At 54.0% G+C, this 115,343-nt stretch carries 109 protein-coding genes and 1 tRNA gene (2 of these 110 only partly in view); 55 read left to right on the top strand and 55 right to left on the bottom strand.

Annotated elements, in window-relative coordinates; translation table 11 throughout:
• The 8 genes from D9A02_RS03285 to D9A02_RS03250 all read right to left on the bottom strand — a co-directional run.
• Positions 1-24 carry the start of a succinate dehydrogenase, hydrophobic membrane anchor protein gene (locus D9A02_RS03285; RefSeq protein WP_120499542.1) on the bottom strand. It extends 348 nt beyond the left edge of the window, so 24 of the gene's 372 nt are visible here — the first part of the coding sequence; its start codon is at positions 22-24; its stop codon lies beyond the left edge, outside the window.
• Positions 25-35: 11 nt separating this feature from the next.
• Complete coding sequence (gene sdhC / locus D9A02_RS03280) at positions 36-419, bottom strand: succinate dehydrogenase, cytochrome b556 subunit (protein WP_120499541.1); 384 nt, start codon at positions 417-419, stop codon at positions 36-38.
• A 264-nt stretch (positions 420-683) separates the two neighbouring features.
• The gene (locus tag D9A02_RS03275; RefSeq protein ID WP_120499540.1) at positions 684-914 is read right to left on the bottom strand and encodes a TM2 domain-containing protein; all 231 of its coding nucleotides are present in this window, start codon (positions 912-914) and stop codon (positions 684-686) included.
• Positions 915-933: 19 nt separating this feature from the next.
• Positions 934-1,215, bottom strand: coding sequence for an NINE protein (locus D9A02_RS03270; protein WP_120499539.1), 282 nt, complete (start codon positions 1,213-1,215; stop codon positions 934-936).
• A gap of 103 nt (positions 1,216-1,318) precedes the next feature.
• Positions 1,319-2,350, bottom strand: a complete 1,032-nt coding sequence (locus D9A02_RS03265) for a MaoC family dehydratase (protein WP_120499538.1) — start codon at positions 2,348-2,350, stop codon at positions 1,319-1,321.
• 1 nt (position 2,351) lies between these two features.
• Complete coding sequence (locus D9A02_RS03260; protein WP_120499537.1) at positions 2,352-2,555, bottom strand: DUF1737 domain-containing protein; 204 nt, start codon at positions 2,553-2,555, stop codon at positions 2,352-2,354.
• Positions 2,556-2,561: 6 nt separating this feature from the next.
• A complete protein-coding gene (locus tag D9A02_RS03255; RefSeq protein ID WP_120499536.1) occupies positions 2,562-3,107 on the bottom strand; it encodes an NnrU family protein in 546 nt (181 codons plus the stop codon).
• A 5-nt stretch (positions 3,108-3,112) separates the two neighbouring features.
• Positions 3,113-3,973, bottom strand: coding sequence for a CoA ester lyase (locus D9A02_RS03250; RefSeq protein ID WP_120499535.1), 861 nt, complete (start codon positions 3,971-3,973; stop codon positions 3,113-3,115).
• Between the two features lie 200 nt (positions 3,974-4,173).
• On the opposite strand from D9A02_RS03250, the gene D9A02_RS03245 reads away from it, so the two are divergent.
• From D9A02_RS03245 to lpdA, 12 genes are all read left to right on the top strand, one after another.
• Positions 4,174-4,479 (top strand): hypothetical protein, encoded by a 306-nt coding sequence (locus D9A02_RS03245; protein ID WP_162932947.1) that lies wholly within the window; start codon positions 4,174-4,176, stop codon positions 4,477-4,479.
• A gap of 281 nt (positions 4,480-4,760) precedes the next feature.
• Entirely contained in the window at positions 4,761-5,729 is a 969-nt protein-coding gene (gene mdh / locus D9A02_RS03240; RefSeq protein ID WP_120499534.1) for a malate dehydrogenase, read from the top strand.
• Positions 5,730-5,909: 180 nt separating this feature from the next.
• On the top strand, positions 5,910-6,809 hold the full coding sequence (locus D9A02_RS03235; RefSeq protein ID WP_120499533.1) for a D-alanine--D-alanine ligase: 900 nt from the start codon (positions 5,910-5,912) through the stop codon (positions 6,807-6,809).
• Positions 6,810-7,061: 252 nt separating this feature from the next.
• A complete protein-coding gene (sucC, locus tag D9A02_RS03225; protein ID WP_120499531.1) occupies positions 7,062-8,255 on the top strand; it encodes an ADP-forming succinate--CoA ligase subunit beta in 1,194 nt (397 codons plus the stop codon).
• A 4-nt stretch (positions 8,256-8,259) separates the two neighbouring features.
• Complete coding sequence (locus tag D9A02_RS03220; RefSeq protein ID WP_120499530.1) at positions 8,260-8,676, top strand: hypothetical protein; 417 nt, start codon at positions 8,260-8,262, stop codon at positions 8,674-8,676.
• A 55-nt stretch (positions 8,677-8,731) separates the two neighbouring features.
• Positions 8,732-9,613: a succinate--CoA ligase subunit alpha gene (gene sucD, locus D9A02_RS03215; protein WP_120499529.1), complete on the top strand. Its 882-nt coding sequence runs from the start codon at positions 8,732-8,734 to the stop codon at positions 9,611-9,613.
• Positions 9,614-9,767: 154 nt separating this feature from the next.
• Positions 9,768-10,739, top strand: a complete 972-nt coding sequence (locus D9A02_RS03210) for a class I SAM-dependent methyltransferase (protein ID WP_120499528.1) — start codon at positions 9,768-9,770, stop codon at positions 10,737-10,739.
• A 12-nt stretch (positions 10,740-10,751) separates the two neighbouring features.
• Positions 10,752-13,712, top strand: a complete 2,961-nt coding sequence (locus tag D9A02_RS03205; RefSeq protein ID WP_120499527.1) for a 2-oxoglutarate dehydrogenase E1 component — start codon at positions 10,752-10,754, stop codon at positions 13,710-13,712.
• 3 nt (positions 13,713-13,715) lie between these two features.
• A complete protein-coding gene (odhB, locus tag D9A02_RS03200; RefSeq protein ID WP_120499526.1) occupies positions 13,716-15,236 on the top strand; it encodes a 2-oxoglutarate dehydrogenase complex dihydrolipoyllysine-residue succinyltransferase in 1,521 nt (506 codons plus the stop codon).
• Between the two features lie 222 nt (positions 15,237-15,458).
• Positions 15,459-16,196, top strand: coding sequence for a hypothetical protein (locus D9A02_RS03195; RefSeq protein ID WP_120499525.1), 738 nt, complete (start codon positions 15,459-15,461; stop codon positions 16,194-16,196).
• Positions 16,193-16,603: an MAPEG family protein gene (locus tag D9A02_RS03190; protein ID WP_120499524.1), complete on the top strand. Its 411-nt coding sequence runs from the start codon at positions 16,193-16,195 to the stop codon at positions 16,601-16,603. The genes D9A02_RS03195 and D9A02_RS03190 overlap by 4 nt, the downstream gene beginning before the upstream one ends.
• A gap of 120 nt (positions 16,604-16,723) precedes the next feature.
• Positions 16,724-18,112: a dihydrolipoyl dehydrogenase gene (gene lpdA, locus D9A02_RS03185; RefSeq protein WP_120499523.1), complete on the top strand. Its 1,389-nt coding sequence runs from the start codon at positions 16,724-16,726 to the stop codon at positions 18,110-18,112.
• A gap of 60 nt (positions 18,113-18,172) precedes the next feature.
• Here the strand turns inward: lpdA and D9A02_RS03180 are convergent, their stop codons facing one another.
• The 4 genes from D9A02_RS03180 to D9A02_RS03165 are packed head-to-tail and all read right to left on the bottom strand — an operon-like array spanning position 18,173 to position 21,078.
• Positions 18,173-18,775 carry a pyridoxamine 5'-phosphate oxidase family protein gene (locus tag D9A02_RS03180; protein ID WP_120499522.1) on the bottom strand — a complete coding sequence of 201 codons (603 nt, stop codon included), beginning with the start codon at positions 18,773-18,775 and terminating at the stop codon, positions 18,173-18,175.
• Positions 18,762-19,499 carry a 1-acyl-sn-glycerol-3-phosphate acyltransferase gene (locus tag D9A02_RS03175; protein WP_120499521.1) on the bottom strand — a complete coding sequence of 246 codons (738 nt, stop codon included), beginning with the start codon at positions 19,497-19,499 and terminating at the stop codon, positions 18,762-18,764. Before D9A02_RS03175 ends, D9A02_RS03180 begins: the two co-directional genes overlap by 14 nt.
• Positions 19,499-20,404, bottom strand: coding sequence for an ABC transporter permease (locus D9A02_RS03170; protein ID WP_120499520.1), 906 nt, complete (start codon positions 20,402-20,404; stop codon positions 19,499-19,501). Before D9A02_RS03170 ends, D9A02_RS03175 begins: the two co-directional genes overlap by 1 nt.
• The gene (locus tag D9A02_RS03165; RefSeq protein WP_120499519.1) at positions 20,401-21,078 is read right to left on the bottom strand and encodes a cell division ATP-binding protein FtsE; all 678 of its coding nucleotides are present in this window, start codon (positions 21,076-21,078) and stop codon (positions 20,401-20,403) included. The genes D9A02_RS03170 and D9A02_RS03165 overlap by 4 nt, the downstream gene beginning before the upstream one ends.
• A gap of 170 nt (positions 21,079-21,248) precedes the next feature.
• On the opposite strand from D9A02_RS03165, the gene D9A02_RS03160 reads away from it, so the two are divergent.
• From D9A02_RS03160 to D9A02_RS03150, 3 genes are all read left to right on the top strand, one after another.
• Entirely contained in the window at positions 21,249-22,307 is a 1,059-nt protein-coding gene (locus tag D9A02_RS03160) for a zinc-ribbon domain-containing protein (RefSeq protein ID WP_120499518.1), read from the top strand.
• 198 nt (positions 22,308-22,505) lie between these two features.
• The gene (locus tag D9A02_RS03155) at positions 22,506-23,753 is read left to right on the top strand and encodes an aminotransferase class V-fold PLP-dependent enzyme (RefSeq protein WP_120499517.1); all 1,248 of its coding nucleotides are present in this window, start codon (positions 22,506-22,508) and stop codon (positions 23,751-23,753) included.
• Between the two features lie 88 nt (positions 23,754-23,841).
• Positions 23,842-26,253, top strand: coding sequence for an FAD-dependent oxidoreductase (locus D9A02_RS03150; protein WP_120499516.1), 2,412 nt, complete (start codon positions 23,842-23,844; stop codon positions 26,251-26,253).
• Positions 26,254-26,293: 40 nt separating this feature from the next.
• On the opposite strand, the gene D9A02_RS03145 is transcribed toward D9A02_RS03150, so the two are convergent.
• Positions 26,294-27,196 (bottom strand): LysR substrate-binding domain-containing protein, encoded by a 903-nt coding sequence (locus tag D9A02_RS03145; RefSeq protein WP_120499515.1) that lies wholly within the window; start codon positions 27,194-27,196, stop codon positions 26,294-26,296.
• A 196-nt stretch (positions 27,197-27,392) separates the two neighbouring features.
• On the opposite strand from D9A02_RS03145, the gene D9A02_RS03140 reads away from it, so the two are divergent.
• Both D9A02_RS03140 and D9A02_RS03135 read left to right on the top strand, forming a co-directional pair.
• On the top strand, positions 27,393-28,745 hold the full coding sequence (locus D9A02_RS03140) for an MmgE/PrpD family protein (protein WP_120499514.1): 1,353 nt from the start codon (positions 27,393-27,395) through the stop codon (positions 28,743-28,745).
• Positions 28,746-28,796: 51 nt separating this feature from the next.
• On the top strand, positions 28,797-29,762 hold the full coding sequence (locus D9A02_RS03135; protein ID WP_120499513.1) for a D-2-hydroxyacid dehydrogenase: 966 nt from the start codon (positions 28,797-28,799) through the stop codon (positions 29,760-29,762).
• Positions 29,763-29,768: 6 nt separating this feature from the next.
• Here the strand turns inward: D9A02_RS03135 and D9A02_RS03130 are convergent, their stop codons facing one another.
• Genes D9A02_RS03130 through D9A02_RS03115 form a run of 4 tightly spaced genes read right to left on the bottom strand, consistent with a single transcriptional unit; the run spans position 29,769 to position 35,318 of the window.
• Positions 29,769-30,509: an Asp/Glu racemase gene (locus tag D9A02_RS03130; protein WP_120499512.1), complete on the bottom strand. Its 741-nt coding sequence runs from the start codon at positions 30,507-30,509 to the stop codon at positions 29,769-29,771.
• Positions 30,506-31,573: a histidinol-phosphate transaminase gene (locus tag D9A02_RS03125; RefSeq protein ID WP_120499511.1), complete on the bottom strand. Its 1,068-nt coding sequence runs from the start codon at positions 31,571-31,573 to the stop codon at positions 30,506-30,508. Before D9A02_RS03125 ends, D9A02_RS03130 begins: the two co-directional genes overlap by 4 nt.
• Entirely contained in the window at positions 31,570-33,219 is a 1,650-nt protein-coding gene (locus D9A02_RS03120) for a hydantoinase B/oxoprolinase family protein (RefSeq protein ID WP_120499510.1), read from the bottom strand. Before D9A02_RS03120 ends, D9A02_RS03125 begins: the two co-directional genes overlap by 4 nt.
• Complete coding sequence (locus tag D9A02_RS03115) at positions 33,216-35,318, bottom strand: hydantoinase/oxoprolinase family protein (RefSeq protein ID WP_120499509.1); 2,103 nt, start codon at positions 35,316-35,318, stop codon at positions 33,216-33,218. The genes D9A02_RS03120 and D9A02_RS03115 overlap by 4 nt, the downstream gene beginning before the upstream one ends.
• A gap of 358 nt (positions 35,319-35,676) precedes the next feature.
• Between D9A02_RS03115 and rpsO the strand changes: the two genes are divergently transcribed.
• On the top strand, positions 35,677-35,946 hold the full coding sequence (rpsO, locus tag D9A02_RS03110; RefSeq protein WP_120499508.1) for a 30S ribosomal protein S15: 270 nt from the start codon (positions 35,677-35,679) through the stop codon (positions 35,944-35,946).
• A 578-nt stretch (positions 35,947-36,524) separates the two neighbouring features.
• On the opposite strand, the gene D9A02_RS03100 is transcribed toward rpsO, so the two are convergent.
• Complete coding sequence (locus tag D9A02_RS03100) at positions 36,525-37,478, bottom strand: hypothetical protein (protein ID WP_120499506.1); 954 nt, start codon at positions 37,476-37,478, stop codon at positions 36,525-36,527.
• 447 nt (positions 37,479-37,925) lie between these two features.
• Positions 37,926-38,885: an L-malyl-CoA/beta-methylmalyl-CoA lyase gene (locus tag D9A02_RS03095; RefSeq protein ID WP_120499505.1), complete on the bottom strand. Its 960-nt coding sequence runs from the start codon at positions 38,883-38,885 to the stop codon at positions 37,926-37,928.
• A gap of 216 nt (positions 38,886-39,101) precedes the next feature.
• Between D9A02_RS03095 and D9A02_RS03090 the strand changes: the two genes are divergently transcribed.
• The 5 genes from D9A02_RS03090 (at position 39,102) to D9A02_RS03070 (ending at position 44,654) form a co-directional block, all read left to right on the top strand.
• Positions 39,102-40,385, top strand: a complete 1,284-nt coding sequence (locus D9A02_RS03090) for an alkene reductase (RefSeq protein WP_120499504.1) — start codon at positions 39,102-39,104, stop codon at positions 40,383-40,385.
• Entirely contained in the window at positions 40,382-41,617 is a 1,236-nt protein-coding gene (locus tag D9A02_RS03085) for an MFS transporter (protein WP_120499503.1), read from the top strand. Before D9A02_RS03090 ends, D9A02_RS03085 begins: the two co-directional genes overlap by 4 nt.
• 137 nt (positions 41,618-41,754) lie before the next feature.
• A complete protein-coding gene (gene dgcN / locus D9A02_RS03080) occupies positions 41,755-42,756 on the top strand; it encodes an N-acetyltransferase DgcN (RefSeq protein ID WP_120499502.1) in 1,002 nt (333 codons plus the stop codon).
• A gap of 67 nt (positions 42,757-42,823) precedes the next feature.
• On the top strand, positions 42,824-43,789 hold the full coding sequence (dgcA, locus tag D9A02_RS03075; RefSeq protein ID WP_120499501.1) for an N-acetyl-D-Glu racemase DgcA: 966 nt from the start codon (positions 42,824-42,826) through the stop codon (positions 43,787-43,789).
• Between the two features lie 4 nt (positions 43,790-43,793).
• Positions 43,794-44,654: a D-amino-acid transaminase gene (locus D9A02_RS03070; RefSeq protein ID WP_120499500.1), complete on the top strand. Its 861-nt coding sequence runs from the start codon at positions 43,794-43,796 to the stop codon at positions 44,652-44,654.
• An 81-nt stretch (positions 44,655-44,735) separates the two neighbouring features.
• On the opposite strand, the gene D9A02_RS03065 is transcribed toward D9A02_RS03070, so the two are convergent.
• Both D9A02_RS03065 and D9A02_RS03060 read right to left on the bottom strand, forming a co-directional pair.
• Positions 44,736-45,542, bottom strand: coding sequence for a mechanosensitive ion channel family protein (locus tag D9A02_RS03065; RefSeq protein ID WP_120499499.1), 807 nt, complete (start codon positions 45,540-45,542; stop codon positions 44,736-44,738).
• Positions 45,543-45,725: 183 nt separating this feature from the next.
• Positions 45,726-48,953, bottom strand: coding sequence for a calcium-binding protein (locus D9A02_RS03060; RefSeq protein WP_162932946.1), 3,228 nt, complete (start codon positions 48,951-48,953; stop codon positions 45,726-45,728).
• 199 nt (positions 48,954-49,152) lie between these two features.
• Between D9A02_RS03060 and D9A02_RS03055 the strand changes: the two genes are divergently transcribed.
• Entirely contained in the window at positions 49,153-50,139 is a 987-nt protein-coding gene (locus D9A02_RS03055; RefSeq protein ID WP_162932945.1) for a DUF2793 domain-containing protein, read from the top strand.
• A gap of 25 nt (positions 50,140-50,164) precedes the next feature.
• Here the strand turns inward: D9A02_RS03055 and D9A02_RS03050 are convergent, their stop codons facing one another.
• Complete coding sequence (locus D9A02_RS03050; RefSeq protein ID WP_120499496.1) at positions 50,165-51,604, bottom strand: mannose-1-phosphate guanylyltransferase/mannose-6-phosphate isomerase; 1,440 nt, start codon at positions 51,602-51,604, stop codon at positions 50,165-50,167.
• A gap of 161 nt (positions 51,605-51,765) precedes the next feature.
• Positions 51,766-53,106, bottom strand: a complete 1,341-nt coding sequence (gene glmM, locus D9A02_RS03045) for a phosphoglucosamine mutase (protein ID WP_120499495.1) — start codon at positions 53,104-53,106, stop codon at positions 51,766-51,768.
• A gap of 213 nt (positions 53,107-53,319) precedes the next feature.
• Here glmM and D9A02_RS03040 point away from each other — a divergent pair, with 213 nt between their 5' ends.
• A complete protein-coding gene (locus D9A02_RS03040; protein ID WP_120499494.1) occupies positions 53,320-54,660 on the top strand; it encodes a UDP-glucose/GDP-mannose dehydrogenase family protein in 1,341 nt (446 codons plus the stop codon).
• Between the two features lie 143 nt (positions 54,661-54,803).
• Here D9A02_RS03040 and D9A02_RS03035 read toward each other — a convergent pair whose 3' ends face one another.
• Positions 54,804-55,700: a nuclear transport factor 2 family protein gene (locus D9A02_RS03035; protein ID WP_120499493.1), complete on the bottom strand. Its 897-nt coding sequence runs from the start codon at positions 55,698-55,700 to the stop codon at positions 54,804-54,806.
• An 82-nt stretch (positions 55,701-55,782) separates the two neighbouring features.
• Between D9A02_RS03035 and D9A02_RS03030 the strand changes: the two genes are divergently transcribed.
• Positions 55,783-56,670, top strand: coding sequence for a LysR family transcriptional regulator (locus D9A02_RS03030; protein WP_162932944.1), 888 nt, complete (start codon positions 55,783-55,785; stop codon positions 56,668-56,670).
• Between the two features lie 67 nt (positions 56,671-56,737).
• Here the strand turns inward: D9A02_RS03030 and D9A02_RS03025 are convergent, their stop codons facing one another.
• The 3 genes from D9A02_RS03025 to D9A02_RS19130 all read right to left on the bottom strand — a co-directional run bounded on the left by D9A02_RS03025 (position 56,738) and on the right by D9A02_RS19130 (position 58,962).
• A complete protein-coding gene (locus D9A02_RS03025; RefSeq protein ID WP_120499491.1) occupies positions 56,738-58,000 on the bottom strand; it encodes a glycerate kinase in 1,263 nt (420 codons plus the stop codon).
• An 82-nt stretch (positions 58,001-58,082) separates the two neighbouring features.
• Entirely contained in the window at positions 58,083-58,700 is a 618-nt protein-coding gene (locus D9A02_RS03020) for a TetR/AcrR family transcriptional regulator (RefSeq protein WP_120499490.1), read from the bottom strand.
• Between the two features lie 103 nt (positions 58,701-58,803).
• Complete coding sequence (locus D9A02_RS19130; RefSeq protein WP_162932943.1) at positions 58,804-58,962, bottom strand: hypothetical protein; 159 nt, start codon at positions 58,960-58,962, stop codon at positions 58,804-58,806.
• Between the two features lie 156 nt (positions 58,963-59,118).
• Between D9A02_RS19130 and mbfA the strand changes: the two genes are divergently transcribed.
• The 3 genes from mbfA (at position 59,119) to D9A02_RS03005 (ending at position 61,488) form a co-directional block, all read left to right on the top strand.
• Positions 59,119-60,096, top strand: coding sequence for an iron exporter MbfA (mbfA, locus tag D9A02_RS03015; protein WP_120499489.1), 978 nt, complete (start codon positions 59,119-59,121; stop codon positions 60,094-60,096).
• Between the two features lie 9 nt (positions 60,097-60,105).
• Complete coding sequence (locus D9A02_RS03010; protein WP_120499488.1) at positions 60,106-60,717, top strand: DNA-3-methyladenine glycosylase I; 612 nt, start codon at positions 60,106-60,108, stop codon at positions 60,715-60,717.
• A gap of 141 nt (positions 60,718-60,858) precedes the next feature.
• Positions 60,859-61,488 carry a LysE family translocator gene (locus tag D9A02_RS03005; RefSeq protein ID WP_120499487.1) on the top strand — a complete coding sequence of 210 codons (630 nt, stop codon included), beginning with the start codon at positions 60,859-60,861 and terminating at the stop codon, positions 61,486-61,488.
• On the opposite strand, the gene D9A02_RS03000 is transcribed toward D9A02_RS03005, so the two are convergent.
• Complete coding sequence (locus D9A02_RS03000; protein WP_216824939.1) at positions 61,476-61,691, bottom strand: hypothetical protein; 216 nt, start codon at positions 61,689-61,691, stop codon at positions 61,476-61,478. The genes D9A02_RS03005 and D9A02_RS03000 overlap by 13 nt on opposite strands.
• Positions 61,692-61,988: 297 nt before the next feature.
• Between D9A02_RS03000 and D9A02_RS02995 the strand changes: the two genes are divergently transcribed.
• The 4 genes from D9A02_RS02995 (at position 61,989) to D9A02_RS02980 (ending at position 64,632) form a co-directional block, all read left to right on the top strand.
• Positions 61,989-62,630 carry a DUF1326 domain-containing protein gene (locus tag D9A02_RS02995; RefSeq protein WP_120499486.1) on the top strand — a complete coding sequence of 214 codons (642 nt, stop codon included), beginning with the start codon at positions 61,989-61,991 and terminating at the stop codon, positions 62,628-62,630.
• Position 62,631: 1 nt separating this feature from the next.
• A complete protein-coding gene (locus D9A02_RS02990) occupies positions 62,632-63,465 on the top strand; it encodes a DUF2182 domain-containing protein (RefSeq protein ID WP_120499485.1) in 834 nt (277 codons plus the stop codon).
• 70 nt (positions 63,466-63,535) lie between these two features.
• Entirely contained in the window at positions 63,536-64,069 is a 534-nt protein-coding gene (locus tag D9A02_RS02985; protein ID WP_120499484.1) for a dihydrofolate reductase family protein, read from the top strand.
• On the top strand, positions 64,066-64,632 hold the full coding sequence (locus tag D9A02_RS02980) for a TetR/AcrR family transcriptional regulator (RefSeq protein ID WP_162932942.1): 567 nt from the start codon (positions 64,066-64,068) through the stop codon (positions 64,630-64,632). Before D9A02_RS02985 ends, D9A02_RS02980 begins: the two co-directional genes overlap by 4 nt.
• Before the next feature lie 50 nt (positions 64,633-64,682).
• On the opposite strand, the gene gltB is transcribed toward D9A02_RS02980, so the two are convergent.
• Positions 64,683-69,215 carry a glutamate synthase large subunit gene (gene gltB / locus D9A02_RS02975; RefSeq protein ID WP_120499482.1) on the bottom strand — a complete coding sequence of 1,511 codons (4,533 nt, stop codon included), beginning with the start codon at positions 69,213-69,215 and terminating at the stop codon, positions 64,683-64,685.
• 158 nt (positions 69,216-69,373) lie between these two features.
• Positions 69,374-70,807, bottom strand: a complete 1,434-nt coding sequence (locus tag D9A02_RS02970) for an NAD(P)-dependent oxidoreductase (protein ID WP_174232023.1) — start codon at positions 70,805-70,807, stop codon at positions 69,374-69,376.
• A gap of 219 nt (positions 70,808-71,026) precedes the next feature.
• Between D9A02_RS02970 and D9A02_RS02965 the strand changes: the two genes are divergently transcribed.
• On the top strand, positions 71,027-71,830 hold the full coding sequence (locus tag D9A02_RS02965; protein WP_120499480.1) for an undecaprenyl-diphosphate phosphatase: 804 nt from the start codon (positions 71,027-71,029) through the stop codon (positions 71,828-71,830).
• A gap of 1 nt (position 71,831) precedes the next feature.
• On the opposite strand, the gene D9A02_RS02960 is transcribed toward D9A02_RS02965, so the two are convergent.
• Entirely contained in the window at positions 71,832-72,812 is a 981-nt protein-coding gene (locus D9A02_RS02960; RefSeq protein WP_120499479.1) for a complex I NDUFA9 subunit family protein, read from the bottom strand.
• 149 nt (positions 72,813-72,961) lie between these two features.
• On the opposite strand from D9A02_RS02960, the gene D9A02_RS02955 reads away from it, so the two are divergent.
• The 7 genes from D9A02_RS02955 to D9A02_RS02925 all read left to right on the top strand — a co-directional run bounded on the left by D9A02_RS02955 (position 72,962) and on the right by D9A02_RS02925 (position 76,889).
• A tRNA-Leu gene (locus tag D9A02_RS02955) sits at positions 72,962-73,047 on the top strand.
• Between the two features lie 27 nt (positions 73,048-73,074).
• Entirely contained in the window at positions 73,075-73,686 is a 612-nt protein-coding gene (locus D9A02_RS02950) for a ribonuclease D (RefSeq protein WP_162932941.1), read from the top strand.
• Between the two features lie 2 nt (positions 73,687-73,688).
• Positions 73,689-74,303 (top strand): LPS export ABC transporter periplasmic protein LptC, encoded by a 615-nt coding sequence (gene lptC, locus D9A02_RS02945; RefSeq protein WP_120499477.1) that lies wholly within the window; start codon positions 73,689-73,691, stop codon positions 74,301-74,303.
• Between the two features lie 5 nt (positions 74,304-74,308).
• Complete coding sequence (gene lptA, locus D9A02_RS02940) at positions 74,309-74,812, top strand: lipopolysaccharide transport periplasmic protein LptA (RefSeq protein WP_254054530.1); 504 nt, start codon at positions 74,309-74,311, stop codon at positions 74,810-74,812.
• Between the two features lies 1 nt (position 74,813).
• Positions 74,814-75,572, top strand: a complete 759-nt coding sequence (gene lptB, locus D9A02_RS02935; RefSeq protein WP_120499476.1) for an LPS export ABC transporter ATP-binding protein — start codon at positions 74,814-74,816, stop codon at positions 75,570-75,572.
• Between the two features lie 243 nt (positions 75,573-75,815).
• Entirely contained in the window at positions 75,816-76,379 is a 564-nt protein-coding gene (raiA, locus tag D9A02_RS02930; protein ID WP_120499475.1) for a ribosome-associated translation inhibitor RaiA, read from the top strand.
• 45 nt (positions 76,380-76,424) lie between these two features.
• Positions 76,425-76,889, top strand: a complete 465-nt coding sequence (locus D9A02_RS02925) for a PTS sugar transporter subunit IIA (RefSeq protein WP_120499474.1) — start codon at positions 76,425-76,427, stop codon at positions 76,887-76,889.
• Between the two features lie 2 nt (positions 76,890-76,891).
• Here the strand turns inward: D9A02_RS02925 and D9A02_RS02920 are convergent, their stop codons facing one another.
• From D9A02_RS02920 to cysQ, 8 genes are all read right to left on the bottom strand, one after another.
• Positions 76,892-78,319 carry a sulfotransferase family 2 domain-containing protein gene (locus D9A02_RS02920; RefSeq protein ID WP_120499473.1) on the bottom strand — a complete coding sequence of 476 codons (1,428 nt, stop codon included), beginning with the start codon at positions 78,317-78,319 and terminating at the stop codon, positions 76,892-76,894.
• Positions 78,320-78,324: 5 nt separating this feature from the next.
• Positions 78,325-80,025, bottom strand: coding sequence for a beta-1,6-N-acetylglucosaminyltransferase (locus D9A02_RS02915; RefSeq protein ID WP_120499472.1), 1,701 nt, complete (start codon positions 80,023-80,025; stop codon positions 78,325-78,327).
• A 19-nt stretch (positions 80,026-80,044) separates the two neighbouring features.
• On the bottom strand, positions 80,045-81,031 hold the full coding sequence (locus tag D9A02_RS02910) for a glycosyltransferase family 2 protein (RefSeq protein WP_120499471.1): 987 nt from the start codon (positions 81,029-81,031) through the stop codon (positions 80,045-80,047).
• Between the two features lie 106 nt (positions 81,032-81,137).
• Complete coding sequence (locus D9A02_RS02905; RefSeq protein WP_120499882.1) at positions 81,138-82,160, bottom strand: glycosyltransferase family 2 protein; 1,023 nt, start codon at positions 82,158-82,160, stop codon at positions 81,138-81,140.
• Between the two features lie 40 nt (positions 82,161-82,200).
• On the bottom strand, positions 82,201-83,184 hold the full coding sequence (galE, locus tag D9A02_RS02900; RefSeq protein WP_120499470.1) for a UDP-glucose 4-epimerase GalE: 984 nt from the start codon (positions 83,182-83,184) through the stop codon (positions 82,201-82,203).
• Between the two features lie 18 nt (positions 83,185-83,202).
• Positions 83,203-84,099 (bottom strand): UTP--glucose-1-phosphate uridylyltransferase GalU, encoded by an 897-nt coding sequence (gene galU / locus D9A02_RS02895; protein WP_120499469.1) that lies wholly within the window; start codon positions 84,097-84,099, stop codon positions 83,203-83,205.
• Positions 84,100-84,267: 168 nt separating this feature from the next.
• The gene (locus D9A02_RS02890) at positions 84,268-85,068 is read right to left on the bottom strand and encodes a manno-octulosonate cytidylyltransferase (protein WP_120499468.1); all 801 of its coding nucleotides are present in this window, start codon (positions 85,066-85,068) and stop codon (positions 84,268-84,270) included.
• Entirely contained in the window at positions 85,068-85,865 is a 798-nt protein-coding gene (gene cysQ, locus D9A02_RS02885; protein ID WP_120499467.1) for a 3'(2'),5'-bisphosphate nucleotidase CysQ, read from the bottom strand. Before cysQ ends, D9A02_RS02890 begins: the two co-directional genes overlap by 1 nt.
• Positions 85,866-85,994: 129 nt before the next feature.
• Between cysQ and D9A02_RS02880 the strand changes: the two genes are divergently transcribed.
• Positions 85,995-86,816 (top strand): ABC transporter permease, encoded by an 822-nt coding sequence (locus tag D9A02_RS02880; protein WP_120499466.1) that lies wholly within the window; start codon positions 85,995-85,997, stop codon positions 86,814-86,816.
• A gap of 59 nt (positions 86,817-86,875) precedes the next feature.
• Here the strand turns inward: D9A02_RS02880 and D9A02_RS02875 are convergent, their stop codons facing one another.
• A complete protein-coding gene (locus D9A02_RS02875) occupies positions 86,876-87,472 on the bottom strand; it encodes an alpha-ketoglutarate-dependent dioxygenase AlkB (protein WP_254054529.1) in 597 nt (198 codons plus the stop codon).
• A gap of 218 nt (positions 87,473-87,690) precedes the next feature.
• On the opposite strand from D9A02_RS02875, the gene dnaK reads away from it, so the two are divergent.
• Entirely contained in the window at positions 87,691-89,604 is a 1,914-nt protein-coding gene (dnaK, locus tag D9A02_RS02870) for a molecular chaperone DnaK (RefSeq protein WP_120499464.1), read from the top strand.
• Positions 89,605-89,677: 73 nt separating this feature from the next.
• A complete protein-coding gene (gene dnaJ / locus D9A02_RS02865; RefSeq protein WP_120499463.1) occupies positions 89,678-90,823 on the top strand; it encodes a molecular chaperone DnaJ in 1,146 nt (381 codons plus the stop codon).
• A 71-nt stretch (positions 90,824-90,894) separates the two neighbouring features.
• On the opposite strand, the gene D9A02_RS02860 is transcribed toward dnaJ, so the two are convergent.
• The gene (locus D9A02_RS02860) at positions 90,895-91,845 is read right to left on the bottom strand and encodes a homocysteine S-methyltransferase family protein (RefSeq protein WP_120499462.1); all 951 of its coding nucleotides are present in this window, start codon (positions 91,843-91,845) and stop codon (positions 90,895-90,897) included.
• A 129-nt stretch (positions 91,846-91,974) separates the two neighbouring features.
• Between D9A02_RS02860 and radC the strand changes: the two genes are divergently transcribed.
• On the top strand, positions 91,975-92,742 hold the full coding sequence (gene radC, locus D9A02_RS02855) for a DNA repair protein RadC (RefSeq protein ID WP_120499461.1): 768 nt from the start codon (positions 91,975-91,977) through the stop codon (positions 92,740-92,742).
• 8 nt (positions 92,743-92,750) lie between these two features.
• On the opposite strand, the gene D9A02_RS02850 is transcribed toward radC, so the two are convergent.
• The 3 genes from D9A02_RS02850 to secA form a co-directional block, all read right to left on the bottom strand.
• Positions 92,751-94,310, bottom strand: coding sequence for a substrate-binding domain-containing protein (locus D9A02_RS02850; RefSeq protein WP_174232022.1), 1,560 nt, complete (start codon positions 94,308-94,310; stop codon positions 92,751-92,753).
• Positions 94,311-94,454: 144 nt separating this feature from the next.
• Entirely contained in the window at positions 94,455-94,823 is a 369-nt protein-coding gene (locus D9A02_RS02845; RefSeq protein WP_120499460.1) for a hypothetical protein, read from the bottom strand.
• 110 nt (positions 94,824-94,933) lie between these two features.
• Positions 94,934-97,627, bottom strand: a complete 2,694-nt coding sequence (gene secA / locus D9A02_RS02840; protein ID WP_120499459.1) for a preprotein translocase subunit SecA — start codon at positions 97,625-97,627, stop codon at positions 94,934-94,936.
• A gap of 192 nt (positions 97,628-97,819) precedes the next feature.
• Here secA and D9A02_RS02835 point away from each other — a divergent pair, with 192 nt between their 5' ends.
• From D9A02_RS02835 to D9A02_RS19495, 4 genes are all read left to right on the top strand, one after another.
• Positions 97,820-98,680 carry a peptidylprolyl isomerase gene (locus tag D9A02_RS02835; RefSeq protein ID WP_120499458.1) on the top strand — a complete coding sequence of 287 codons (861 nt, stop codon included), beginning with the start codon at positions 97,820-97,822 and terminating at the stop codon, positions 98,678-98,680.
• 2 nt (positions 98,681-98,682) lie between these two features.
• Positions 98,683-99,912, top strand: a complete 1,230-nt coding sequence (argJ, locus tag D9A02_RS02830; RefSeq protein WP_120499457.1) for a bifunctional glutamate N-acetyltransferase/amino-acid acetyltransferase ArgJ — start codon at positions 98,683-98,685, stop codon at positions 99,910-99,912.
• The gene (gene mutT / locus D9A02_RS02825) at positions 99,909-100,307 is read left to right on the top strand and encodes an 8-oxo-dGTP diphosphatase MutT (protein WP_120499456.1); all 399 of its coding nucleotides are present in this window, start codon (positions 99,909-99,911) and stop codon (positions 100,305-100,307) included. The genes argJ and mutT overlap by 4 nt, the downstream gene beginning before the upstream one ends.
• Positions 100,308-100,484: 177 nt before the next feature.
• Positions 100,485-100,619 carry a hypothetical protein gene (locus D9A02_RS19495; protein ID WP_301951080.1) on the top strand — a complete coding sequence of 45 codons (135 nt, stop codon included), beginning with the start codon at positions 100,485-100,487 and terminating at the stop codon, positions 100,617-100,619.
• 83 nt (positions 100,620-100,702) lie between these two features.
• Here the strand turns inward: D9A02_RS19495 and infB are convergent, their stop codons facing one another.
• Genes infB through rimP form a run of 4 tightly spaced genes read right to left on the bottom strand, consistent with a single transcriptional unit; the run spans position 100,703 to position 106,064 of the window.
• Positions 100,703-103,204, bottom strand: a complete 2,502-nt coding sequence (gene infB / locus D9A02_RS02820) for a translation initiation factor IF-2 (RefSeq protein WP_120499455.1) — start codon at positions 103,202-103,204, stop codon at positions 100,703-100,705.
• 5 nt (positions 103,205-103,209) lie between these two features.
• Entirely contained in the window at positions 103,210-103,833 is a 624-nt protein-coding gene (locus D9A02_RS02815) for an RNA-binding protein (protein ID WP_120499454.1), read from the bottom strand.
• Positions 103,834-103,855: 22 nt separating this feature from the next.
• On the bottom strand, positions 103,856-105,487 hold the full coding sequence (gene nusA / locus D9A02_RS02810) for a transcription termination factor NusA (RefSeq protein WP_120499453.1): 1,632 nt from the start codon (positions 105,485-105,487) through the stop codon (positions 103,856-103,858).
• A 4-nt stretch (positions 105,488-105,491) separates the two neighbouring features.
• The gene (rimP, locus tag D9A02_RS02805) at positions 105,492-106,064 is read right to left on the bottom strand and encodes a ribosome maturation factor RimP (RefSeq protein WP_120499452.1); all 573 of its coding nucleotides are present in this window, start codon (positions 106,062-106,064) and stop codon (positions 105,492-105,494) included.
• A gap of 201 nt (positions 106,065-106,265) precedes the next feature.
• Here rimP and D9A02_RS02800 point away from each other — a divergent pair, with 201 nt between their 5' ends.
• Complete coding sequence (locus D9A02_RS02800) at positions 106,266-107,129, top strand: NAD(P)-binding domain-containing protein (RefSeq protein ID WP_162932940.1); 864 nt, start codon at positions 106,266-106,268, stop codon at positions 107,127-107,129.
• A gap of 30 nt (positions 107,130-107,159) precedes the next feature.
• A complete protein-coding gene (locus D9A02_RS02795; protein ID WP_120499450.1) occupies positions 107,160-107,552 on the top strand; it encodes a nuclear transport factor 2 family protein in 393 nt (130 codons plus the stop codon).
• A gap of 74 nt (positions 107,553-107,626) precedes the next feature.
• Here the strand turns inward: D9A02_RS02795 and D9A02_RS02790 are convergent, their stop codons facing one another.
• Together D9A02_RS02790 and pip are read right to left on the bottom strand one after the other, a co-directional pair.
• Positions 107,627-107,947: an antibiotic biosynthesis monooxygenase gene (locus tag D9A02_RS02790; RefSeq protein ID WP_120499449.1), complete on the bottom strand. Its 321-nt coding sequence runs from the start codon at positions 107,945-107,947 to the stop codon at positions 107,627-107,629.
• A 100-nt stretch (positions 107,948-108,047) separates the two neighbouring features.
• Positions 108,048-109,022 carry a prolyl aminopeptidase gene (gene pip, locus D9A02_RS02785; RefSeq protein WP_120499448.1) on the bottom strand — a complete coding sequence of 325 codons (975 nt, stop codon included), beginning with the start codon at positions 109,020-109,022 and terminating at the stop codon, positions 108,048-108,050.
• Positions 109,023-109,072: 50 nt separating this feature from the next.
• On the opposite strand from pip, the gene ubiG reads away from it, so the two are divergent.
• From ubiG to D9A02_RS02770, 3 genes are all read left to right on the top strand, one after another.
• Positions 109,073-109,819 carry a bifunctional 2-polyprenyl-6-hydroxyphenol methylase/3-demethylubiquinol 3-O-methyltransferase UbiG gene (ubiG, locus tag D9A02_RS02780; RefSeq protein WP_120499447.1) on the top strand — a complete coding sequence of 249 codons (747 nt, stop codon included), beginning with the start codon at positions 109,073-109,075 and terminating at the stop codon, positions 109,817-109,819.
• 184 nt (positions 109,820-110,003) lie between these two features.
• Complete coding sequence (locus tag D9A02_RS02775) at positions 110,004-110,627, top strand: HAD family hydrolase (protein WP_216824937.1); 624 nt, start codon at positions 110,004-110,006, stop codon at positions 110,625-110,627.
• 125 nt (positions 110,628-110,752) lie between these two features.
• Positions 110,753-111,202, top strand: coding sequence for a GFA family protein (locus tag D9A02_RS02770; RefSeq protein ID WP_120499446.1), 450 nt, complete (start codon positions 110,753-110,755; stop codon positions 111,200-111,202).
• A gap of 68 nt (positions 111,203-111,270) precedes the next feature.
• On the opposite strand, the gene hmpA is transcribed toward D9A02_RS02770, so the two are convergent.
• A complete protein-coding gene (hmpA, locus tag D9A02_RS02765; RefSeq protein ID WP_120499445.1) occupies positions 111,271-112,461 on the bottom strand; it encodes an NO-inducible flavohemoprotein in 1,191 nt (396 codons plus the stop codon).
• A gap of 148 nt (positions 112,462-112,609) precedes the next feature.
• Between hmpA and D9A02_RS02760 the strand changes: the two genes are divergently transcribed.
• Positions 112,610-113,038, top strand: coding sequence for an Rrf2 family transcriptional regulator (locus D9A02_RS02760; protein ID WP_120499444.1), 429 nt, complete (start codon positions 112,610-112,612; stop codon positions 113,036-113,038).
• Positions 113,039-113,179: 141 nt separating this feature from the next.
• Here the strand turns inward: D9A02_RS02760 and D9A02_RS02755 are convergent, their stop codons facing one another.
• From D9A02_RS02755 to grxC, 4 genes are all read right to left on the bottom strand, one after another.
• The gene (locus tag D9A02_RS02755) at positions 113,180-113,788 is read right to left on the bottom strand and encodes a hypothetical protein (RefSeq protein WP_120499443.1); all 609 of its coding nucleotides are present in this window, start codon (positions 113,786-113,788) and stop codon (positions 113,180-113,182) included.
• Positions 113,789-114,037: 249 nt separating this feature from the next.
• Positions 114,038-114,481 (bottom strand): MarR family winged helix-turn-helix transcriptional regulator, encoded by a 444-nt coding sequence (locus D9A02_RS02750; RefSeq protein ID WP_120499442.1) that lies wholly within the window; start codon positions 114,479-114,481, stop codon positions 114,038-114,040.
• Positions 114,481-115,311, bottom strand: coding sequence for a carbon-nitrogen hydrolase family protein (locus tag D9A02_RS02745; protein WP_120499879.1), 831 nt, complete (start codon positions 115,309-115,311; stop codon positions 114,481-114,483). Before D9A02_RS02745 ends, D9A02_RS02750 begins: the two co-directional genes overlap by 1 nt.
• A gap of 5 nt (positions 115,312-115,316) precedes the next feature.
• Positions 115,317-115,343, bottom strand: the final stretch of a protein-coding gene (grxC, locus tag D9A02_RS02740) for a glutaredoxin 3 (protein WP_120499441.1). It continues 231 nt past the right edge of the window; 27 of the gene's 258 nt are visible here — the last part of the coding sequence; its start codon lies beyond the right edge, outside the window; the stop codon is at positions 115,317-115,319.

The raw sequence follows: 115,343 nt of genomic DNA, 5'->3' as shown, positions 1-115,343 counted from the left end.
TTTGCGATCCGTCAGATATTGCATGAGCTTTCTCCTTAAACCACTAACACAGTCAGAACAGTCAGGACCGTGGCGCCGATAAACATGCCAAGACCCATTTTCTCCGAAGTCTCAACATCCAGACAATAACCAAAGTCCCAGATCACGTGACGCAGGCGTCCCAGCGTGTGATACCATAGCGCCCAGATGCCACCGAACATGATCAGCTTGCCAAACCAGCTGCGTAGAAATCCGTCAATCGCAGCAAAGCAATCCTCGGATGTTGCCGCCGCCAACAACCAGCCGACCACCAATGGCGCCAGCGCCAATAGCGCCAGACCGGACATCCTAACCATGATCGAAGACATAGAGGTCAATTGTGGACGATAAATCATTAAATGCGGTGAAAGCGGGCGATTGCCCCGGTTCACATCAGCCATTAAAACGTTCCCTCTGGTTGGCACACGGGCAAACATCCCATGCAGAGCTGCCCTTTTGTGGAATCTTTTAACGCAAGTGTCACCCTTTCAAACCCAATTTAACGCTTTTGAGGTGCAAATGGCCGTATTTTCTACATTTTGTGATCACACGAAATTTCACGTGATCACAAAATATAAAGGGATGGGCAATATCTGCACAGTACCAGTTACATAAAAAGCCATGCCCACTCTCGGGACATGGCTTTGAAGGTAATTTGGGGTCGCTTAGCGCTGCAAAGGAAGATGATTCTTATCGCCCATTGAGCCAATGACAAGACGAACAAAATCAATAAGTGTCCAAATGCCTAACCCACCAAGTGTGATCAGCATCAACAAACCAGTGCCAATCTTCCCGAGGTAAAATCGGTGCACACCAAAACTCCCCAAGAAAAAGCATAGTAGTACTGCGGGCACGAATTTCTTTTCACTGACCGGACCGGCTTCAATTGATGTCATCTCATATCCTTTCACATCATTATTTTATCAACACAGGAAGGCCATCACCGTCCCGCCATTTTTCAACGATCAACAGATAGAAAACGATGATCGTATGAAGTGCATCCAAGCCCAATGCCAAAAAGAACAAGCCCACATTGTTATTCATTGCAAACACTACGCACAAAACAAGCAGGCCAAGATCAGCCAAGCCATGTACATAGTCTTTCAGATAAAAATGATGAATTCCGATAACGCCGAATATACCGCACAACGCTACCGCAACGCCGTATGACTTCGGCGATTTCGCGATCTCACTCATCACGCTTGACCCCTCTAAACACAACCCTAAATAGGAGGACTTCTGCACCCCTCAACTCACCAATGACCGCAGGTAAAAGGCGAATTTAAGGCAACAAATTGGCTTACATCGGCATCAACGCCCAATAGTCGAGATCCAACATCACTTGGGGCAAATATTTCCCATCTTCGCCCTTCAATGTGAATGGCTCTCCACCTTTGGTCGCAACCAACCTCAGCCGCAGCGCACCAACACCCGGTGCAGATGTTTCGGCCTTATCCAGAACTTCGGACCAGACCTTGATGGTATCGCCACTATAACATGGGTTGGCATGTGTGCCGCCATTCAGGCCCGCCACGATCTGCGCGTTGGCCAAGCCGTTAAAGCTCAAGGTCCGCGCCATCGAAATCACATGCCCACCGTAAATCAAACGCTGACCATCTTCGCGCAATGTCGCATCAAAATGCACCTTGGCAGTGTTTTGCCACAAGCGCGTAGCCATCATATGTTCGGCCTCTTCGACGGTGACACCATCAACGTGGTCGATGACTTCGCCAACCGCGTAATCGCCCCAGCGGTGCGGCTCACCAGCAAGCGTGAAATCATAGTTGGTGAAATCCAACCCTTCAGGCACTACCAGATCTTCGGCAGCCACGATTTTGGACAGCTCAGGGATTACCGTTTCCGGCGCGGGGGCATCAACATCACGTTTGCGCACCATGGCCCAGCGCACATATTCCAACACCACCTCGTCGTGCTGGTTCATGCCCCGCGTGCGAACCCAAACCACACCCGATTTCCCGTTTGAATTCTGCTTTACCCCAATCACCTCTGAGGTGGACCGGATCGTATCGCCAGGCCACACTGGTTTAAGCCAGCGCCCCTCGGCATATCCCAAGTTTGCCAGAGCATTGAGCGAAATATCAGGCACAGTTTTACCAAACACTACGTGAAAGGCCGCGATATCATCCAGAGGACTCGCAGATAGGCCAGATTGGCGCGCAAATTCGTCCGAGGAATAAAGCGCATGACGCGCGGGATAGAGCGCATGATAGAGCGCGCGTTCGCCACCGGAAACCGTGCGCGGCACAGCATGATGAATTGTTTCACCAACGGTGTAATCCTCAAAAAATCGGCCCGGATTTGTCTTTGCCATCTTACTGCTCTCCCAATTTCGTCTCAGGGGTGTACTCCCCTTCGGCCTCTTTCACCACGGATTGCCCGCAGCGCATCACCCCATTCGCGTGATCAAATGCGTAGGTCGGAGAGCCATAAAGCTCCCAACCCTTATTCAGGGCATCCGTCACCTTGTGACAAAAAGTCGATGTATCATCAGCACTTAGAAAACGATAAATTTTCATGATGGCTCACCCAAATGTTGGATATCCAAGGAAAGTGTGCACTCCGGCGATTGCCCCGTAAACCAGCAACGTTCCCACCAGCGCCATGATCTCCTTGCGCGCAGGTCCCGCTGGCGGTGGTGTCCAATCCGGCTCGGCCCGGTTGATGACAATCACCTCGGCCAATCCCCAGATCAACATGCCGCCAAACAAAACAAATGACGGTGTGTCCCCATTCACAATAAGATGTGCCAACGCCCAGATCCGCACTCCTGCCAACATCGGATGGCGCAGTTTACGCGCAATTGCGGTTTTCATGCCTGAGGCGGCAAACATATAGATCGACAGCAGCATCAACAGGTTGTTGATCCCGACCAGCGCCGGGCCCCGGCCCCAGAAAACAGCCCCATCTGCCATACGATAGCCCACCGTCATCAGGACAATCCCAATGACGATGATTGCAGTAAAAATCCCACGCGCGCCATCGCCCGCGGCCTCACGCCGATCAGGTGCAAATCGTTTGAACAAATGCGCGCCGCTCCACAAGAGCAAGCCTAGAATAATTAAAAGCATTCGCTTTACTCCGCTGCCATGTCAGCCACGGCTTGTGCCTTGGCCAAAATACGTTTTGCTGCCACCACGTGCAGATTTTCCACAATTTGCCCATCAACCACGGCAATCCCCTGCCCCGAGGCTTGGCTTTCTTCATAGGCGGCGATCTGACGTTCGGCCAGTTCGATCTCGGAATTGGTTGGCGCAAAGGCAGTGTTTGTAATCTCGATCTGTGCCGGATGGATCAGCGTCTTGCCATCAAAACCCAGATCGCGCCCCTGCTCACATTCCGCCTTAAGCCCATCGCCATCCCGAAATCGGTTATAGACCCCATCGACCGCAACAATCCGCGCCGCGCGCGCCGCCATCACAATGGATTGCAACGCCAACATCAACGGCAGCCGGTCCGCACGCGACCGCGCGGCCAGATCTTTAGTCAGATCATTGGTGCCTGTGACCAGACCTTCGACCTGACGATGTGATGCAATCTCGCGCGCGTTGAACACAGAGACCGGCGTTTCCATCATCGTCCAGATCGGCATGTTCGGCCCAACCAGATCGGCCAACACATCCACATCTGAGACAGAATTCACTTTCGGGAGCAAGATCGCGTCCGCACCCGCATCCTTGAGCGCACGCACATCCTGCCAACCCCATTCGGTGGTCAGCGCGTTGATCCGCACGATCTTGCCGCGTTTGCCATAGCCACCGGTTTTCAGGGCCTCGGCCAATGTTGCGCGTGCGCTGGCCTTGGCATCTGGTGCCACAGCATCCTCTAGGTCAAAAATGATTGCATCTGCGGGCAGGCTGCGCGCCTTATCCAAGGCCCGTTCTTTCGATCCGGGGATATACAAAACCGAGCGAAACGGGTGGGTGCTGCTATCCATCTGGCTGTCCTCTCCATGTCGCATCAGAAATTTTCTTGCGCAGGAATGGCATTTTTTGCCTGATTAATTCAAGCCCTATATGCCGCAGCGCAGAATATGCGCTCAATCCGACCCAACGTTCTTAGGGTTAACCCGGTTTTGAGACCTTGCCCGGCACGCTTTGAATGTCTGCAACGCAAGCTTCAGAAAAGGGTATAACAATGACACCCCGATTGATTCTCTTCAGTGCCGCCGTGACATGCGCCTGGGCGCTCACGGCCACCGCACAACAAAACTGCGCGAAACGCGATCTGGTTTTGGAAAAACTGGCCAGCAAATACGGTGAAACACGCCAATCCGTAGGACTCGGTGCCAACAACACCATGATAGAGGTTTTTGCCTCACTCGAATCCGGCACCTGGACGATTACCGCGACCAACGCCCACGGGGTAACTTGCCTGATGGCCAGCGGTCAGGCCTTTGAAACTCTGGCCGAGGCCCTGCCCGCCACAGGAAATGAATTGTAACCCCTGTCACGAGCGACTCGTTTCAGATTCGCTAATGACGATAGTCACCCGCAAATGAGGCCCATAAACTGGCGGCACGGTATCTCTTTTCCGCACATTCGGGAATTCTTTCTGATACCGCACCACGATAAAATCTCTACTGTTTTTCAGCACCGTTAGCGCCCGACATCTCCTCTTCTCCGAACACACCACATCTTCGCTGCGGCGCAGCACCCTTGCACGCAGGTGGTTTTCCGACTACCCAAAACAGCGAAATTCTAACCATTCCGGAGATTTTTCCCATGGCCCGACCCAAAATTGCCCTCATCGGTGCTGGCAATATCGGTGGTACGCTTGCCCACCTCGCTGCAATCAAAGAACTTGGTGACGTCGTTCTGTTCGACATCGCCGACGGCCTGCCACAGGGCAAGGCACTTGATATCGCCGAATCCGGCCCGGTCGAAAAAATCGACGCCGCGATGTCCGGTACCAGCAACTATGCTGACATCGCAGGCGCCGATGTTTGCATCGTCACCGCCGGTGTCGCCCGCAAGCCGGGCATGAGCCGCGATGACTTGCTGGGCATCAATCTCAAAGTCATGAAATCCGTTGGCGAAGGCATCGCTGCCCACGCGCCAAACGCTTTCGTTATCTGCATCACCAACCCGCTGGACGCGATGGTTTGGGCCCTGCAGAAATTCTCAGGCCTGCCTGCAAACAAAGTCTGCGGCATGGCGGGTATTCTCGACAGCGGTCGTTTCCGCCATTTCCTGGCCGAAGAATTCAATGTCTCAATGCGTGACGTTACCGCTTTCGTTCTGGGTGGTCACGGCGACACAATGGTGCCTTCGCTGCGCTATTCCACCGTTGCAGGTATCCCATTGCCTGATCTGATCGACATGGGCTGGACCACACAGGAAAAAATGGATGCAATGATCCAGCGCACCCGTGATGGCGGTGCCGAAATCGTTGGCCTGCTGAAAACCGGCTCTGCCTTCTATGCGCCTGCCGCATCTGCGATTGAGATGGCCGAAGCCTACCTCAAGGATCAAAAGCGCGTTCTGCCCTGTGCCGCATATTGTGACGGCGATCTGGGCGTCAAAGACATGTATGTCGGTGTGCCAACTGTCATTGGTGCCGGTGGTATCGAGCGGATCGTGAACATCAAGCTCAACAAAGAAGAGCAAACCATGTTCGACACATCAGTGAACGCCGTCAAAGGCCTGGTTGATGCTTGCATCGCCATCGACGGATCACTCGCCAAAGCGTAATCTTACAATACGTTTTTGTTAAAGGCGTGCCGTCTGGCGCGCCTTTTCTTTTTGTACAACACCTTTGGCATGCCCGGTCTCACAACACACCGTCCAAGACAAAGCTGGTAAAACAGTTGCCAATTTAAAAACTCTCGCTACAATCTATAGATGTAATTTATTTCTAAAAACTCGGTAAATATGCGCATTGCAGTTATGACGGGCGGACGTTCCCTTGAAAGAGATTTGTCATTTTGTTCCGGGGCCGAAGCAGAACGGGCCATAAAAGAACTGGGCCATCAATGTCGATCCTTCGACGTCGGTGCTGATTTTGTAAATGATCTTGTTGCTTACAAACCTGATGTAGCTTTTTGTGCTTTGTTGGGTGCCCCGGGCGAGACAGGTGAACTGCAAGGCGTGCTTGAACTGTTGCGCATCGCCTATACGCATTCCGGCACACTTGCGACAGCTCTTGCCATGGACAAGGACAAAAGCAAGGCCGTGTTACGTCAGGTCGGGCTACCGGTCCCAAAGGGCGGATTGGTGCATCGTGCCGATATCGAAGCCCGGCATCAGATGGGCACGCCCTATGTCGTCAAACCCAACAATGATGGCTCCAGTCTTGGCGGCCTTTACCTGATTGACGATCTCACCGCCCCTCCCCCTATCATAGAAGAGCAAGGCAGAGATATATTTATGGTTGAAGAATACATTCCCGGCCGCGAATTAACCGCCAGTGTTTTGGGGGATCGGGCGTTAGCCGTTAGTCAGTTCGAAATTGAAGGGATGAATGATTACATCACCAAATACCATCATGCGGCCGAAAATCACACCGTACCTGCACAGCTTCCAGACAAGATTGAAGAACGCCTGCTGGAGCTTGCCCTCGCAGGGCACAAAGCCTTGGGGTGCCGCGGCCTGACCCGAACCGATTTTCGCTGGGATGAAAGCCGCGGTGCTGACGGGCTCTACATTCTTGAGCTGAATTCTCAGCCCGGATTTCGCAGAAATTCATATTCCGGATTGCATGCCGCCCATTGCGGTATGGGTTTCCCTCAACTGTGTGAGTGGATGATTCAGGATGCCTCTTTGGATCGTTAATCTACCGGTCGATATCTACCAACCGCCGCCAATAACGCTGCAACCCCAAGATTTCGGGAAAACCTGCATCAATCACATGCGTTGCCTGTGATGATTCTCTCCCCCCGCCACCCAATGTGATCACAGGCATTTTCGTGTGATCACAAAATTGATCTTTATCCTGAAATTGGTAAAAATAATAAAAAAACCCTTTATTCCCCGAACAATCCTGCAAGTATATCGAAATACATCGCAGCAACACGGGATAGGTTGATGAATATCCACGAGTATCAGGCGAAGGCTTTGCTTCGCTCTTATGGCGCACCAGTTTCTGACGGGCGCGTCGTTCTACGGGCCGAAGAAGCCAAAACAGCAGCCGGCGAAATGGATGGCCCTCTTTGGGTGGTCAAGGCGCAGATCCACGCAGGTGGTCGCGGCAAGGGCACCTTTAAGGAAGCTGGCGCCGGCGAAGAAGGCGGGGTTCGCCTTGCCAAATCGGTTGAAGAAGCCGCCGACGAAGCCAAGAAAATGCTAGGCCGTACGCTGGTCACAAAACAAACCGGCCCCGCCGGCAAACAAGTCAACCGCGTCTATATCGAAGATGGCGCCGGTATTTCAAAAGAGTTTTACCTCGCCCTGCTGGTTGATCGCGGTTCCTCGCGCGTCAGCTTTGTTGCCTCGACCGAAGGCGGCATGGACATTGAAGAAGTCGCCGAGAGCACTCCTGAGAAAATCCTCAGCTTCTCGGTTGATCCGGCAACCGGATATCAGGCATTCCACGGCCGCCGCATTGCGTTCATGCTGGGCCTTGAGGGTGCACAGATCAAACAATGTGTTAACCTGATGGGCACGCTCTACAAAATGTTCTTGGAAAAAGACATGGAGATGCTCGAGATCAACCCGCTGATCTTGTCCGACAAAGGTGACCTCAAATGCCTTGATGCCAAGATGGGTTTTGACAGCAACGCCGTCTACCGCCACCGCGACATCGCAGAACTGCGCGACGTGACCGAAGAAGACCCTAAAGAGCTCGAGGCCTCGAAATACGACCTCAACTATATCGCTCTGGACGGCGAGATCGGCTGCATGGTCAACGGTGCTGGTCTGGCGATGGCTACTATGGACATCATCAAACTCTATGGCGCAGAACCTGCTAACTTCCTTGATGTGGGCGGCGGTGCGACCAAAGAAAAGGTGACCGAGGCGTTCAAGATCATCACCTCTGACCCGCAGGTCAAAGGCATCCTTGTGAACATCTTCGGCGGCATCATGCGCTGCGATGTGATTGCCGAAGGCGTCGTCGCTGCAGTCAAAGAAGTGGGCCTGCAAGTCCCCCTCGTTGTCCGTCTGGAAGGCACCAAAGTGGAAGAAGGCAAAGCGATCATCAACAACTCCGACGTTGACGTCATCGCCGCCGACGACCTCAAAGACGGCGCCGAAAAGATCGTGAAAGCGGTGAAGGGTTAAAACGTTGCATCTGACCAAAACACTTCTTGGCCTGAGCATCATTGCCGCCGTTGGCGCCTGCGCAGGAAAGTCATCGATCAAAGCCGATAGCATCCGCGCCTTGCCAGAGGTCTCGATGGATCAGGCGATGAATGCCTTTCGCCAAGTCTGCATCAACAACGCTGCAGATCCTACAGGTGGCGCGGTCATGTTTGACCGCGGCACAGCCCCCGGCGGGCGGCAAGCCTGCACTATGCGGGCGCGTCCTTCGGCTGGCGTTGATGTACTTCAGGACTTGCAGTCCCGTTTTGGCAGCGCGCAACAGGTTCCAGACACCATTCTCACGCAATTCCCCGATTATCCCAACGGGCCTCTGACATTCGTCGGTGGCAAAGACGGCACAGTCGAGGAAGGCACATTTCAGGTCGGCGTCACATCTTGACCCGATCATCCAAGGGCTTTGTTGCCCGACACAATTTTTCAAAGGAGAACGCCACATGGCAGTCCTCGTAGACAAAAACACCAAAGTCATCTGTCAGGGCCTGACCGGCTCGCAGGGGACCTTTCACTCGGAACAGGCCATCGCATATGGCACGCAAATGGTTGGTGGGGTCACCCCCGGAAAGGGTGGGCAAACGCATCTGGACCTCCCGGTCTTTGACAGCGTGCACGAGGCGAAACACACCACCTCCGCCAACGCATCGGTCATCTATGTTCCGCCCCCATTCGCCGCGGATTCAATTCTCGAGGCGATTGACGCCGAGATGGAGCTGATCATTGCCATCACCGAAGGCATTCCAGTGCTCGACATGCAACGTGTCAAACGCGCGTTGGAGGATAGCAAATCCATCCTGATCGGCCCCAACTGCCCCGGCATCATCACGCCAGACGCCTGCAAAATCGGCATCATGCCCGGCCACATTCACAAACGCGGGAGCGTGGGTGTTGTATCGCGTTCCGGCACCTTAACTTACGAGGCGGTGAAACAGACATCGGATGTGGGTTTGGGACAATCAACTTGCGTAGGCATCGGCGGTGACCCGATCAAAGGCACCGAGCATATCGACGTGCTGGAATGGTTCCTCGCGGATGATGAAACCCAAAGCATCATCATGATCGGCGAAATCGGCGGCTCAGCCGAGGAAGAAGCCGCACAGTTCCTGATTGATGAGGCCAAGAAAGGTCGCTCAAAACCCGTCGCGGGCTTCATCGCTGGCCGCACCGCCCCTCCGGGCCGTCGCATGGGCCACGCTGGTGCAATCGTTGCCGGTGGCAAAGGTGGCGCTGATGACAAGATCGAAGCCATGCGCGCCGCAGGCATCGTCGTCGCAGACAGCCCTGCTGGCCTTGGCGAAGCGATGCTTGAGGCGATTGGGTGATCGCAAATATAACATTCCATAAGCCGGGTCCCTGCCCGGCTTATGCTTACAGTGATACGGCAACGAGTTCATAATGAGTCAGGCAGAAGTGACCACAACATGCTTTCGTAAATGCGCCACGTTCCCCGAACGTAGCAAATCAGAAAGGTAACACATGCAAACCGCGTCCTTCTCCTCGGTTGATCGATCCTCTGCAGGCGTCTCCCTGTGGGCGGATTTTCCCGGTGACTGGCGGGTCGGTCCCGTCGCGCAACGCCCGTTTCAGGTTTACTGGGATCAAAGCCACGCCTTTGGCCAGTTACTGCCCCGGCCTGCGCTGGAAGATATCCCTGACTTTTATAATGTCGACAACTACTACACTCATGGCCAAACAGCCGAACACTCGGCAAACCCGAAACAGTCGTTGGGCAGCAAGATCATCCACCGGCTGTCTTGCAAATTCGACCACAGCGCCCACACTGACATCGACTGGTGGCAAAACTTGCTCGGCCCCTCTCCGCGCGATTTCCTTGAAATCGGATGTGGTGGTGGTGGCAAGCTAGAGCGTGTGCAATCTCTGGGTCATAACTGTATTGGCGTTGAACCCGATGTAAACGCGATTGCCGAAACATCCAGACGGGGCCTGAATGTGTTAGAAGGCACCGCTGAAAACCTGCCAAATTCACTTAAGCCCGGTCAATTTGACTGCATCTTTATGCATCACGTTCTTGAGCATTGCCTGGACCCCGCCCTTGCCATCCAGAATTGCCGCAAACTTCTGCGGCCCGGTGGCATGCTGGTGGTAGAAGTTCCCAACAACGAATGCGCCGGCAGGGCTTTTTATGGCGCAGCCTGGCTTTGGCTGGATGTTCCGCGTCATCTGAACTTTTTCACCCACAAAAGTCTGGCCGCCATCGCCAGCACAAACGGTTTTGATGCCCCTCGCATCGAATACGCTGGTTATTCCCGCCAGTTCGGCTCGGGCTGGTTCAAAGAACAGGACGGAATAGCAGAGCTGTTCAATCTACCAAAACGAAGCGGATTTCTGGCGCGTGCAATGTATCTGCTCAAAACCGCATTCACCCATGACAAACATAAATATGATTCCGTACGCATCATTGCTTCGGCACCACACGAAACGGCATAGAAGGAAACGACCATGACCGACCAATCCTCCAACGACCAGTTTCATGCCTCTTCCTTCATGCAGGGGCACAACGCAGAGTATCTGGAGCAGCTTTATGCCCGATACGCCAATGACCCCAATGCGGTAGACGAGGCCTGGCAAGCTTTTTTTGCACAGCTTGGCGATGATCAGGGCTCAGTTACGGCCGAGGCTGCGGGCCCGTCTTGGGGTCGCGCCGACTGGCCGCCAGAGCCGATGGATGACATCACCGGCGCGCTGAACGGCGAATACCCTGCCGCCCCCGAGGCGAAGGATGCTGGCAAGAAGATTAAAGCCAAGGCCGAAGCCGCAGGTGTAGACGTTTCCGATGACGCCATCAAACGCGCCGTACTGGATAGCGTCCGGGCGCTGATGCTGATCCGCGCCTACCGGATCCGTGGTCACCTGATCGCCAATCTCGACCCACTGGATCTGTTTGAAAAACCCTTCCGCCCCGAGTTGGACCCCAAATCCTACGGCTTCGCTCGCGAAGACATGGATCGCCCGATCTTTATCGACAATGTATTGGGGCTTGAAATGGCCTCCATGCGTGAGATCCTTGGGATTGTACGCCGCACCTATTGCGGCACATTTGCCCTGCAATACATGCATATTTCCGATCCAGAACAGGCCAACTGGCTCAAGGAGCGGATCGAAGGTTTTGACAAAGAAATCCGTTTCACCCACCAAGGCCGCAAGGCGATCCTCAACAAGATGGTTGAGGCCGAGGGTTTTGAGAAATACCTGCACGTCAAATATATGGGCACCAAACGTTTCGGCCTGGATGGCGGCGAAAGCCTGATCCCGGCGATGGAGCAAATCATCAAACGTGGTGGCTCGCTCGGCGTGCAAGACATCATCATCGGCATGCCCCACCGGGGTCGTCTGTCGGTGCTGGCCAACGTCATGGGCAAACCCTACCGCGCCATTTTCAACGAATTTCAGGGTGGCAGCTTTAAGCCCGAAGATGTCGATGGCTCAGGTGATGTTAAATATCACCTTGGTGCGTCCTCTGACCGCGAATTTGATGGTAACAAGGTCCACCTGTCCCTGACCGCCAATCCCAGCCACCTAGAGGCGGTGAACCCTGTGGTGATCGGCAAAGCCCGCGCCAAACAGGACCAAATGGGCGACACAGACCGGATCAAAGTTCTGCCGATCCTGCTGCACGGTGATGCAGCTTTTGCCGGTCAAGGTGTTGTGGCTGAATGTTTTGGTCTGTCGGGTCTCAAGGGTCACAAAACCGGCGGCACCATGCATATCGTGGTGAACAACCAGATCGGTTTCACCACCGCGCCGCATTTCAGCCGTTCCAGCCCCTACCCAACGGATATCGCGTTGATGGTGGAAGCGCCGATTTTCCACGTCAACGGCGACGATCCAGAGGCGGTGGTTCACGCGGCCAGAGTGGCCACCGAATTCCGCCAGAAGTTCCACAAAGACGTGGTTCTCGATATCATCTGCTACCGTCGGTTTGGCCATAACGAGGGCGACGAGCCCATGTTCACCAACCCGATCATGTACAAGAAGATCAAAAAGCAAAAGACCACTCTTAGCCTTTATAGTGATCGCCTTGTCAAAGACGGTTTGATGCCCGAAGGCGAGATCGAAGACATGAAAACCGCCTTTCAGGCGCATCTGGCGGATGAGTTTGAGATCGGAAAAGAATACCGCCCCAACAAGGCCGACTGGCTCGATGGTAAGTGGTCACATCTCGATAAAAAGGACGAGGATTACCAGCGCGGCGAAACAGCAATGAAGCCCGAAACCATGGCCGAGATTGGGAAATCCCTCTCCTCGGCACCCGAAGGCTTCCCGCTGCACAAGACCGTTGCACGCCTGCTCGATACCAAAGCCAAAATGTTCGAAAGCGGCACTGGTTTTGACTGGTCCACAGCCGAAGCCATGGCCTTTGGATCGCTCCAGCTCGAAGGTTACCCGGTTCGTCTGTCCGGCCAGGACTGTACCCGCGGTACGTTCAGCCAACGTCATTCCGGTCTGATCAACCAGGAAACCGAAGAGCGTTATTATCCCCTAAACAACATCCGCGAGGGTCAAGCGCAGTACGAGGTCATCGACTCGATGCTCTCGGAATATGCGGTGCTGGGCTTTGAGTACGGCTACACGCTGGCCGAACCCAACGCGCTGACCCTGTGGGAGGCGCAGTTTGGCGACTTCGCCAACGGCGCGCAGATCATGTTTGACCAGTTCATCAGCTCAGGCGAAAGCAAATGGCTGCGCATGTCAGGCCTTGTCTGCCTGCTGCCGCACGGGTTCGAAGGCCAAGGCCCAGAACACTCCTCGGCACGTTTGGAACGGTTCCTGCAAATGTGCGGCGGCGACAACTGGATCGTGGCAAACTGTACGTCACCGGCGAACTACTTCCACATTCTGCGCCGCCAGATGCACCGCACCTTCCGCAAGCCGCTGATCATGATGACGCCCAAATCACTGCTGCGTCACAAGCTTTGCGTCTCAGACGCCGAAGACTTCACCACGGGCTCCAGCTTCCACCGCGTGCTGTGGGATGACGCCCAAAAGGGCCACTCCGACACTGAACTGGTCAAGGATGACAAAATCAAACGCGTCGTCATGTGCTCGGGCAAGGTCTACTTTGATCTGCTGGAAGAACGCGACAAACGCGGCCTTGATGATGTCTACCTGATGCGTCTGGAACAGTTCTATCCGTTCCCCGCCATCTCCATGGTCAACGAACTCAGCCGCTTCAAAGGCGCCGAGTTTGTCTGGTGTCAGGAAGAGCCGAAAAACCAAGGCGCATGGTCCTTTATTGAACCCAACATCGAATGGGTCCTGCAACGGATCAAAGCCAAAAACACCCGCGCCGAATATGCCGGCCGCGCCGCCTCTGCCTCGCCCGCCACGGGCCTGGCTGCACAACACAAAGCACAACAAGAAGCGCTGGTCGACGCCGCGCTGACCAGCAAAGGGAAATAAGAGATGCCAGTAGAAGTCCGCGTACCCACCCTGGGCGAATCCGTAACCGAGGCGACCGTCGCCACATGGTTTAAGAAACCCGGCGACGCCGTTGCAACCGATGAAATGCTCTGCGAGCTGGAAACCGACAAGGTCACCGTCGAAGTGCCCGCCCCCGCCTCTGGCACCATGGGCGAGATTGTCGCCGCCGAAGGCGCAACCGTTGGTGTTGATGCCCTGCTGGCGATGATCAACGAAGGCGAAGGTGCCGCCCCGGCCCCTGCTGCCGCGGCTCCAGCTGCTGCCGCACCCGCCGCTTCAGGCGGGGGTGACAGCGTCGATGTCATGGTCCCCACACTGGGCGAGTCTGTGACCGAGGCGACCGTTGCCACATGGTTCAAAAAGGTCGGCGATGCCGTCGCAGCCGATGAAATGCTCTGCGAGCTGGAAACCGACAAGGTCTCAGTTGAGGTACCTGCCCCTGCCGCTGGTGTCCTGTCTGAGATTGTCGCGGCTGAGGGCGCAACGGTTCAGGCCAATGGCAAACTGGCCACACTATCCTCCTCGGGTGGTGCCGCAGCCCCCGCTGCAGCTGCCGCGGCCACAGCAGCGCCAGCTGCTGCCAGCACCAGCAAAGACATCGAAAATGCGCCATCCGCAAATGTCGCCATGGCCGAAGGCGGCCTCAGCCCCGATCAGGTGCAAGGCACCGGGCGCGATGGTCGTATCATGAAAGACGATGTCGCCCGCGCCGCCGCTGCGGGTGCAACTGCAGCCCCCGCTGCTGCGCCGGCACCAGCCCCAGCGGCCGCCGCGCCACGTGCCCCATCTGCTGCCGGTGATGCCAACCGCGAAGAACGCGTGCGCATGACCAAGCTCCGCCAAACCATCGCGCGGCGTCTTAAGGAAAGCCAAAACACCGCCGCCATGCTCACCACCTATAACGAGGTCGACATGACCGAGGTGATGGCGCTGCGCAGTGAATACAAAGATGCCTTCCTCAAGAAACACGGCGTCAAACTTGGCTTTATGTCGTTCTTTACCAAGGCCTGCTGTCATGCCCTGAAAGAAGTGCCCGAGGTTAACGCCGAAATAGACGGCACCGACATCGTCTATAAAAACTTCGTCCACATGGGCATCGCCGCTGGCACACCCACAGGTCTGGTTGTTCCGGTGATCCGCGACACCGATCAGATGTCATTCGCTGACATCGAAAAGGCCATCGCCGAAAAAGGCGCCCGCGCCCGTGACGGCAAGCTCTCGATGGCGGAAATGCAGGGCGGCACCTTCACTATCTCAAACGGTGGCGTCTACGGATCATTGATGTCCTCGCCCATCCTGAACCCGCCACAGTCGGGCATCCTGGGCATGCACAAGATCCAGCAACGCCCAATGGTGGTGAACGGCGAGATTGTCGCCCGCCCGATGATGTATCTGGCCCTCAGCTACGACCACCGCATCGTCGACGGCAAAGGTGCCGTGACCTTCCTTGTCCGCGTCAAGGACGCGCTCGAGGACCCACGTCGTCTCTTGATGGATCTGTAAAGGAATGGTGGGTTGAAAACCCACCCTACCGAACATCCCGTAGGGTGGGCTTTCAGCCCACCTTTTTCTTTTGCCGATACAATCTTTATTCGCCTAAAACCTTCACATCCCAACACATTCCCGCATAAAGTGAATAAAAATCCGAGAGCATCGCCTCATGGCAGGTAGAACCAAAGCAATTGTGGCAAGCTGTAATCTCAGATTCACCAACGTGAGTAAAATATGTTAGACAAATTTCTAGATTCCATAAGCTCAGAAATCTTATCAGAGGAGCCACGGGAGGCATGGCTATCTATATTTGATGCCGGAGAACAATTTTTCGGAGAAAAACTACGATCTAATGTTGACGTAGTTAAACTTCAGGCTTTTTCGGATTTCATATTGGCCTTACGAATAGCAGCAAACGAACTTTCTCTTGAAATTGCACTGCCAGTACAACCGGTTGAGGAAACGAATTTAAAAGAAATTGGTTATATATTAAAGAGTTCGGCACGCGTAATTCGCGAGCAACTAGCTACCGAGCGCTTTAAATCATCACTTAGAAGTCGTGGAAAAGTTAACAACATCCCCGCCGATGATGTCTTGAAAATTTCCAATACAACGCTCATCAATATTCATCCAAAATTGCAGAGTTTACGCAGCAGCGTTGTACAAATCTCAATGGAGGAAGATAAACGTGAAAAGTTACTGGAATTACTTAATTCATTTGAGCGTGAACTGAATTCAAAAGAGATTTCAAAATCAGGTTCATTAAAAATATTCGCGACGGTAGGCGCAATAATATTGGGCACGACAACGTTTCTTGCAGAGGCACCAGATGCATTAGAAACAATTGGCGAAATCACTGCCCAATTGGGTGTGGAAATAAATGCTGCCGAAGAGGTTGCTCGATTGGAGCACGTAGAGCAGCTGTTGCTATCCGGCCCAACCGATGTTTCCATGGAAAAGAGCGACGAGTGACCCCTGAACTCACCGCCCTCACCCTCGCCGCGCTCTTGCAGGTCATCCAGTTCCTCCTGATGTCTGTCCCCGCCAATCTGGAACTGGGGCCGGGTAAAACCACCTCGGCGCGGGATCGCTCCAAACTGGGTGGCAGTCTCGAGGATCAGCTCAGCGATAAAACCGCGCGTCTTTACCGGGCGATGAACAATCACTTCGAAGGGCTCATTCTCTTTTCCATCGCTTGTGTGGTGATCACGCTTTCGGATCAGTCCACATCTTACACGGCTTTCTTAGCGTTTGCTTACCTCGCCGCACGCGTGCTTTACATTCCGGCCTATTACCTCGGCCTGCGCCCTTGGCGCTCGGTAATCTGGCTCGTCGGGTTTGGGGCCACCACGTTAATGTTACTTGCTGCAGTGGTCTGACCCTGCCCCATCCCCAAAGACCGATTTGTACATTCCCGACACCTCGGGTAACAATTGCGTACATAATCCGCGTACAGCCTGTACAGCCTGTACACAAATCAGACCCGACAGGAGACCTAAATGGCAAACTATGACGTCATCGTAATCGGTGCAGGCCCGGGCGGCTATGTCGCCGCAATCCGCTGTGCCCAACTGGGCCTGAAAACCGCCTGTGTTGAAGGGCGTGAAACCCTTGGCGGCACCTGCCTGAACGTTGGCTGCATTCCGTCCAAGGCCCTGTTGCACGCCTCGCACATGTTGCACGAGGCAGAGCATAATTTCACCAAGATGGGCCTCAAGGGAAAATCCCCCTCGGTCGATTGGAAAGAGATGCTCGGCTACAAAGATGGCGTCATTGATCAAAACACCAAGGGCATAGAATTTCTGTTCAAAAAGAACAAGATAGACTGGCTCAACGGCTGGGGTTCCATCCCCGAAGCGGGCAAAGTCAAAGTCGGTGATGAGGTCCACGAGGCCAAAAACATCATCATCGCATCCGGATCCGTGCCGTCATCTTTGCCTGGTGTTGAAGTTGATGAAAAGGTTGTTGTGACCTCAACCGGCGCACTGGAACTGAACAAGATCCCGAAGAAAATGGTCGTCATTGGCGCAGGCGTAATCGGCCTCGAACTGGGCTCAGTTTACGCGCGTCTGGGGGCCGAAGTGACCGTGGTCGAATTCCTCGATGCCGTCACGCCCGGCATGGACGGCGAGGTTCAGAAAACCGTGCAACGCATGCTGAAAAAACAAGGCATGAAGTTCGTCATGGGCGCAGCTGTTCAAAAGGTTGAAGCCAGTAAAACAAAGGCCAAAGTGCATTATAAGCTGCGTAAAAACGACAAAGAAGGCATGCTTGAAGCCGATACCGTTCTGGTCGCCACCGGTCGCAAACCCTTCACCGATGGGCTGGGGCTAGCAGAGCTTGGTGTCGAAATGACCGAACGCGGCCAGATCAAAACCAACGCGCAATGGCAGACCAACATTCCCGGCGTCTATGCCATCGGCGACGCCATCGAAGGCCCGATGCTGGCCCACAAAGCCGAAGACGAAGGCATGGCCGCCGCCGCACAGATTGCGGGCAAGCATGGTCACGTGAATTACAACGTCATCCCCGGTGTTATCTACACCCACCCCGAGGTCTCCAGCGTTGGTGAAACCGAAGAATCCCTGAAAGAACAAGGCCGTGCCTATAAGGTTGGCAAGTTTTCGTTCATGGGTAATGGCCGTGCCAAGGCCGTGTTTGCGGGCGAAGGGTTTGTCAAACTGATCGCAGACAAGGAAACCGATCGTATCCTTGGCGCGCACATCATCGGCCCCGCAGCGGGTGATCTAATCCACGAGATCTGTGTTGCCATGGAATTCGGCGCATCCGCCGAGGATCTGGCCCTGACTTGCCACGCCCACCCAACATATTCTGAGGCCGTGCGCGAAGCCGCCCTCGCCTGCGGCGACGGCGCAATCCACGCTTAAAACAAAAAGGCCGGGTCAAAAGCCCGGCCTTATCAAATTTATGCATTTTTGTGCTTCGCTCTACCACATCGTTTTGGCAGCCCTTGGCCCCCATTCCGCGTCATAAGCGACACCACCTTCTTCGCCATCGGTTTGTTCTGCCAAAATTTCACCGACAGTCGGTAACCCACCACTATCATCACGCGACCAGAGCCCCGCCCGCATCGGGGCGCGGGCGCATTGGGTGTAAATCTCGCCAATTCGGATCACGATCACAGTCGCAGGCAGACGCCCCTTGTGTTTAAATCGCGCGCGCAGGTCGGGATCCTGCGTCAGTCTCGCCTGTCCATTGAGACGCACAATCGTGTTAGAGCCGGGCACCATAAACATCAATGACACGCGCCCGTCCGCCACGATATTGCGCAACGAATCCAAACGGTTATTGCCGCGCCAGTCCGGCATCGCCAGGGTTTGTGCATCCAGCTCGGCCACCACTGGACCGTCATCGCCACGCGGGCTGCCATCGGTCCCATCCGGGCCCACCGTTGTCAGCACACAAAAGCGCGACGCCATGATCCATTTGCGGTAGAGCGGCGTTAGTTGCGTGGCTACCTTTCGCAACGCAGGCGTGCCGGGGCGGCCATAGAGCGCCTCTAGACTTGCAAGATCATCAATCCACTGCATCTGGATCAAATCCCGCTTCGCGCATCAGCGCATCTGATGCTGTTTCCACTTCTTGTTCCAGCTTCACCATGAATTCTTTCCGGCCAAGTCCGGCTTTGATCGTTGGCAGAAACTCGACCACCGCCACGCCGGGTTTGCGCATGATCCCCTTGCGCGGCCAATAGAGCCCCACATTCGCGGCCACCGGCACACAGTCTTGCTTGAGCTCATCATAGAGCACGCCGGTCCCAACCTTATAGGGCACCTTCGCACCGGGCGCGATCCGTGTACCCTGCGGATAGATTATCAGTTGGCCGGGGTGTTGTTTGCCTTTGGCGACATCCGCCACCATCTTTTTAATCGCCGCACTGCGCTTGCCACGGTTAACTGGCACACAGCCGAGCCGCAGGCCATATTGGCCCAAAAACGGGGCCCACAACAGCTCGCGTTTCATAATGAACTTGCCCGATGGAACGCTGGCAAAAATCAAAATAATATCCAAGAAAGATTGGTGTTTGGCAGCAATCACAACTTCACCCGTCGGCGGGCTGCCGCGCACCTCTGTTTTTAAGCCAACCATCCAGCTGGCTGTCCAACGAACCCACCAGCACCACGATTTACACCCTGCCAAAGCACCGCGTCGGCTGATCAAGGCCCACGGGAAAAAGAGGACCCCTAGGACCGCCATCATGACATAGATTTGGGCAACAAAAATCAGGGATCGCAGCCATTGGATTGCATACATTACGGTGTCTCTCTTAGTATTTTAGACGCGGCAAAACGCGTTGCGGCAAAGGCCACAGTGGCCGCTAGCGATGGCACCAACAAAGGCCACAACCACTGTGTCCCCGTAAAACCCAGGTCCGTTAGAAAACCACCTTCGGTCTGAGCGGCTGGCAATAGCAAGATAGCAATACTAGCCAAGATCATGCCAACGGCAGATCCAGTCATAGCCCGAAGCGTAAACCGGCGCACAAAGGCATTAACTATATAACCATCGCGCGCACCGACCAGACGCAAAACATCAATCACCTGCTTGTTGGCCGCCAGTGCGGCGTTAGCTGCCAACGTAATAATAGCCCCGGTTGTGGCTGCGATCAAAAGCAGTGACATCCAGCCAAAGAACCTCAGCCGCTTAGCTGCCGTAATCAGCGGTTGCCGCCATCTGGTATGATCATCCAACGTCGCGCCGGGGGCCTCGGCGTTCAGGCGTAGTCGCAGGCCATCGGCATCAAATCCGGCTCGATCCTCGATCACCTCAATCAAACGCGGGATCGGCAGGGCATCCACCGGCACATTCGGGCCGAACCATGGCTCGAGCAATGCGCGCTGCTCATCATCGCTCAGCGCGCGGGCGCGGGCCACCCCCGGAGTCGTTTCGAGAACCTTGAGAACGGCCTTTGTCTGATTATCCAACTGACCCTGCGGCGCTGAGATTTTGATGGTTGAGCTGCGCGACAGCTCTGCCCCCCAATGATCAGCCAGCTTGCCGGTTGCAAAGGAGAATGACAGCACGAAGACGGCCAGAAATGCCATCGCTCCGGAGCTGAACAACGTCAACCAAGCGGTATATCCCGTCGGCGGGACAACCTTGTCCGCCTGCGTATCACCAGACATAAATTCAGTAACTTTGGAAAAGTCTATTTTCATAGATCCGCCCCCGCAAGCTGCACCCGTCGGTTGGAAATACGCAGCACACGCGCTTGCACCTGTGACTTTGCGGCCCGAATCAGGCTCAGATCATGGGTCGCAATCACGATGGTTTTCCCCATGCGATTCAGCTCGACCAGTAGCCGCAACAACCGCTGGGACATCTCCCAGTCAACATTGCCGGTGGGTTCGTCTGCCAGCACCACATCCGGCGACATGATCAACGCCCGTGCCAAAGCCGCACGCTGACGCTCGCCACCCGAAAGCTCAGGCGGAAAAGCCTGTGCCCGAGAAGATAGGCCAACCCAATTGGTCAACTCTTTCAGGTTGATGGCCTCGGCCAGCAGATCCCGGTCTGACACCATCAGGGGCAGGGCAATGTTGTCTGATACACTCAAATGATTGAGAAATTGGCAATCTTGATGGACAACTCCAATACGACGACGTGCCTGTGCGATATCATCGCGCTCCATTGTTCGGCGCTCTTGGCCGAACAGTTTCAGCTGACCTGCGGTGGGCATCAACGCGCCATAGCATAGCTTCATCAGGGTCGTCTTGCCTGCCCCGGACGGTCCGGTCAGGAAATAAAATGCCCCCGGCGAAAGCTCGAGCGAAACATCGCTCAGCAATTCACCGCCACCATAATTATAGGCGATATTTTCCAGCTCGATCACAACAACGCAGCCCTCTATGCTTGTTCTCACTAAATGCCTGACCAGACACATTTGTGCAACGATTACAGGCGTGTTTTGCTTTGACCTTTTCCAGAGGCAGAATTACGCTTATGATTTAGATAACTTCTGATGCACAGAACACATTACAGGCGGCAAGAATTGGTGTGATTATGCGGCTGACTTGCCCAAACTGCGGCGCTCAATATGAAATCCCTGCTGAGGTCATTCCTGAGGCAGGGCGAGACGTGCAATGCTCAAATTGTGGCGATACATGGTATCAACCACCTCCCGGACAAGCCGAGCCCACAGAACAAGAATCGCTCCAGGCACATTTTGCGCGGGTTGATTCGGAGTTAGAGGCTGACGCCGCCAAAATCGAATCTGAGCCTTCTGCGACGGTGGACGAAACTCTGGATAGCTCCGAAGATTTAAGCACTACGGAGGAGGAAACTCCTGACCTCACCCCGAATGATCCCTCCGAGAGCGCACAAGAAATTCTAGAGCCCGTACAGAGCGAAGTTCAAGAAGCCACTGTGCCGTCAGACCCCGTTGAGGATGTTGAGGATCTTGAAACCAAAGACCCGCCTTATGACCGCCCCAACATAGACGACATTGAAGAAGCGACTGATAACGACGCGGAAGAAGTGTCTGAATCCTCTGAGCCACCTCAGCCGCGCATCCCGGCCCGTGAATTAGACGCTTCGATTGCCCGCATTCTCAGAGAAGAGGCAGCGCGAGAGCAAAGTGCCCGCGAACAAGAGGTCAGTGGTGGACTGGAAGTACAGGCTGATTTAGGTCTGGAACAAGCCCCCGCCGAAGCTTCTAAGGAACAAACCCGCGACCGCATTGGCCCGATGCGTGGCCAACCGGAAGCGCCATCAGAAAAGCAAGACGCCCCTGCACGCCGCGACCTGTTGCCTGACATCGAAGAAATCAGCTCTTCTTTGGGGGGAGAGGAAGGACTTGCATCGCCTTCAGCCCAATCAGCGGCATCCTCAGAGCAGAACGCACGAGGTTTCCGAACCGGGTTTCTTCTTGCTGTTTTGATTTTCATCACGGCCACAGTGATTTACCTTACAGCGCACGATATTAGCCAGAGCATTCCGTCCTTAGAGGGCCCGCTTGCATCTTATGTGGATATGGTCAATGCGGGTCGGCTCCAGCTTGCGGAACAGTTCAGCAGCCTGAAAGACTGGTTGTCTCATATGTCGCAGCCGGCGTCTGAATAAAGCTGCGCTGATCGTTTCAAACCCCATCAAAAACCAGCGCCCTCCAATTCCTTGGATTGGGGGATTTCTCCCAATTTGACAGAATAATATCGCGCCATATTTTCGAAGCCTCAGCCCCGGTTTTCTTTGCGTGCCCTCGTCAGCAGAAATGCATAGCTTGATGCCAAACTGGTCACCTTCGCTATTGGACGCCCTACGATGATCACCCAAGACCTCCTAAATGAAATTCGAAACCATTTCGCCCACATTGAATCTTGCCCCCAACAAGCGACTAGAGTTTTCTTCGAAAATGCCGGCGGATCGCTAACGCTCAAATCCGTTGCACAGACCTCGACGCACTATGCCGCCATTCCTGACAATCAGGGCCGCGCCAATACTGGTAGTCAGGAATTAGTGCGCGTCATTGAAAAAGCCAAGAATGATATGCGCGCAATGATGAACGCGCCCGGCGGGCAATTCTTTATTGGCGAAAGCGGCACTGAACTGTTGTTTCGCCTGATTATGAATGCCTGCCTTGGGACTGATCGCGACGGCACTGTTCTGGGGTCAACGCTGGAACACCCCGCAACACGCTCTGCCTGTGACCGATGGGCGCGCGTTGCCGGCCAGCATCATGTTCTAATTTCGCATGACGACGCCACTGGTACCATTGAACCTGCAGCCTATGCCGCCTCGGTTAGTAAAGATACGGTTGTAGCAACTATCGTGCACACCTCACCAGTCACGGGCATGGGGGTTGATCTGGCGGCAATTGCTACCGAGATCCGCAAAGTCGCGCCCGAGTGTTTTATTATTGTCGATGGCATTCAACACGCGGCTCATGGTCGGATAGATCTGACCGCTTATGACGTCGATGGCTATGTCATCTCGCCCTACAAGATGTTCTCGCGCCATGGCTATGGGCTGGCGTGGATCTCTGACCGGCTGACCAAATTACCCCACAACAGCCTGATCGATGGCCCCGCAGACAACTGGGAAATGGGCACACGCGACACTGGCAGCTATGCCACATTGAGCGATGTCTCCGATTATCTGGAATGGTTGGGTAGTCAAGTTACTGAAAGCACGGATCGCCGGGAAAAATTCATCGCAGCAGGTGAAGCGATTCATGCACAAGAAAAGGCCCTGACAGATGCAATGCTGCATGGCACCGGCAATCTGCCCGGTCTGGCTGAAATGGCAAACGTCACCATTTTGGGTGGCATCGACAATCCAGCCCGCGAAGGTTTGGTGTCTTTCCGTTTGGAAACCATGCCATCCGTAGACGTTGTCGAAAAATTGAATACGGCAGGCATCCGCACCCATGTACGCAAGGCCGACCACTATTCTGGCAACATCCTGACACCGCTTGGCATGGACAGCTGCATTCGCGTGTCGATGTGCCATTACAACAGTATCGAAGAGGTGGCTAAATTCCTCGCCACCGTCAAAGAGCTGCACGGATAACTGCAGGTCGCACCTGCGGCTGCACCTACTGATTCAAACTATACAAAACCACTCACGGGGCACCCCCGGAAACCCAAGGACACGATCAATGAAAACCCATGCACAGGCAGTTGTTATCGGCGGCGGATTGGCCGGCTGTTCAATCCTGTACCATCTGGCCAAACTCGGCTGGACCGATTCCGTATTGATTGAGCGCGATGAATTGACATCGGGCTCGACATGGCATGCGGCGGCCAACATTCACGGCCTGCATGACAACAACAATATCACCCGCATCCAGCACTATACGATGAACCTCTACAAAGAGCTGGAAAAAGAAACCGGTCAAGGCTGTGGCGTGTTTCAGCCCGGTTCGCTCTATCTTGCGCAGACTGAAGCGCGCGAACACCAGCTGCGCCTGCAAGAAGCTAAGGCGAAATTCTATGGCCTGAACTTCCACGAGGTTAGCAAAGAGCAGGCAAAAGAACTGCACCCTCTGGCGCAGTTCGATGACGTGCGTTGCATTATGTATGAACCTGATGGCGGCAACGTGGATCCATCAGGTGTAACAATGGCTTATGCCACTGGTGCACGTCAGTTAGGTGCCACGATTGAACGCTTTTGCCCAGTGATCGGCACAGAGCAGCAGCCTGATGGCAGCTGGATCGTGCAGACCGAAAAAGGTGACATTCATACGCAATGGGTGATCAACGCCGCTGGTCTGTGGGGGCGCGAGGTTGCCGCATTGGCCGGAATTGAACTGCCACTGCAGCCAACCGAGCACCAGTATTTTGTGACCGAGACCATTGATGAGGTCGAACAACTGGGGCGTCGTCTACCCTCCATCGCCGACCGCGATGGCGAGTATTATTTCCGACAAGAAGGCAACGGCCTGCTGATCGGTGCCTATGAAAAAGACATGAAGTTCTGGGCTGAAAACGGCACGCCTCTGGACTTTGCCCATGAACTGTTCCCCGATGATCTGGACCGGATCATGGACAACGTGATCCGCGCGACAGAACGTGTCCCTGCCGCAGCCACCGCTGGCGTCAAGCGCGTCATCAACGGCCCAATGATTTGGTCACCAGACGCCAATGCGATCTGGGGTCCCGTGCCTGAGCTCAAGAACTACTTCGTCTGTGGTGGCATCATCCCCGGTTTCTCGCAATCCGGCGGTCTGGGCCTGATGACGGCGCAATGGATCATCGAAGGTGAGCCGCAATACGACATGTTTGCATGGGATCTGGCACGCTTTGGTGACTGGGCGGACAAGGCCTTCACCAAGGCCAAGGTCGAAGATCAATACACGCACCGCTTTGCCATTCACTTCCCCAATGAAGAACGCCCTGCGGGTCGCCCTGCCCGGATGCGCCCGGCTTACGCCATGCAAAAAGAAATGGGCGGTGTGTTTGGCTTGAACGCCGGGTGGGAACATCCGTTGTATTTCGATGCAAACACGCCAGACACAGCCGGGTTTACCCGTCAGCCTTGGTGGAACAGTGTCGAGCGTGAGGCCAAGATGCTGCGCGAACATGTTGGCGTGATCGACATTTCGAACTTTGCCAACTACGTGATCAAAGGTCCCGGCGCGCACAGCTGGTTGGATCAGTTGATGGCCAACCGTATTCCAACTGAAATCGGTCGGTCTTGCCTGACCCCGATGATCGGTGTGCGTGGCGGCATTGCTGGTGATTTCACCATCACCAAAGTGGCCGACGATGAATACATGATGGTCGGTTCTGGCATGGCCGAACGTTATCACCAACGGTTCTTCAACATGATTGAACTGCCCGAAGGCACAACGTTTGAGAACGCCACTAACCGCATCACCGGCTATAACGTAGCAGGTCCTAAAGCCCGCGATATGTTACAGCGCCTGACCAATGCCGATCTGACAAACGAAACCTTCCGTTTCATGCGGTCGCAGACCATCACAGTGGCTGGGATCGACTGTTTGGCCATCCGCGTCAGCTTTACCGGTGATTTGGGTTGGGAAGTGCACTGTGCACAAGAAGACCAGGTTGCGCTCTACACGGCCCTGATTGAGGCCGCGAAGTCGATGGACGGTGGCCCTGTCGGCGGGCGTGCATTGGGCAGCTTGCGGATTGAGAAGGGCTATGGTTCCTGGGGTCGCGAATACAGCCCAGAGTACTGGCCACAAGAGGTTGGTCTTGACGGGTTGATCAAGCTGGACAAGGAATTTCTCAACAAGGATTCCTATCTGGCGATCAAAGATAACGCCCCACGCGAGGTTCTTGTCACCTATGAGATCGACATCACCCATGATGCTGATGCCACAGGCGGCGAGCCAATCTTTACCGCAGATGGTGCATCGGTTGGCCGCGTGACCTCGGGCTCTTACGGCTATTCAGTCGGCAAGTCACTGGCGCTTGGTTATTCCAATCCCAATGTAGCCAAAGCCGGGGATGAGGTTGAAGTGATGATCTTGGGCATCCCTCATAAGGCCCGTATCCTGCACGAGCCACCTTTTGATGCCAAAGGTGTACGCCTGCGCGCCTGATCCTCACCAAAAGCGGGTGCCCTATGGGGCATCCGCCAGTTTATTTTCGATCCAGCTTTCCCTGCATATCCTCCGCTTTTGACATCAGCCAATCTAGACAGCGGCGCACGGCTTGCGATGGGTGGGTCTCAGCGACGTTCAGGTAATAATTCCACGGGCTTTTGATGTCCAAATCAAAAGGCTCGATCAGCAACCCACGCTTGATCTGTGTCAAGACAAGCGAACGCGGCAACACAGCACAGCCAAGACCGTTCGCCGCCAATTCAAGCGCAAGATTTGATGAGTTGGTTTTGGCACCCCTGCGAGTTTCCAACTCAATCAGATCGAACTGAGTAGAGATTAATTTCCAATACGCCGGGCGGCCCAGAATATGGATCAGATCCGCATCGGGTAATTGACCTGGCTTGGTTAGCGGCACCCCCTCTACCTCGAAGTCGGGCGCACAGACCAAAGTGAGCTGATCCGCCCACAGCTTTCGCAGTTGCGGCGCGGCCTCGCTGTCGTGACAAACCGTGATAGAAATGTCCGAGACCCGCTCGGCCACATCATCCCAGATCGTACCATGGACCGTCAGTTCAACATCCGGATGTGCCTGATGAAACCCGTCCAGAACATTGGGCAACCAACTGCCCGCTAAGGTCACCGGGCATGATAGCACCACCTCACGCTTGACCGTCTGGGTCATTAGAGATTGCGTCGCCATATCTATCTGCACCAATGCCTGCCGGACGGACGGCAGATACGCCGTTCCAAGATCTGTTAAAGACAGCGATTGCGGGTGCCGCACAAACAGCGGGCGGCCCAAGTGTTTCTCCAAGGATCTGACGTGGTTACTTACCGCTGATTGCGTACAGTTCAGCTCATCCGCAGCGCTGGTAAAACTCAAATGCCGGGCCGCCGCCTCAAAAGAGCGCAGAAAGGACAGATGTGGAAGGTTCATCATTGGGCAATGTAATTCCGTCTTATTGTCTCGCCGCAGTTCTTATCGCAACTTCATTCTGCGAGCTAAACACCTTCGTGACCACCTTTGCAAAAAATATTCCCCCAAAGACCCAGATTAATTTTCGCGCCACACTGCGTTGTTTCGCTTTACGGTAAAAGGCGACACCTCGCGATCTTCTTCACCAACAGGCCCTAACATGACAAATACCTTCGATAAGGTCGCCGCCTTTTCTCTGAAACTCGACCCTCAAGACATCCCGCAATCAACTCGGGAAGCCGCTGCTTTGATGTTGTTGGACACACTCGGCATCACCATTGCCTCTGGCCCGATGGAGGCAGGCCGGATCGGGCGTGAAACGGCGGCGGCATTATACGGTGCAGGCGATCCCGACATCTCTGCCCGGATGATGTTTGACGGTCGGCGCGTCAGCATGGCGGGTGCCGCCTATGCGGCGGCCACGCAGACCGACAACCTTGATGGGCATGATGGTTATAACCCAAGCAAGGGGCATATTGGCGTTGTAGTTATCCCGGCACTGGCGGCCTTGGCGGAAACAGTGCCTGACTTTTCCGGCCCCGAAGCGCTAGCAACCATCACTGTCGGCTATGAGGTTGCCGGGCGTGCCGGCATTTCATTGCATGACACCGTCAGCGATTATCACACATCCGGCGCGTGGAACGCCTTGGGGGTGGCAGCCATGGCGGCGCGTTTACGCGGGCAAACACCAGAGCAGCTCCGGCAATCCATGGGGATCGCCGAATACCATGGCCCGCGCAGTCAAATGATGCGCGAGATTGCCAATCCGACCATGCTGCATGATGGATCTGGCTGGGGGGCTATGGTGGGCATGTCCTCGGCCGTTCTGGCGGAAATGGGATTTACCGGTGCCCCGGCGATTACGATTGAGGAAGACCGCGTCGCACAACATTGGGCGGATCTGGGCCAGTTCTGGCAGATGGAGCATCAATACGTCAAACCCTACCCTGTTTGCCGCTGGGCACATGCCGCGATTGACGCGGTGCGCGCACTGATGTTGGAGCACAAGATCACAGCAGATGACATCGCCAGCCTGCAAGTCAACACATTCAACGAGGCAGCCTGTCTGTTTCAAAGCATGCCGAATGACACCTCTTCAGCGCAATATTCCCTGCCCTTCGCCGTGGCGACCATGGCGCTCTATGGTCGAATCGGTGTTGAACACATCACTGGCGATGGATTGAATGACACCTCTGTTGCTGGCTTTCTTGGCAAGATCACCGTTTCTGAAGCGCAGATTCATAGCGAGCGTTTCCCGCAGTACCGTTATTCGGATGTCGAAGTCACGCTTATCAACGGGCAGACATTGGCCTCGAGCGATGTGCATGCCCGAGGCGGGCCCGAGAGCCCGATGAGCCATGAGGAAGTTGTAGGGAAATTCATGGAATTTGCCACGCCTACGGTGGGCCAAACCCGTGCCGAAGCCATCCGTGATGCCTGCTTTGCCCTAATGCAACCGGACAGCCGCTTTTCTGATCTAGGACAGCACTTGTATGATCCACCTGGCTCTTGAAACAACGGTACTGTTCCATGATTGTGACCTCATATTTTTGAAGGATATCCAATGAAATCCCCCATCGTGATCTTGCATACCGATAACCCGGAACCGGCACATGCCATTTTGCACCGTCAGCACGGCGATCTAGAGATTCATTGTTGTGCTAGCTACGAAGGCTTACCGAATCTGGTCGAGAAAACACAAGCAGAGGTGATATTTTCTGCCCGTTTTAATGGCACGCCAACGTTCCCACGGCAGGCCTTGATAGATGCGTCCAGCGTCAAATGGATTTCGGTCGGGGGTTCTGGCGTTGACCACTTGATTCCTTGGAACCCTGAGATACAAACTATCACCAATGCCGCCGGTGTCGCTGCCGATATGATGGCACAATATGCGCTTGGCGGCATGTTGCACTTCAGTCTCGGCTTGCCCGGATTTCAGGCGGCACAGGCCCGCCGAGAATGGGTTTCAGGCAAGGTTGAGCCTATCGATGGCAAAAGCGTCCTGATCATCGGATTGGGTAAAACAGGTCAGGCAGTTGCCGCGCGTTGCAAAGCCATGGATATGCACACCATCGGGGTGCGCGCCCACCCAAAGGCCACACCCAATGTTGATCGCGTCTGCGGGATGGATGATCTTCCAAACTTGTGGGGGCAAGCCGATTTCATTGTGACCTGCGTACCGCTTCTGGACAGCACGCGCGGAATCGTTGGGCCGGATGCCTTTGCAATTATGAAAGACACTGCCGTAATCGTGGATGTGTCACGCGGTGGCGTGATTGACGAGGGATCACTTATCGACGCCCTTGACCAAGACCGGATTAAGGGGGCTGCGCTGGACGTCTTTATGGCGGAGCCCTTGCCATCGGATCACAAGCTCTGGGGTTTGGACAACGTGATTATCACGCCACATTGCTCATCGGTTTACGATGGTTGGGACCTGAAGTCGGTCGAAATGTTTTCCGAAAACCTGATGCGGTATCGCAAAGGCGAAGACCTCACCAACATCGTCAACCCCAAACGCGGGTACTGACCTGCCTTATAGCAGATCAAACAACCGACCCGGCAAACCATCGTGGCGCGGCAAGCCCAGCGCCTGCATGAGGCAGAACATCATCGCCTGATTTGAGGTAACAACTGGCTTGTCCAATGTGGCCTCAATGCGTTCCACCGCCTCAACCGAGCGCATATCAGTGCAACTCAGGACAATCGCCTCAGCATCCGGATCATCAGCCTGCAGCGCAAGGTTATAGACTTCGTCCGGGGTCAATTCACCCTGTCCATAATTCCCTAACGCACGTCCGACGTCCGCACGTATGACGACATTGATCCCGTTTTGCCCAAGAAAATCTTCTGCCTGCTCGTTCACCTCACCGACATAGGGCGAAGAAAACCCAACTTTGCTCACGTTCAGTGCCTTCAAAGCGGCCACTAAAGATCCTGCAGCTGTTAACGATTTTGCACTGGATCCAGCTTTGATTTTCTCTGCCAGATCCGCATCAAAGGATGGGCCGTGGGTCAACGTGGCCGATGTACAACCATAAAGCACCATATCCGGTCGCACGCCGGAAATCATCCGCAGGTCATTCGAGATATCGGATGCACCAAGGCCCGCCATCTGATCAGACCCAGGGATCTCATCCACATCATAGCCACCCATGCGCTGAAAATGCACGGTTGTGTTAGGCGGGCGCATCAGCATCATGTCAGGTTCCAGATTGGTATTTGTAAAGGGCACCAGAACGCCGATCTTTGCCCGTGTGCGTGTCTCATATGTCATGACAAAACCTCCCTCAACACTGTTACACAGCGCTGCATAATATCCTCACCGCAAATGGTGGCGCGCAGGCAGTCCGACAGACCATAGCCCCCCATGCCCCGCATCAACAATTTGCTTGCACGCAAGGCGGCATCTGCCTGTTGCGCCTGTTCCACACTTTCAAATCCCAACAGCGCGAAATTGGTGTGGCTTTTGGGAACGGTCAAACCCAGCTCTCGACAATTCTCCGAGAAGGTATCTCTAATCACCGCCGTCCGCTGCACGACTTTCTGCATATGGGCCTGATCCCGCAGTGCAGCCGCCGCCATAGCTTGCGACGAGATTGAGATATTGTTGGGGTTCAACAGCTTGCGAACCTCGTGCGCGATTTCTGTTGGGAAATATCCCCATCCCGCGCGCGCACCGGCCAGTCCGTAAGCCTTAGACAAAGTCCGCATCACCACCGTATCGCCGCGCGCGACCAGATCGAATATTGCTTTTGGGTGTTCAACCGCGTCAGAGAACTCCGCATAGGCTTGGTCAACGACCAACAACACGTCGCCGGACAAATTCTCGCGCAACCGAATGAGTTCAGAATTTGCGATCATGGTTCCCGTCGGATTGCCCGGATTGCAGACGAAAACGATCTTTGTATCCGTTGTAACCGCTGACAAAATGTCATCGACAGACACCGCCAGATCGATCTCACGTGCTTTGACATAATCGGCCTGCACCTGCGCCGTCGCCGACGCCACATAGGCGTAGCCGTAGTCGGTCCCAAGTACTCGATCCCCTGCCCCGGCATAGGCTCGGATCAGGCAGCCGATCAGCTCCATAGACCCGGCTCCGCAGAGAATGTTCTGTGGGGCCAATCCGTGCACTTCCGAGACCGCGGCGCGCATCTCAGGCCACTCCGGATCCGGATAGAGCGGCATCTGATCCAGCGCCTTTTGTCCGGCCAAAATGGCCCGTGGGCTGGAAGGAAAGGCACTTTCGTTCTGAGCCAGCGAAATGGTGCCTGGATCACCAAGATCAGCCAGCGCATAGGCGGCCATGCCGGCAACGTGGGGCACCGGGCGGATCATGACGCCCCCTCATAGGCTTTTGCGCCTTCCTTGGTCACCAAGCCGCGCTTGAGGTCTAGCGTTAAAGCATCCGGATCGCGCTCCGCCACCGGGCCAAAGCCACCGCCGCCCGGGGTTTCGAAAATCAGATAATCGCCACCTTCAACGCGCAATTCGCCCTTGCCCGGAATATCCGCGCCGCCATCACGGAAGCGGATGCGCCCCGGTGCTCCTGCCTGCCCGCCCATCCGACCCAATGCAGGGAATTTCAAGCGTTCAACAGAGAGGAAGACGATGAACGGCGCATCATTCGAGGCCGTCATTTCGATCCGCTGTCCTAACCCTCCGCGATATTTGCCAGCCCCACCCGAGTCTGGGCGCAATTCGCGGCGCCACATGATCACCGGCGCAACCGCCTCGGTAATTTCCACCTGAGAGCCAAACACGCCCGACGGATAGGCCGTGGCTGATAAACCGTCTGAATGCGGTCGCGCCCCAGTGCCACCGTTATGAACGGGTTCAATCGCAAACTCTCGCCCACCTTCACGTGCCACTTCGGGTGCATGGCGCATGGGCAGATCAAACATGCAAGATGCACCCTCCGCGGGCACCTCATCAGGCAAAGCCTGATGCAGGCAACCCAGTACCAGATCAGGTGTCACCTGCCCCAAGGTATGACGCATCGCCACCGGTGCCGGGCGCTGTGCGTTCAGGATGCACCCCTTGGGCCCATCAACGGTGAACGGCGCAAGCGATCCTGCATTGTTAGGGATGTCCGATCCAACGATGCAACGCAGGGCAAAAACGGTATATGCGGTGGCATAGTTCAACGGCACATTTATACCTTTGGAGGAACAGCCAGACGTGCCACTAAAATCCACATGCATGCTGTCGCTGGTCACGGTCAGTTTAGCGTGCAGTTCCAGCTCATTCTCATAGCCGTCCATACGCAGAACGTTCTTGTAAACACCTTCTGGCACCTCTTTGATTGCTTCAATCGTGCCGCGGCGTGAGGTGTCGATGATATAACTCCCCAACGCTTCCAGATCATCCAGCTGGAACTCCTCCATCATGTGCAGCAAGCGCGTCACCCCCGCTTCGCAGCAGGCGATCAGCGCATAGATGTCGCCCTCATTGGCAATGGGTTCGCGTGAATTGGCGCGGATGATGTCCAACAACAGGGCATTGGGTTGTCCTTCCTCAACCAGCTTGCATGGTGGGATCAACAAACCCTCGTCATAGATGTCCGATCCTTCCGGCCCCATCCCCTGCCCGCCCAGATCGACAAGGTGCGAAGTGCATGAGGTAAAGCCTACCACTCTGCCATCCTTGAACGCAGGCATCATCAATAAGAAGTCATTCAAGTGCCCCGAGGCCAGCCACGGGTCATTGGTCATGTAAATGTCACCTGGCTTCATCATTTGCACCGGGAAAGCAGCCCGCAGGTGCTGGACCGCTTCGGCCATGGTGTTGATATGCCCCGGCGTGCCAGTCACAGCCTGCGCCAGCATCCGACCATCAGCATCAAAAATCCCAGCAGAGATATCACCGCATTCTCTCACAATCGGCGAAAAGGCTGCACGGATCAGGGTTTGCCCCTGTTCCTCAACCACGGCCAACAGCCGGTTCCACATTACTTGCAGACGGGCGGGGGAAAGATCAGTCATTGTGCCGCTCCTTTCTGGTCCTTTACCAAAACAAGGTTTCCAATCGCATCCACATGGGCCGAGAAATCAGCCGAAACGAGTGTGGTTGTCTGCGGCTCGGTGATCAGGGCCGGACCACGAATGTGATCCCCCGGCTGAAGATCCCCTCGGGCCACAAACCCCGCCTGCTTTAGCGCACCATCCACATCACAAGTGATCGATCGGGTTTCTTGTGCAGAGATTGTATTGCGCGCAGGCGCGGGTGGCATGTCCGGCACATCCCCCTCCTTAGTAGCAACGCGCACTGCCCAGTTCAGGATTTCAATTTTCATGCCGGGCACCGGGCGAGAAAACTGCTTGCCATATTCTTCTTCAAAGGCGGCGGTCAATGGGGCAACATCATCCGCCGTCAAAGCCCGATCTGACAATGTGATCTCAATCTCGTGACCTTGTCCGTTGTAACGCATGAAAGCTGTGCGCTCCGTTTCAGTCTCTGCACTTCCTGCTCCTTGTCGCACCACATCACTGGCCTCATTGATCATACCGTCAAAAAGGTCATTGATGTTCGCCACGTCCATCTCACCCAACAGCGTATAACGCGAGCGCACAATCTCAAACGACACAGGCGCAAACAGGAACCCCACCGCTGATCCCACTCCCGGATTAGGCGGGATAACTATGGTCTGCACCCCGGCAGAACGCGCCACACGGCTGGCATGTAGTGGACCGTTTCCGCCAAAAGCGATCATCACCCGTTGGCTCAGATCTTTACCTGATTCAACCGCGTGCATCCGACCTGCGCTGGCCATGCTTTCATCGACAATGCGGCTAACACCATCAGCTGACCCAACGGCATCCAGATCCAGTTTTGTGCCAATCACACGTTTGAGCGCCTCTGCTGACGCCTCAGTGTCTAGCGGGATGTGCCCCTCGGCAAAAGTCTCAGGCACGATATAGCCAAGGGCGATGTCACTGTCTGTGACGGTCGGGTCTTCTCCTCCGCGCATAAACGCGACAGGCCCCGGTTCAGAACCAGCAGATTTGGGCCCGACAGTCAGACGTCCCAAGCGATCGATCCCAGCAATCGATCCCCCTCCGGCACCGATTTCGATCATCTCGATCACCGGAATACGCGCGGGCATGCCTGAACCTTTGACAAATCGCGCTGCGCGGGCAATTTCAAACTGGCGCGAGGTTTGCGGCCGGGCATTATCAATCAAACACAGCTTGGCCGTGGTACCGCCAACGTCAAATGACACCACTTCATCAATTCCCGCCCTTGCTGCGATGCGCGCCGCCAGAATAGCACCACCCGCCGGACCACTTTCCACCAAGCGGATCGGGAAACGCGCTGCAGTTTCAATCGTGCACATACCACCCCCTGCGGTCATCATCAGAATAGGACAGCTTACGCCCTCATCTGCAAACCGCGCGCGGAATCGCGAGAGATAGCTTTCCATCAGCGGCTGGATATAGGCGTTGGCGACTGTGGTGCAGAGCCGATCAAACTCGCGCGCCTCAGGGCTCACTTCGGATGAGATCGATACGATCAGGTCAGGGCGTTGTTCAGCCAGAATCTCGCGCAAGCGGTGCTCATGTGCTGCGTTGACATAGGAATGCAATAGGCAGATGGCCACCGCACTGACCCCTGTTTCATCGATTTGAGCAATCAATGTATCAATCGCTTCGTCCGTCATCTCAATCAGCACGTTGCCCTCGGCCGACATCCGTTCGCGGATCGTCAAGCAACGTTCACGTGGCACCAGATAGTCAGGCTTTTCCAGATTGATGTCATATTGCAGATAACGGCGCTCGTAAGCGATTTCCAGAATATCGCGAAACCCTTCGGTCGTGACCGTGGCAACCGTTGCTCCGCGCTTTTCGATCAGCGCATTCGTGGCCAGCGTAGTGCCATGAATAAACCCGGTCACCTGATCTAAACGGCGACCGGTCTGCGCCATGACACGTCCCGCGCCCTCCATCGCCCCATCTGCCGGGTTCTGATGCGTGGTCAGTGTTTTGGTTGACGCTATAATATTGTCGTGACCCTCAACCAGAACCGTGTCTGTAAAGGTGCCGCCAATATCAATCGCGAGGCGTAAATTCGTGGAAGCCGTCATTTCCTATTCCAATCAAATCGTCGTGTTGCGCGCAGGTCCTCTTCAACAAAAGGACAGGCGGTCAGGTCACGAGATCTGATCTGGTGGCACGGCGATCCATGCGAGACGGAATAATCAAAGCTGTCATGCCAAATTGATGCCGCGCAAAAAGACATGACGCAAGCATGAAAACGACAAATGCTTGCCTGTATGGACCACGGCGCAATTGGCGATGCCCCATTTGTGATTTCCCTTCCCATCAGGGAAAAATTCGCCTATACGCGCGCATCTGCCAGAGAATCTGGTGGATATCTCCATAGGACCCTGCTGGACGACATCCCGGCTTGTGCCCTTCACCCCTTGATATAAGGAGACCCCGATGTCGATTACTGCTGAAGATAAAGCACGCGTCATGAAAGAGTTCGCCACCAAAGAAGGCGACACCGGTTCACCTGAAGTACAGGTTGCCATCCTGACATCACGCATCACCACCCTGACCGAGCACTTCAAAACTCACAAAAAAGACAACCATGGTCGTCGTGGCCTTTTGATGATGGTTGCGCAACGTCGTAAGCTTCTGGACTACCTCAAAGGTAAAGAAGAGCAGCGTTACAAAGACCTGATCGCACGCCTCGGTATCCGCCGTTAATCAGCGCGCACCTAAATTCAAAGAAACCGCGTCCGGGTCCCACCGTGGCGCGGTTTTCTTTTTGTTGGTCCACAGACCGTGCGGGTCAGCTATGCGGACTTTCCTGCCTTTTGCCCACGCATCCAATGCTCATGCAGCATTTCCTCGCACCCGCAGTGTCATCTTTTCAGCATTGCAGCTATTTTCATCATACCAGCCATTGAAACCCGAGTTGACAGGTTAATTTCAAACCGACCATTCGCTGCCGCCTAGCGCTATAATCGAAGAGCGGACAAATCCGCCTCGCGCACGCGCGGCTATTGCCAACGCAGCATACATTCTCAGATGCGGCGTGGGTTTTGCGGCAGCGCAGCAGATTTCATGTTTTCGACCATTCAAATCTGTGTTTGGGGTCAAATCCCAAACCACACTTTCGCCATCATTAATCTATTGTTTTTTAATGATTCTTTGGAAATAGAACTCGAGTCATACCATCTGCACATCAGCCAGTCAGTAAAGATCAAACATGTTGAACCTCTCGTTTTTCGAACCGTGAAACACACACACCCTCGAAACCAATGTGTCCTGACCCTAAGCATTTAGTTTTGAATGATGTTAAAGAATTTTCGATCCGGCGACCAATTTTCTACATCGGTTGGCCTCAATGGCATTAGTGTACGTCCGTCTCGAAGAGCGACTTCGAGCCTGTCTTGCCCTTCAAAATACTCGAAATACTCCAAGAGCTGACGTGGAGACAGATTTAAAGCTTCAGTTAAGCACAAAACCGTCCTCCTATCTAAGAAGCCGCGTTCGTCCGGCTCGGGACAAATACCTCGAAGGGCCGAAATAAGCTGAATCTGTGAAGTTACCCTCGAGTATTCTCCATTGAATGCTCTAGTTCTCTCGCTAATACCAAATAAAAACTCTTCCGCAGATTTCTGAGTAAAGTCAGCTGTGGTTGATGGGCTGATGACAGAAGAGATAACAGTCTCCGTTTCATCAGGATCGGTATTTTCATCATTGCTTGAGGTATTAGTTTCTATTTTTGCCAGTGTCTCAAGTTCGTCTTGTCGCCGCCCAAATAGATACTTTCTAAAGTCCGTCCAATCTGCTTTGCTATCGTCGGTGGTTGCCAGGAACGAGTAGAATTCAGCCATGGCAATCCTGCGGTTTGCGTCCATTCCCGCTCCAGTCTCAGCGAGTGTCGAGAGATATGATCGATCCTCCTTTGATTGTTGAAGGTCGAATTGTGCCTTATCAAGCTTGGATTGGATATCAGCTAGTTCCCGCGCACTTCCAGCTTGAATTGCTGCTAAATCTCTAGCGCTTTGAGCTTTAGTTTCTTCTATTTTCTTAGAAAAATGCGCTTCAGCATAACCTTGAAGAAAAGGGAACAGAGAAGCGGCCACACCGACAATCGCAGTTCCCAATAATACTTTCAGGGTAGAACCACGAATCTCTTCCTTCTTTAGTGACAATTCGTGATCTGCTTGGATGCGTTTTAGCGCTAGTTCGTGCTCTCTGATTTTGTCAGTATCCTTAGTTTCCGCCATTGCTATCTCCAAACAGACCTTGTCCAATCAAGAATGAGGTTCGCATGGACGCGCATTTGCGGTCAATGTAGTAGCAAAAACCTTAACGGACAGCACCATTCAGTATACAGTCGACACTTACCTTTCTGACCCTCCGGGCGGCTCGCCATCCCCGAACTTGAAGCGAAGGCCTATTCTGGCGGATCAAAAATCCAAGGTTGGATATGTCCGCGTGTCACTCATTACCTGATAAGATCTTGCAGTATCGGGTTCGAATGGCTGCTTTTCACGCCATGCTGCAGTACAAAAGATGATGCGTACGCGGAAAATACCGCGCTGCGAGCGAACGCAGCGAGAAATCTGAATTCACAGGTTGGGCTCAAACCGGACGAACACGATTTGCGGACATGCCCTTTTATTTCGCGCCTACAGTCAGATGCTGCGGCGCATAACGCCGCAGCTTATTGGTCATTGACCGGCAACCATTTCAGCTTGCTTCACAATCACTTCGGCCTGTTTGATTGATGCGATGTCCACCAAGCGGCCTTTGTACACTGTCGCCCCTTCGCCGCGCGCCTTGGCGTCGGCCATCGCCTGCAAAATTTCGCGGGCTTCCTGCACGGCTTCCTCCGATGGGGTGAACACCTCGTTCGCCAATGCGATCTGTTTCGGATGGATCGCCCATTTTCCCACCATGCCCATGGTCGCAGCACGTTTGGCCTGAGCGCGGAATCCTTCGTCATCCGAGAAGTCGCCAAATGGGCCATCAACTGGCAATACACCATGTGTCCGGCACGCAGCCACGATTGCGGCCGTCGCCCAGTGCCATGCATCGCCCCAATAGTTCTGGCCGTCACGCACCATGTAATAGTTTTCCTGCGTGCCGCCGATCCCGGTGGTGGCCATGCCCATCGATGCGGCAAAATCAGCCGCCCCCAGGCTCATGGCCTGCAGGCGGGGTGAAGACGCTGCAATCTCTTCGACATGGGCAATACCTGCTGCCGATTCGATGATCACTTCGAAACTGATCGGCTTGGTGCGGCCCTTTGCGGTTTCAATTGCTGTCACCAATGCATCAACGGCATAAACATCTGCCGCGCAACCCACCTTGGGGATCATGATCTGATCAATCCGGTCACCGGCCTGTTCCATCAGGTCAACAACGTCGCGATACCACCAACCAGTGTCCAGACCGTTGATCCGCACGGACAAGTATTTGTTGCCCCAGTCGATTGTATTTATGGCCTCAATCGTGTTGGCGCGCGCCGCATCTTTGTCTGTCGGAGCTACCGAATCTTCGAGATCGATGTTAATCACATCCGCCGCCGAAGCCGCCATTTTCTCAAAAAGCTTGGTGTTTGAACCGGGGCCAAAAAGTTGGCAACGGTTTGGACGTTCAGGTGCCTGCGGCTGAAGACGGAAGCTCATGTCATGCGATCCCTTGAGTAATGAAGTTGCGTATTTTCATGGGCTATCGATATGAAATTACGCGAACCTGAGCAAGGTTATTTTGCACTTGCAGCATTTTACCGTGACGCTCGACGCATTCCCTGCAAACTAACATCTGTACAAGATAGCCCGGATACGACTGCCATGTCGGAAACAGAAGCGTCAACAAGATGATTTTCTGAGACGCCTTAAGTTATGAGTACAACCCATTTGTTCAAACCGATCACAATCGGCAAGATCGCGTTGAACCACCGCATGGTTCTGGCGCCGATGACCCGCATTCGCGCGGATGAGGCGACGCTCGCTCCGACCGACCTAACGACGCTCTACTACGCACAACGCGCCAGCCAAGGCGGGCTGTTGATTACAGAGGCGGTTCACATCTCGCCCGAGGCCACGCCGGTCTGGTCAATCTATCCGCGCGTGGCAGACGTGGGTGGCCATGTGCCCGGCATTTGGACGAAAGCGCAGGTACAGGCGTGGAAAACCGTCGTTGATGGGGTTCATGCCCGAGGCGGGCGCATTTTCTGCCAGCTTTTGCATACAGGCCGGGTGGCGCAGCCAGAGATAGGCAAGCACCCTTTGGTGGCTGGAACCGATGCGCCCCTGCCGCCGGTGTCATCCTCTGCGACAGAAATCAAATCTAGCACCGAAGAAGGCAATCAATACAATTGGGATCAGGGGGCCACTCCCCCACGGGCTTTGCCGGAAAGTGAAATCCAGCGTGTCATTCAAGACTATGCACATGCAGCCCGCAACGCGATAGAGGCCGGATTTGATGGAATTGAATTACACGCCGCGCATGGCTATCTGGTTGAGCAGTTTTTGAACAACGGCGTTAACCAACGCACTGACTGCTACGGTGGTTCCATCGAAAACCGCTGCCGTCTGTTGTTTGAGATCATTCAGACACTGACCGATGTGATGGGCCGTGATCGGGTAGGTGTGCGTCTGTCTCCAACTCATATAGATCCCAATACCGGCCAATCTAAACAGGTCTATTTTGGCGTCCGAGATAGCGACCCAGACGCACTCTATTCTGCTGCGGTCGTGGGATTAAATGACTATCCACTGGCCTACCTCATGCTGACCGAGCCGCGCGTCGGCGGGCTGAACGACAAAGCCGAAGAAGAACGCGCGTACCAGCACCCCTTATCCAACCGACCCTACCGAGACCTGTACAAGGGTACATTGATAGGGGCTGGCGGCTTCACCCCCACAACGGCGGCACAGGCAGTTCAAGACGGCGCATATGATCTGATCGCCTTTGGCCGCTGGTTTCTTGCCAATCCCGATCTGCCCGATCGTATCCGGCAAAACACACCACTTAATATCTATGAGCGCACAACCTTTTACGGTGCCGGCGCTGAAGGCTACACCGATTATCCAACCATCTCACAGCCGCGGGGCCGGTTTCAGCAGATGAACCAGACCCAGATCGGCGCAACCCTCGCAACCCGAAAAAAGAGAACACCATGAAGCGTGCATTATTTGAAAACTGGGCCCTGTTTCTGGGCATGCTGATGTTGATGGTGGCCAACGGTCTGTTGGTCACATTGCTAACCATCCGGGGCAATGATCTTGGGTTCAGTGAATTCACCATTTCCTTGATGCAGGCTTGCTATCCGCTGGGCGCTTTGCTGGGCACAATCATTGCACCGCTTTGGGTCGAAAAGGTCGGTCATATCAGGGTGTTTTCCGCGCTGGCCTCCATGGTCTCCGTCTCGGCCATTGTTCACTTGCTCACCAGCGATCCGATCAGCTGGAGCTTGATGCGCTTTTTTGCAGGCTTCTGCTTTCCCGGCCTCTATGTGGTGACGGAAAGCTGGTTGAATGCCAAATCGGAAAACCGGATCCGGGCACAAGTGCTGTCAATTTATTTCATCATCCAGCTTGCGGGCCCAGCCCTTGGCACCGCGATGGTGGGCCTGCCTGACCCCAGTGGCAGCCTGCTCTTTGGGATTGTCTCAATCTTAATCTCTATGGCGATTGTGCCGTTGCTTTTGTCCAACAACAAAGCCCCCGAATATTCCGCACCAGAACGCATGTCCGTCGGCAAACTTTATAAAGTGTCCCCCATGGCTGTGACCGGTATCGTACTAATGAGCGCGGGTGTTTCGGCGTGGTTTATTGCCTTACCTCTATATGGTCTGCAAAACGGTTTCAGTGATGCGCGGGCTTCTGGCGCACTGGTGATCGCGATGATCGCAGCAGCCGTTGTTCAATATCCGTTAGGATGGATCTCGGACAACACTGACCGGCGTTATGTGGTGATCGCTTTGGGCGGCATCTCAGCCATCGCAGCCCTTTGGATGGTGGTGGACACATCGCCCTCCCATATCGTCTTTGGTTTCGCGATCATAGCAGCCTCAACCCTCCCGGTTTATTCGATCCTTGCAGCGCACGCGAACGATCAACTGAGCGCGGGGCAAATTGTGCCGGCGAGTGGTACGATGGTCTTTTTGCTGCAATTGGGTCAGGTTTTTGGCATGTTGCTTGGCCCCAATGCCACGCAAATGGCAGACGGGCGAGGTCTGCAAATTATGATCGCTGTGATCGGCGTAGGTGTCGCTTTGATTGCGATCGCCAGACGTGTCAGTACCGAAGCTCCTGAAGATACAGGTGAGGTGCAACCAACCGGTGTTCTCGGCATGGCCCAACCCGGGATGCTTCAAGCTGAAGCAATGGCCGCGGAGGAAACCGAAACATAAGAAGGATCTTCGAATATATAGGAAAATAATCGGCATATATTCGAACCATTCCAGAATCTCGCGTCAAATCGATAACATATCGCGTGAAATTCTTATGAAAATACCATAGATTCGAATTCTGGGATGGGATATGCGCCATGATTGAAACACCTTATCTGCTTTTCCTGGGCGATGCGCCCGACATGTTGGCTGCCAAAGTGGCTATCGGCATTCGCGACTGGCGCCCAGAAAACGCCCTTGGTCAGATCCGCCTGCCCGGTTGTGGCGCGGATCTGGGCCTAAAGGACATGTCTTTGACAGAAGCACGTGAGGCTGGTGTCAAAACCATCGTCATTGGCGTAGCCAATCGCGGTGGCGTCATCAGCCAAGCATGGAAAGACGTCTTGGTTGAGGCGCTGGAGATGGGCTTCGATCTGGCATCTGGCCTTCACAACCTGCTGCGCGACGAGGGCGATCTGGTTGCAGCTGCGCAGACCTTTGGTGGTACCCTGCACGACGTCCGCGTGCCAACCGTTGGTTATCCGATTGCAAACGGTGTCAAACGCAGCGGCAAGCGCTGTCTCGCTGTTGGCACCGACTGTTCCGTTGGCAAGATGTATACCGCCATGGCGATGGAGCGTGAAATGACCGCACGCGGCATAAAGGCCACTTTCCGTGCAACAGGCCAGACCGGCATCCTTATCACCGGCCACGGTGTGCCACTCGACGCAGTTATTGCCGACTTCATGGCAGGATCCATTGAGTATCTGACCCCCGACAATGATGATGACCACTGGGATATGATCGAAGGTCAGGGCAGCCTGTTTCACGTCTCTTACTCTGGTGTGACCATGGCGTTGATCCACGGCGGCCAACCCGATGCGCTGATCCTCTGCCACGAACCAACGCGCGACCACATGCGCGGCCTGCCGGGATACTCACTTCCTAGCTTGGAAAAACTGCGTGACACCGCGCTGCCCATCGCACAGGTTGCCAACCCTAACTGTCAGGTGGTCGGCATTTCGGTCAACACACAGCATATGTCAGAAGACGATGCGCACAGCTATCTGAGCGAAGTTGAGGCACAAATGGGCCTGCCCGCGACAGACCCGTATCGTTTCGGCTCGACCAAGCTGGTGGACGCGCTGGCCGCAATGTGATCTGACGGCATTTGCCGGGGTGCGCACGCCCTCCGGCAAATGCCACCTGACTATATAAGGACAGCGCATGCAGATTTCTGTCACCCGCGACACATTCAAGCTTGCACAGGTTTTCACCATCAGCCGCGGTTCGCGAACCGAAGCCAAAGTTCTCACCGTTCAGGTCACTGATGGCGCGTACAGTGGGTGGGGCGAATGTGTACCTTACGCTCGTTACAATGAGACACTCGACAGTGTCGAAGCCGAGATTGCAGCTCTGCCCCAAGAAATAACGCGCAACGCTCTTTACGATCTGCTGCCCGCCGGTGCTGCGCGCAATGCAGTTGACTGTGCGCTTTGGGATCTTGAGGCCAAACAAGCCGGTAAGCGTGCATGGGAGATGGCAGAGATCGCCGCCCCCGGCCCAGAAATTACCGCTTATACGCTTTCTCTCGACACACCCGAAAAGATGCAGGCACAGGCCGCTGAAAACGCCTTTCGCCCGCTATTAAAAATCAAGTTGGGTACACCAGATGACATGCCCCGACTTGAGGCGGTGCGCGCAGGTGCGCCCAAATCAACCATCATTGTCGATGCCAACGAAGGGTGGAGCGCCGCTGTCTACGCTGATCTTGCGCCGCATCTAGTACGTTTGGGTGTCGCCTTGGTTGAACAGCCTCTGCCCGCTGGCGAAGACGAGGCGTTAATCGGAATGGAACGACCCGTGCCCGTTTGCGCCGACGAAAGCTGCCATGACCGCCGCAGCCTGCTCAATCTCAAGGGCAAATATGATGTGGTGAACATCAAGCTGGATAAAACCGGCGGCTTGACCGAAGCATTGGAATTGCGCCGTGCGGCTTTGGCCGAAGGCTACAAAGTCATGGTTGGTTGCATGGTTGGCAGCTCTCTGGCCATGGCGCCGGCGACACTGGTGGCCCAAGGCGCGATGATCACAGATCTTGACGGGCCGCTCTTGTTGGCCGAAGACCGAGACAACGCTTTGAAATTTGATGACGCCGGGGTTTATCCACCCCTGCCAGAACTGTGGGGATGACGAAATGCGCACTGTCTATGTAAATGGCGAATACCTGCCCGAAACTGAGGCCAAGATCTCGATCTTTGATCGTGGCTTCCTTATGGCCGATGGCGTTTATGAGGTCACCAGCGTTCTGGGCGGCAAGCTGATCGACTTTGAAGGCCATGCCGTACGCCTGCAACGCTCTCTGGACGAGCTCGACATGCAAGCGGCTTGCAGTAAGGAAGAGTTGCTAGAGATCCATCGTGAACTCGTTCGAATCAACGAGATCGACGAAGGGCTTGTCTACCTGCAGGTCACCCGTGGCAGTGATGGCGATCGTGATTTTGCCTTTCCAGATCCCGCCACAACGAAGCCAACCATTGTTTTATTCACCCAGAACAAACCCGGCCTCGCCGACAACCCTGCCGCAAAGCAGGGTGCCAAGATCATCTCGATCGAAGACATCCGCTGGGGCCGCCGTGACATCAAAACCGTACAGCTGCTTTACCCTTCCATGGGCAAGATGATGGCCAAGGCCGCCGGATGTGATGATGCCTGGATGATCGAAGATGGCTATGTGACCGAGGGCACCTCGAACAACGCCTATTTCATCAAGGACGGTAAAATCGTCACCCGTCCACTGTCCAACAACATCCTACACGGGATCACCCGCAAGGCTGTATTGCGTCTGGCCGCCGAGTCGCAGATGGAGATCGAAGAACGTCTGTTCACCATCGATGAAGCGAAAGAAGCGGACGAGGCCTTTACCACATCCGCCAGTGCTTTTGTCATGCCAGTGGTGGAGATTGACGGCATCGCACTCGGCGATGGCACCCCCGGCCCAGTTGCCCGCCGCCTGCGTGAGATCTATCTCGATGAAAGCCTGAAAACGGCAATCTGATACGCGGACCAAATACACGGATCAAATGAAAACAGCCGCCCCTTTGGGCGGCTGTTTTTTGTCTAAAACTCAGGGGTATGATTAACCCGCCTTCTGAATTTCCACTGAATGTGGGTAAGGGATTGTGACACCGCCCTTGTCGAAGGCTTCTTTCACAGCTTTGGTCATCTCAAACTTGAGCTCCCAATAATCCGCGCCATCACACCACAAGCGCGCCGTCAGATCGACCGAGCTGTCGCCCAAATTGGTGACACGCACCCATGGTTCTGGACCTGTAAGAACACGTGCATCTTTGCCAGCCACATCCAGAATGATTTGCATCGCCTTTTCGGCGTCATCGCCATAATCAATGCCAAATGTCAGGTCTAGACGGCGTGTCGCATGATGCGAGTAGTTGGAAATCGTTGCGCCCCAAGCCTGACCATTAGGAATGATGATCTGTACGTTATCAACCGTAACCAGTTCGGTCACAAACAGATTGATATCCACCACGGTTCCGGCCGTCCCGCCAATATCAACATATTGGTCGATCTTGTATGGGCGGAACAGGATCAGCATGAAGCCCGATGCCAGATCGCTCAATGTGCCCTGCAGGGCAAGACCAATTGCCAATGTCGCAGCGCTCAGCATGGCAACAATGCTTGTGGTCTGAATTCCAAACACGGCCAAAACAGCGGCAAGAACCATCAGCAGGATCACCCATTTGATGATGCTGGCGACGAAATTACCCAGTGTTTTGTCGATATTTTCGTTCTTCTGGATACGGCGGCGGACCATACCGCTGATCATACCAGCCAAGCTCCAACCGACCACGAGGATCAATAGCGCTTTGCCAACATTGACAACTAGCGGCAAGAAGCTCCCCAGACTTTCGATTATCCCTTCCATTTCGATCTCTCCGATTCGAATACGCGGTGCGGTCGGCACCCTTGATGTTCAACGCACCGAAGGCTTTTCAAAGCTTCGGAGCGCATTCAAAAGCTCTATACGAAATTATATCGCCGTTGCGCCAGCCGATTTCCCTGTTCGGTGTGGGGGAAAATGAAACACCTTCGCCCCCCCCTTTCCGGATCAGAAGATAAAGTCTGTTGTATCGAGCTGTGCGAGGGTCGTGTTTTGGAGGAGGATGGAGGTGTCATCGCCAGTGTTGATCAACACATTGCGGCCCTCTTGGCTGGCTGCGTCGTGGACCCCGCCAATGCCGCTTAGCGCGCTCACACCGCTCAGGTCGATTTTTTCCAGCGCACTGCTCGCAGCAAAATCCGTTACCACATCATGGCCATGCCCGTCGGCAAACACAAAGGTATCCGCGCCGCTCGATCCGATCAACGTATCATCACCAGCGCCACCATTCAGCGTGTCGTTGCCAGCATCACCTCTGAACCAGTCGTCGCCGCCTGCGCCGGTCATGCTGTCGTTGCCCGCACCGCCGTACAGCCAGTCAACATCGTCACCGCCGATCAGCGTGTCATCGCCGTCTCCAGCATACAGCCGACCGTGGCCCGCACCGCCATCAAGGTGGTCATCGCCATCGCCACCATACAGCCGATCATAGCCCACACCGCCCGAGATCGTGTCGTTGCCCGCTTCGCCGGTGAACCAGTCGTCGCCGCCTGCGCCGGTCATGCTGTCGTGGCCTGCGCCACCGTACAGCCAGTCAACATCGTCACCGCCGATCAGCGTGTCATCGCCGTCTCCGGCATACAGCCGGCCGTGACCCGCACCGCCATCAAGGTGGTCATCGCCATCGCCACCATACAGCCGGTCATAACCCGCACCGCCCGAGATCGTGTCGTTGCCCGCTTCGCCGGTAAACCAATCGTCGCCGCCTGCCCCGGTCATGCTGTCGTGGCCTGCGCCACCGTACAGCCAGTCAACATCGTCACCGCCGATCAGCGTGTCATCGCCGTCTCCGGCATACAGCCGGCCGTGACCCGCACCGCCATCAAGGTGGTCATCGCCATCGCCACCATACAGCCGGTCATAGCCTGCACCGCCCGAGATCGTGTCGTTGCCCGCTTCGCCGGTAAACCAGTCATCGCCGCCTGCCCCGGTCATGCTGTCGTTGCCCGCACCACCGTACAGCCAGTCAACATCGTCACCGCCGATCAGCGTGTCATCGCCGTCTCCGGCATACAGCCGACCGTGGCCCGCACCGCCATCAAGGTGGTCATCGCCATCGCCACCATACAGCCGATCATAACCCGCACCGCCCGAGATTGTGTCGTTGCCCGCTTCACCGGTAAACCAATCGTCGCCGCCTGCCCCGGTCATGCTGTCGTGGCCTGCGCCACCGTACAGCCAGTCAACATCGTCACCGCCGATCAGCGTGTCATCGCCGTCTCCGGCATACAGCCGACCGTGGCCCGCACCGCCATCAAGGTGGTCATCGCCATCGCCACCATACAGCCGGTCATAACCCGCACCGCCCGAGATCGTGTCGTTGCCATCATCGCCGGTGAACCAGTCGTCGCCGCCTGCCCCGGTCATGCTGTCGTGGCCTGCACCGCCGTACAGCCAGTCAACATCGTCACCGCCGATCAGCGTGTCATTGCCATCTGCGCCATGCAACTGGCCGTGACCTGCGCCGCCATCAAGGTGGTCATTACCCCCACCACCATACAACTTATCCTGACCAAGACCGCCCAGCAACGTGTCGTAACCTGCTTCACCGTACAGGCTATCATGACCCGCCAAACCAGAGATAAAATCAGCTGAATCGGCACCCAAAATCCGCTCACTCCTATCGGTGCCCGTCATGCTGGTAATCTGTGCTGTAGGATTCAAAACGGCTCCACTGACGCGGTCAGTAGAGATAAAGTTACTCTGCGTTAGATCACTTGAATTCAAACGGTCTGAGCCAATGCCACGCAGTTCAAAATGTTCCTGCGCGTACCTCAACTCGACCCCCCAGTCCCGCTGGAGCATCACAAGCGCTGCATAACTCCAATGCACGCCAAGCCCCGTCAAATCAATGAGATCATGAGCGGGGTCAAAGTCATCAATCTGATCCACCTCACCATCTGCTGTAAAAATAAATGCATCAGCACCGGCCCCACCGATCAGTGTATCCGCCCCGCCACCGTCAAGGATGATGTCATCACCATTGCCCCCCTCAATCCGTTCTGCGCCCCCCAGTCCAGACAATATATCATCACCATTTCCGCCAAGTAGAACACCGCCAGACCCGGCCGCCATGCGGATAGTTTCGACCAGGGACAGCGCCACCTGAAATGCCACAAGGTAAGGGGCGGACTCTGTCGAAACCCATATATTTAAGGTGCTGTTATGTAGTGTCATCTCTACATTGCTGATCCCATGCAACGGGACCTCAGCCGTGCCTGCAAAGCTCTCGAGATGGTGCAAGCGACCATCAGGCAAAACCGTCAACAGGCTCAGGCCGTTATCATTGCCAGCAACCAAAACAAAATTTTGCCCATTCATCTGCAACACCTCGATGAATTTGGCATCATCAAAGCGGGTTTCTCGATTATCCAGGATGTGATCCACCACCTGAAGCTGCCCATCGGGCAGCAACCTCAACACGGTCAAAGACCCACTGCCAGACGCAGCCACAACAACATAAGTGTGGCCTGCAACCTGAACACCTGCAATCGCCTCAATTGTAGTGACAGTAAACAGATCGGTATCCGGCACGAGGTAATCCACGTGATCCAAGCTACCATCTGGATTTTTGCGAAATACCCCTATGGTTTCTTCTGTCAACCAGCTTGCAATGGCATAGTCCGTCCCGCCAACGCGTAAAGAAAGCAAGTCAGAAACCCGATCCTTTTGCAGATTTGATGCAATGGGAAGCGCCGTAGCTATCAGGTTTCCTGCAGCATCAAATTCCAGCTGCACCAATCCCCCGGTGCGCAGCGCCCCGATCGCAACATCAGACGCACCGCTGTCAAAAATCTCCAACTCCATCAGATTGTACGGGTCTTCACCACTAAGCCCACGCGCAGTGAATTGCGTACCACCATCAAAAAGCGACCTGATCTGAGCCCCATTCATCCCGATCAGCAAAAGTTCACCCCCTGATGGACCAGAGCGATGAATTAGGTCAACCTGTTCTAGTTGCAGCCAGCTAAGCTCAAGATCCAGATGGTCAAAATATGTTGCGATCCCCGTCACAGGATCTATCTGATAGCGCACCAACTGTCCGCCACCGCGGGTTGTCGTGATGAGCATTTTACCTGTTGAACTATCCAGCACACTCAGATCTGTGATGCCGATTAACCCAGCCTCTTCCGCCCCGGGTACATGCCCAACCACAGTTATCTCTGTGCGCGGCACATCGGCCTCCTTCTGCTCATCTATTTGATTGAAAGACGCTGACAGATTGACGTGAACAAAAGATGAACAATTTAACTCTAAATCATTCAAATTTTTCCCTATTGCACAGCGCCACCACGGCACACCGAACGCAATGCACGTCGTTTCTTAACCATTCGGAAACAGGGTCATGTCAGCCCGTCACAAAAGGTCGTTCACAATGTCACAATCATCTCCAGCGCTCTCCTTGCCGTATATTCAACCGTCGCAATCACAAAAGCATGTCACGCATAACGAAGCTCTGCGCATTCTGGACGCGGTGACGCAGCTGAGTGTTCTAGGATATGAAAACAGCGCCCCGCCCGCCTCGCCAGCGCAGGGCGAACGCCACATTGTGGCCGATAGCGGCAGCAGCGGTTGGGCCGGTCATGGTGGTGACATTGCTGTCTTTGGCGCTGCTGGTTGGGATTTTTTCACCCCATCAAATGGCTGGCGTGCCGATGTGATCGCCACAGGGGCACAGCTGCGTTTCGATGGCACTACCTGGGCACTTGTAGAGGCGCCCACACAAAACTTATCCGGGGTTGGCATCGCCACAACATCTGATGCGACAAACCGGCTGGCCGTCGCGTCCGAGGCCACGCTTCTGACCCATGACGGTCACGGTCACCAACTCAAAATCAACAAAGCAAGTGCAACCGACACAAACAGCCTGCTGTTCCAGACAGGTTGGTCTGGCAGGGCCGAGATGGGCACAACCGGATCAGATGATTTTGCCATTAAAGCCAGTGCCGATGGCAGCACGTTTCGAACAGCACTGTCAGTTCAAGCTGGCACCGCCGCCCTGCACACACCGCAAGGGCAAATCTATTTTGATGACATGTTCATCACCAATGATACCGTTCATTCGTTTGATATTCCGTGGTCAGATCCGGCACGCATGCTGCTCTGGCTGGGCATAGATTTACCCGGACACAGCTATCTTTTTTCCATGACTGGCGCACTGACTGGGGCGTCTAATTTTATGGCCATGTTCGTGAACCCCGCCAGCACCCTGAACTTTCAAACCGGGGCCCTGACAGGCACCACAGGCCCAGCCGCTGCCATCAACCTTGCCATCGAAACAGGAGGGGCCACCCCCCGCATGCATATCGAAAACAGGCTTGGTACGGATCAGACATTTACCCTGTCAACGTTGGGCAAATAGTACTCTGCTATCGCCGCAGCGACGCTTATCCCTTGGCGCCTTGCCCACGGGAATAGACATCTTCGTAGCGGATGATGTCATCTTCGCCCAGATAGCTACCTGTCTGAACCTCGATCAACTCCATCGGAACTTTGCCGGGGTTTTCCATCCGGTGTACGGCCCCCAACGGGATAAAGACCGACTGGTTTTCTGTGATCAGCTTGACCTCATCATCAATGGTCACACGGGCCGTGCCCGAGACCACTATCCAATGCTCAGCCCGGTGAACATGACTTTGCAAGCTCAGCGCCGCACCGGGGTTGACCACGATACGTTTGACCTGAAACCGCTCGCCCAAGGTCAGCGTTTCAAAAAAGCCCCATGGCCGGTGATCCTTCGGGAACGTATCAGCTTGCACCACGTTTTCTGCACGCAGAGTCTTCACAACCTTGCCCACATCCGGCACTCGCGAACGATCGGCGACCAGCACTGCATCAGGCATAGCGATGGCGACAATATTATCCAGTCCCAAACCAACCAGCTGTTGTGCATCCGACTCTGAGCGCAACAGCGTGTTGGAACACTCCACCGCCGTCACCGGCCCGGATGTTGCCAGACCATTTTCATCGGCATTACCGTGCTGGCGCACCGCTTCCCAGCCGCCCAGGTCAGACCAGTCGCCGTCGTGGATCACCACCGATAGATTGTCGACTTTCTCCATGATCGCATAGTCGATGGAAATCTCTTCAGCATCGCCCCAAGGCTCTGGCGCCAGCCGCAAAAACCCCAAATCGGCCTGCGCCTCATCTACAGCTTTGCGCACATGTACCAGCATCTCGGGCTGATGCGCTTCAAAGGCTTCAATCAGCGTTTTCGCGGAATACAGGAAAATCCCTGAATTCCACATGAAATTGCCAGCGGCAAGCATCTCGGTCGCGCGCGCCTCATCCGGCTTTTCGACAAACCGCGTCAGCGGGTGCACGGGTGCATCATCTGCCATTTCGCCCAATTCCAGATATCCATAACCGGTTTCTGGACGATCCGGCGCGATGCCAAAGGTTACGATCCGTCCCTGTGCCGCCGCTTCGGCACCACGAGCCACAGTCTGGCGAAACACGTCTGTCTGTTCAATATAGTGATCTGATGGCGCGGCAAGCATCAACCCGTCAGGATTACCTTTTGCCACCACCAACGCCGCCGCCAGCAGGGCCGGTGCGGTATTGCGGGCATCCGGCTCGATCAAGATCGCACCCGGGTCAATCCCTTCCGATGCCAGTTGCTGCGTCACGATAAAACGGAAATCAGAATTGGTCACCACCACAGGTGCATTGTACCCTGTCCCATGGCAACGTTGGGCTGATTGCTGAAACAGGCTGCCATCCCCGACCATCGGCACAAACTGCTTTGGGTAGCTGCGGCGCGACAGAGGCCAAAGCCGGGTTCCAGACCCGCCACACAGAATTACCGGAGTGATTGCTTGAACCATGACCTTACCCAATCTGACTTACCTTCAATGATCCGGGCGTTCCCGGCCAACTGCTTCAGTTCACTAATAAGCTGCATTCTTCACTATAAAAAGTGCAATTCTATGACACCTTTCATACCATTTTCAGGCACTTGTGTCCGCCCCTTCAAAATCAGGCATCCTTAGCTCGCGGTTTTGACCTCTGACACGACCTTGTCCAGTACCTTGTCCATTAACACCGGATCAAGCGCCTCGGCCATCACCCGGATCAATGGCTCAGTTCCGGATTTACGGATCAACAGCCGGCCCTCACTGCCCAGCGCCTTTTCGCCATCCGCAATCGCCCGTTGCACAGCGTCCGCAGCCAAAGGGTCCTGCCCTGCTTCATAGCGCACGTTGATTAGTTTTTGCGGCACCGGTTCGAATACCCGCGCCAGCTCGCTGGCTTTTTTATCAGTTTCAACCATGCAGGCCAGAAATTGTAACGCCCCGATCAAGCCGTCACCGGTTGTCGAATGATCGCTCATCACGATATGGCCAGATTGCTCTCCACCCAGATTGAAACCGCCTGAGCGCATTTCCTCAACCACATAACGATCACCCACTGAGGTACGCTTGAGATCAATACCTTTGGCATTCAGGTGTCGCTCCAAGCCAAGGTTCGACATTACCGTTGCCACCAACGTATCCCCCGCCAATCGGCCATCTTGTGCCCAGCGTGTCGCGATCAGCCCCATGATCTGATCGCCATCGGCGACCTGACCGTTTTCATCCACGATCACAACCCGATCAGCATCGCCATCAAGGCAGATTCCAATATCAGCACGCGATTCCAATACCTTCTGCGCCGCCGCCTCAGGATGAGTAGAACCACACTCCAGATTGATATTATAGCCATTTGGCTCGACCCCGATTGGGATCACCTCGGCCCCCAGCTCCCATAAAACAGCTGGTGCCGTCCGGTAAGCTGCGCCATTGGCGCAATCCAGCACGATCCGCAGCCCATCCAAACGTTTGCGATTGGGAAAGGTTGTTTTAGCATATTCCACATAACGACCCCGAGCATCCTCAAAACGGCGGGCGCGGCCAATGTTCTCGGGCATAGCGAGACGCGGCCCTTCATCAAGAATGGCCTGAATGCCGGCTTCGGCTTCATCGCTAAGCTTATACCCATCGGGGCCGAAAAACTTGATCCCATTGTCTTGCGCCGGATTGTGGCTGGCGGAGATCATCACACCGACGTCCGCGCGCAAACCATGGGTCAAATAACCCACCGCCGGGGTCGGCACCGGCCCCAGCAAAAATACGTTCATCCCTGTTGAGGTAAACCCGGCTGTCAGCGCGTATTCAATCATATAACCTGACAGGCGGGTATCTTTGCCAATAACAACCCGGTGTTCATGCTGATCACGACGAAAATACCGGCCAGCCGCAGCACCCAGCTTTAGCGCCATTTCTGCGGTCATCGGCCAGCGGTTTGCCTGACCGCGTACACCATCCGTGCCAAAAAGATTGTCGGCCATGAATGCGCATCCTTAAAATAACTTAGTCGGAGTTCCTGTTGCTCTTCCAATAACCGCCCTAGCTGCATTTGTACAATCCCTTGCACCCCCACGCGCCGCAATTGTGTTGTGACTGCAAGGGCGCGATGGGCAAAAATGGCGCAGTGACTTGTTGACGCCTCAGCTTGAGCGAGGCAATAGAAGAGGTGTTATAAGGTTAAAGGTATTATTGGCATGAAAATTGCGATGATCGGCACTGGCTATGTTGGCCTTGTTTCCGGGGTTTGCTTTTCAGATTTCGGGCATGATGTAATCTGCGTTGATAAAAACGCCGACAAGATTGAACAACTTCAGGCAGGTGTCGTTCCCATCTACGAGCCTGGTCTCGATGCCCTGATGCAAAAGAACGTTGATGCAGGCCGTCTGTCCTTTACCACTGATCTGACCAGCGCGGTCCAAGACGCCGAGGCCGTCTTTATTGCTGTCGGCACACCGACACGCCGTGGCGATGGCCACGCCGATCTGACTTACGTCATGGCAGCCGCCGAAGAGATTGCAAAAACAGCCAATGATTATCTGGTGATCGTGACCAAATCCACCGTTCCTGTTGGCACCAACCGACAAGTCAAACACGTGGTGAAAAAGGCCAATCCTGATCTAGATTTCGATGTCGCCTCGAACCCCGAATTCCTGCGCGAAGGCGCCGCAATCGAAGACTTCATGAAACCCGACCGCGTGGTTGTTGGCGTCCAGTCCGAGCGCGCAGCAGAGGTCATGGCCGACATCTACCGCCCGCTTTACCTGCGTGACTTTCCTATTATCACCACTGATCTGGAATCGGCTGAAATGATCAAATACGCGGCAAACGCCTTTCTGGCGACCAAGATCACATTCATCAACGAGATCGCCGCTTTGTGTGAACGCACCGGTGCGGATGTAAAACAGGTTTCGCATGGTATCGGTCTAGATGGGCGTATCGGCAACAAGTTCCTGCACGCAGGACCCGGCTATGGCGGCAGCTGCTTTCCGAAAGACACTAAGGCCCTCGCCCGGATCGGCCAAGACCATGGCTTGCCGATGCAAATCACTGAAAAAGTGATCACCGTGAACGAGGAAATGAAACGCCGGATGATCGACAAGCTGCTTGATCTGTGTGGTGGCTCATTCAATGGCAAAACCATCGGTGTACTGGGCGTAACCTTTAAGCCGAACACCGATGACATGCGTGACGCCCCGTCCCTGACCATCGTACCAGCCTTGGTCGGAGGCGGTGCCAAAGTGCGCGTCTGCGACCCTCAGGGCAAACACGAGGGCGAGGCCCTGTTGCCCGGTGTCAGCTGGTCTGAGGATGCCTATAAATGCGTTCACAACGCTGACCTGATGGTTATCTTGACCGAATGGAATGAATTCCGCGCACTGGACCTAAAACGCATCGCCCGCAAAATGGCGGCCCCGCGTATGGCCGACCTGCGCAATATCTATTCGCCGACAGATGCAAAACGCGCAGGATTTGACGCGTACGACAGCGTCGGGCGTACCGGGTACAACAAGGCCGCAGAGCCAATCAAGGACTAAGATCTAACGCTATGTTTTATGCGCTTGTAATTATGCCTGCGTTCACGGCGGTAAAAATTACATCTGGTCATACGAAGCGAAGCAACTTTTAGAAAATCAGTTGCTTCGTTCCCATCATCGTAAACTCTTTTACCGCTGCAAAATCAATCGTTCGGGTAGCCGAATACATCATTTGAATTGGCGGACTGACCTGTCTGTACTTCTTCGACATCCCAATGCTCTACGATCAGGCCTTCATCGTTAAAACGGAAAATATCCATATATCCAGTATCCAAATCCCCATCTGCATCCAATTTGGTTTGCTTGGAATGCACAAGAACGAAGTCACCCATTGCAATGGTTTTCGCGATATCCGTTTTCAACCGAACATCATTATCCGAGAGCTCTTTGAGATATCCCAAAAAAGGTGCGCGCCCGTCGGGCACATACGGATTGTGCTGAATATATGTCTCGGCAGAAACGAAATTTTCAACCGCCGAGGTGTCTGACGGATTGTCAAAGGTCTTCAATACCGCAATCGCGCGTTCCCGGTTCTGCTCACTGTCTTGCGAGGAGTAGATATCCGCCGCGGGCCCCTGGAACATGGTATTTGCATTTGCTGCGTCACCGGGAACCTGTTGGTAATGATCCCAGTGCTCTACCAATTGCCCATTTTCTGCGCGCCAGATGTCGACATAAACATATTGCTCACCGCCGCTGGTGGTCCAGACTGAATGGATGGCCACATAGGGGCCTTCGGCAATAGTGCGGTAAAGGTCAACTTGAACGTCCGGATCTGCCGTCAGTTCTCCTGCGACAGCTTTGATCAGCGCGACAGGGCCATCACCATAAGCCGTTGCGTGCTGGGTATAAACATCGCCGATGTATTTGTTGAAGTTGTTGAGGTTACGATAAACCAGAACATCTTCGTAAAATCCCTCTGCCAGCTTGATAGAGGTCTGGGTCTCGGCGTCGATCGTGCGCATATCTGCAAGTGCAGGGATAGAAAGAACAAGCAATATACCGGTTGCAGCAGCTTGTAGTGTATTTTTGACAGACATTTGGAGGTCTCCTGTGATGTGTCTGCCCGCTACTTATTCTCCGCTATTGATTAATAATACAGAAGTATTACTCATAACAATCATGAACAATATCGATGAGTTATCATTGGACGGCCGTTTGTTGACCATGTTTGTCATGGTCTATGAGACCGGATCTGTCACCGCAGCCGCCTTGGCGATGAACGTCACCCAATCTACGATCAGCCATGGCCTGAACCGTTTGCGTGCCATCACCAAGGACGACCTGTTCGTCCCAATGGGGCGCGGCATAACCCCAACTGAGAAAGCCTCCGCCTTGGCGCAAGATGCCCGGCGTATTTTGCAAGACATGGAACGGTTTTCCCAGTCCGGGACCTATGACCCCACCACGGACGCGCGCCCGTTCACGATTGCCGCGACCGATTATGAGATCGAGATCATCGTCAAACCTTTCATTGACCAACTGCGCACCAAAGCACCCAACGTCCAAATCCGGGTGCGACGAGCGCTGGATGACAAAGATTGGGCCGACCTTCTTCGTTCCGGGAAGGTTGATCTTGTGCTGGCACCCGAACTGAAATCAATGGAAACCGATATCAAGCAGCGCCGGATTTTGGCAAGCGATACCGACGTTTGCTTTTATGATCCGGCAAAACGGAGCGCACCAAACAGCTTGGAGAAATACTGCGATGCCTCGCATGTGATTATGTCCCCAGGTGAAATTCATAAAACACCCGTGGATCAGATCTTAGCCAAACACGGAGTTCAAAGGCACATCGCTGTCAGCCTGCCCAGCTTTGCAACAGTCGCGACCATTCTGAAAAATACCGACTTAGTCACCCTGATGCCCTTGCGCCTGAAAGATACCGTTTTTGCCGGATTTGCGTCCTGCACGCCGCCGTTTGAGGTTCCATCATATACCATCTCTTGCGTTTGGCACATGCGTGTTGATGCCTCTGCCCGGCACAAATGGATGCGTGCACAAATCTAGAAGTATGATCGCTAGACAGCCGCTATCTCGTGCCGGTGGCCGTTCAATAGAGGGCCAGAGCGTGACTTTAACCCACGTACCGGCACAAAATCGCGCGGAAATCGTTGACATTGGTCAAGGTTGGTCCTGGCACCACCTGATCCCCAAGATCGCCAAAGAACCCGTGCGCATCGTTGTTTTGCAATGCAGCAGCCGCATCGCGACCACACTCAGCTGCTTTCGCCAAAGTATCTGGCGCGATGATGGCACCGGCGACTTCTGCCGCTCCATCAACACCATCGGTGTCACAGGCAATCGCATCAATGCCCTCGGCCCCCTCAAGCGCCAAAGCCAGCGCCAGCGAATATTCCGCATTAGGCCCGCCCACGCCGTTACCAGTGCGTGTCACAGTCAATTCGCCTCCGGACAACAACACTACAGGCGCGTCACCTTCGGATAGACCCGCTTGCACTTCGCGGGCCAGTGCCGCATGGGCACACGCAACATCGCGGGCTTCACCCTCAAGCGCATCCCCCAGAAGACGTGTCTCGATGCCGGCACTCTGTGCCAACTCAGCCGCTGCAGCCAGAGATTGCGACGGAGCCGCGTAAATCACATTTTCCACGCCTGCCAATCTCGGGTCATTCGGGCGCACCGGGTCAACGCCTGATACCAAATAGTCCGCAATAGATTGCGCCGGGGTAACTCCCCAGGTTTTCAACGTCTCAATGGCCTTTTCAGCATCACCTTCATGACCCACAGTGGGCCCACTGGCGATATCCGACGGGTTGTCCCCGGGAACATCCGAGATCATCAGCGCCAGCATCTTGGCTGGATGCACACGCGCAGCCAAATTGCCACCTTTAACGGCCGAGATCTGCTTGCGAATGCCGTTGATATCGCCAATCGGAGCCCCAGAGGCCAACAACGCCTGCGTCAGTGCTTGTTTTTCTTCCAATGTGATATTGCCAGCCGGCGCGCTCAGCAGGGCCGAACCGCCGCCGGAAATCAACGCCAACACAAAATCATCTTCGCCCAGACCATCGACCAGCTCCAGCATCCGTTTTGTCGCCGCCTCGCCTGCGGCATCCGGTACCGGGTGTGCTGCCTCAACAATCTCGATGCCTTCGCACGGGCGCGCATATCCATAACGCGTGATCACCAAACCATCACATGGGCCGTATTCGACTTCGACCGCCTCAGCCATCCGAGCCGAAGCTTTGCCCGCGCCGATCACCACCAGACGTCCTGCAGGGCGCGGAGGTAAAGCCTCTTTTAAACTTTGCATCGGATCGGCGACTTCGACCGCACGATCAAACAAGTTGCGCAAAAAGGATGCGGGGTCGGTCATGGCAGGTCTCCGATTCAAAACGTCCTGCTTTTTGACGCAGAACATCCATACATATCAAGCAGAACCAGAAATACAGGATTTATCAGGCTAGGTAACGCGACAAAAAGACATCAACAACGCCTTTCACAACCCGCTCAATCTCGGCCTCGGTCGGTTCGTCGGCGAGACCACATAATTTGCGTACAAACAGATCTGATTTGCACAGCTCGGCGAACTGGCTCGTCGCAAGTTCCATATCGTCAATCTTCAGGATTCCCTTTTCGACATAGGGCGTAAACACCTGCGACATCCGCGACCGTAGCAAGGCCGGACCCGAGTCGTAAAACCGTTGCCCTAACTCGGGAAAACGATAGGATTCCGACACGCAAATTCGGAAGACCTGCATGCCAAATTCCGACAGAAAGAACCGCACCACTCGACTAGCGGCTTCGTGCAAGACGATCTCAATCGGAGCACCAACACCGATCACCTCGATGGCCTCTTCCGCTTGGCGCTTGCACTCCAAGCGAGACACTTCAGAAAACAACAACCGCTTATCAGGAAAATAACTGTATAAGGTCGCTTTCGACACTCCCGCCTCGCGGGCGATTTCATCGACACTGGCCCCCTCAAATCCGTCACGCATAAACACCTTGCGCGCGCCCTCGAGGACTTGATCAAACTTGCGACCTTTTTTGATTTCTGCGGCCATTGCCGTCATGCTTGCCCCCCAATTCGGTTCGGCCAGTTTAAGCGCCGCCCCTATGAATGCGCAAGCATAACTGCAATTTAGCTCAATTTCCCCTCCGTCAATTGCCCAAAATTCAACGTTCTGTTTGCGTAGTATCTCGGGTGACAGGCTCTGGTGTGGTCTCTGGATAGGTGATCGTCGGAAACAAACTCCCTGTATTGAAACTCAAAGCCTGCATTGGCGTCATCACGACACCCAAGGCAAGGATTACGGCAGTAAAGGTTCTGGTCATCGTTCGCTCCGATTCTAAACAGATTAGTTTAGTATATTTAAACTAATTAGTTCAGTTATCAAGTGAATTTAGAAAATGAGTTCACTTTACAGAATTTATCGCTTGCGTATTTTCTATTCGCGCATAATTTAGAATCATTCTAAAAAGGATACTCCAATGATTCCCGGTCATTTTCACCGCCGCCGCTTCGCGGACCTCAGCGAACAAGAGGTGCTTGCCCTTGCCATATCATCGGAAGAGGACGACGCCCGCATCTATCGCAGTTATGCAGAAAAGCTGCGCGCGGACTATCCCGACACCGCCAAGGTTTTTGACGACATGGCACTTGAAGAAGACAGCCACCGTCAAGCCCTGATCGACCAACATGATACCCGGTTCGGCCCGGTCATCCCGCTGATCCGACGCGAACATATCGCCGGGTTCCACGCTCGCCGCCCGGTCTGGCTGATTGAAAACCTTGGGCTTGATCGCATCCGGCAAGAGGCCGCGATGATGGAACGCGATGCCGAGCAATTTTACCTCAAGGCCGCTGGTCAGAGCACCGACGCAGCCACCCGCAAACTGCTGGGCGATCTGGCCGCCGCCGAAGCCGGGCACCAGACCCGCGCCGGTGACCTGACCGAAAGTCACCTCAACCACGACGCTCAGGCCCAGGAGGCCGAAACCGCCAATCGCAAATTCATCCTGACTTGGGTCCAGCCGGGGCTAGCCGGGCTGATGGACGGCTCTGTCTCAACCCTCGCACCGATCTTTGCCACCGCCTTTGCCACACAAGACACCTGGACCACCTTCCTCGTGGGCCTCGCCGCTTCGGTCGGCGCCGGCATCTCCATGGGCTTTACCGAGGCCGCCAGCGATGACGGTGAATTGTCCGGTCGCGGCAGCCCGGTCAAACGCGGTTTCGCCAGTGGCATAATGACCACTGTAGGTGGCTTGGGTCACGCCCTGCCCTATCTGATCACCGATTTCTGGACAGCGACGATCATCGCAATTATCGTAGTGTTTATTGAACTGTGGGCCATTGCATGGATCCAAAACCGGTTCATGCAAACCCCATTTTTCCGTGCCGCAATGCAGGTGGTATTGGGCGGCGCATTGGTCTTTGCCACTGGTGTAATTATCGGTAGCGGTTAAAGTGGGGCCATGAACAAGGTCATCACAGGTCCGGATGGGCAAAACCGTTGTGCCTGGTGCGGAGACGTGCCGGAATTTTTGCCCTATCATGACAATGAATGGGGCTATCCAGTGGGCGATGACACCCGTCTGTTTGAAAAGCTGTGTCTGGAAAGCTTCCAGTCCGGCCTTAGCTGGCGCACCATTCTGAACAAACGCGAAAACTTCCGCGCCGCCTTTGCCGGGTTTGATTACCGTGCGATCATGAAGTTCACCGACGCGGATCGCGAACGCCTGCTGAATGATCCCGGTATCGTGCGCAACCGCCTCAAGATTGACGCCACCATCAACAACGCCCACCGCATGGCCGAAATGATCGAGGTCGAGGGATCACTAGCCGCCTTCATCTGGCGCTACGAGCCGCCAGTCGAAGAGTTAGGCGAGCCACAAACCGCCTCGACCTCTCCAACCTCGGTTGCGCTGTCAAAAGAGCTGAAAAAACGCGGCTGGAAATTCCTCGGCCCGACTACAATCTTTGCCTTCATGCAAGCCATGGGACTAATAAACGACCATGCGATCAGCTGCGTGATGCGCAAAAAAGCCCACAAAGCCCGCGCTGCATTTGCGCCCCCAAGTAAATGAAAAACCCCGCCCTTCTTGGAAGCACCACGGCAAAATCTGTACAACTCTTACATGAGGCTCAAGGACCGCTCTGAGCCTTCTTTTGACATGTCGTTGTGAATAGTAGACGCTCAATTCAACAAGATGCAGGGCGACACCTAAATGCTATTAGATATAAATCTACCACTGATCCTCATCGCAGCTTTTGTAGCGGGTGCAAGCCCTGGCCCAGCAACTCTCGCCATTGCTGGTACTTCTATGGCTTCAGGCAGAGTATCGGGTTTGTCGTTGGCATCAGGCATATCTGCCGGCTCGCTGATATGGGCAATTTCAGCAGCATTTGGCCTAGGCGCGATCATGCTTGCAAATGCATGGGTATTCGAAGTGTTACGATATTTTGGCGCAACCTATTTGATGTATCTCGCCTACAAGGCTGCCCGTTCTGCACTCTCCCCTAAGGAAATCAAGGTTAAGTTGCTGACAGGAAGCAGATCAACGCTGTTTACAAAGGGGCTCTTGCTGCAACTCACAAATCCGAAGGCAATCTTATTTATTGGCTCATTATATTCGCTCGGGGTTCCAGCCGGATCATCGATCCAAGGCCTCGTAATTGTCATTTCTTCTGTTGGCACCCTAGGCTTTGTCATCTTCCATGGGTATGCGATTTTATTTTCCTCAAAGGCCATGACCCTTCTTTACCTACGCCTACGCCGTTGGTTCGAAAGCGCGTTTTCCATAGGATTTGGCGCAGCCAGCTTCAAAATACTTACGGCACGGTTTCAGTCTGAGTAAGGGCGCTTTGTCCCACGTAGCAGCGGGATCATCCAAATCAGGCACGAAATCACCCAAATCACACTTACAATAATCGTCAGTGGATCGCCAAAATTTATCCCCGCAGCGATAAAAACAAGACCAGCAATGATGAAGCCGATGAGGCCAAAAAGCTGGCAGCGTTGCTCAGTCATAACGACTTCTGTCCGGGTGCCGTGTTCCATTATGTCTCTTCAGCATCAGATTAGCTGGCTGATGTGTTTTTGATGAATTCTTAAAATTCCGTTTCCCCATCCGTTCAATATATTCACTATTACATTGGGCTGGAATCTGGCCGGATTCGAATGGATGGCGCTTCATACACCTGCCCGGCTACTTGGCAATTTCCTTTAAAATCCATGTATCGCAGGAAGTTGGACCACTTTTGGGAAAACCCGCCCCCTGTGCTATCCTCGCCCATATTTCAGTTCCAACAATTTAACAGTGACATTTCAACACCAGACCATTTGGGGGGGAACAAAATGACTTATATCGACTGGAAAATCAGCGGGCCCAAGATTGGCGTCTGCAGTTGCGACTATGGCTGCCCGTGCGAATTCAACGGAAAACCATCGCGCGATGTGTGCGAGGGCGGCGAGGCGCATTTGATTGAGGAAGGCTACTTTGGCGATGTCCGTCTGGACGGGCTCATCATCGGCGCCTCTTACCGCTGGCCAGGGCCAGTACACGAGGGCGGCGGCTGGGCTCAAGGGATCATCGACAAACGCGCCACCGATGAACAGGTCGACGCGCTGTTCAAAATCCTTGGCGGCGAAGAACAAGAACCTACAACTGTGTTCAACATTTACGGCTCCACCATGGATGGCGAAGACGACCCGATCTTTGCCGATCTTAAGTTCGAGGCCGATATCGAAGCCCGCACCGGCAAGCTGGTTGTTGATGGCAAGACCATGCTCAACATCACCCCGATCAAAAACCCGGTCACCGGCAAACCACACCGTGCCCGCATTGTCCTACCCGAGGGGTTCGAGTTCCGCGAGGCCGAAATGGGATCAGGCGACGTCACCATCGATGCCGGTCTCAAAATGCAATACGAGAGCGTCTACGGTGTCCTGTGGCACGCGTCTTATGGCCCACATGGTGTGATTGAAAACGCCGCCTGAAATGGCCACCGCCCCAACGCTTGAACGGCTGATCCGGCGCGACCGCGCCATCTTGATTGGCGGTCTCACCCTGATCTGTACACTGGCATGGCTCTGGGTCATCTCCGGCGCGGGAATGGGCATGACCGCACTGGAAATGACCCGCAGTGGCCTCTTCCCACACCTTAACCAACCTCTACGCCCGATGCAGATGACCGCACCATTGGCCACAGAAGGACCCGCACATTTCGTCCTGATGGCTTCGATGTGGTGGATCATGATGATCGCCATGATGCTACCCTCGGCCGCGCCCGCGATGCTGCTCTATGCCCGCACCATGCGCCACGCCCAGCGCAAGGGCCGGATGCAACAGGGGCCAGTGTCCATCGCCGTCTTTCTCAGCGGTTACCTGACCATCTGGCTGATCTTTTCGGTGATAGTCACAGCCGTACAGATGGCGCTGGTTGCCAGCGGGCTGTTGTCGTCGATGATGCTGTGGTCAATGGCTCCATGGTTCAGCGCGCTGATCCTGTTCACCGCTGCGCTATACCAGTTGACCCCGATCAAACAGGCCTGCTTGCAACATTGCCATAGCCCAGCTGAATGGCTCTCGCGCAACTGGCGCAAGGGCACATTAGGCGCGTTTCAGATGGGGGTCATTCACGGCACCTATTGTGTTGGATGCTGCTGGGCCCTTATGCTGCTGCTGTTTGTCGGCGGCGTAATGAACCTGATCTGGATCGCCGCCCTTGCCATGATTGTCCTGATCGAAAAATTGGGCCTATTCGGGCTGAAATCCGGCCGTATTTCCGCAGCACTCCTGGCCTTTTGGGCTATCGCAACCTTGCTGGTCTAGCCACATTTTTCACGAGTTGAACTTTTGATCGAATTTAATTATACGATGTATAAATAATTGGAGACAGATTATGATCACCGGACACATCATGATGGCCATGACCCTTGACGGCTTTGTCGCCCGCAAGGACCATTCACTTGATTGGTTGATGAAACAAAACACCACCGACGAAGACCACGGTTTCACCGCATTCATGGACAGCATCGACGTGTTGGTCATGGGCAGCGGCTCGTTCAAAACCGTGCTGGGCTTTGATGAATGGCCCTACGACAAACCCGTAATTGTCCTAAGCCGCAGCCTAACACAATCCGATATCCCGACGCATCTGCAAGACAAGGTCGAAATCAGCATGCTTGCCCCTACGGCCCTGATGGCTGAACTTGAATCTCGTGGCCACAAACGTGTCTACGTCGATGGCGGCGCGATCATCCAATCTTTCCTAAGTGACGGCCTGATTGAGAGCCTGAAAATCACCACCGTTCCGATTCTGATAGGTGACGGCATTCGCATTTTCAGCACTCTTAATGCCGATATTGATCTCAGACTGGAATCGGTCACGGAATACCCGTCTGGATTGGTAACCAAGCAGTATTCAGTTCAGTGACAAACCCCAAAAACAAACGCGCGGGCCGCCCCTCCAAGACGGCGGATCGGCTGCATAAGACGGATATTCTCAAAGCCGCCTGCTCTATCCTCAATGACAAGGGCGAAGGGGCCCTCACCTTCCGCGCGCTAGCTACCAAGCTGGGCGTCACACCAATGGCTGTTACCTACCACATCGGCACGCGGCATCAGTTGCTTGAGGCACTTATCACCGACGCATTTGCCGGGCTGGTCTCACCTGCCAAAGGGGCCACCCCCGCTTTGCGTTTGCGCGACTTGCTCCTGCGTTATTGTGAGATGGCGCTGAGCCACGCCGCCCTGATCCGCTGCATTCTGCAAACGCCAACGCTGATGTCAGATGACCTGATCCGCTACACCGAACTGGTCCGGATTGAGACGCGTATGCTCAACGATGGTGATCCGCAAGACGTAATGCTCAACCTGCTGATCGATTATACCCACGGCTTCATCTTCTCTGCCATTGCCGCCCCAGCTGACATCGCCCCCGGTCTTGCCATGTACGAACGCAGCCTCGATTGGGCGCTTTCCGCGCCAAAGCCTTGAAACGCAACAAGGCGAGCTATGCTAGCCTTGTGCTTCATACATGAAATCACTTACTCCGCTGGAATAGCCTTCGCCTCATGCCCCAGAGGATGTGGCAGTTTATCCAGCATCTCGGTTGGGCACAGCTGAACGAAGTTACCCAGTTCGGCCTCCCAATGCTGCAAGATATCCTGAGCTTTGCGGCTGCCGGTCTCAGCGGCATGGCGTTCAACCAGCCCCTTCAGCTCATTTTGCCAATGCACATCCTGCACAGGGCAAGCGACCAACGTCTCGTGATTAATCAACGTCGCAGACCGTCCTTCAGGATCATAAAGATAGGCCATACCCCCGGTCATCCCTGCGCCAAAGTTGGCACCGATTGAGCCAAGGATCACAGCAACACCGCCAGTCATGTATTCACAACCGTTGCTGCCACAGCCCTCGATCACCACCTTCGCGCCAGAGTTTCGAACCGCGAACCGTTCACCTGCGCGACCTGCGGCAAACAGATGCCCATCGGTCGCGCCGTACAATACGGTATTGCCGATGATGGTGTTATCTGCGGCCACCAACGGGCTGCTTTGCGGTGGATGCACCACGATGGTGCCGCCAGACAGGCCTTTGCCGACATAGTCGTTGGCATCGCCCGACACTTCGATCTTCAGCCCCGGTGCCGCAAAAGCCCCCAGCGACTGCCCCGCACTACCCGACAACTTCACCGTCAAATGGTCCGGTTGCAACGTGTTGCGCATGCCGAAGTTCCGCACGATATGGCTCGACACTCGCGTGCCCACCGTCCGGTGCGTGTTTTGCACCGCGTAATGCAGCTGCATCTTTTCTCCGTCTTCCAGGAACCGGCTGGCATCGCGCACAATTTCAGCGTCCAGCGTATCAGGCACTTCGGTCCGCGGACGATTGCGGTCATATGCCGCCTCGCCCACACCACCCACGGTGATCAACATCGGGTTAAGATCCAGATCATCCAGATGCGCCGAGCCACGCGAAACCTGCGTCAGCAGATCCGCCCGTCCAATCACCTCATCCAATGATCGCGCGCCAATGCTGGCCAGAATTTCCCGCACTTCCTGCGCATAGAAGGTGATCAAGTTCACAACCTTCTCCGCGTTGCCAGTAAACTTGCCACGCAGCGCCTCATCTTGTGTACAGACCCCAACCGGACAGGTGTTGCTCTGACACTGGCGCACCATAATGCAGCCCATCGCAATCAGCGCGGCAGTACCGATACCATATTCCTCAGCCCCCATCATCGCCGCCATCACGATATCGCGCCCAGTACGCAAGCCACCATCGGTGCGCAGGGTAATGCGCTCACGCAGGTTGTTCATGCTCAGCACCTGATGCGCCTCAGTCAGGCCCATCTCCCACGGCAATCCGGCATATTTGATCGACGTTGCCGGGCTGGCCCCGGTACCGCCATTATGACCCGAGACCAGAATAACATCCGCCTTGGCCTTGGCCACACCAGCGGCAATTGTGCCCACACCCGATTGCGCAACCAGCTTGACCGTCACTTTGACCGTCGGGTTGATCTGCTTGAGATCATAAATCAGCTGCGCCAAATCCTCGATCGAGTAAATATCATGATGTGGCGGCGGTGAAATCAATGTCACGCCCTTGGTCGAATGCCGCAGCCGCGCGATCAGGTCAGTGACCTTCATCCCCGGCAGCTGACCACCCTCACCGGGCTTCGCGCCCTGCGCCACCTTGATCTCCAGCTCTTCACACTGGTTCAGGTATTCCGCAGTCACCCCAAACCGGCCTGAGGCCACCTGCTTGATCTTTGCAGACGGATTATCCCCATTGGCCTCCGGCACAAAATGCGCCGGATCTTCGCCACCCTCTCCACTGTCCGAGCGCGCCCCAATCCGGTTCATCGCCACGTTCAGCGTCTTATGCGCCTCCGGGCTCAATGCCCCCAGCGACATGCCCGGCGTCACGAACCGTTTTCGGATCGCTGTCACGCTTTCGACCTCTTCCAGTGCAATCGCCTCTCCCATCGGTTTGATCGCCATCAGGTCACGAATGTGAATCGGTGGATTTGACTGCATGGTTTTCGAATACCGCTGCCACAGGGCATAGCTGGCATTGTTACACGCCATCTGCAGCATGTGCATGTTGGTCGCCGCCCAGGCATGGGTTTCACCCGACTTGCGCGCTTTGTAGAACCCGCCAATGGGCAAAATATCCTGCCCGGCGCCAAAGGCCCGTGCGTGCACTTCTTCCAACTTCGTCTGAATGCCCGAAACGCCAATGCCACTGATCCGGCTGGTTAACCCGGGGAAGTATTCTGCACACATCGCCCGGCTCAGACCGACCGCCTCAAAGTTCATTCCACCACGATAAGAGGACACGACCGAGATCCCCATCTTGGCCATGATCTTCAACAGACCCTGATCAATCGCGTTGCGATAGCGCGCAATGTTCTCGGTCAAACTGCCATCCAGCAGGCCCCGCTCCAGACGGTCAGCGATAGAATCCTCGGCCAGATAGGCGTTCACAACGGTTGCACCCGCACCGATCAGCACGGCAAAATAATGTGGGTCGATACATTCCGCCGACCGCACATTCAACGAACAGAAGGTTCGCAATCCCTTGCGTGTCAGATGGCTATGTACGGCAGAGGTCGCCAAAATCATCGACATGCCGATCTTGTCTGCATCCAGATGTTGATCGGTCAAAACAATATGTCCGGCACCAGAGCGTACCGCATCTTCGGCTTCGGCCCGGATCCGCTCTAACCCCGCCTGCAAGGCCCCCGAACCGCTGACAAAGGTACAATCAATCTCGGCCACATCAGCGTTGAAATGGCTTTGCAGCTCGGCCCATTGGGCATTGCCCAGAAACGGGCTTTCCAGCACGATAATCTCGGTCTGCGCGCCGCTTTCATCCAGCACGTTTTTGAGGTTCCCGAACCGCGTCTTCAGGCTCATCACCCGATATTCGCGCAGGCTATCAATCGGCGGGTTCGTCACCTGACTGAAATTCTGACGGAAGAAATGGCTCAATGGCCGGTACTGCGCTGACAAGACCGCGGACGGTGTATCATCGCCCATACTGGCCAGTGTTTCTTTGCCGTCTTCAGCCATTGGCGCCAGAATTTGTTCCAGCTCTTCAATGGTATAACCCGCCGCATTCTGCCGTTGGCGCAATTCGGCCCCGGTAAAAATTGGCTTCTCAGTGACGCCCGCAAGTTCCTGCTCCAGATCGTTGATCCGGTTGACCCATTCATCAAATGGCAAGGCTTGCGACAGCTTATCCTTGATCTCATTATCGCGGTACATGACGCCCTTTTTCATGTCCACGGCCAGCATCTGCCCGGGTCCAAGCGCGCCTTTTTCAATAACCGACGCTTCATCAATTGGCACCATCCCGGCCTCAGACCCGGCAATCACCAGACCATCACCGGTCAAAACATAACGCATTGGGCGCAACCCGTTTCGGTCAAGCCCCGCGCAAACCCAACGTCCATCGGTCATCGCCAATGCCGCTGGCCCATCCCATGGTTCCATCACCGAATTGCAATATGAATACATATCGCGCCACGCCTGCGGCAGTTCCTCGGCCTGCTTGGACCAGCTTTCCGGCACCAGCATGGTTTTCGCCATAGGGGCCGACCGGCCCGCACGCACCAGCACCTCAAACACCGCATCCAAAGCAGCCGAGTCTGATGACCCTCCTGCAATGATCGGTTTGATATCTTCGGCCATCTCTCCGAATGAATTGCTTGCCATGCGGATCTCATGGCTTTTCATCCAGTTCATGTTGCCCTTAAGCGTGTTGATCTCACCGTTATGGGCCAACATGCGGAACGGCTGCGCCAGCCACCACTGCGGGAAAGTATTGGTCGAATAACGTTGGTGATAAATCGCAAAGCTAGAGATGAACCGCTCGTCCATCAGATCGGGGTAAAAGACTGCCACCTCTTCCGCCAGCATCATGCCCTTGTAGATGATCGACCGGCACGACAGCGACGCAATATAAAGTCCGTTGATGTTGGCCTCGGTCACTGCTTTTTCGATCCGGCGACGGATCACATAAAGTTCGCGCTCGAAATCGTCTTCATCGATGTCTTTTGCGTTGGAAATCAGGATCTGTTCAATCTCGGGCCGGGTGGCGTTGGCCTTTTCCCCCAGACACGTCACATCCACCGGCACATGCCGCCAGCCATAGATTGTGTGCCCCATACGCAGCACTTCGGTTTCCACGATTGTCCGGCACGCCTCCTGCGCACCAAAATCGGTCCGTGGCAAAAACACTTGTCCAACAGCAACCAACTGATCCTGTCGTGGCTCGTGGCCCGTGCGGCGGATCTGGTCATAAATAAACGGCACCGGGATCTGCACGTGGATGCCCGCGCCATCGCCAGTTTTGCCATCGGCATCCACCGCGCCGCGGTGCCAGATCGCTTTGAGCGCATCAATCCCGGCCTCAACCACGCGGCGCGAGGGTTGCCCATCAACCGAGACCACCAAACCAACACCACAAGAGGAGTGCTCCTCCTCCTCGGCGTACATGCCATTCTCGGCCAGCCACTTACGTTTGGCCTCTTCTTTGGCCGCCCAGTTAAGATCCAGTTTCTTCATTGGTCTTTACCCTTCCTTTACTCGGTGGGTCAGGGCCTTTGCCCTAATCTCGCTTTTTCGCCCGCATCTAGCATTCCAACTGCAATTCCTGCGCAGCAATGGAACCAGACCGATTTGTGTACATAACGTGCGTACATCCTGTACAGGCTGTACGCATTTTATTCGGCCGCGACGGCCTGTTTACTGTTCAGGTAATCCAGAATGGCCTCAGCTGAATCGCGGCCGTCTTTGATGGCCCAAACCACCAAGGATGCCCCGCGCACGATATCGCCCACGGCAAACACACCGTCCATTGAGGTCTGCCCAGTGGTGAACTGCGCTTTGACGGTGCCCCAATCGGTCACCTCCAATTCGCCTTCATTCCAAAGGCTTGGCAGATCTTCCGGCTCAAATCCCAGCGCTTTGATTACCAGATCCGCAGGTTCATCAATCTCGGCCCCGTCAATCGGCTCAGGGCTGCGTCGGCCGCTAGCATCCGGTGTTCCAAGGCGCATTTGTTGCACTTTTACGGAATTCACCGGGTCACCCGAGAACGCCAATGGCGCGCTAAGCCACTGAAATTCAACACCTTCCTCTTCTGCATTTTGCGTCTCACGCTGGCTGCCCGGCATGTTCTCCCGGTCACGGCGATACAGGCATTTGACCGAAGTCGCCCCTTGCCGGATCGCCGTTCGAACACAGTCCATCGCCGTATCACCACCACCGATCACGACAACACGTTTGCCCTCGGCGTTCAGCTCACCGCTTTCAAATTCGGGCACCGTATCCTCAAAGTTCAGCTTGTTACTGGCGGTCAGATAATCAATCGCCCGCACAATCCCCTGCGCCCCGGACCCCGGACCCTGCAGATCGCGTGATTTATAAACGCCGGTCGCAATCAGTAACGCACTGTGTTTGCTACGCAATTCCTCGAATGTGATGTCCGTCCCGACATCGCAATTCATTACAAACGCGACACCCGCCTGCGCCAGTTGCTCTACCCGGCGCAGCACCACGTCTTTCTCAAGCTTAAAGCCCGGAATACCATAGGTCAGCAAGCCACCTGCGCGGTCGTGCCGATCATATACGGTCACTTGCACACCCGCGCGCCGCAACACATCCGCTGCTGCCAAGCCGCCCGGTCCTGCACCAATAATACCAACGGATTCAACACGTTCGTGCTGCGGTACAATCGGTTTCACCCAACCGTTTTCCCAAGCGGTATCCGTCAAATACTTCTCGACCGAACCAATAGTAACTGTACCATGACCCGATTGTTCGATCACGCAGTTCCCTTCACACAACCGGTCCTGCGGACAGATGCGACCGCATATTTCCGGAAAGGTGTTGGTCATCTGGCTGGTTTGATACGCCTCTTCCAGGCGCCCCTCGGCCGTCAGGCGCAGCCAGTCAGGGATATTGTTTTGAAGCGGGCAATGGGTCTGACAGTAGGGCACACCGCATTGACTACACCGACTGGCCTGCTCTTTGGCCTTTGCGTCGGCGTATTCCGCATAAATTTCATGGAAATCCTGATTCCGCTCCTCCGCCATGCGCTTTTGCGGCATGTCACGATCCACGGATACAAATTTTAACATCGGTTGCTTTGCCACAGCATGGCCTCCGGTTTCTCTGGTGTCAGAGCCTGTTTAGCGAATGCTTTGTAGAAAATAAAGTCATAAAAGTTTACCTATTATTAAAATACCTCCACCACACCGAGCGTATCGGAAACAAATTTTCAACATTTTAGGTCCGAGTCGGATTTAAATACGATCTTCCCAAGAAAACTCAATGGGTTATAGCTGTACCCCTAAGTTCAACGGAACCCACGCATGCCAATACTTCACCTGATCCTTATTGCCGCCATTCAGGGGCTGACAGAATTTTTGCCAGTATCGTCCTCAGGGCACCTGATTCTTTTACCCGCGCTGACCGGACTTGCAGATCAAGGTCAGGTGATTGATGTCGCGGTGCACCTTGGCACCCTTTTCGCCGTCATTCTCTATTTCTGGTCCGATGTCAGAGCCGCAATTCTGGGGCTCCCGCAATTGATGATGGGCCGGATCGACACTCAAGGGGCTAAACTCGCGCTCTTGCTGCTTGTCAGCTCGATTCCGGTTGTCGCACTGGGCCTGATCCTGCACATGACTGGACTCGATGAGATGATGCGGTCAATCAAAGTGATTGGTTGGGCCATGCTGGTGTTTGGTGTGCTGCTGTATTGGTCAGACCAGATCGGTGAAACCCATCAAAGCCAAAAGGACTGGAGCGTACAAGACGCAATGATCCTGGGCGTCTGGCAATCCATCGCACTGATCCCCGGCACATCTCGCTCCGGCATTACCATCACCGGCGCGCGTTTTCTGGGCTATGCACGGCGCGATGCGGCCAAACTATCAATGCTGATGTCGATCCCAACGATCATCGCCAGCGGAGCATACTTGGGCAGTGAGGTGATCATAACCGCCAACACCGCCCTGATCCGCGATGGCGCAATTGCTGCCTTCTTTGCCTTTTGGGCGGCATTGATCGCGCTCAGCTTGATGATGCGATTACTCAACAGCATCAGCTTCACACCCTATGTGATTTACCGGATCATACTGGGCATCGCCCTGTTGGTGATCGCCTATACCTAAATCAGCCGCCCAACTTGCCAGCGGATTCTTTGATCGCCTCGTATTGCCCGGCGGGGCGAAAACGCCATAAGTAATCTGGCAGAACAGCAGCCATCGCCACGGGCTTAATACCCAGCTCCTCAAAGCCGAGTGCGTCTTGCGCCACAACGTTGTCACGTCGCAGGCTTTTCACCTGATCACGGGTGATCTGAGCCGGCACGATGCCCAAAGACAAGGTTTGCGTCAACTCCATCACGCCGCCCAGAATGCCCGCAATCCAGAACGGAATATTCGCAATGAGACGACGGCGCCGAATGACATCCAACATCTGCTGCATCAATTCGCGGAAACTTTGCACGTCGGGCCCACCCAGTTCGTACACTCCTGCCCCAGCTTGGCCTTCAGCACCGAGCGCGGCAGCGGCAGCGACATCATCAACATACACCGGCTGGAATTTTGTATCTCCGCCCACCACTGGCAACACAGGACCCCAGCGTGTCATTCCGGCGAACCGATTGAAGAAGCCATCCTCGGTTCCAAAAACAACAGACGGGCGCAAAATCACAGCAGAAGGAAAATGCCCAAGAATTGCCGCCTCACCCAGCGCCTTGGATTGGCAATACTGGCTATCCGATTCCTCATCAGCACCAATCGCTGAAATATGCACAAGCTGACTAACACCATTTGCTGCAGCCCAACGTGCGATTCGCTCAGGACCTTGATGCTGAACAGCATCGAAATTATTGCGGCCCTTGCGGTCAAATGTGCCAACGCAGTTGATCACCGCATCCGCCCCCAGCATGGCGGCACGCACACTGTCTTCATCACGGATATTGCACAGGACCGGCTCGACCTGCCCAACAACACCACATGTTTTGACATGCATCGCCTCGTTCGGGCGCCGCACAGCCACGCGAACCCGCCAACCAGCCTTGGCCATCCGGCGCGCGATATAGCGCCCGACAAAACCCGACCCGCCGTAAATGGTGACAAGTTTCGACATCGGTGGCCCCCTCAACTCTGGCAATCTTCTGGTTTCTTCCTACCCTTCCCTGCCGCATTGAACAAGACAGCACAAAGATTGTGACAAAATGCCGAAATCGTCGTTGACACCATGACAGGTCAGGTCTAAATGCCTGCTTCACGACACCGGCCCAGGTGGCGGAATGGTAGACGCGCTAGCTTCAGGTGCTAGTGTCCGTATGGACGTGGAGGTTCGAGTCCTCTCCTGGGCACCATTCTCTCCACAAGTAAGGAGAGAACGATTGGCAAATTTTCTATACAAAAACGACCTGCCAGATGACCTTGACTTGGGTCCTGTTGTGGCGATCGATTGTGAAACTATGGGTTTGAACCCTCATCGTGACCGCCTGTGCGTGGTGCAAATGTCAGGTGGGGACGGGAATGCCCACATGGTACAGGTTGAGCTGGGCCAGACTAAAGCCCCCAATCTCTGCGCTATGCTGGAAAACCCGAATGTGCTGAAGCTGTTTCATTTTGGCCGGTTTGACATTGCGGCGCTTTACAATGCCTTTGGTGCCCTGACCGCCCCAGTTTACTGCACGAAAATCGCCAGCAAACTGGTTCGAACCTATACGGACCGTCACGGATTGAAGAACTTGCTGCAGGAATTGCTAGGTATCGACATCTCAAAACAGCAGCAATCATCGGACTGGGGCGCGCCAGAGCTGACAGCGGCGCAACTGGATTATGCCGCCTCGGATGTTTTGTACCTGCACAAACTACGCGACACCCTCAATACCAACCTGACGCGCGAAGGGCGCATGGGGTTGGCGCAATCGTGTTTCGATTTTCTACCAACACGCGCTCAACTGGACCTTGCAGGTTGGCCAGAGCAAGATATCTTTGCACATTAGATATGGCACAAAAGAACAACTTTCACTCGCAGCTCGTGGCTTGGATGAAAATCATCCTGCCACTGATCGCGCTTGGCCTGTTGTCTACTGTGTTTCTACTCTCGGAAAAAATTGACCCAACCAAAGCCATTCCCTTTTCCAAGATTGACCTTGAAAAACGCGCTCAGGATCTGGGGGCGACCAATCCATCATTTTCAGGCCTTATGAACGAGGGGCATGAAATGGCGGTTCAGGCCGTAACCGCCCTGCCCGACAAAAACGATGCGCAGAAAATATTTGCCGACACCGTCACCGCACAAATCGTCCTGACCTCAGGTGAGGTCATAGATATCGTTTCGGATACAGCTGATCTGCATCAGGCAAACGATACAGCCGCGCTGATGGGGAACGTGAATATCACAACCGCAGACGGTTATCGCGTTGTAACCGATTGGCTGAACACCAGAACCGATACGCTCTATGCCGACACTCCCGGTACGGTAACCAGCACCGGCCCTTTGGGTGATCTTGAGGCTGGGCGCATGATTTTAACCTCGGATCCGATCACCGGTGACGCACATTTACATTTCACCGACGGCGTGACGGTGGTATACCAGCCGCAAAGCAGTAAGGAATAAGTGACGTGTTCAGGCATCTGCAAACCATCTTGGCAGGACTAGTGATTTTAACAGCAGGTGCGGCATGGGCGCAAAGCGGCCAGATCGCCTTTGGATCCGAGCCGCATGACAACAGCCAACCCGTTGAAGTGACCTCTGACAATCTGGATGTTGACCAGACCGAAGGAACAGCTGTTTTCACCGGGGACGTGGTCGTCATTCAGGGAGAGATGCGCCTGTCTGCGCCGCGTGTTCTGGTCGTCTACACCGAAGACCGTACAGGTATCGAACGGCTTGAAGCCACAGGCGGTAATGTCATCTTGGTCAATGGCCCAGATGTGGCCGAAGGCGAGCGCGCTGATTATGATGTTCAGACCGGGCTGATGGACATGCAAGGTAATGTCATCTTGGTGCAAGAAAGCGGCAACACCGTAACTGGTGACAAGTTGCATGTCGACACCGCCGCCGGAACAGCCCGAATGAACGGACGTGTAAAAACGATTCTTCTGCCCTCCGAAGAGGGGAATTGAGATGACGCAGCCTGATCTGCAAGTTGCTCATACCAACGAGGGTCTAATCGTCGAAAACCTTCGCAAAAGCTATCGCAAGCGCGTGGTTATTCGCAGCGTATCGCTTAGCCTGCAGCAAGGGGAAGTTGTCGCGCTTTTGGGGCCGAACGGATCCGGAAAAACGACAACATTCTATGCTATTGCAGGCCTAGTGAACCCAGAAGGCGGCCATGTCTTGATTGACGGAGAAGACGTCACAAACCTGCCGATGTACCGCCGCGCCAAGATGGGAATCGGCTACCTTCCGCAGGAGATGTCAATTTTCCGCGGCATGTCGGTTGAGGATAATATCACCGCAATTTTGGATATCTCGGTTAGAGACCGGCACAAACGCCGCGAGCGGCTGGAAGAATTGTTGTCGGAGTTTTCTGTCGAACACCTGCGCCGCGCTCCAGCCCTTGCCCTGTCAGGCGGAGAACGCAGGCGGGTTGAAATTGCGCGCTGCCTGGCGGCAAATCCTCGCTATCTTTTGTTAGATGAACCATTTGCCGGTGTAGATCCGATCTCTGTCGGGGATATCCGCCATCTGGTCGCCGATCTAAAAAAGCGTGGCATTGGCGTATTGATCACCGATCACAATGTCCGTGAAACACTGGAAATAGTTGATCGCGCTTATATTTTGCATGACGGTCAAGTACTAATGTCTGGCAGTCCTGACGAAGTTGTCGAAAACGAAAATGTACGCCGGGTCTACCTGGGTGACAATTTCCGCATCTCTTGATTGCACCTGCAAATACAAAAATCCGATCACGTTCCATTAAATCGCATTGACATCCGATGCAGAAAGCGCCTCAATTGGGCTATGACATTGAGGCTTTTGCATGCTGTTATGGTTACGATCCCGTCTTCATGGGACCGCTTCCCGCAAGCAAAGCGAATGTTTCCCTTGAATCAATACTAAGACCAGCCACGCTGTTTTTGCGCGTGGTCGATCTGTATTGGTTCTAACAATGAAGGAGAAAAAATGCGCTATCAAATCAGTGGAAAACAGATCGATATCGGTGACGCACTGCAAGTCCATGTGAAGCAGGAACTTGGTTCCATCGTTCAGAAGTATGCCGAACGCCCGACCGACGCACATGTGATTTTCTCCAAAAGCGCCAGCGAATTTGTCTGTGAAACCATTGTTCACCTGTCAACCGGGCTAACAACACAGGCCAAAGCCCACGCGCATGACATCTATGCAGCATTTGATAAATGCTGTGATAAAATGGAGAAGCAGCTTAGACGCTACAAACGTCGCTTGAAGGACCACCATCGTGATCGCGAAGAACCCGTTGCACATTACGGCGCTTCCTCTTATATCCTCGCTTCTGAAAGCGAAGGACAAGAAACAGAGCCTGACAGCCTGAAGCCGATCATCGTCGCAGAGATGGAAACCAAAATCCCATCCCTATCCGTCGGCGAAGCGGTGATGCAGATGGAGCTGGCCGGAGCCCCGGTTCTAATTTTTCGCAACGAAGGAAAAGATGGGCTGAACGTCGTGTATCGCCGAGAAGACGGCAATATAGGATGGATCGACCCATAAGAGCAGTGGACGGCTTAGCGCCGTTCTGTCGGAGCGACGCACACTATGGATATAGAAACGATCCTGAAACCCGAAGCTGTTCGGGTTCTATCTTCGGCTTCCAGTAAGAAGCGCTTGCTGCATGAGCTCGGGGGCATCGCCGATAGCGTATATGGCGTGCCCCAATCAACAGCAATAGACGCGCTGTTAGAGCGAGAAAGCCTTGGGCCAACTGGAGTTGGCAAAGGTGTTGCGCTGCCGCACGCTCGACTACACGGCCTTGATCATGTTGTTGGCGCATTGGTCTTGTTGGAAAAGCCGATCGATTTTGATGCGGTTGACCGCCAACCTGTTGATCTGGCATTCGCGCTGTATGCGCCGCACAATGCTGGTGTTGAGCACCTCAAGGCTCTTGCCCTGATTTCTCGCACTCTGCGCAATGGTGCTGTGTGTGCTAAACTGCGAGCCAATCTGGATCCGGCGACCCTGTACACAATCATCACCGAAGCACAGACCGCACAGGCTGCCTAAACTCACTTCCAGCGATCAAATCCAAACATCACGTAGTCCCGCTGGTAAATTGTATTGACCAGCGACTCAATTTCGGCGTCATAGATCGCAGCTAGACCATAAGGTGTATCCGGCTCGCTTCGGGATACAAAAGCCTGACGCCCATAACCAAGAGCCTCTGACAAAGCAGGAAGTTCGGTTTCCAGCTCATCTTCCCGATAAACCTTATCCGGAAAGGCAAAGTTGGACATACCCTGCAACACAGCATTCTGCGTCGCCCAATGCGGATCGACCCTAATATTAGTTTGCCCAGACAAATTCGCCTTGAGAAATTCAAGAAATGCCTTGAATGCTGCTCTGTGGCCATCGAGATGATAGTCATCATGCGGAATTCTGCCCGGGATTGGCAGTTTGTAAAAATTGCGCAACTTTTTTCTAATCTCACTGAACGCGCCAGGCTGAACTGAGAGGATCTTTGAGCAAAATACAGCATGCGCCCGTGCAACAGGGTGTCGCAAGACTGTAAAGCTTCGATGACCGACATGCGCCGTCTTCCACTGGCGAAGCTGCTTTTGGTTCATCCCTGTTGGCAGAGCATCAGGATCAGCCCCATCCAACGCCGCCAGCCAATGGCGCACTTGTTTCTCGACCCCGGACCGCACAGGCATATATAACAACGGAGCATTAACTCCGGTGATGAACGATGGCACAGCAGGTCCGCGCCGTGGTTCAAAATTTGGTATTCGGCTCAAACCAAAATAGTCCAGCTTGCTTAAAGCTTGCTTCATCTCGTCGTAATTCGCGACTTTTTCACGCAACGGGCTAGGATTTTGTTTTTTGAGCGATCCATCAAATTTTTCCAAACGATCCGGCACCCCCAAAAACTGCGCCAGCCCATTGATAACGTCCAGATCCTGCAAATCTTCATAAGAGAGATAAAACGCGCTTTGCCCCGTGATCTGAAGACTGTTGAGCAACCGTTGCTGAAAAGTCTGTATCAGGCCCAGATACTGTTCAAACTCCGCAACTTCGAATGCTGCTAGTTCATCTTTGCGTCGTTTGACATTCGTTAGCTTCCATTGCCCAGTTGCCCGCGCAATTTTGAGTGACACATAACTGTCTAACGGATTACGGGTCAGAACAATTTTGGCACAACGCGGATCATCAAGGCACTGCTCCAAAACCCTTGGATCGTGGTCATTGAAAAACCGAAACCCGGCCAGAACCCCAGGCTGATTTTTCATCACATCCAATAATTTCTTGGGCGCCTTATCGCGTTCATTCAAGGTCATCCCCAGTAGATCATCGCGCTTTGGATAGCCGATGAAATGTGGGTTGAACGCCTCGCCATGACATTCAATCTCTGCCAGAGAATTTAGGTGACTTTCGAGCAGGTTTGATCCCGTTCGCATTTCTGCAAAAACTACGAAATAATCATACTTACCGGACATGTGCGTTATTGTACCAAATAGGGCTTAGGTTTCGGTTTGCTGTGGTCAGAAGTGTCATGCACCACTGAAAAGGCCCCCATCAGATAGGGATGCATTCCTTGGTTCCTAAGATTTTGTAGGAACTGTCCAAAGCCAGTCAAATCCACCATTTTGGGCACCTCAGCCAATCCACGGCCGCCCTCATGAGCGACCTCATCAATGATGCCTTGCAAAGGCTCCATCGGTGCCTCAATAAATTCGGCCATACTCCAAATCTTAACCTGCGCCTTGGTCTGTTGAGATTTGAGAATTTTCAAGTGTTTGCTTTCGATCTGTTGCAACCGGGCGGCCTCGCTGCGGATTTCTGCAAAGTTCGCATTGGATTTGAACAACGGCACTGCCCACGCCCCACTAATGACCGTTATGTGTGCATTCTGATCCCTGGCGATATCCCATTCTATATCTTTGATCGTATCGCGTGGGCCAAACTGAAAGCATTGCCGTTCACCCCGCGTATTCCACAACAGATTGGCCAAAAAGGCTCGTGGATTATAGTCTCGCAAAACGGGGCTATCGCTTAACGCGCCGCTCACCACCCGCAAGCCATCTGCAAACTCGGCCCGCTTAGGGGCAAATAAATGGCCATGCACCCGGGCTCCCGTTTGTTTAGCCAGCCAAGGTTCGAAATCCTCAAACAGGTCAGAAAACCCTTCAAATACCGAATATGGCGCACAGGTCAGTCCGTTTTCCCGGCCCTTCACTGGAAACCGGCTTTGCATATACAGGCCCGGTCGGCCATGAACACGACGATCAACTGCCTTGGCAAAAATACGGTCAATTTTTGCCGGGTTCGGCTCCCGCCGACGTGCCCCATTCTCATCCGCACCTAAAAACGCATCGTACAGGCGATTTGCAAATGGCCAAATTTTACGTGCCACGAAACAGTCAGACCGCCGCAATAGCTGCAGATGGTCATCGTAGAAAATATGCGGCTTGCCTTGATAATCAAACTTCGACAGCGTCAGAGAGCGGCTTTCAACCTGTGCAGAGTACAGCCTGACCAGTGTCTGAAAATAGCTTTCATCCGGGATCCACACCCTTCGAAAATACTGGTCATAAATCATACGATCAGGATCCAGCAGGATCGCGGCAAGTGTTTTCCGGGTCAGACACCACCATTGACTCCCCATATGGGGGACAATGCCATTGGGCAATACACGCTTATATCCAGCAAGCCTTTGCAACTGGACATATGTATCGAACAAAAACCGCTGCTTACGCCAAGAAAATGGGAACCGTAAAGTGAAACGCTCTTCATCCAGCCCCCCCATCGTCCAAGGCACATCAGCAGTCGTCACCGATTCAATAAAATCCGTCTGCGGATGCAAAGCCAGATAATCCACCAGCTCCTGCACTGGACGTAACGGCAAACAAGAGCCCGATGCCACGAACACATGATTCACTTGCGAGAAATCATCCAGCATCATCTGCGCTGCATCTTGTGTCGCCGCAACGATGCCCCAGGTTCCCCATTCACACCGGTGCCGTTTTGAAAATTGCACATCTGGCAAGGTTGACAGAGCCAGGACAAAGTCGTCATAGACTTTTCCGGATACGTTCTGATCAACATGAATAACCAAAGGGCAGCCGGCGGTCGACCAGTGTCGCGCGACCTGTTCCGCCCGGTCAAAGGCGGTGTGAACCAACATGATGATACCAACGCCCATGCTGTTTACCGCCCTCTTCTCATGCCCAGTTTCCTTTGGACATCAGGCCCAGAATTTCTAACTGCCGCCAGTTTATATATTTTTCTGACCAATTGCACCAAAGCTCGGGGTTTTCCTGTACTGTTTGGGCGTAGGCTTTATACTCCACACTCGCAGAATAATGCTGCCCCCGCTCCAATTCTTCCTCTGCCTTGAGGGTAAAGGTATCCAGAAATTTCACATGCAACAATGCACCGCTGGCTTTTTCACCGCCCCATTCATCATACGTTCGGTTCAGTCCGCGCGGCAGTAACATATGCGTCGAACTGACGTAAGCGTACCTACGGTCCCATTTAACCAAAGGGATCTTGTTTAAGGCTGGCGCATTTTCAGGCTGATCGTGAAAAAAGACGCGTGCGCGTGGGCCGCCCTGAATCCACAAATTGCCGTATTCGCGATTCTTTGCGATGGTGTAATTCCCGGGGTCGAACCACGGCGCAATCTTGATCGGATCCTGCCCCGCACGATACCGTACATGATCAATTCGGCCTTTGGGATACATATCCAGCAGCATTGTCCCAAAAGAGCGCACCTGCGACACATCAAGCCAATCTGTCAAAGCGCGGATCGGACGGGTATCACAAAACGGGTAGACAAACAGCTCATCGGGATCGACCACAAGCGTCCAATGCCCATGTCCGTATTTCCGTTGCAGCCAGGTCACCCAATCTACCCCATAGCGTGATTTTCGATAACTGGCTGGCGTCGACCATAGCGAAACATCATCTTGCTCAGCCAGATACTCGCGACTGCCGTCCACGCTGCCGTTATCGACAATCAGAAAATGCGCCACGCCGCGATCGCGGTAATATTTGAGAAAATACGGCAGTCGCACATGCTCATCCCGCAACGTCGAAAACAGCAAGATATCGCCTGCTTGGATCTGCTTTGTACGGTTGGCAATCGGTTTGAGATCAAAGTGCTTTCGCCAGGCACGGATCTGAAGCCGCTTGCGTTGTAATCGCATCCGATATGATTGCCCCGCACTCAAATCCTGACCTCGCTCATGTCTGTACCTGTGTCATAGCCTATGTGCTGACATTTAATACATTTTTTTCGCGCTATCATCTTCGTCAAATCCAATTCCCCTTCGACATCAGGCCCAAGGCCTCTAGTTGACGCCAACTGTGGTATCGTGTCGAAGATGGGCACCAAAGATCTGGGTCCTCCATCAGTGCCTCATAATACGCGTCGTACAGATCGCTATTCGCGAAATGCTCTTGGCGGGTTTTCTCTTCGGCTGACTTTTGCACCACAGTATTAAGAAACTTCGTATGCAATAACGCCCCTGAGGTCATTTCACCGCCCTGTTCATCATAAACATGATTCAAACGCCGCGGCAAAAGTGTATGAGCGGAACTGGCATAAGCGAACCGCCAGTGCCATTTGACCAAAGGCACTTTTCCCATGGTTGGCGCATAACGCGGGCGGTCCTCAAAAAAATACCGCGCCCTCACCCCGCCTTGAATCCATAAATTTTTAAGATCTGGTTTCTTTGTAATCATATAATTCCCTGCATCAAACCAGCACAGGTTTGCAAAGGGGTCATCTCCAGCCTCATAGGGAAAACTCGACAATTTCCCCTTGGGATACATATCCAGCATCAAGGCGCCAAAGGACATTCGCCCATGTGCGTCCAACCAACCCACTAATGCGGGCAAGGGTCGCGTATCATAATGGGGGTAAATCAGTATCTCATCCGCATCCACGGTCAGGCACCAATGTCCGTGCGCGTATTTGACTTGCAGATAGGTCAACCAATCCATCCCAAAGCGTGACAAACGATAGCTATGCGATGTGCTCCAGAGCGACACATCGGGCTGCGCCGCCAGTAAGGCCTGCGTGCCGTCCGTACTAGCGTTGTCCACAATGATAAACTGTCGGACACCCAGCTTGCGGTAATGGTCCAGAAAATAAGGTAGGCGCGTTGCCTCGTTGCGCACAGTTGCAAAAAGCAAAATATCATCCGGCGCAACCTGCGCCATCCGGTTAACGACCTCGATCAGCTGACGGCGTTTACGCAACGCGCGAAACAACAGACGACGGCGTTTCCACCGCAATCGGTATGCCAACGCTACTTGCTCCAGCCACGCCATCGGCCTTGCCTGCCCATCGTTCATTTTGCCAGCATTGGCATTATTTTTCGTAATGTCCAGATTGATGCCAGCGCCAGGCATCTGCAACCATGGTTTTCAGGTCGGATCGGTGTGGCATCCACCCAAGCTCGGCCTTGGCCCTCACTGAGCCGGACACCAGCTTGGTACAATCCCCCGGGCGACGCGCACCTTCGACAACAGGAACATCTTTGTTGCTCACCATGTGCGAGTGTCTGATCACATCACGCACGGAAAACCCATGTCCTGTGCCCAAATTAAATACACGGCTACCGTTACCATCTTCTAACCATTGCAGCCCCAGAATATGCCCATCCACCAAATCCATCACATGCACATAATCGCGAATGCATGTGCCATCAGGTGTTTCATAATCCGTGCCATAAATGGTCAAGGCATCACGACGGCCATCTACCGCATCCAAAATCAACGGTATCAAGTGTGTCTCAGGTTGATGAAATTCTCCGACTTCAGCCTCTGGATCAGCTCCAGCCACGTTGAAATAACGGAAAATAACATGCTGCAAGCCGTGGGCCGCTTGAAAATCACCAAGAATATCCTCGACCGCTTTTTTCGATCCGCCATAGGCGTTGATCGGTTGCTGTATGCAATCCTCATCCAACACTACGTTGTCCTGATCGCCGTATGTTGCACAAGTTGACGAGAAGACAAATTTGAGACAGCCGGCAGCTACCGCGGCCTCAATCAAGGTCAGCGATCCCATGACATTGTTGCGCCAATACAACCCGGGCATCTGCATACTTTCGCCCACTTGGCTCAATGCTGCAAAATGCATCACTGCAACGGGTTGATAGGCTACAAAAACCTCGTCTAGCCGGGCGCGATCCAGAAGGTCGCCTTTTTCAAAAGGGCCAAACTTGACGGCATCTTCCCAGCCGGTGCTTAGGTTGTCATAGGTAACAGGTGTATACCCGGCGGCCTTCAGCGCCTTGCAGGCATGTGATCCGATGTATCCGGCGCCCCCGGTAACCAGAATATTTGGCACACCAAACCTCCCGATGATTTATTGCGCCGCTTTCTGGGAGTAGACCGTATCATTTAGGAAATTCAACAGATCATCTCGCAGCTCATCACGGGCAAGTGCAAAGGCCACAGTGGCTTGCAAAAATCCGGCTTTTGATCCGCAGTCGAAACGCTGGCCAGCGAAACGAAACCCGTAAACCTCTTCGCCTTCTTCCTCGCGGGCATCGGCGATGGCATCAGTCAGTTGGATTTCCCCACCGGCACCAGCTTTCTTCTTGTTCAGCTTCTGCAAAATCGTAGGCGTCAGGATATAACGCCCGATCACAGCCAGATTGGATGGTGCCTCGCCTGGGGCCGGTTTTTCAACCATGCCTTTGGTCGATACGATTTGACCCATGTCCTCTTTGATGTCCAGAACACCATAAGATGACGCCTGCTCATCCGGCACTTCCATCGCGGCAACGATATTGCTTTGCGTTTCCTCAAAGGCTTCGACCATCTGCGCCAAACATGGTTTTTCGGCCGCAATCACGTCGTCCGGCAGAATAACGGCAAAAGGCTCGTTCGCGATCAAACGGCGTGCGCACCAAACAGCATGGCCCAACCCCAGAGGTTTATGCTGGCGCATATAGGCCACCTCACCGCTGTCCATGTTGGTGTTTTTGAGAATATCCAGAAGTTCATTCTTACCCTTGCGGCGCAATTCTTGCTCCAGCTGGGGTGCATTGTCGAAGTAATCCTCCAAGGCGCCTTTGCCCCGTGAGGTCACGAAAATAAATTCTTTAATTCCCGCAGCGCGCGCTTCGTCAATCGCGTATTGCACCAACGGGCGATCGACCAAAGTCATGATTTCTTTTGGAACGGATTTGGTAGCGGGCAAGAACCGGGTTCCCATACCTGCAACCGGGAAAATTGCTTTTGTAACCTTGCGGCGCATAGGGCCTCCTGAATTCTTCTGTCCACCAATCACTACACGATGATTCTGGCATTTGCATGTGCGTACGGTGACAAATCAACGTTACCGTACCGTAAATCATTGATCATTGATATGGTGGTATTCCTCACCTTTTCAGGGGGAAATTCAGCACCGTTCAACACATAAATGCTAGTTCATACCCATTTCTGACATCATTTTCTCGATCCGCGGTACATCTTCGGGGTTGTTCAACTCCCAAAATTGCCGATCGCGCGCCTCAACTTCGACACATAGAACTGACCGTCCCTGCTCCAGGAAGCGAAGCTGCTCCAGCCCCTCAAGGCCCTCCAATGGCCCGGTGGGCCATTCGCAATACATCTTCAAGGCATCCGGGCGATATGCATAAACGCCAACGTGGTGAAAAACTGGTGTTTCGTCAGTGTCAGCGTAGCGATCCGGGGTATAGGGGATGACCTCTTTTGAAAAATAAAGCGCCCGACGTTCCTGCGTAAAGACAGCCGTTGTGCCCCCGACACGCCCCTCAGAACGGTCATGCAAAAACCCATTCAGCGCGGCACCGTCACAACGCAATACAGGTGTGGCCACCTCGGCTTGCAGATCGTCCTGCAGACCCTGCACCAGATCCTCGACAAACCAATGCGGCGTCAGCGGCGCATCTCCCTGAAGGTTCACGATAATGTCATACCCGCCGCCCAGCGCATCCAATGCTGCGGAACAGCGTTCTGTGCCATTAGCACAGCTTTCAGGGGTCATGACCACCTCGGCTCCAAATGCCTCACAGGCTTCTTTGATGCGATCGTCATCCGTGGCCACGACCACCCGGTCACAACCCTTGACCTGCTGTGCTGCCTCCCAGGATCTTTGCACAAGGCTTTTGGCCACCCCCGACGCCCCGGTCAGCGCGACAAGAGGCTTACCAGGGTAGCGAGTCGATGCATAACGCGCCGGAATAACGATCAAAACACTCATCAGGCTTCCTTCAATTCGACAGTTGGTGAATAGGCGATGAAAAATGGGTTGGCATATCCATCCTTACCATATTGCAAAGGCGTATGATCATCGAACCGTACCACGTTGCCCCCCGCACCCTGCAAAACGGCGTGACCTGCGGCGGTGTCCCATTCCATAGTCCGCCCAACGCGCGGGTAGAGATCCGCCTCACCCGTTGCAATCAGGCAAAACTTCAGCGACGAACCTGCGCTTTTCATATCAGCCACGGCATATTTTTCGATGTAATCATCGGTTGCCTGATCACGATGTGATTTACTGGCCACGATCGACAATGCAGCATTATCCGGATTGGACACACGGATCGGCGTTGTGTCGCCGATTACATCTTTGGCAAAGGGTCCGGTTTCCTCAACTGCGCTCCCATCCGCCAATGTGTAAAACATCCGTTCTTTGGCCGGAGCGTATACCACCCCGCGTATCGGAATACCGTTCTTCACATAGGCAATATTCACGGTAAAATCGCCACGCCGGTTGACGAATTCCTTGGTGCCATCCAACGGATCAACGATCAGAAAAGTATCAGCTTTTTCGCGATGAGTATCCGCTTGCTCCTCGGTCACCAACACTACGTCAGGAAACTGTTCAATTAAGCCCGCCGAAATCATTGCATCTGCGGCCTCATCGGCCTCAGTCACCGGGCTATCATCTGATTTTGCTTTGACCTCAAAATCATCCGAATTGTAAATTTCCATGATCTTGTCGCCCGCTTCAAGCGCCAGTCGGCGGATCACTGGAATAAGCTTTTCGTAATCCAATTTAGACTCCTTTTGTATCGACCCATGATGCGGATTGGTTATGGTCTCAACTCGCAACCTTATGATACGTTGGTAACCTAACAGCAAGACTTGCGTGGAAAACTCGCTCAAAAGCGAAGAAGGTACATCATGTTTGGAACAAGACGCCCCAGATCAATGCTGCAATCTGCCGCCGATATTGCAGATCTGATCTTTCTTGAGACGTCACACCAACTGCGCTCTGGGCACCGCAATGCGTTTGTCTCGCTTGGGATTAATATAATGCAGGCCATGATCATGCTGGCCGTGTTTTATGTGATGTTTACCGTTCTGGGCGTTAAGGGGGTCAAAATCAGGGGGGACTTCATGTTGTACCTGATGAGCGGCATCATGATATATATGACCCACGTCAAGACAGTCAGTTCAATCTCTAACTCTGCAAGTGTGACCACGGCGATGTTGAAACACGCGCCGATGAAGCCAATTATCATGATTGCCTCAGCGGCGCTGTCAGCACTGTATATACAAGTGCTGTCGATTTTCCTGATTATGTTTGTGTATCACATGCTGGTCACCCCATTTGACATCAATCAGCCTATTATGGCATTTTTGATGCTGCTGCTCGCCTGGTTTTCAGGCATCGGTGTTGGCCTAATATTGCTTGCCATGAACCCATGGTTCCCGGGCTTTGTGAAGATATTTCAGCAACTCTACATACGTGCCAATATGATTGCCTCTGGTAAGATGTTTGTAGCCAATTCACTGCCATCTTCGATGTTGGCGCTGTTTGACTGGAATCCGCTATTCCACATCATCGATCAGTGTCGCGGCTTTGTTTTCATAAATTACTTTCCACGAAACTCTTCACTAGAATATCCCATCATTGTGGGCGTGATCCTGATTGTGTTGGGAATGATGGGCGAATTTTATACTCGGCAGTACGATTCAAACAGCTGGTATGCCAGCCGATGAGGCTACAACAATCGCCAGTTGCCATGAAACGCGGGGATGAGGCGTTGACAACAAAAAGATCAATCGACGACTCGAAGGGTCAAATTCAACCTGCCGCCTTTGTCCAACAGCTGAGAAGATCCAAACCTGATCCGGTCAACGCCATGATAGGTTAACCTCGCATCGCCGCCCATCACGACAACATCGCCAGACTGCAACCAAATCGATTCGGTTGATCCCCCCTTGGTTGAGTTACCAATGCGAAACAACCCATCATCCCCCAGCGAAACCGAAACAACCGGCCAGCTAAAATCAGCCTCGTCCCTATCTTGATGCAGGCCCATGCGGGCCCCTTCACCATAAAAGTTAATCAAGCAGCATTCTGGCAAACGCTCAGATCCAACCAGTTTCCGCCAAATCTGCATCACAGGCTCCGGGATAGGCGGCCACGCCACACCGTTTGGATGCTGGACAGCATAGCGATACCCCGACCGGTCAGAATACCAGCCATATTTACCCGCCGACGTCATCTTGACACTCATCGGCTTACCATAAGGGGTCATCGGAGAAAATGGTGGGGCCTGCGCGGCGACAGCCTTGATAGATGCTAGAATCTCTGCCTGCATTACTGAATCCAAATACCCTTTGAAAATACGAAATTCACGCAATTCAAGCATCGTTTTTTCCATTCTTCCCAAGAACCCCATCATCGTTGATGTATTTCAGCCAAAATTACCCATTCCAAGCCCGCCGAACGCTTGCAGGAAGGCATTCGCCTGCCTATATACGCCCGGAAGCGCCGAACTGGGCAACCGGTTTAGCAATTTCATTAGGGGCCAGATGCCATAATGGGTCAGGCACCCAGACCATCGCCTAAAGTAGAAGGGATTAAAATATGTCTAAAGTTATCGGGATTGACCTGGGAACCACAAACAGCTGCGTCGCCATCATGGACGGCAGCCAAGCGCGTGTAATCGAAAACTCCGAGGGTGCACGTACAACGCCTTCGATCGTTGGTTTCGCTGAAGACGAGCGCCTTGTTGGTCAGCCTGCCAAACGCCAGGCCGTCACCAACCCAGAAAACACTGTCTTTGGTGTCAAACGTCTGATTGGTCGTCGTGAAGACGATGCAGATCTGGCCAAAGATAAGAAAAACATGCCATTCAACGTCATCGACGGCGGCAATGGCGACGCATGGATCGAAGCGCGCGGCGAAAAATACTCGCCATCACAGATTTCTGCCTTCATCCTAGGTAAAATGAAAGAAACCGCCGAGAGCTATCTTGGCGAAGAAGTGACGCAAGCCGTCATCACCGTTCCTGCCTATTTCAACGACGCCCAGCGTCAGGCCACCAAAGACGCCGGCAAGATCGCTGGCCTCGAAGTGCTGCGCATCATCAACGAGCCGACAGCTGCCGCTCTGGCTTACGGTCTGGACAAAGAAGAAACCCACACCATCGCGGTTTATGACCTTGGTGGCGGTACATTCGACGTGACCATTCTGGAAATCGACGAAGGCCTGTTTGAAGTTAAATCCACCAACGGTGACACGTTCCTTGGCGGTGAAGACTTTGACATGCGCATCGTCAACTATCTGGCCGGCGAATTCAAAAAAGAGCACGCCGTTGATCTGACCAAAGACAAAATGGCCCTACAGCGTCTGAAAGAAGCCGCTGAAAAAGCCAAGATCGAACTGTCCAGCAGCTCCCAAACCGAGATCAACCAGCCGTTCATCTCGATGGGCAAAGACGGCGCACCACTGCACATGGTCATGAAACTGACCCGTGCCAAGCTGGAATCACTGGTTTCTGACCTGATCAAAGCGTCAATCAAACCCTGTCAGGCCGCGTTGAAAGACGCTGGCATGTCCGCCAGCGAAATCGACGAGGTTGTTCTGGTTGGCGGGATGACACGGATGCCACGCGTGATCGAAGAAGTGACCAAATTCTTCGGCAAAGAGCCGCACAAAGGTGTGAACCCTGACGAAGTGGTTGCCATGGGTGCCGCCATTCAGGCTGGCGTTTTGCAAGGCGACGTCAAAGACGTTGTTCTGCTCGACGTAACCCCTCTGTCGCTGGGTATCGAAACGCTGGGTGGTGTTTTCACTCGCCTGATCGACCGCAACACCACGATCCCGACCAACAAATCACAGATCTTCTCGACCGCTGAAGACAATCAGTCGGCCGTGACCATCCGTGTCTTCCAGGGCGAGCGTGAAATGGCGGCGGACAACAAGATCCTCGGTCAGTTCAACATGGAAAGCATCCCGCCCGCACCACGCGGCATGCCACAGATCGAAGTAACCTTTGACATCGACGCCAACGGCATCGTCTCGGTTCAAGCCAAAGACAAAGGCACCGGCAAAGAGCATAAGATCACGATCCAAGCTTCTGGCGGTCTGTCAGATGAAGACATCGATCAAATGGTACGCGACGCCGAAGAAAACGCTGATGCCGATAAAGCCCGCAAGGAGCTGGTCGAGGCACGCAACCAGGCTGAAAGCCTGATCCACTCGACTGAAAAGTCGATGGAAGAGCATGCCGAAAAGGTTGACCCAACCACGATTGAAGCGATCGAGCTGGCAATTGCCGCCCTCAAAGATGATCTTGAGGACGACAACGCCACCGGCGAGAAAATCAAAGCGGGCGTCCAGAACGTGACCGAGGCCGCGATGAAACTTGGCGAAGCGATCTACAAGGCCAGCCAAGAAGAAGCTGAAAACGAGCCAGCAGCCGCTGATGCTGGTCCAAGCGAAGACGACATCGTCGACGCCGACTTCGAAGATCTCGACAACGACAAGCGCGCTTAATGCGCTGACGGAAACTTAGGGGGCGATCTGGTGCGCCAGATCGCCCCCGACGTTCCCGCAAAGGGAGATCCCGATGGCCAAACGCGATTATTACGAAGTTCTCGGCACCTCCAAAGGAGCCTCGGCAGAGGAAATCAAAAAAGCCTACCGCCGCAAAGCCAAAGAACTTCACCCAGACCGTAACAAAGACAATCCCGGTTCCGAAGCCGCCTTTAAAGAGGTCGGCGAGGCTTATGACGTTCTTAAGGACGCAGACAAAAAAGCCGCCTACGACCGCTATGGCCATGCAGCCTTTGAAGGCGGAATGGGCGGCGGCGGCGGGCGTCCCGGTGGCGGACATGGTGACTTTAGCAGCTCTTTCTCGGACGTCTTTGATGACCTTTTTGGTGATTTCATGGGCGGCGGGCGTGGTGGCGGCGGACGTCAGCGCGCAGCGCGCGGCTCGGACTTGCGCTATAACCTGCGTGTAACGCTGGAAGAGGCCTACAACGGTCTACAGAAAACCATCAACGTTCCAACGTCTATTGCGTGCGATTCGTGCAACGGGACAGGTGCCGATGGTGGCCAAGAGCCCACCACCTGCCCCACATGTTCTGGCATGGGCAAGGTGCGCGCGCAGCAAGGCTTTTTCACGGTTGAACGCAGCTGTCCGACCTGCTCAGGCCTGGGGCAAATCATCAAAAACCCCTGCAACAGCTGCCATGGTCAAGGTCGTGTTGAAAAAGACCGCTCGCTCAGCGTCAACATTCCTGCGGGCGTCGAAACCGGCACCCGTATCCGCCTGGCCAACGAAGGCGAAGCCGGCATGCGTGGCGGCCCAGCGGGTGATCTTTATATCTTCATCGAAGTGTCCAAACATACCATCTTTGAACGTGAAGACCTGAACCTGTTTTGCCGAGTGCCGGTGTCCATTGCCACCGCGGCATTGGGGGGTGACATCGAGGTGCCAACCATTGACGGCGGCAAGTCACGGGTGAAAATCCCTGCAGGCTCTCAATCTGGCCGCCAAATGCGTCTGCGCGCCAAAGGCATGCCTGCACTGCGCGGCGCTGCCTCGGGCGATATGTTCATTGAACTGGCCGTTGAAACCCCGGTCAACCTGACCTCGCGCCAGAAAGAAATCCTGCGCGAGTTCGACACACTTTCGGATGACAATAACCCCGAAAGCAGCAGCTTCTTCAAATCGGTCAAATCCTTCTGGGATTCGATGAAAAGCTAGAAATTTAGACACCACCGATGTCCCCATCGGTGGTGTTTAGCTTTCCACCTTATCTTATTGCTCAGAGACATTCAGGCGTGCGCACGGCGGACGTTCTGCGCGATCTGATCCAAGTGCTTGTCCCATGTACCGCAGCATCCTCCCCACATATCGACTGCGGGATAGCGCCGCGCCAGATCGCCCATCATTTCGCCAAGCTCAACCGGATTCCCCTCTTCGATGTGGCCCAACTTGCAGAGCGATATCTTGTCCATCTTGGCCGCATTCGGGCGCAGTGATCTGATCCGCTGGCTCCAATCTCCCGCCTCCAAGGCGGGTTCAAATTCATCGGGATGCGAACAATTGATTCCGTAGGAATCAGGTCGCGCATCGCCTGCCTCGGCATCCGTTGTCTCAATCGCCTCTTTCAGGCTTGGCCCCGACTTCAGCTTATGTGTGCTGTCCAACGTAAATGAAATATTCACCGGCAGACCGACAGAAGCCGCCGCCCGACTAACACCAACGGCTTCAGGGACATTATTGAACGTCGCAGCCCAAACTATATCCACGTCACATTCTTTCAAAGTGTTCATCTGCGTGGCGTGATACTCTTCAGCGCTTTCTGCCGTAATATCGCGATTCAAAGAATAAGCATCCCCGCGCGGACCGATGCACCCAGCAATCACAACCCGAGGAATCTGCCCTCGATAGGACGCAGCAACATCCTGTAAAAACGCGATGCATTTGTGTTGGATCTCACATAGTCCTTCGGCGGAATACCCAAGTTTCTTGCCCCAATCTGGGCTGGCGCGATAATCAAAACCCGCCAACATTGCTCCAAACTCGTGTTTCGCTGCTGTATCAAGATAGCGTCGGTACATGTCCTTCAGATCTTGCGCCGCCGATGGTTTCTCGATCAATTCAAACATGGCAAATTCACGGAGTTCATGACCATGGCGATACATGGCTTCGGTCTCGGTTCCCCCTTCAGTAAGGTAGAAAATTCCATCCTCTCGTGGAAAGTTTACGGCTGATAATGTCATTGTTGCCCCCCAGGCCAAATCTAACTTTCAAAGAATACCATAGAAAGAAGCTCCACCAAAATCGGCCCACGAGCACCTTCCAGTTGATGTTTAACCCTTTCCTAACCAAACCTGAGCCACACTCAGGTCATGGCACAGACACGCGCCTTCTCAGACACACCTCTCTTGCCTCTGTTTGATGCTGACGAGGCGGTGATCACGGAACGCCCTTCTTTGGGGCGGCTTCCCTCTTACATCCGCGATCACCGCCAACGTCTGCGCGAAAGGTTTCTGTCAGGTGGGGCACAGGCGATGCCGGATTACGAATTACTAGAGCTGGTCCTGTTTCGCGCAATTCCCCGCCGCGATGTCAAACCATTAGCGCGCGCGTTACTTGATCGGTTTGTGCAGTTTTCTAACGTCATCTCCGCCCCCATCGATCAGCTGTCTGAGGTTCCCGGCGTCGGCACCGCGGTCATATGCGAGTTAAAGATCGTTGAAGCCGCCGCACATCGCCTATCGCGTGGCAAGATCCTCCGACAGCATGTGCTGTCATCTTGGGATTCTCTATTAGAATACTGTCAGACCACCATGGCGCACCGCGACACCGAGCAGTTTCGAGTGTTCTATCTGGACCGCAAAAACACCTTAATCGGTGATGAGGAACAGGCCCGAGGCACAGTGGATCATGTCCCGGTTTACCCGCGCGAGGTGGTCAAACGCGCGCTACACCTCAATGCCAGTGCGTTGATCTTGGTACACAACCATCCCTCTGGTGATCCAACGCCCTCGGATTCAGACATCGCAATGACGCAACAAATCAAATCCGCATCCGAGGCGCTAGGCATAACCTTACATGATCACATCATCGTTGGAAAATCCTGCGAACTTAGCTTTCGTTCGCAGGGTCTGTTGTGACCGAAAGCCTAGCGCACCCAGACCTCGACTCGGCGATTGACCTGTCGGCCCCAGGCACTGTCATCACAAGCCATTGGCATCGCCTCCCCGAACGCGTGCGTCTCTAACCCAATTCCAGACAGATCAGCGGTTTCTGCCGCAGTCTCCACCGCTTGGCGCACGGTTTCAGCACGGCGCATGGCGATATCACGATTTGCGGCCGCCCCACCCTCTCCGTCGCTGAAGCCCACAAAAACCAGACGCCGAGCATCATACGCCCCGGATTCCATAGCATGGGCAAGTTGCAATACATTTGAGCGCGATTGCGCGTCCAGCCTGCTTGATCCAGCTTCGAATCGGAATGTGGTGGTCAATCGTTGCAGAGGTGTCAGCGCCTGCACCATTCGCTGCAGTTCAGCCAGATCCACATCTTTGCCAGCCTGCGCAATCGCATTGGCGAACCGGTCACCTTGCACATTAACCGCGATTTCTTCTGGGTTTTGATCCACAAAACCTGCCCTGCGGATCACCAACTGCGCCGATGGGTCATTCAGGTAATTCACAAACTCTCGGCCTATTTTCGGCAACCGCAGCGCAGGAAAATACAAAAATAATGGTGCGGTCAGCGGGTAATCTTCGGTTTTCATCGCCGTCCTAGAGGCTTTCAATGCAAAACCACAAGCGCCACTCAGGGCCAACTCGCGACTGTCCCCCGGCTCTGACCGGCTGGTCACGCCCAGCGAAAACGGGCCATTTGTAACGGCCTCGGTCAGTGCCAGATTACTGGTGTGACGGTAAACGTCATCGCGCAAACCTTGCTCAACCGGCACTAGAAGTTGGTCAAAAGTCGCCTGCCCAAGGCCGGAAACCTGATCCCGTACATGCAGATCTATGGGAGCATCAACACCACCCAAATTTCGCCAGTTTGAAATCTGCCCCGCCAGAACTTGCGACAGTTGTAATGGTGTAATTTCCTGCACCGGATTATCTGGGGCCACAACCGGTACCAGCGCATCCAATGCGATCACCCGGCTGCGTCCCTGCGCAGTCAGATCCCCAAGGCCGCGTTCCCGCGCGCGCACGACCTCCTCTGGCCGAACTTCACGCACGGCCATGACGACATCTGCTTCGTTCGCCAAAAGATCGGCGAAGCCTTCGTCAGTATTTGTCAGATGAAAGGTGAATTCTGCCAGCAACGCATCGCTATCGCGAGCCATAAGCGCGTACAGAAACTGCCCATCCTGTAGGTTATCTCTCCTGACCTCAAAGTCGTTGCGAATTGCAAAGGCCTCAATCAGTGCAGGCATCAACACCCGCCCAACCACAGGTGCACCAGAAAAAGTTAAACGCGCTACATAGTTTTCCAGATTAGGACAGCCAGGGCCTGAGCAGATTACGCCAGAGCCGTCGACGGTCAATTCTCCATAAACTGTATCTACACGATAAAATTCACCGTCAAATCCCAAGAGATCACCGGTGATTTCGATCTGACCATCATGCGATGTCAAGTTTACATCCTGGGCAACAGCAACGGGAGCCCCCGCAAAAGAAAAAAGTGCCGCGAAACCCGCCGCACGCCCCCATTTCATCAATTTCATCTCCTGAATGCTACCTCAGCTTTGTCGGCAGTTTTCGACGGATCAACCGTGATTTACAATAGGAAATGCAATTTAGCTTTTCGCGAAACCCACCCGAGGCGGAACCTCATACGACTCTCTAAGCGACACTCAGGATTAATCGGTCTGAATTGCCAAAACCGGTGCAGGTACTTCACTGGGCAATTTTGAGATCGGCAGGTCGGGTGAAAGCTCTGGCGCGTATGCCACATGCATCAAACTACCCGGCGTCGCCAAGGAAGCCGCTTTCATCTGAATTGCAGAGGTTTGTACAATGTTATTAAGGACGACTGATTTATCAGAAACATTCGGAACGCCCCCGGTATGATCAGTGGCACTTCCATTTAAAAACGATTGTACGTTAACCGACGGCACAGAAGTATGTTGCAGAGTATTCTGCATCACATGCCCCATCATGAACGCGCAAAGAAGAGTTGCTCCAACTTTTACATTGCGCTGTATGTTCCCGTCGCCAGTACCAATCATCCCAATACCCTTTACCCCCCACAAGCTAAAGGAAACTGATTCACAATAATGGCAACCATATGGCGGCAATGTGACTGAGATTGGATCCAATCCCAGTCATCTAGATATTCTTATGCCAAACGTCCGTGACAATGTTTGAATTTTTTACCGGAACCGCAAGGGCATGAATCATTTCTACTTGGGTTCCCCCAAGTCGACGAATCATTCTCATCAAATCCATCAACGGCATCAGCGCTGGCTTCCTGCTCCTCGTTCGAGGTAGCCGCTGCCATTGCCTGCTGTTGTTGGATCAGCTGTTGCATCATCGCCTGCTGTTCTTCTTCAGAAATTGGCCGCACTTGCGACAGTTTCTGTGTCACCTCATGGCGAAGGCTATCCAACATGGTTTCAAACAATTGAAAGGATTCGTTCTTGTATTCGTTCAATGGATCACGTTGTGCATAGCCACGGAAACCCACAACGCTACGCAGGTGCTCAAGCGTCAGCAAATGCTCGCGCCATTTCGCGTCAATCGTTTGCAGTAGCATCTGCTTTTCAATCATCCGCATGTTTTCCGGACCGAATTGCGAGGCCTTCTGTGCCATCATCTCGTCGGCTGCATTCTCTAGGCGCTCGATGATGTCTTCGTCATCTACACCTTCTTCTGCGGCCCAGCTCACAACGGGCGCATCAATGTTTAATTGCTCTCCGATGGCCGCATGCAAACCTTCGGTATCCCACTGATCTGCATATGTTTTTGGTGGCATATAGGTATCAACAAGATCGCTGATCACCTCATGGCGCATTTCCTGCGCGACGGATGAAAGGTTATCAGCACGCATGATATCAAGACGTTGCTTAAAGATCACCTTACGCTGCTCATTCATCACATCATCGAATTTCAGCAACTGCTTACGGATGTCAAAGTTACGTCCTTCGACCTTGGCCTGCGCACGCTCCAGCGACTTGTTCACCCAAGGGTGAATGATCGCCTCGCCCTCTTTCATACCCAGCGTCGAAAGAACTTTTTCAAGCCGCTCAGAGCCAAAGATCCGCATCAAGTCGTCATCAAGGCTCAGGAAGAACGCCGATCGTCCCGCATCCCCCTGACGGCCAGACCGGCCGCGCAGCTGGTTATCGATCCGGCGCGATTCATGCCGCTCTGTTGCCAAAACGAACAGGCCACCCGCCGCCATAACAGCTTCTTCTGCCGCTTGATGCTCCGCTTCGATACGCTCACGAATAGATTGATGATCACCATCTGGGTCTGCTTCGATCGCTTCCATGATCTTAAACTCGACGTTGCCACCCAGTTTGATGTCGGTCCCACGACCGGCCATGTTGGTGGCAATCGTGACCGCGTTTAATTTACCAGCATCCGCAACAATCTGCGCTTCCTGCTCGTGCTGGCGCGCATTCAAAACATTGTGCGTGATCTCTGCTTGCGTCAGCATCTGGCTAAGCTGCTCAGATTTTTCGATCGAGGTTGTCCCGACCAGAATCGGTTGGCCTTTCTCGTGGCCCATGCGGATCTCTTCCAGAATAGCCTGATATTTCTCGGCCTGTGTCCGATAAATCGCGTCATCCTTGTCGATCCGGGCGATCGGCTTATTGGTCGGCACTTCGACCACACCAAGCCCGTAAATCTCACCGAACTCCTCGGCCTCAGTGGCTGCGGTTCCGGTCATCCCGCTCAGCTTGTCGTACAGACGGAAATAGTTCTGGAATGTCACCTGCGCGAGCGTCACATTTTCAGGCTGAATATCACAACCTTCTTTGGCCTCAATCGCCTGATGTAACCCGTCTGACAAACGTCGCCCCGCCATCATCCGGCCGGTAAATTCATCAATCAGAACCACATCACCATCGCGCACGATATATTCTTTGTCACGGGCAAACAGCTTGTGTGCCCGCAGCCCCTGATTGACGTGATGCACAATCGTGGTGCTTTCAGGATCATAAAGCGACTGCTCGCCTTCCAGCAGGCCATGCTGTTGCAACAGTTCCTCAAGAAACTCATTACCCTCATCGGTAAAGGTCACGTTGCGCGACTTTTCATCGATTTTGTAATGCTCTTCAGCCAGTTCAGGGATCAGCTTATCAATTGCTGTGTAAAGCTCGCTACGGTCCTGTGCCGGTCCTGAGATGATCAGCGGTGTTCGCGCCTCGTCGATCAAGATCGAGTCGACCTCATCAACCACAGCAAAGTGATGATCGCGCTGGTTCATTTCTTCCAACGACGATTTCATGTTGTCGCGCAAATAGTCAAAACCCAGCTCATTGTTGGTGGCATAGGTCACGTCTGAGGCATAAGCCTCTTTCTTCTCAGCATCAGGTTGCTGTGGATAAACAACGCCAGTGGTCATACCCAAGGCGGTGTAAACCTTACTCATCCATTCGGCATCTCGGCGGGCCAGATAGTCGTTCACCGTCACGATATGCACACCGCGACCCGTCAGCGCGTTCAGATAAGATGGGAAGGTCGCCACAAGCGTTTTACCTTCGCCGGTTTTCATTTCCGAGATATTACCTTGATGCAGGAAAATGCCGCCCATCAGCTGTACATCAAACGCACGCAGACCCAACGCCCGGCGCGCGCCTTCTCGACAGTTGGCAAAGGCCTCCGGTAGAAGCTGATCCAGAGCTTCCCCACCCTCAAAACGGCGTTTAAATTCTGCGGTCTTTTCGATCAGCCCCTCGTCTGACAGGGCCTCAAATTCTGGCTCCAGTGCGTTAATCTTTTGCACCAGCGGGCGCGTCGCCTTGACCATCCGGTCATTTGGGGTGCCGAAAATCTTTTTGGCGACAGTTCCTAAACCCAGCATATTCTATCCGTTCCGGTCTATTGTCTTTTTTGTTCCGGACACCTGCTTGCCTCATCAGCATTGCGCCCATAAGTAACAGGGCGAAAGCCAGCAGTCCCGCTTGATCATAAAGCGATGTAAGGGGCCTCTGGTAGAGTGTCAACGCCGCGCATCCGCGCCCTATCTAAGACGTATCCATAAAGGAACATTTCCATGTTATTTTCTCGCCCTCTTCGACCAGTTTATTCTCTGTTGACTGTCGGGTTTCTAACCCTTCCAGCCATCGCACAAGAGACCCCCGACCCTGATCAGGTTCTGGCCGAAATCAATGGCGAAAAAATCACGCTGGGTCATGTCATTGCAATGCGGACCACCCTGCCTGCGCAATATGATCAGGTTGCTGATCAAATCTTGTTTGACGGTCTCCTCAATCAGTTGGTGCAACAAACCCTGTTAATGCAAGCCGGTGAAGGCGAGCCATCAAAGTTAACGCAGTTGTCGATAGAAAACGAACGCCGCGCACTGATCGCCAATGCCAACAGCCGGGGTGTTTTGATACAAGATATCGATGATGGTGCAATCGAAACGCTTTATAACGAACGCTATACCTCCGCCCCGCAGGAGACAGAGTATAACGCGGCACATATCCTTGTTGAAACCGAAGATGAAGCAAAAGCGATTATCGCAACGCTTGACGATGGTGCCGATTTTACCGAGCAAGCCAAGGAAAAATCAATCGGCCCCTCAAGCACCAGCGGCGGTGAACTGGGTTGGTTCGGTGCTGGCACCATGGTCGCCCCATTCTTTGAGGGTGTGAAAACCCTGCAAGCCGGTGAACATACCGCGGATCCGGTGCAGACAGAATTTGGCTGGCACGTGATTTTGCTCAAAGAAACCCGTGACGTTGAACGCCCAAAACTTGAAGAAGTGCGCGGCGCGCTCGAAGAAGAGTTGCGCACCACTGCATTTGAAGATTATCTGGCCGAGCTTGAAAGCAAGGCGGATATCATTCGCACGGACGTGAACGGGTTTGATCCAAAAGTGATCAACGACATCGACATTTTGGAGAACTAAACATGGGCGGCACCCCTCCTCTTTCGCCATTGGCACCAAAGACTTTTCCTGACCTGCCTGTGATCAAAGGCGTCCGCTTCGCCACGATCGAAGCTGGCGTGCGTTATCAGGGACGTCAGGACGTCATGCTGGCAGAGCTGGCCCCCGGGTCAGCCATTGCAGGGGTGTTCACCCAATCAGCCACCCGTTCCGCCGCCGTGCTTGATTGTCAGTCCAAAATTTCAGGGTATAGCGATCAAGGCGCCGCGATTTTGGTCAATTCCGGCAATGCCAACGCCTTTACTGGTCGCAACGGGACCGAAGCCGTTCAAGCCATCACTAATGCGGTAGCCGACACCCTGAACCTGCCAGAGGCGCGTGTTTTCACCTCTTCGACCGGGGTGATTGGCGAGGCATTGCCGCACGACCGCATTCGCACCAAACTTACAGAGCTGTCTGGCGCACTGTCTGAAAACCTAATCGAGAGTGCCGCTCAGGCGATCATGACAACAGACACTTTCCCCAAAGGGTCCAGCGCCACGATTGAAATCGACGGTCAAGCCGTGCAGATCGCCGGCATCGCCAAAGGCTCGGGCATGATCGCGCCCGATATGGCAACCATGCTGGTGTACATCTTTACCGACGCCAAAGTTGAAACCTCGGTCTTGCAATCCATGGTTTCGGCCCTGAACGACACCACCTTCAACTGCATCACCGTCGACAGCGACACCTCAACCTCTGACACGCTTTTGGCCGCAGCCACCGGGGCTTCTGGTGTCGAAATCACCGAAAACAGCGTTGGTTTCATGGAAGCGCTTCGCAAGGTGATGCTGGATCTGGCACATCAGGTGGTCCGCGACGGAGAAGGGGCTACCAAATTTGTCGAGATTTCCGTGACTGGTGCCACCAGCGATACCGATGCACGCACACATGCTAAGGCGATTGCCAATTCGCCGTTGATCAAAACCGCCGTTGCAGGTGAAGACCCCAATTGGGGCCGCGTGGTGATGGCCATCGGCAAATCAGGCGCCCCCGCAGATCGCGACAGCTTGTCAATTTCATTTGGCAACATATCGGTTGCGCGTAATGGCTGGGTCGATCCAGGCTATAGCGAAGACGACGCTGCCGCCTATATGAAGCGGGAGGAGATTCAAATCCGTGTTGATCTTGGCCTGGGCGGCGGCACCGCCACAGTCTGGACCTGTGATCTTACCCATGGCTACATTGCTATTAACGCTGATTATCGCTCATGAAGGTTGTACTGGTCTCGGCCGTCGCCCTAATTGATGTTGACGGCCGCGTATTGCTGGCCCAACGCCCTGCCGGAAAATCCATGGCAGGGTTATGGGAATTTCCAGGCGGAAAAGTCGAAGCTGGCGAAACACCTGAGGCGGCCCTGATCCGTGAACTGGAGGAAGAGCTAGGCATCAACACCTGGGCCAGCTGCCTGGCCCCGTTGACCTTTGCCAGTCACAGCTATGAAGATTTCCATCTGTTGATGCCGGTGTTTGCCTGCCGCAAATGGGATGGCATCCCAGTGGGGAAAGAAAATCAATCCCTGAAATGGGTGCGTTCAAAAGACTTGGTCAACTACCCCATGCCACCGGCGGACATTCCACTGATTCCCGTTTTGCGCGATTGGGTGTAGTAAATACAACCGAATCAAGGAGGAGGCGAACCCGTCTTCACCCCAAAGCATTGTTTCCTAAAGATTAGTTTTGCTGTCCTGGACGGCGTCCTCAGACTATAATTATTTTTGTAAGTATGTGACTTTTTCCTAGTTTTCAAATCACTCATATCGCAACTTCTATCGGGGGGCTGATAAATGCTGCGCACCATAAAACTCGGAAGCTGTGTTTCCGTTCAAGGTTTCTTTCTCGGCATGCTGCCAAATGGCATGATGCAAGTCCGTGTTGGCGATCGTGTCTTTCAGGGAACACCGATCTCGAAAGCCGCTTAAGCAAAAATCAACGTTATATAACATTCCAAATAAAAAGGGCCGCGATTAACGCGGCCCTTTTTAATTTACGTTTGCGATCAAGATCACAGCGTACGCGTGACTTCCTCGCGCTCGAAAATCTCGATGACATCATTTTCACGAATGTCATCGTAGTTTTCAAAGGCCATGCCACATTCCTGGCCCGACTGCACATCAGACACTTCATCCTTGAAGCGCTTCAGCGTTTTCAGCGTGCCTTCGTGGATCACAACGTCATCACGCAGCAGGCGTACACCGGCTGATCGACGTGCGATACCTTCGGTCACCAGACAGCCAGCGACTTTGCCGATACCCGTGACCTTAAAGACCTCTTTGATCTTCGCATAACCAATGAAGTGCTCGCGGATTTCTGCACCCAGCAGGCCGGATGCGGCCGCTTTCACATCATCCACAAGATCGTAGATCACCGAATAATAACGGATCTCAACACCCTTCTGGTTGGCGCTGTTACGTGCCGAGGCATTTGCCCGAACATTAAAGCCCAGAACCGGTGCGCCCGACGCTTCCGCCAGACCGATATCAGATTCAGTGATCGCACCTACACCAGAGTGCAGAACACGAACGCGGACTTCATCATTGCCGATTTTTTCCATCGCCTGAATGATCGCTTCCGCACTACCTTGCACGTCGGCTTTCATCAAGATTGGCAATTCGCTGACATTCTCGTCCGCCTTGGCTTGCGCCAGAAGCTGCTCCAACGATGTACCAGCACCAACAGCGGCACGTTTTTCCTTGCTGACCTGCTCACGGTAGGCGGCAATTTCACGTGCTTGCGCATCAGTATCGACAACGTTCAGAACGTCACCAGCCTCTGGTGTGCCATTCAAGCCAAGAACCTCAACCGGAACCGAAGGACCAGCTTCTTTCACGCGCTCACCGGCATCATTGATCAGTGCGCGCACTTTACCGTGCTGCTCACCGACAACAAAGATATCGCCTTGCTTCAGCGTACCACGTTGAACCAGAACCGTTGCAACAGGACCGCGGCCGACATCAAGCTGGGCCTCAATCACTGCACCTTCGGCTGCACGTTTAGGGTTGGCAGTCAGCTCAAGAATTTCCGCCTGCAGTGCAATCGCTTCGAGCAGTTCATCCAGACCCTGACCCGTCACAGCGGAAACTTCGACGTCTTGTACTTCGCCAGACATCTTTTCAACGATCACTTCGTGTTGAAGCAATTCCGCACGTACCTGATCTGGGTTAGCTGCAGGGCGGTCAACCTTGTTGATCGCAACAATCATTGGAACCCCAGCCGCTTTGGCGTGGTTGATCGCTTCAACTGTCTGCGGCATCACCGAATCGTCAGCAGCAACCACCAGAACAACAATGTCCGTGACCTGCGCACCACGGGCCCGCATGCTGGTAAAGGCCGCGTGGCCAGGCGTGTCAAGGAAGCTCAGAACAGCGCCACCATCGGTGGTGATCTGATAAGCACCAATGTGCTGGGTGATGCCACCAGCTTCGCCCGCAACAACCTTTGTTTTACGAATCGCATCCAACAAAGAAGTCTTACCGTGGTCAACGTGGCCCATGATCGTAATGACTGGAGGACGTGCAACCAGATCTTCATCTTTATCAACAACCTGATCGATGACGTCTTCAACATCAGCGTCAGATACCCGGACAACCTTGTGACCGAACTCATCAATGATCAGTTCTGCAGTATCCGCATCGATCGATTGGTTTTGTGTAACCATCATGTCGTTTTGCATCAAAGCTTTGACAACATCACCAACACGTTCCGCCATCCGGTTGGCCAGTTCTGACACAACGATGGTTTCTGGCAACTGCACTTCACGCACAACCTTTTCGCGGGCTTCAACGCCACCCATGGCCTTTTGCCGGGCGCGCTCCTGCTTACGCTTCATCGCCGCCATAGATTTCTGGCGCCCGCCCTCACCACCAGACAATGCCTGGTTCAGTGTCAGCTTACCGGAGCGACGACCATCATCGCGGCCTTTACCACGACCACGGTTCTGATCACGTTCTTTATCTTGCTTACGCGGTGCCGTTGCAGCCGGTTTCGGTGCCCCACCGCTACGATTGGCCGGAGCAGATGTTTCAGGCTTGGCAGCTGCGGCCTCTGCAACAGCGGCTTTTTCAGCAGCTTCTGCTTCAAGTCGCTTGCGCTCTTCTTCTTCTTTCGCACGCACACGCTCTTCAGCTTCACGCTGCTCGCGTTCTTTTGTTTCTGCTTCTTCGCGGCGGCGTTTGCGCTCTTCTTCACGCTGGCGTTCTTCAGCCTCACGGCGCTCCGCCTCTTCGCTTTCACGTGCTTTGGCAGCCTGAAGCGCCTTTAGGCGGCGTTCCATCTCTGCATCTGAAATGCCTGCGGGACGTTTGCCCGATCCACCTGCTGTCGCACGCACGCCTGTACCAATGCTTGTCGATGCAGCACCTGGCTTGGCCGCCGGCTTAACGATCCGCTTACGCTTCGTTTCCACCACGACGTTTTTGGTCCGGCCATGGCTGAAGCTTTGCTTCACGTTTCCGGCCCGGGGACCGCCACGCACACCCAATGTCTTTTTTCCGTCGTTGTCGCTCATCTCGTCTATTTCCCTTTCCGGTGAACCGCGTCACCGTCCAAGACACGCAGGCCTTTTAGCCTTGCCGCATCCTCTACAACACGTTGCGCCAAACCACCAGCGCCCAGTGCCGCGTGAATCGTTGTTTGTCGCCCAAAGGCCCGGCCAAGTTCGTCCGCCGTCAGCCATCCAATAAAATGCCCATAGTGGGGCGTACTCAATTTCGACTTGCCACGCTCTGATCCGTCGCTGGCTTGCACCAAAATCAACGCGACTTCTTTACTCAGCCAGTCCTTGACCTTTTCGTAGCCAGAAACAGCGCCCCCGCCTTTGCGGGCAAGGCTGATCAGATCAACCACACGCTTGGCCAAAAGATCCTCGATCTGCTGCACCAAATCGTCTGGCACAGTGACCGGCTGTCGTGCAGCACGGGCAAACAAGCCTTTGCTGGTTGCTTTTTCCAATGCCGCACGATCCGCAGATACCCATATTCCCCGACCTGGGAGCTTCTCCATCAGGTCTGGAAATATTTGGTTGTCAGGTCCCACAGCAAAACGAAGCAAGCCATTTTTTGGCTGCACCTCGCCCGTGACTATGCACTTGCGTTCAGGACCGTCCTGCCGATCTTTGGGTTGCCCACCGCGTCCCATGTGATGCCTCCGAGGCCTGAGATCAGGCCTCGGCTTCCTCTGCTGCTTCGTCAGACAGCTCAGCCTCATCGGCCTCAGCGTCGTCCTGTTCCAAGTCAGCTGGATCAACCCAACCCAGCATGATTCGTGCAGTCATCACCATGTCTCGCGCCTCTTCCAGCGAAACATTATGGGGTTCCAAAAGGCCATCATCTTTGACCCGCTCACCATCAACAGTGGTCCAGCCACCAGCCAATTCCCAATCGGCGCAGGTTGCGAAATCTTCCAGCGTTTTCACACCATCTTCGGCCAATGCCTGCACCATACGAGGTGTCAGACCTTCAAACTGGATCAGGCTGTCCTCAGCCCCCAGCGCACGAGCTTTTTCAAGTGCTTCACGCGCCTGTGCTTCCAGCACATCACGCGCACGGGCCTGCAGCTCATTTGCTGTGCCGTCATCTACACCGTCAATCACCAGCAGCTCGTCAATTTCGACATAGGCCACTTCTTCCAGATTGGTGAAGCCTTCTGAGACCAACAATTGTGCAAAGAACTCATCCAGGTCCAACGCCGCCATAAACAGGCCAGTGCGTTCTTCGAATTCTTTCTGACGACGCGCCGAATCTTCGGCTTCGGTCATGATATCGATGTCCAGGTGGGTCAGCTGGCTGGCCAGACGTACGTTTTGACCACGACGACCAATGGCAAGGCTCAGCTGCTCTTCAGGAACAACAACTTCGATGCGCTCGGCTTCTTCATCCAGAACAACCTTGGACACTTCTGCAGGCTGCAACGCGTTCACAAGGAATGTAGGTTGATCATCGTTCCATGGAATGATGTCGATCTTTTCACCCTGCAGCTCGTTCACAACCGCTTGAACACGGCTACCACGCATACCAACGCAGGCACCCACAGGGTCGATTGAACCATCATAAGAAATCACGGCAATCTTGGCGCGCGAACCCGGGTCACGGGCCACGGCTTTGATCTCGATGATGCCATCATAAATCTCAGGCACTTCCATCTTGAACAATGCAGCCATGAATTCCGGAGCAGTCCGGCTCAGGAAAATCTGAGGACCACGGTTTTCGCGACGCACATCCTTGATGAAGCAACGAATACGGTCATTCGGGCGATAGCTCTCGCGACCGATCTTCTCGTTGCGGCGCAGGATCGCTTCGCCACGACCCACATCCACGATGACGTTGCCGTATTCTTCACGTTTGACAACACCGTTAATGATGGTGCCCGCGCGGTCTTTGAATTCTTCAAACTGACGGTCACGCTCAGCTTCGCGAACCTTCTGCAAGATCACCTGCTTGGCGCTTTGCGCGGCAATCCGGCCCATTTCAACTGGTGGCACTTCTTCGATGAACTGGTCGCCGACTTTGGGGTCATCCAGATACTGCGCGGCCTGCTCAACCGTGAACTCAGCTTGATAGTTTTCCAGCTCTTCGTCTTCAACCACGGTGCGGACACGCGTGAATGTCGCACGGCCCGTTTTACGGTCGATGGTCACGCGTATGTCCATCTCGGCGCCGTAACGGCTCTTGGCGGCACGGGCGAGCGATTCTTCCATCGCTTCGACCACCAGGCCGGGGTCGATCATCTTTTCGCGTGCGACCGCCTCGGCAGTTTGCAGCAGCTCCAACTGGTTTGCAGATGTAATTGCCATAATCTCAGCCCTCCTCGGACTCGTCAGTCTCGATATCGTCGAATTGTTCTTCGTTAATCGCGCCAGACGCCTTACGCGCCCGTAGCATTTCTTTGATCAGCTCATCGGTCAGAACCAACTTTGCATCCGACAGCCAGTCGAATTGCAAGCCAACAGTGCCTTCTTCAATGTTGATCAGCACTTCTTCGCCTTCAACACCGGCCAACACGCCCTTGAACCGCTTACGGCCATCAATCAGCTCATTGGTTTCCAGCTTGGCTTCATAACCTTCGAATTCTTCAAAATCCTTAAGGCGGGTCAACGGTCGGTCGATCCCAGGACTGGACACTTCTAGGGTGTATGTCTCAACAATCGGGTCTTCGACATCCAAAATGGCGCTCACCGCGTTTGAGATATTAGCGCATTCGTCGACTTCCATTCCACCATCGGCACGTTGCGCCATGATTTGCAGAATGTGGGTTTTGCCGCCCATAAGACGTACGCGCACCAATTCGAACCCCAGATCCTCGATAACGGGGGTGATGATTTCGGCCAATCGGCGGTCAATCGCTGCTTTTGCAATCAGGTCGTTGCTCATGGTTTCCTACATCGTGCGAACACAAAAAAACGGGCGCGCGGCCCGTTGTCTAATCCGGTGGAGCTTCCGGTTTGGACCCGTCAGCACCGCTGTTGAGGTGCATATACGCCTCTTGATCTGAGTCTGCAAGGGAATTGAATCCAAGACACACAGCTATGCTTCCACTAGGGTAAAATGATTACATATTTTAAAGGAAAATTCATGTCAGATATTTCTGTTATTGGCTTGGGCGCCATGGGCAGCGCACTGGCCAGCACATTAATAAAGAGCGGCTACACTGTCACGGTTTGGAACAGAAGCTCGGAAAAAATACCCTCACTTGTTTCCCAAGGCGCGACCGCGGCCACCTCCGCAGCCGATGCAATTGCCAGCAGCCCGGCAACAATCATCTGCATTAAATCACATGACCAGACCCTTGAGTTGCTGCAAACCTGTGAAGCATCGCTCAACAACAAAACCATTATCGAACTCAGCACCGGTGGCGCCTCCGAAGCAGACGCCCTCACCCAGTTCGTGACTGCTCGGGGTGGATCTTGGTTGGTTGGCATCATCAATGCCTATCCCACAGCGATTGGCGGTGAAGACACCGTGCTAACCATCGTAGCGGAACCTACGCTCTGGGAAAAGTGGCGGCCACACATTTCGACCTTAGGCGGCGGATCAATACATGTTGGAACCAATGCAAGCATGCTGGCCGCGCTCTTTGCGGCACTCTTCACAACCCGTCAAGGTTTCATGTTTGGGATGCTCTATGGGGCGCTTGTATGTCAAAAAGCCGGAATACCTTTGGACAATTTTGCCAAACTCATCCCCGTTTCTATGGGGGTTCTCCCCAGTTATCACAAGTATTTCGCAGACACGGCTCCTACTGGCAATTTTGACAACCCACCTGCAACCATGGCGACCTATGCAGCTGCCCTCGATGATGCCTTGAAAACGTTTGATGAAGTTGGCGCGCCGAATGAGCTGCCTAAACTCTTCAGCGATGCCGCACACAAGGGCATGGATGCCGGATTAGAAGACAAGGCTTTAACCGCGCTGGTCGCGTTGCTCAACCAGAATTAACTCACTAACTTTTGCATACTGGGAATTCATATGCCTTCGAATATTGAAAAAATTCAGAATATCGTCAACACACATATTGATGCGTGGTGCCGCAAGTCAGCAACTGATGTCGCCGCATCTTATACCGAAGACGCCTGCTTTATCATTAACCACGGTGAACCCATGAATGGACATCAAGATATCGCTGATATGGTGAGTGGGTTTTGCGACGAATTTCCCGATGTGGTGCTCCGGCTTGATAACACCTTCATCGCAGGACACCACGCTGTATACGTCTGGACCTTTCAAGGCACACAGGTCAACACCGGGAAATATGTTGAATTTCAAGGCTGGGAAGAATGGGAACTGGATGAAAACCTCAAGGTCAAATCCTCCAAAGGCTGGTTCGACGCCGAGGATTACGAACGACAGCTGCAAGCCTGATTGCCCATTCCGGTTGTGCCCGACAAAACATCAAACCGACCAGCCCGCGCAATCACAGGCTGGCCCTAGTTTCTTCAACCTTCCTGCAAAACAGTCTCAAAACCTTCAAACTGCGGCGGGCCCATCAGCTCATACTTCTTGGTTTGGCTGCCTGCATTCTTATGGGCATCGCGGAACTGCTCGGATTTTGTCCAGGCTTCAAAATCACTTCGGCTGCCCCAGATCACGTGACTGGAATAAAGCGTATATCCTTCGCCCTCAGGTCCTTTCAGCAGACGAAACTCCCGAAATCCGCCCAGTTCCTTTAACCGGCTCTCACGGGACTTCCAGACAGTCTCAAACTCTGCCTCGGAACCCGAACAGACCTTAAAACGATTCATTGCGATAAAACTCATAGCTTGCCTCTTCATTCATCAGATTGGAAAGCTGGCGAGACACGTGTCAAGCTGGCGCTTGGTGTATATTGAGCGCATTTCGGCACAGAGGTCTAGCCGCTTACTGCCCGCGCGCAATTCGGTCCATCGCACTGACCAGTTCGGCACTGATGCCCGGCTCTGACAGCGCGTGCCCGGCCATCGGAATCATGCGTAAATCTACATTCCCCCACGCTTCGGCCAGTGCATAGGCTGATTTCGGCGGGCAGATCATGTCATACCGGCCCTGCACGATCACACCCGGGATATGCCTGATCCGGTCAACGTCGCGCAAAATCTGCCCGTCTTCCGCCAGAAATCCATGATGACTAAAGTAATGATTTTCGATCCGCGCAAACGCGCGCACATAATCAGATGGTCCATCGCTGGTGCGTCCGGTTGAATGCACTGTAGCCAACGCGTTTTCCCACGCCGCCCAAGCCCGCGCATGCGTGACCTCAACCTGTGCATCTTCGCAAAACAGACGGCGCTTGTAGGCCCCGATCATGTCATCGCGCTCTTCCTCGGGTATCAGCTTTTGAAACCGCGCCCAGGTTTCCGGCCAAAACGCCCCGGCCCCGCCGCCATAAAACCAGTTCAGTTCGGCGTTGGTCATTAAAAACACCCCGCGCAGCACCAGATTGCGCACCCGTTCGGGATGAGTTTCCGCATAGATCAGCGCCAGCGTCGCCCCCCAACTGCCACCGAATACGATCCATTGATCAATACTATACATCTCACGGATCGCCTCAATATCTGCGATCAGATGCCATGTCGTATTGGCCTCAACACTGGCGTGTGGCGTTGATCGGCCACAGCCACGTTGATCAAACAGGATGATTCGAAAAACAGTCGGATCAAAGTACCGCCGCATCGCTGGGCTACACCCGCCACCAGGGCCACCATGGAACACCACCACCGGCAGACCGGCAGGATTACCCGATTGTTCAACATAAATGGTGTGGCCATCGCCCATATCCACCATTTTCCGATCAAAAGGCTCGATCGGAGGATAGAGGTACTGGACTGCGCTCTTTTGGCCTGCGTATTTATCCATAACCGTCCTATATACTTAGGGCAGGACCACATGAGCATATGGAGAGCAAAATGCAAGCTGCTCAAACCACAATTGACCCCGCCGAAGTTGCCAAGTTCGAGGCGATGGCCGCCGAATGGTGGGACCCCAATGGTAAATTCAAACCTCTGCACATGCTCAACCCATGCCGGTTGGATTATATCACATCGCAAATCGCCGCTGAATTTGATCGTGATCTGAATGATGCCCTGCCCTTCAAAGGCTTACGCATTTTGGATATCGGCTGCGGCGGCGGGTTGCTCAGCGAACCGATGGCCCGTCTTGGGGCCACAGTCGTCGGGGCCGATGCCGCCGGGGGCAATCTGCCCGTCGCCCGCATTCACGCCGAACAGTCGGGGCTAGAGATTGATTACCGCCATACCTCAGCCGAAGCGCTGGTCGAAGCAGGTGAACAATTCGATGCCGTTTTAAACATGGAAGTGGTCGAACATGTCGCCGACCCGCTCACATTCCTGACCGCCTGTCAGGAATTGCTCAAACCGGGCGGATTGCACCTGTGCTCCACCATCAATCGAAACGCCAAAAGCTTTGCCATGGCCATCATCGGCGCCGAACACATCATGCGCTGGCTGCCCAAGGGCACGCATGAGTGGAACAAGTTCATCACCCCGGATGAGCTTTACACCCTGCTCGAAAACTCCGGGCTGTCTCCGGTAGATCGCAAAGGCTTTGTCTTCAATCCGATCTTATGGAACTGGTCCATCTCCGCAAAAGATCTGAGTGTGAACTACGTAACCGCGAGCCTGAAGCCAGAGTAAGCCAGCAATAGGGCCCGGCCCTCATCGGGCAGGGATGTCAATGTTGCCCTTCTGGGCAGTGGCGTTCCGGCAGCCCCAACTTGAACAAAACAAGCGAAACCTCAAACGGTTCTAAAGGATCCTGTGGTTGTTGTTCACATTCTGAGTATGATCTAAGTGTATTCCTAGGCATGAGATCATCACAATGGAGTCGATTTTGCGAACTTGTTTGATGCTGGATGTGGATGGAGTGCTCGTCAGTGGTCGCCCTACCGACGGTCTGAGATGGACTTTTTCATTGCGGGAAGATCTCGGCATTGATCCAACTGAACTGATCGAAACGTTTTTCTCTGCATCATGGAATGATGTCGTGACGGGTAAGCAAAACTTGCTTCCCGCTTTGTCATCTAGTTTGAGTAAAATTCCCACCAACGTTACAGCGGAAGAACTTGTATCCTATTGGTTTAAGATGGATTCACGGGTCATGAATGCTGTGCTTGCAGACTGCAGACTAGCACGAACAAACGGATTGTCCGTATATTTGGCGACGAATCAAGAACACAAAAGAGCACAATATTTAATGGACACACTTGGCCTACGGTCGGAAGTGGATGGAATTATCTACTCCGCCCAAGTTGGAGTTCAAAAGCCGCATGCCGACTTTTACACCTACGCAGAAAAAGCCGCGGGTTGCGACGCCAAAGAGCTTTTACTTGTCGATGACACTCACGAAAACATTGATGGAGCAAGAAAAGCTGGTTGGGATGCAGTTCACTGGCGTAATGGCATGAAGTTGGCTGATATTTTGAAGCCAAGTATTAGCCACTAAGCGATCGCGCGGCGGGCTTCGCCCTTGATTCCGCGCAGGCACGCAGCATTGGTCTTTAGCGAATCCATTGTTCGCAACATTCGCCAAATATTGCTAAGCTTGTGGGTGAAACAAAGGACCTCAAAATGACAACCCACACCGGCGGCTGCCAATGCGGCACAGTACGATTTGAGATCACCAGTGCTCCGATTCTGGCCTATTGCTGCCATTGCACCGATTGTCAGCAGCAATCCAGCAGCGCCTTTGGCATTTCAGTATGGTTTCCTGGCTCCGCCTTCCGATTGACATCTGGTATGCTCAAAACATGGGTCACCCAAGGCGAAAGCGGCAATCAAAAATCCTGTACCTTCTGCCCTGACTGCGGCACTCGCATCTACCACGCCTTTCCGGATGAATCCGATACATTCAGCGTCAAAGGCGGATCACTGGATAACATCAAGGACATCACTCCAATTGCGCATATCTGGACCAAAAGCGCACAACCGTGGCTCAAGGCACGCTTGACAGCTGAACATTGCTTTGAAATCGAACCGGACGACTTTGAGGGCCTGATCACCCAATTTAACAAACTCTAAGTTTAAAACACCCCGACCTCTACGCTGTATGGAACAAGGTCGGGATGTCTTCGATTTCAGACAATCCCTTATGCCACATCCAGATCGGACGCTGGCCCGAAGAACTCAAAATGAATACGATCCTGCGGAACACCAGCCGTTTTCAACCCGTTCACCGCCATGGCCATGAACCCTTTGGGACCGCAGATGTAGTAATTCGCCTGTTCCGTCGCTGTATTCGCCGCAAGCCATTCGGGAGAAATCCGCCCCTCGACATCATAGTTGCTGGCGCTGCGATCTTCCTCGCTTGGGGCCTCAAAGAACGTCACGCTCCGGCTAGCCAGCGACTTGACCGCCTCGCCCATCACCAACTGCGTGCCATCCAATGTGGCATGAAGATAGGTTGCAGACTGCCCTCGTTCCGCAAGTGTTTCCAACATCGACACCATCGGCGTCAGCCCCACACCGGCAGACAGCAACACCACCTCAGTTTCTGCACTATCCCCCAAAACAAAGTCGCCAGCAGGCGGCGCGACCCGCAACACCGTGCCTTCAACCGCCTGTTCGTGCAGCCAGCCCGACACCGCACCCTCGGGTTCCCGCTTCACGGTGATCCGGTAATAGTCCCCGTTCGGCTTGGACGAGATCGAATAGTTCCGCCGATGCCGCCCCACCCCGGGCAGATCAAAATCAAACGATAGATACTGCCCCGGCTGATGTTTCAGCACGGCTCCACCATCCACCGGCTTGAGGATAAACGATATGACAGAGCCCGTTTCCTGACGGCGTTCGGCAATCCGGAATTCTCTCCAGCCGTCCCAGCCACCCTCAGCCTGCGCCTTGTCTTGGTAGAGCTCTTTTTCTCGCCCAATCAGGATGCCTGCAAGGAACCAATAGGCCTCACCCCACGCATTCAAAACCTCGTCAGTCGCAGCCTCACCCAAGACATGCGCAATTGCTCCGATCAGCGCATTGGCTACATGTTCGTAATGCGCTTCCTGAATTTGTAAACCAACATGCTTGTTGGCAATCCGCTCAACCGCCCCGGCAAGCGCGCCCAGATTGTCGATGTTCTTGGCATAGGCCAAAATCGCATTGGTCAGCGCCTCATGCTGGGGAGAGCTGCCGCCCTGATGCGACTGATTGAACAAAGCGCGGATCTCTTCATCCGCCAACAGCCGTGCATACATCTCAGTCACGATTGTACGCCCATGCGCCTCAAGGGCTGGAACGGTTGCTTTGACGATCGCCTTTGTCTCTTCGCTGATACTCTGCGCCATTGGTGTCTCCTTCATCAGGCTGGCCAGACATCCGTGTGGATGCTGGTGGGTCATTAGAATTTAATCATTCCGATTAAATGAATGTATTATCGTACAACTTGAAACATTCAAGTAAAATGAATATTAAACCCGGGACAGAGGACACCTTATGAAACTGAATCTCTCCACCGATTACGCGCTCAGAGTGCTTATTTTCCTAGGCTCCAAACCCGATGAACTGCATTCGATTGAGACATTGAGCCGCACCTACGATTTGCCACAAAGTTCCCTGATGAAAGTCGTCAGCGAACTGGTCCGTCGCGGTTATGTCAGCAGCACCCGAGGCCGCGCGGGCGGGATTCGGTTGGGAATGGATCCGCACAAAATCAATGTGGGCGATGTCGTCAAAGCGATGGATGAAAACCTCGACATCATCGACTGCACCAATTGCATCCTCGACCAGCGCTGCCGTCTCAAAGGTGTCCTATCCGAGGCCACCGCCGCCTTCCTCAAAGTGCTGTGCAGCTATAGCCTCGCCGATCTGATTTCTACAAAAGACGATTTTGTGGCACTGTTCAACTTTTCACAGGAACGTTAGTACGCAAAGCGAGCCTCGCAGCTCCAGCGTTACAGGAACGCAGAGTTTCAATACATGACAAAGGTAACCGTGAAGACCAAGCAATACTTCAGTAACTCTCCTGAAAGATATAATAAGCTGCACCAAAATTCGGCGACCATTTCAAGGTCGTTGCAATTTCCAAGACACTCGGCGTGAATCATATAACACGTAACCATCATTCGGAAACATGTTTGCATTACCATAGCTGATCATTATTGAGTCACCAAACTTCACATAATTTGAAAGATTGGGTTGGCGTGGCAATTCGGAAATCTTCGCATACCCATCGAGAGAAGGGATTTCTGAACTTTTCGCGAAACCAACTAGGTCTGTTTTGAGTGCCAATTCCGTTACTGCTGGAAAATCGGAAGTTTTTAAAAAAATTGTCGTATCTAACTCATCTGGCAAATCCTCTTTGGTTACCAACTGGGAGAAATCGGGAATATTGAGTTGCTCAACAATTATTGCAATCTCCGCTGGCGAGAGTGCTGCATGATCAAATACCTCGCGTCCCGAAACCTGCCGTGCATGGACCTCCTTTATTGCATCCCAATTTCTGAGCTCGTCATTGAAACGAACGTAGAGCCCAAATGCACCTATTACCCCGCCTATGATCGCAGCTACTAAGCCAACTAGCGCTGTTATCGCCCCAGCGCGCTTACCCGCTTTTTCCAAATCAACAATTCTGTTTTGAAGTGCAGCAACCTCTACTAAATCCAAATCACTCATATTTGTTACTCCTAATAATTTGATTTTTTAAAATCCCGGCTAATGGACCGAGGCAGATTCATTATGTGCGAATTTCTTGATTCTGTGTTAAATTTTAATAAGGGACAGAACTGCGGGTATATCCACGTATCAATGCACTCATCAGACTGCAGAATCCAAGGCCATGTTTAGGTCCAAGTGAACACCGAGTATTGCGAACCTAGGATTTCACATTACCCCAACTTTCGCTCATTGGGCACTCCGAAATACCTACTCGTCTTCCAGCTTGATCCGCAGTTCCCGTAATATTGGTAGCGTCGCACGCACCCGGCTTTCACCCAGCTCATTCACCAGATCACCAATCATTGGCGCCATCGCAGATAACGCCGCTTCGCGCGCTTGTCGTCCCGCTGGGCTAATCGCAATCTTTTTGCGGCGGGCATCGTCCCAATCGGGGCGAACATGGATGTATCCGGCCCACTCCAGCTTGCTCAGCGTGTTGGTCATAGCACCGCGGGTCACGTGAAAGCTTTTGGCCAATTGCGCCGGGCTGCGTTCATCCTTGGCTCGTGCCAGATGGTTCAGCACCGAAAAATGCGAGATTTCCATGCCTTTGGGCAAAACCCGGCTCAATCGGCTGCGGATCAGCTGCTCATTGGTCATGATCTCGCTAAACAGCGCAACCGCCAGAGAATTTTCAACAGTATCGTTCATCAAGGTCCGGTAAACTGGGCCGTATGGCGCAAAGAGGGAACACGTTCCCGTGCTTGTGCCACTTCCTTGGGGTCCAGATCAACGATTATCACGCCCGGCTCTGTTCCGCCGTCTGCCAAAACCTCGCCCCACGGTGCCACCACCAGCGAATGCCCATAGGTTTTGCGCCCTTTTCCACGGCTCACATCATGGGTACCAGTTTGCGCTGGGGCCAGAACGTAACAGCCGGTTTCAATTGCGCGGGCACGCAGCAAAGGCTCCCAATGCGCGGCACCCGTGACCGGCGAAAACGCCGACGGAATTACTAGCATCTCAGCCCCGGCCTCTGCCAATTGGCGAAACAGATAGGGAAAGCGCACATCATAGCAAATGCTCATCCCGATCTTGGCAAAGCCTGCATCATGCAGCACCGCGCGGTCACCGGGGCGGTAACCCTTCGATTCTCTGTAACTCTCGGTTTCTGAGACCTGCACATCAAACATGTGGATCTTGTCATACCACGCCGCGATCTGACCGTCTGGGGCAATCAGAAATGATCGGTTCGCAAACCGCCCATTCGGATCATCGGTTTTCAGCGCCAAAGACCCGATCAACAGCCAGATTTTTAATTCCGCCGCCTGTGCCCGAAGGGCCGCGAGGGTTTGGTCACCGTCTTGATGCCGCAAAACCTCGTTCTGATGTGTCCGGCTGCCAGACACACAATTTGTGACTTCGGGCGTCAAAACAAACCCTGCACCCTGTGTCACCGCTTCAGAAATATACTCTTGAATTTCAGGCAAATTGCGCGCCGGATCATCGCTACTGTTAAGTTGGATCAAACCGGCACGCATCACCATCAAGCGGCCAACAACTTGTCGAGCTT

It is taken from the genome of Roseovarius sp. EL26 (assembly GCF_900327775.1).
In the GTDB taxonomy this organism is placed as follows: Bacteria; Pseudomonadota; Alphaproteobacteria; order Rhodobacterales; family Rhodobacteraceae; genus Roseovarius.
This window is presented reverse-complemented; position numbering and strand designations above follow the sequence as displayed.

Excerpts from the sequence above, each read along its gene's own strand:
- sdhC (WP_120499541.1), bottom strand. The coding sequence starts at position 419 with ATGGCTGATGTGAACCGGGGCAATCGCCCGCTTTCACCGCATTTAATG.
- D9A02_RS03275 (WP_120499540.1), bottom strand. The coding sequence starts at position 914 with ATGACATCAATTGAAGCCGGTCCGGTCAGTGAAAAGAAATTCGTGCCC.
- D9A02_RS03270 (WP_120499539.1), bottom strand. The coding sequence starts at position 1,215 with ATGAGTGAGATCGCGAAATCGCCGAAGTCATACGGCGTTGCGGTAGCG.
- D9A02_RS03265 (WP_120499538.1), bottom strand. The coding sequence starts at position 2,350 with ATGGCAAAGACAAATCCGGGCCGATTTTTTGAGGATTACACCGTTGGT.
- D9A02_RS03260 (WP_120499537.1), bottom strand. The coding sequence starts at position 2,555 with ATGAAAATTTATCGTTTTCTAAGTGCTGATGATACATCGACTTTTTGT.
- D9A02_RS03255 (WP_120499536.1), bottom strand. The coding sequence starts at position 3,107 with ATGCTTTTAATTATTCTAGGCTTGCTCTTGTGGAGCGGCGCGCATTTG.
- D9A02_RS03250 (WP_120499535.1), bottom strand. The coding sequence starts at position 3,973 with ATGGATAGCAGCACCCACCCGTTTCGCTCGGTTTTGTATATCCCCGGA.
- D9A02_RS03245 (WP_162932947.1), top strand. The coding sequence starts at position 4,174 with ATGACACCCCGATTGATTCTCTTCAGTGCCGCCGTGACATGCGCCTGG.
- mdh (WP_120499534.1), top strand. The coding sequence starts at position 4,761 with ATGGCCCGACCCAAAATTGCCCTCATCGGTGCTGGCAATATCGGTGGT.
- D9A02_RS03235 (WP_120499533.1), top strand. The coding sequence starts at position 5,910 with ATGCGCATTGCAGTTATGACGGGCGGACGTTCCCTTGAAAGAGATTTG.
- sucC (WP_120499531.1), top strand. The coding sequence starts at position 7,062 with ATGAATATCCACGAGTATCAGGCGAAGGCTTTGCTTCGCTCTTATGGC.
- sucD (WP_120499529.1), top strand. The coding sequence starts at position 8,732 with ATGGCAGTCCTCGTAGACAAAAACACCAAAGTCATCTGTCAGGGCCTG.
- D9A02_RS03210 (WP_120499528.1), top strand. The coding sequence starts at position 9,768 with ATGCAAACCGCGTCCTTCTCCTCGGTTGATCGATCCTCTGCAGGCGTC.
- D9A02_RS03205 (WP_120499527.1), top strand. The coding sequence starts at position 10,752 with ATGACCGACCAATCCTCCAACGACCAGTTTCATGCCTCTTCCTTCATG.
- odhB (WP_120499526.1), top strand. The coding sequence starts at position 13,716 with ATGCCAGTAGAAGTCCGCGTACCCACCCTGGGCGAATCCGTAACCGAG.
- D9A02_RS03195 (WP_120499525.1), top strand. The coding sequence starts at position 15,459 with ATGTTAGACAAATTTCTAGATTCCATAAGCTCAGAAATCTTATCAGAG.
- lpdA (WP_120499523.1), top strand. The coding sequence starts at position 16,724 with ATGGCAAACTATGACGTCATCGTAATCGGTGCAGGCCCGGGCGGCTAT.
- D9A02_RS03180 (WP_120499522.1), bottom strand. The coding sequence starts at position 18,775 with ATGCAGTGGATTGATGATCTTGCAAGTCTAGAGGCGCTCTATGGCCGC.
- D9A02_RS03175 (WP_120499521.1), bottom strand. The coding sequence starts at position 19,499 with ATGTATGCAATCCAATGGCTGCGATCCCTGATTTTTGTTGCCCAAATC.
- D9A02_RS03170 (WP_120499520.1), bottom strand. The coding sequence starts at position 20,404 with ATGAAAATAGACTTTTCCAAAGTTACTGAATTTATGTCTGGTGATACG.
- D9A02_RS03160 (WP_120499518.1), top strand. The coding sequence starts at position 21,249 with ATGCGGCTGACTTGCCCAAACTGCGGCGCTCAATATGAAATCCCTGCT.
- D9A02_RS03155 (WP_120499517.1), top strand. The coding sequence starts at position 22,506 with ATGATCACCCAAGACCTCCTAAATGAAATTCGAAACCATTTCGCCCAC.
- D9A02_RS03150 (WP_120499516.1), top strand. The coding sequence starts at position 23,842 with ATGAAAACCCATGCACAGGCAGTTGTTATCGGCGGCGGATTGGCCGGC.
- D9A02_RS03145 (WP_120499515.1), bottom strand. The coding sequence starts at position 27,196 with ATGATGAACCTTCCACATCTGTCCTTTCTGCGCTCTTTTGAGGCGGCG.
- D9A02_RS03140 (WP_120499514.1), top strand. The coding sequence starts at position 27,393 with ATGACAAATACCTTCGATAAGGTCGCCGCCTTTTCTCTGAAACTCGAC.
- D9A02_RS03135 (WP_120499513.1), top strand. The coding sequence starts at position 28,797 with ATGAAATCCCCCATCGTGATCTTGCATACCGATAACCCGGAACCGGCA.
- D9A02_RS03130 (WP_120499512.1), bottom strand. The coding sequence starts at position 30,509 with ATGACATATGAGACACGCACACGGGCAAAGATCGGCGTTCTGGTGCCC.
- D9A02_RS03125 (WP_120499511.1), bottom strand. The coding sequence starts at position 31,573 with ATGATCCGCCCGGTGCCCCACGTTGCCGGCATGGCCGCCTATGCGCTG.
- D9A02_RS03120 (WP_120499510.1), bottom strand. The coding sequence starts at position 33,219 with ATGACTGATCTTTCCCCCGCCCGTCTGCAAGTAATGTGGAACCGGCTG.
- D9A02_RS03115 (WP_120499509.1), bottom strand. The coding sequence starts at position 35,318 with ATGACGGCTTCCACGAATTTACGCCTCGCGATTGATATTGGCGGCACC.
- rpsO (WP_120499508.1), top strand. The coding sequence starts at position 35,677 with ATGTCGATTACTGCTGAAGATAAAGCACGCGTCATGAAAGAGTTCGCC.
- D9A02_RS03100 (WP_120499506.1), bottom strand. The coding sequence starts at position 37,478 with ATGGCGGAAACTAAGGATACTGACAAAATCAGAGAGCACGAACTAGCG.
- D9A02_RS03095 (WP_120499505.1), bottom strand. The coding sequence starts at position 38,885 with ATGAGCTTCCGTCTTCAGCCGCAGGCACCTGAACGTCCAAACCGTTGC.
- D9A02_RS03090 (WP_120499504.1), top strand. The coding sequence starts at position 39,102 with ATGAGTACAACCCATTTGTTCAAACCGATCACAATCGGCAAGATCGCG.
- D9A02_RS03085 (WP_120499503.1), top strand. The coding sequence starts at position 40,382 with ATGAAGCGTGCATTATTTGAAAACTGGGCCCTGTTTCTGGGCATGCTG.
- dgcN (WP_120499502.1), top strand. The coding sequence starts at position 41,755 with ATGATTGAAACACCTTATCTGCTTTTCCTGGGCGATGCGCCCGACATG.
- dgcA (WP_120499501.1), top strand. The coding sequence starts at position 42,824 with ATGCAGATTTCTGTCACCCGCGACACATTCAAGCTTGCACAGGTTTTC.
- D9A02_RS03070 (WP_120499500.1), top strand. The coding sequence starts at position 43,794 with ATGCGCACTGTCTATGTAAATGGCGAATACCTGCCCGAAACTGAGGCC.
- D9A02_RS03065 (WP_120499499.1), bottom strand. The coding sequence starts at position 45,542 with ATGGAAGGGATAATCGAAAGTCTGGGGAGCTTCTTGCCGCTAGTTGTC.
- D9A02_RS03055 (WP_162932945.1), top strand. The coding sequence starts at position 49,153 with ATGTCACAATCATCTCCAGCGCTCTCCTTGCCGTATATTCAACCGTCG.
- D9A02_RS03050 (WP_120499496.1), bottom strand. The coding sequence starts at position 51,604 with ATGGTTCAAGCAATCACTCCGGTAATTCTGTGTGGCGGGTCTGGAACC.
- glmM (WP_120499495.1), bottom strand. The coding sequence starts at position 53,106 with ATGGCCGACAATCTTTTTGGCACGGATGGTGTACGCGGTCAGGCAAAC.
- D9A02_RS03040 (WP_120499494.1), top strand. The coding sequence starts at position 53,320 with ATGAAAATTGCGATGATCGGCACTGGCTATGTTGGCCTTGTTTCCGGG.
- D9A02_RS03035 (WP_120499493.1), bottom strand. The coding sequence starts at position 55,700 with ATGTCTGTCAAAAATACACTACAAGCTGCTGCAACCGGTATATTGCTT.
- D9A02_RS03030 (WP_162932944.1), top strand. The coding sequence starts at position 55,783 with ATGAACAATATCGATGAGTTATCATTGGACGGCCGTTTGTTGACCATG.
- D9A02_RS03025 (WP_120499491.1), bottom strand. The coding sequence starts at position 58,000 with ATGACCGACCCCGCATCCTTTTTGCGCAACTTGTTTGATCGTGCGGTC.
- D9A02_RS03020 (WP_120499490.1), bottom strand. The coding sequence starts at position 58,700 with ATGACGGCAATGGCCGCAGAAATCAAAAAAGGTCGCAAGTTTGATCAA.
- D9A02_RS19130 (WP_162932943.1), bottom strand. The coding sequence starts at position 58,962 with ATGACCAGAACCTTTACTGCCGTAATCCTTGCCTTGGGTGTCGTGATG.
- mbfA (WP_120499489.1), top strand. The coding sequence starts at position 59,119 with ATGATTCCCGGTCATTTTCACCGCCGCCGCTTCGCGGACCTCAGCGAA.
- D9A02_RS03010 (WP_120499488.1), top strand. The coding sequence starts at position 60,106 with ATGAACAAGGTCATCACAGGTCCGGATGGGCAAAACCGTTGTGCCTGG.
- D9A02_RS03005 (WP_120499487.1), top strand. The coding sequence starts at position 60,859 with ATGCTATTAGATATAAATCTACCACTGATCCTCATCGCAGCTTTTGTA.
- D9A02_RS03000 (WP_216824939.1), bottom strand. The coding sequence starts at position 61,691 with ATGGAACACGGCACCCGGACAGAAGTCGTTATGACTGAGCAACGCTGC.
- D9A02_RS02995 (WP_120499486.1), top strand. The coding sequence starts at position 61,989 with ATGACTTATATCGACTGGAAAATCAGCGGGCCCAAGATTGGCGTCTGC.
- D9A02_RS02990 (WP_120499485.1), top strand. The coding sequence starts at position 62,632 with ATGGCCACCGCCCCAACGCTTGAACGGCTGATCCGGCGCGACCGCGCC.
- D9A02_RS02985 (WP_120499484.1), top strand. The coding sequence starts at position 63,536 with ATGATCACCGGACACATCATGATGGCCATGACCCTTGACGGCTTTGTC.
- gltB (WP_120499482.1), bottom strand. The coding sequence starts at position 69,215 with ATGAAGAAACTGGATCTTAACTGGGCGGCCAAAGAAGAGGCCAAACGT.
- D9A02_RS02965 (WP_120499480.1), top strand. The coding sequence starts at position 71,027 with ATGCCAATACTTCACCTGATCCTTATTGCCGCCATTCAGGGGCTGACA.
- D9A02_RS02960 (WP_120499479.1), bottom strand. The coding sequence starts at position 72,812 with ATGTCGAAACTTGTCACCATTTACGGCGGGTCGGGTTTTGTCGGGCGC.
- lptC (WP_120499477.1), top strand. The coding sequence starts at position 73,689 with ATGGCACAAAAGAACAACTTTCACTCGCAGCTCGTGGCTTGGATGAAA.
- lptB (WP_120499476.1), top strand. The coding sequence starts at position 74,814 with ATGACGCAGCCTGATCTGCAAGTTGCTCATACCAACGAGGGTCTAATC.
- raiA (WP_120499475.1), top strand. The coding sequence starts at position 75,816 with ATGCGCTATCAAATCAGTGGAAAACAGATCGATATCGGTGACGCACTG.
- D9A02_RS02925 (WP_120499474.1), top strand. The coding sequence starts at position 76,425 with ATGGATATAGAAACGATCCTGAAACCCGAAGCTGTTCGGGTTCTATCT.
- D9A02_RS02920 (WP_120499473.1), bottom strand. The coding sequence starts at position 78,319 with ATGTCCGGTAAGTATGATTATTTCGTAGTTTTTGCAGAAATGCGAACG.
- D9A02_RS02915 (WP_120499472.1), bottom strand. The coding sequence starts at position 80,025 with ATGGGCGTTGGTATCATCATGTTGGTTCACACCGCCTTTGACCGGGCG.
- D9A02_RS02910 (WP_120499471.1), bottom strand. The coding sequence starts at position 81,031 with ATGCGATTACAACGCAAGCGGCTTCAGATCCGTGCCTGGCGAAAGCAC.
- D9A02_RS02905 (WP_120499882.1), bottom strand. The coding sequence starts at position 82,160 with ATGGCGTGGCTGGAGCAAGTAGCGTTGGCATACCGATTGCGGTGGAAA.
- galU (WP_120499469.1), bottom strand. The coding sequence starts at position 84,099 with ATGCGCCGCAAGGTTACAAAAGCAATTTTCCCGGTTGCAGGTATGGGA.
- D9A02_RS02890 (WP_120499468.1), bottom strand. The coding sequence starts at position 85,068 with ATGAGTGTTTTGATCGTTATTCCGGCGCGTTATGCATCGACTCGCTAC.
- D9A02_RS02880 (WP_120499466.1), top strand. The coding sequence starts at position 85,995 with ATGTTTGGAACAAGACGCCCCAGATCAATGCTGCAATCTGCCGCCGAT.
- D9A02_RS02875 (WP_254054529.1), bottom strand. The coding sequence starts at position 87,472 with ATGCTTGAATTGCGTGAATTTCGTATTTTCAAAGGGTATTTGGATTCA.
- dnaK (WP_120499464.1), top strand. The coding sequence starts at position 87,691 with ATGTCTAAAGTTATCGGGATTGACCTGGGAACCACAAACAGCTGCGTC.
- dnaJ (WP_120499463.1), top strand. The coding sequence starts at position 89,678 with ATGGCCAAACGCGATTATTACGAAGTTCTCGGCACCTCCAAAGGAGCC.
- D9A02_RS02860 (WP_120499462.1), bottom strand. The coding sequence starts at position 91,845 with ATGACATTATCAGCCGTAAACTTTCCACGAGAGGATGGAATTTTCTAC.
- radC (WP_120499461.1), top strand. The coding sequence starts at position 91,975 with ATGGCACAGACACGCGCCTTCTCAGACACACCTCTCTTGCCTCTGTTT.
- D9A02_RS02850 (WP_174232022.1), bottom strand. The coding sequence starts at position 94,310 with ATGAAATGGGGGCGTGCGGCGGGTTTCGCGGCACTTTTTTCTTTTGCG.
- D9A02_RS02845 (WP_120499460.1), bottom strand. The coding sequence starts at position 94,823 with ATGATTGGTACTGGCGACGGGAACATACAGCGCAATGTAAAAGTTGGA.
- secA (WP_120499459.1), bottom strand. The coding sequence starts at position 97,627 with ATGCTGGGTTTAGGAACTGTCGCCAAAAAGATTTTCGGCACCCCAAAT.
- D9A02_RS02835 (WP_120499458.1), top strand. The coding sequence starts at position 97,820 with ATGTTATTTTCTCGCCCTCTTCGACCAGTTTATTCTCTGTTGACTGTC.
- argJ (WP_120499457.1), top strand. The coding sequence starts at position 98,683 with ATGGGCGGCACCCCTCCTCTTTCGCCATTGGCACCAAAGACTTTTCCT.
- mutT (WP_120499456.1), top strand. The coding sequence starts at position 99,909 with ATGAAGGTTGTACTGGTCTCGGCCGTCGCCCTAATTGATGTTGACGGC.
- D9A02_RS19495 (WP_301951080.1), top strand. The coding sequence starts at position 100,485 with ATGCTGCGCACCATAAAACTCGGAAGCTGTGTTTCCGTTCAAGGTTTC.
- infB (WP_120499455.1), bottom strand. The coding sequence starts at position 103,204 with ATGAGCGACAACGACGGAAAAAAGACATTGGGTGTGCGTGGCGGTCCC.
- D9A02_RS02815 (WP_120499454.1), bottom strand. The coding sequence starts at position 103,833 with ATGGGACGCGGTGGGCAACCCAAAGATCGGCAGGACGGTCCTGAACGC.
- nusA (WP_120499453.1), bottom strand. The coding sequence starts at position 105,487 with ATGGCAATTACATCTGCAAACCAGTTGGAGCTGCTGCAAACTGCCGAG.
- rimP (WP_120499452.1), bottom strand. The coding sequence starts at position 106,064 with ATGAGCAACGACCTGATTGCAAAAGCAGCGATTGACCGCCGATTGGCC.
- D9A02_RS02800 (WP_162932940.1), top strand. The coding sequence starts at position 106,266 with ATGTCAGATATTTCTGTTATTGGCTTGGGCGCCATGGGCAGCGCACTG.
- D9A02_RS02795 (WP_120499450.1), top strand. The coding sequence starts at position 107,160 with ATGCCTTCGAATATTGAAAAAATTCAGAATATCGTCAACACACATATT.
- D9A02_RS02790 (WP_120499449.1), bottom strand. The coding sequence starts at position 107,947 with ATGAGTTTTATCGCAATGAATCGTTTTAAGGTCTGTTCGGGTTCCGAG.
- pip (WP_120499448.1), bottom strand. The coding sequence starts at position 109,022 with ATGGATAAATACGCAGGCCAAAAGAGCGCAGTCCAGTACCTCTATCCT.
- ubiG (WP_120499447.1), top strand. The coding sequence starts at position 109,073 with ATGCAAGCTGCTCAAACCACAATTGACCCCGCCGAAGTTGCCAAGTTC.
- D9A02_RS02775 (WP_216824937.1), top strand. The coding sequence starts at position 110,004 with ATGGAGTCGATTTTGCGAACTTGTTTGATGCTGGATGTGGATGGAGTG.
- D9A02_RS02770 (WP_120499446.1), top strand. The coding sequence starts at position 110,753 with ATGACAACCCACACCGGCGGCTGCCAATGCGGCACAGTACGATTTGAG.
- hmpA (WP_120499445.1), bottom strand. The coding sequence starts at position 112,461 with ATGGCGCAGAGTATCAGCGAAGAGACAAAGGCGATCGTCAAAGCAACC.
- D9A02_RS02760 (WP_120499444.1), top strand. The coding sequence starts at position 112,610 with ATGAAACTGAATCTCTCCACCGATTACGCGCTCAGAGTGCTTATTTTC.
- D9A02_RS02755 (WP_120499443.1), bottom strand. The coding sequence starts at position 113,788 with ATGAGTGATTTGGATTTAGTAGAGGTTGCTGCACTTCAAAACAGAATT.
- D9A02_RS02750 (WP_120499442.1), bottom strand. The coding sequence starts at position 114,481 with ATGAACGATACTGTTGAAAATTCTCTGGCGGTTGCGCTGTTTAGCGAG.
- D9A02_RS02745 (WP_120499879.1), bottom strand. The coding sequence starts at position 115,311 with ATGCGTGCCGGTTTGATCCAACTTAACAGTAGCGATGATCCGGCGCGC.